Consider the following 115343-nt stretch of genomic DNA (forward strand, 5'->3'; position numbering starts at 1 on the left):
TGCCCTTGATCTGCAGCAGCCCCGTCTTGTCGACGGCCACGACGCGTACGCTGATGTCGCCGCGGAAGTTCACGCCGCGTTTGGCGTCGCCGCTCTGGCTCGACTGGGAATTTTTGCTCATCGACATCGTCGCATCGATCTCAGGCAGTGCTGACGTACCGACCTTCGGCGGGACCAGGCCCAAGTCGTTCTTTCGCGTTTGCTGATCGGATCCCGTCTGCGATTTTGTCGCGGTCGCGAGCGTGGCTTCGGTAACCAGCACCGTGATCACGTCGCCGACAGCGTATTCGCGACGGTCGGCAGTCCACGAGGTGAGACGCCGAGCGGGCGCCTGCTGATCCTTGCTCTGCGCCATTGCCGCAGGAGCGGCGAGGGCGAGGGCTAGTGTTGCGATGGCGAAGTGCCGAAAGCGATGCATGCCAGTTTCCTCAATCAAGGCGAACGCGGCCTGGGGCCACGACGGTTGCGTCCATTCTTCGACCCGCTGCGGTGCGTACTGGCACTCGATCGCCAAGCGCACCGTTGCGCGCAGCGATGCCGCGCAGCGTGAGTCGGACATTCTGATCGCGCCATTCGATTTCCACTGGCTGATTTGCCGACACGATCGTCGGCGGCTCGACAGCGGGAGCGCGGAGTACTTCGCCCGCGAGAATGGCTCGACGCGTCACCCAACCCGCATCGATCCGCGACGTGTCGGCGGGTCCGCGGAGCGTGGTGTCGCGAAATACGAAGTCGTCTGCGCCCAACACCGTCCCACGCGCGAGTGCCCGCGTCGCGACGGCTGCTCCGCGACGCACCGGCTGCTGCGCGTGTGCAAGGCTCGCCGACAGCGCGAGCAAAACGGCCAGGACGGTGAGCAAGTAGGGATGCGCAACGCCCTTCGTGAGTCTGCGTGTCACTAGCGGACCATCTCCGTCGCTGTCTGCGACATCTCGTCGGCGGCCTTGAGTGCTTTCGAGTTGAGCTCGTACGCGCGCTGGGCGCTGATCATGTCGACCATTTCCTGCACGATTTCGACGTTGCTGCCCTCGAGCTGACCCTGCACCAGGCGGCCCATGCCATCATCCAGCGGATAGCCGGTCGTTGCTTCGCCGCTCGCCGGCGTCGCGGCGTAGAGGTTCTGGCCGAGGGACATGAGGCCGCTGGGGTTGGCAAAGCGAGCGAGTTCGATGCGACCGAGCTCGGTCTGTTCGCCGCCGGGACCCTTCGAGCCGCTCACGACACCGGTCGCGGAGATCGTCACGTCCGTGATCTCGGCGGGAATCTTGATTCCGGCGCCAATGGCGTAGCCGTCGGAGGTCACGAGAACGCCTTGATCAGAGATCTGGAAGCTTCCGTCGCGCGTGTATGCCGTCGTACCGCTCGGCATCTGCACAGGGAAGAGACCATCGCCGTCGATGGCGACGTCGAGCGAGCGTCCCGTCTGCTCGAGCGCGCCCTGGCTATGAAGGCGCTGCACGGCCGTGAGATGGGTACCGCGTCCAACCTGCACAGCGGGCGCCGTGTTGGTCTCCGAACTGCCGAGCACCTGCGGACCCTGCATCGTTTGATACAGCAGGTCCTCGAACTGTGCGCGGCTGCGCTTGAAGCCCGTGGTATTCACGTTCGCGAGATTGTTCGCGATGACTTCGGTGCGCGTCTGCTGCGCGGCCATTCCAGTTGCTGATGTACGAAGTGCAGGATTCATGGTTTCGACGGTGGCGCTAGTTGCTTGGCACTAGCCGCTAGTGGGTTTGTTACAGGGGCTTCGCGAGCTGCGTGGTAATCGTTTCGTTCACGTGGTCCATCTCGATGATGCTTTTCTGAACCGATGCGTACGCGCGCTGGACTGACACCATGTCGACAAGCGCGCTCATCGAGTTCACGTTGCTCTCTTCGAGGTGGCCCTGCTTCACGTTGCGATCGGCGGCGGCGATGGGCTGGCGCGTTTGCGGCGGAATCCACATGCCTTCGCCTTCGCGCTGCAGCTCCACGTCCTTCGGCGCGGACTCCATGCGCAGCGTGTCGACGACCTGACCGTTCTGCGTCACGTCGCCGGTCTTGCTGATCTCGACGGGGCCGTCGAGCAGTGTGAGCGGTCCATTCTTTTTGACGCCGAGCAGCGGACGTCCTTCAACGTCCACGAGGTGATGTTTTTCGTCGATGCGGAGACTGCCGCCCCGCGAGTAGCGTTCGCCGTTCGGGGTGTTCACCACGAAGAAGCCAGGGCCGTCGACGGCGACGTCCATCGCGTTGCCGGTCTGGCGGAGCGTGCCGGTTGTGAGATCGGAACTGGTGACCGCGGCGGGGCGCATGCCGTCGAGAAGGCGCGCGAACACTCGCTGCGACTTGTAGCCGTCCGTCGAAACGTTCGAGAGGTTATTGGCGACGATTTCCTGCTTGCGCTCCCAGAACCGCAGGGCGGCGGCAGCACTGTCCATTCCATTCAGGGAAGGCATGGCGGGAAGCGGATGGAGGGCGGGTAACGGCGGCGGGAACTGCCAGACTGCGCGAAGCGGACGGAAGTGGACCCGGTACGCGAGCCATGGCAAAGGCAACCGACATGCCGGACGAGACAATGGCTGGCGATAGCGCATAACACATTGTCGCGTAACGCTTTATGCGAGCAGATTTCGAATCGAGCGCCCGAGTCGGCGACGCTCCAGCACCGGCAATTTTTGCCGTTCTGGACGTTTCTTCCGGGAGGTATTGGTTGCCGGGTCCGGGTCGGCGTTCGCCACCGCGCGGCGGCGTGTGGACGAGCGTCGCGAGAATCGGTATCTCTACCCGAACCCAAAGCCCGCGTCAGGGGCTCGCCGGCTTCCATAGATGACACCAGGAGAAGAGCGATGACTATCGGGGCGCGAAGGCTCGGGATGCTTGGCTATCGCCGTCTACTTGCTGCCGTCCTTCTGATCGGGCTGTCGATCGGCCAGGCGTCGGCGCAGCAAGCAGACCGATTCTCCGCCGTTCGCGCGAGGATCACGCAGGCGCTCGCATCCACCGGCGTCGCATCCGCATCCGTCGCGGTGGCCAAGGACGGCAACATCGTGTGGGAAGAAGGCTTCGGCTTGGCCGACCGCGAGGCGATGCGGCCGTCGGGGCCGAACACCATGTATTCGCTGGCATCGATCTCAAAGCCCTTCACGGCGACAGGTCTCATGACCCTCGTTGAACAGGGAAAGGTCGACATCAACCGGCCAGCCAACGACTACCTCGGCGCGGGCAAGCTCACGGGACTTGCTGGCGACGCCAAAGAGGCCACGGTGCGACGCGTGTTGAGTCACACGGCCGGACTCCCGCTGCACTACCAATTCTTTTACGCGGACCAGTCGTACCGCCCGCCGCCGATGGACGAGACGATCGCCCACTACGGGAACCTCGTGTTCGCCCCCGGATCGTTGTATGAATATTCGAATCTCGGTTTTGGCATCATCGACCACATCATCGAACGCGCGTCCGGCAAGCCATACGCCGAGTACATGCGCACGCAGGTCTTTCAACCCCTGGGCCTGACGCATACGTCGATCGACATTCCGGCCGGTCTCGAGTCGTCCGCGGCCAAGCGCTACGACGAAAAGGGCAAGCCGATTCCGTTTTACGCGTTCGATCACATGGGTGCGAGCGCTGTCTACTCGAGCGCGCACGATCTCGTTCGCTTCGGGATGTTTCATCTAAAGGATCATCTCCCCGATCAGCGCGCGATCCTCAAGGACGAGACCATCGATCTGATGCATACGCCGGTGGCGCCAGCCGCATATGGGCTTGGCTGGGGCGTGGGCAACGACATGGGCGTGCTCCGAGTCAGCCACACTGGCGGCATGCCCGGCGTGTCCACCGTGTTGAATCTCTACCCCAGCGAGAACATGGCTGTGGTGGTATTGAGCAGCTCGGGTTTTCCGACGGGAGCGATTGCGCAGGATATCGCGGCGGTGCTCGTTCCCAAGTATGCAGATACACTCGGCGTGCGACGCGCGGCGCAGGCGTTGCAGGCGGGCGGTCGCGCCGGTCCGCCCCCGTCGCAATTGAACCTGGTTGCCGGCGAGTGGTCTGGAACGCTGCGCACCTGGAAGGCGACTATCCCGCTCAAGATCAGCATCGGCCCGAACGGCGACGTATTCGCAACGCTCGGCGATCAGCCGCGGACTGCCGTCACCGAAGCCGCGTTTCGCAACAACAATTTCACCGGGCGTCTTGCCAGCCAGATTCCGACGGACGATGCCAAGCGTTGGCCGCACACGATTGCGATCGATCTGCTACTCGTCGACGGGAATCTGCGAGGGCAACTCAGTGCGCAATCGTCGACCGATGTGCTGTACTACTCACTCGCGTCGTATGCCGATTTGAAGAAACAGTAGCTTGGTGCGGCGGCTCAGGGATTCGGACGGCACGTCGATTCGGGGAGTCGAAAGAATCGCTTAGCATTTCCACAGAGGATGTCTGCCTTCTGTTCTTCGGTCAGGAAATCGGCCGCCAATATGGCGTCGATCCCCCTGCCGACCTGGGCGTTTCCCGGCGAGTCGGAGCCGAACATGATTCGTTTGCCAAATCCCGCTTCGACCAAGCCGCGGAGATGCCGGTAGTACGACGCTCGCGGCACGTAGGATGTTGTCTGCAGACCGCCGACATCGACATACACGCCGGGATGAGAGTACAGCAGTGCAATCATCGGCTCGAGCATCGGCCAGCCGGCATGCATTACCGAAACCCGAAGTTTCTTGTGGCGTAGGAGGACTTCTTCGAGCAGCATCGGATTGCCGAACGCCGCTCGATATTCCGGCGTCTTCACGGGTGTCGGGCTCGACTCGTATGCGGCGTTCGGCGGTCCGAACCCCATGTGGATCCCGACCGGAATATCGAATTCCTCGGCGATCGACCAGTATGGATCGAGGCGAGGATCGGTCGGCGACATTCCAACGTACTCCGAAATGATTTCGGCAAATGCCTGAATGCGACCGGCGCTGACCTGAGCGCGGACCCATGCTGTATCTGGAAGGTCGGCCTTGTTCTGGAGGCAGGGATTTCCGAACATGGGCGCGACACCGTGGTCGCACGGAAAGTTGAGTCCCGAGATGACGTGGCTCCGGTCCACTGACTGCCACGCCTCGACGTTGACCGGGAGTATTGTGACGAGGCGGTAGCGCACGTTGAGCGAATCGGTGCGCGCAAGATCTGTCGCGACACCATGAAAGTGCGCATCGATGACGGGGGGGCGCGCCGGGGCCGATTGTCCGGCCATCGTACGCGCGGTGAACACCGCCACGATGCTTGCATGCAACAAGCGTTGAGTCTTTGTCATTCGGCGAAAGTGCGCTCCGGGATCGAGCAAACGGAGCACCGAACGGCACGCGTACCGCACATTCGTGGGCGAAAACGCCGGTTGCCCTGTACCTTCTCGCCATGAGCGAGATCGGCGATCGCATCGAGCGCGATGCAGTCCTGAGTCACCTCGAGCGCGTGCTCGCGAGTACGCCGTTTCGACAAGCTGAGCGATCGGCGGGGCTACTCCGCTTTCTCGTCGAACGCGCGTTGACCGGAAAGAGCGATCGTCTGAAAGAGTACACGGTCGGCGTCGAATTCCTCGGCCGCGGCACCGAATTCGATCCACGTACCGATCCGATTGTCCGGGCTGAGGCGTCGCGGTTGCGCGCCAGACTCGATCGGTACTACGCCGGCGAAGGTGAGCGGGATGCGGTGGTGATCGAACTCCCGAAGGGTGCCTATGCAGCGCGTTTCCACGCGCGATCGAGGCCTTCGGTTCCAGCATTCATTGAAGAAAAGGCGCCGCCCCCGGAGCGATCAACCCGATCGCGACTATTGTGGGTAGCACTCGGCGCGCTAACGCTGGTTGCGGCGTTCGGCGCCGGCATCTGGAGCGCGAGATCGTCTGCGGACGCGAGCGAGCCGGACCTGCGTCTCGACGTGCAGCTTCAGTCCGACGAGTTGGTGGCTTCGGACGTCGAAACCGATTTCGTGGTTGCTCCAGACGGTTCACGCGTGGTGTTCGTCTCGATCGACTCGCTCGGGGTGTCTCACCTACGCGTGCGTCGTTTCGATGGATCACCGCCGGTCGATTTGCCTGGAACGAGTGGCGCGCGTGGAATGTTTTGGTCGCCCGACAGTCGCTGGGTCGGATTCTGGGCCGCCCTGCATTTGCGAAAGGTCGCCGTAGACGGAGGATCGCCGGTCGTTTTGTGCGACGCGCCAGATCTACTCGGCGCGAGCTGGGGCGGTGACGGAAAAATCATTGCGGCGCTCGACGGGTCGAGTCGGTTGTGGCAAGTCGATGCCTCGTCGGCAGGCGCACCCACGCCGATTCTGGATCTCAGCCCGAGGCACGCGTCCCCGCGCTGGCCGCAGATTCTGCCGGGAGGAAAATATGTGCTCTACACGGCGGTCACTGGGATCGGTGCCGATCAAGCGAACATCGAGGTCGCGTCGCTTGTCGATCGAACGACGCGCGTGCTAGCGGAGGGTGCGACGTTCGCTCGCTACGTCGCGCCGAGTCATCTCACCTTTATTAATCAGGGCACACTGTACGCAACGCGGTTCGATCCACGCAGTCGCGAGGTGCGGGGACCGAGAGTTCCCATCGTCAACGACGTCGCATACTCGCCTCAGTTCGGCTATGCGCAGATCTCTGTCGCCACGACGGGAGTTGCCTTGTATCGGCGAGCCACGGCAAACGGCCCGACGATCGTGGCGCGAATCGACAGTGTTGGGCGATCGATACCAATTCTCAAAACACCGGGACAGTACGGCTGGCCATCGCTGTCTCACGACGGACGGAGTCTGGCGCTTTCGGTGGTCGAGAGCGGTGTGACCGCACTATCGATGTTCACGGACGTACTCGAACACCCGCGGCGAGCGTGGAGCGCCCCCGGGTACGACGCAGCGGTGTGGACGCACGATGGGCGACACGTCGTTGCTCGCGGAAATACCGGCATCGTTTCCATTTCTGCTGACAACGGAGAGCTCCGTCCACTCGTCACGAGCGCGAATATCTCGGTACCGGGCAGTTTTGCGTCGGACGATCGGCACCTCGTGTTCGCCGCAATGGATACTGCGACGGCGTTCGACCTTTGGATGGTCCCGATCGAGAAAGTGGGCGGCGCCTTGCGAGCTGATTCTGCTACTGCCGTCGTTCGTTCTCGGTTCTTCGAGACGTATCCGGCAATCTCGCCCGATGGTCGTTGGCTGGCATACGCATCTGACGTGTCCGGACTTCCGGAGGTTTACGTTCGATCGCTTGTCGATAGCAACGTCACTATCCGAGTCGCACCGGGAGGCAGAGTGCCTCGGTGGTCGAAAGCCGGCCAGCGACTGTTCTTCCTGACGATCGACCATCGGATCATGGTCGTCGACTACACAATCGCTGGCGGATTGTTCATTCCGCGCAAACCGCGCCAGTGGACTCCACTGCGTCTCGCCGATACCGGCGTGCTTTCGAGCTACGATCTCGGTCCGGGCGACCGGTATATCGTCGCCCTCCTACCCACGCAGCCACGCGATGCGGATGCGGCGAGCCGTGTGACGTTCATTCGAGATCTGCGCGGCGAGTTGGAGCGCAAGGCACCCAGATAACAGTCGGCGGGACGAGCATGCCCGACGCATGCCCGCCCCGCGTTGTGTCCCCTCACGCGCTTTACTACGACGCCAGAGCGACCCCCACAGTCTCTCTGAGTCGCGCCAACGCCTTCGATCGAATCTGCGACACGCGTGACTCGGTCAAGCCGAGGATCTCGGCGATTTCGTGCAGCTTGAGCTCCTCGAAGTAGTAGAGCGCGAGAACCGTGCGCTCCTGCTCTTTGAGTTTCATGATCGCCTCGCGCAGCATCGTCACTTCCTGCTCGCGACCGATCTGCTCGTCTGCGCCCTGATCGGGGTCGGTGTGCAGCAGATCGAGCGGCGACGAATGTGTTTCACCGCGATCGTTGACCGGGCGGTCGATCGGCACGCGGATCGCGCCTTCGACGTCCGACTCCCACTTCCAAAGCGTCTGCACGTCGACGCCGAGCGCTTGGGCGACTTCGCCGTCCTCGGGCATGCGGCACAGCTTTGCCGCGAGCGACGAACGCGCTGCACCAATGTCGCGCGTCTTGCGGCGTACCGATCGCGGCACGTGATCCTGTCGACGAAGCTCGTCGAGAATCGCGCCGCGAATGCGCGGTACGGCGAACGTGCTGAAAGCGAGTCCTCGCTCGGGATCGAACGAGTTCATGGCTGCCATGAGACCGAGGGTCCCCGCGCTCACGAGTTCATCGTGGTCGAGCTCGTTGCTGAGCTTACGCTCGAGCTGTCGCGCGACGTGATGCACGAGACTCAGGTTCTCTGTGAGGAGCGCGTCTCGGGCGGTGATGTCGCCACCGGCGAACGCCTTCCAGTTAGATCGGGATTCCATGGTTCAACTCCAGCGTCGGGAGGGGGAAAGGCTGGGCATCGCGGCCGGGTGGGCGTGGGGCTGGGAAACCGTTGGCCACGATGGGACTAGACGGGTAACAACACCGCGAACTGCATCAGCGGCTGGGGATCCTTCAACTGCATCGCGCACGGACATTCCGGCGCCAACGGCCGCGAGAAGCGACGGATCGTCCGGGATGGCCCCAGCGACGGCGATCGTGCGACCCAAAAAGTGCGAGCATGCACCAACGAGAAAGCTTGTTGCTTCAGCAGCGGCCGACTCACCGTGTCGGTTTGCGAGAACGCTGATGATCGCGTTCGGTCGACGCGCACTCATCGACTTCACGAGTGCGTAGTTCGCGGCGAGCGCGAGCCGGTCGGCCGACGTCACGAGCAGCATGGTCGGATCAGCGACTTCGCTGACCGCGGTGATCGTGTCGAGGCGCGAACCGCCGTCGAACACGATCAACGAATAGTTCGAATAGATCGACGCGAGCCGCGTGAGTGCTGCGCGTCGGTCGGGATCGGTCGTCGGCGCGACGGCTGCTCCGCTCGTGCCGCCGGCGATCAGCGTCAGGCGGTCGTCGAGCGAGATCAGTGCATCGTCGGCGCGCGAGCGGGCGTCGGCGAGCATCCACAAGCTGCGCGTCGGGCGTACGCCAAAGAGGTGATGCAGCGTCCCGCCAGACTCGGTGGAATCGATGAGCAGCACACGCTCACCGCGCTCGGCAGCAGACATTGCGATGAGCGTCGCGATCATCGACGTGCCTACGCCGCCTTTGCCGCTGGCGACGAGCAGCATCGATGCGCCCCCGCCGCGCGGAGGACGACGGAGGTCGAGTCCACCGTCGGACATTTCCGTTCCAAGAGCGCCGCGTGCGTTAGGCAGCATGTGCCTCCCACGTGGCGACCGCGCTGAGCTTTACGTACGGCGGCAATTCGGCGAGCGAAACGACAGGCAGGTTCGGCAGCACTGGTTCGATCAACCGGCGCAAGCCAACGCGGAGCGACGGCGGTGCGAGCAGCGGCAGCGGACGTCCCTCGACGGTCGTGGCGCTCGCCATCTGATCGAGCTCGCGAAGCAACGCGCCGAGCGTGTCTGGCGTGAGCATGGAAGTGAGCGCCTGGTTGGGACGCGGCGTGAAGAGGCCGACGAGCGACATCTCCAACCGCGGACCAACCGTGATGCCGCGCACCACTCCGTTTTCGTCCATGTGCAGTCGCGCGATGGTGTTCGTGAGTGCGCGGCGTGCGTGTTCGGTGAGTACTTCCGGATCCTTCGTCTGATCCGCGGCATCGGCCACGGCTTCGAGAATCGTGACCAGGTCGCGAATCGGGACGCGCTCCTTGAGCAAACGCTGAAGTACGCGGTGGAGCACGCCGAGGGTGAGCTTGCCTGGGATGACGTCATCGACGAGCGCCGGGTGCGTCTTCTTGAGCGTGTCGACCATTTCCTGCACGTCCTGGCGGCCGAGGAGGTCCGACGCGCTGGACTTGAGCTTCTCCATCAGGTGCGTTGCGACGACCGTCGCCGGTTCGACGACCACGTAGCCGAGCGACTCTGCCTCGACACGCTTCGTGACCGCGATCCAACGCGCCGGCATGCCGAAGCTGGGATCGATCGTATCGATGCCTTCGACGTTGCCAATGACGCGACCCGTATCGAGCGCAAGCAGGAAGCGCGGCATGACTTCGCCGCGCGCGATCTCGGCGCCGCGGAGCTTGATGACGTATTCGTTCGCCGGCAGGCGAATGTCGTCGCGAATGCGGATTGCCGGAACGAGAATGCCAAGTTCCTGCGCGCCTTGCTTGCGGAGCATCGAGATGCGCTCGAGCAAGTCGCCGCCCTGCTTCTCGTCGACGAGCGGGATGAGCGCGTAACCAACTTCGAGCTCGATTGGATCGAGCTGGAGCAGGTCGCTCATCGGATCTGCGGTTGGAGCCGCCGGCGCTTCGCTGTGACGCGTTGCCGCTTCCTGTACGAGACGCTTGCTCTCAGCGCTTGCAGCAAAGCGACCGATCGCCGCGAGGCTGATACCGAGTACGATGAATGGAAGCTTCGGAAGTCCGGGAATGAGGCCGAATGCGCCGAGCACGCCGCCCGCCATGTACATCGCGCGCGGATGCGCACCGAGCTGCGTGGCGAGCGCAGTACCCATGCGCGTACCGCCCGCGGAGTGCGTGACCATGATGCCGGCGGCGGTGCTGATGATCAGCGCCGGGATCTGCGTGACGAGTCCGTCGCCGACCGTGAGCACCGTGTATTGCGACAGCGCCTGGCCGATCGGCAGTCCCTTTTGGAACGCGCCGATGAAGATGCCGCCGACGATGTTGATGGCAGTGATGAGCAATCCGGCAATCGCGTCGCCCTTTACGAACTTGGACGAGCCGTCCATTGCGCCGTAGAAGTCGGCCTGTCGCGAGATCTCCTCGCGACGCTTGCGTGCCTGCTTTTCGTCGATGAGACCGGCGCTCAGATCGGCGTCGATCGCCATCTGCTTACCGGGCATCGCGTCCAAGGTGAAGCGCGCCGCGACTTCCGCGACTCGGCCAGCACCCTTCGTGATGACGATGAAGTTGATGCCGACGAGGATCATGAAGAGCACGAGTCCAACGGCGTAGTTGCCGCCGATCACGAACTCGCCGAACGACTGAATGACCGCGCCGGCGTGGCCGTCGCTCAGAATGAGGCGTGTGCTACAGACGTTGAGCGCGAGCCGGAAGAGCGTGAGGAGCAACAGCAGCGACGGGAACGCGCTGAACTCGAGTGGGTCTGTCGTGTACAGTGCGACCAGCAGCACGACGAGCGACATGCCGATGCTCGTAGCGAGAAACAGGTCGAGCATGATGCCGGGTAGCGGCACCATGAGCAGCGCCACGATGAACAGCACTGCGAACGCCAGGATTACCTCGGCGCCGCGACGGCCCTGCGTGCCACCGGCGGGCATGGGAGCGACGGCAGTACTCATGCGAGTGTGCTCCCTTGCCAGCTACCACGTGTGCCGCGGGTGCGCAGCACGAAGGCCAACACTTCAGCCACAGCCATATAGAGTTCGTAGGGGATGAGCGTTCCGACTTTCGCCGTCTTGAGCAACGCGCGAGCAAGCGGTTTGTTCTGCACGATCGGCACGCCGGATTCGATGGCGATTGCCTTGATGCGTTCGGCGATCTTGCGCTGGCCAATGGCGAGCACGATTGGAGCGGAGGCGATCGTCGGGTCGTACTTGATCGCGATGGCGATGTGCGTCGGGTTGACGATGACGACGTCCGCATTCGGGACTTCCTTCATCATCTGACGCCGCGCATAGGAGCGGGCGATGGCCCGGCGGCGCTGCCGAATGTGCGGGTCGCCGTCGTTCTGCTTCATTTCCTGCTTCACTTCGTCCTTCGTCATCTTCAGCGACTGCTCGAACTGCCACCACTGCCAGATGTAGTCGGCGCCGGCCAGCGCGAGGTATGCGCCGCCCGCGGTGAGCAGCATGCGGATCGCGTACTTCTTGACGATGAGGAGGAAGCTGATCTGCGACGTTTGCGCGAGCGACACTGCATCGGGCAGCAGCGCCTTGATCGACACGTACACCGCGATGCCGATGATCGTGAGTTTGCCGAGCGACTTGAGAAGCTCGACGATCGGCCGTGAGCCGATGAGGTTCTTGATGTTCTCGGTAGGGTCGATGCGCGACCACTGCGGCATCAGCGGCTTCGTCGACACCACGCCGCGCGCCTGCAGCGCCGACATGATGAAGGACGCGACCGTCATGGCGATGACCATGCCGATCGTTGCGAGGAATGCGCGTAGTCCTGTTTCGCGGAGCAGCGAGATGGCCGAGTCGCGATCGAGCGTGATGCTGCCGATCGTCGACAGGCCGTGTCCCATGATGTCGAACAGGCCGCGACCAGCGAGGGGCGCGACGGAACTGAGCACCGCGGCGCTGGCGAGCAGCGACATCGCGATCGTGAGTTCCTGGCTGCGCGGAATGCGGCCCTCTTCGCGCGCCTCCTCGCGTTTCCGCGGAGTCGCGTCTTCTGTGCGTTCTGCTTCCGGGCGCTCCGACATTTACATCGCCCCCCGTGTGAGGGCGGCGAACACGTGCTCGAGCGTGTTGTTGTACACGCCCGACCACCCGCGGTAGAACGCGCCGACGAACGGGATCGACGCGCCGAGCGCGACGAGTCCGATGCCGATCTGAATCGGGAAGGCAACCGAAAGGACGTTGAGCTGCGGCGCGGCGCGAGTCAGAATCGCTAGCGCGGTATTGGCCACGAGTACCGCGGCGATAACCGGTGCGGCGAACTGCAGGCCGAGGCCGAACAGCACGCTCGCACTCTTTACCATGGAGAGCATTCCTACCGCATGCAGACCGCCACCGATCGGCGCGACGTGCACGCTGCGTGCGATCGCATCGATCATGACGAGGTGCGCATCGACCGCGAGCAGCATCGTCACGGCGAAGAGCGTGCTGAAAGTGCCGAGGACGTTCTCCTGCGAGTTGTTCATTGGATCGAGGATCGCGGCGCCGGACAGACCGATCTGCATGCCGATGAGATCACCAGCAACCGTTGCCGCACCAACGAGGAGCGCCGCACCAAGGCCGATGCCAAGTCCCACGAGGATCTCGCCGACGAACGTCTCGGGCGTGATCTGCGGAACGGTTGTCGTCTGGGCCAACGCCATCGGCTGCAGCAATCCCGTGAGAAGGATGATGACGCACGTCTTGATCAACGCCGGAATCGTCTTCGCGGAGAAGACGGGGGCGATGAGGACAAAACCGCTCACGCGCGCTGCGAGCAGCACGAGTGTTTGCGGTGAGCCGACGGCGAAAAGATCGAAGGACACGAGGTGGAGAGGCTGCGAGATCGAGTTAGGAAATCAGCGACGGCAAACTGCGGAACAGTTCAGTCGTGTACTTCACCAACAGCTGGAGCAACCACGGAAGGGCGAGCAGGAAAACCACGCTCACACCGACGAGCTTCGGAACGAACGCGAGCGTCTGTTCCTGGATCTGCGTGACGGCTTGCAGCACGCTGACGGTGAGGCCGATGAGCAGCGCAACGATCAGCATGGGTCCCGCAATGAGCAGGGCCAGCATGATGGCGTTGCGAGCGAGATCGACGATGAGGGCGTGAGACATTGGATTCGCGAGAGGCGTGCGGCGTGCGGCGAGTTTAACGGAAGCTTGTGACGAGACTCTGAACGATCAGCGACCAGCCATCGACCAGTACGAACAGCAACAGCTTGAACGGCAGCGAGATCATCGCCGGCGGAAGCATGAACATGCCCATGCTCATCAACACCGATGACACCGCGACGTCGATCACGATGAAGGGCAGAAAGAGCGCGAACCCGATCTGGAACGCGGTGCGCAGCTCGCTGATCACATACGCCGACGTGATCGTCACGAGCGGAACCTCATCGAGCGTTTCGGGACGCTTGCCCGCGCTCATGCGAACGAAGGTCTCGATGTCCTGGCGGCGCGTCTGGCGAAGCATGAAGGCACGAAATGGCTTGGCGCCTAGCTCCAGCATTTTGGACTGCTCGATCTGTCCATCCATCCACGGCGTGATAGCCGTGCGATTCACTTCATTGAGTGTGGGCGCCATGACGAAGCCCGTGAGCAGCAACGCCAGGCCGGCGACCAGCTGATTGGGCGGAGCGCTCTGCGTGCCGAGCGCCTGGCGTAGGAAGTTGAGAACGATGAGGATTCTGGTAAAACCCGTCATCATCAACAGCAGCATCGGGAGCAGCGTGAGCAGGCCCATCATTACGACCACGCCCACCGTGCCGCTCAGGTGCAATCCATCGCTGCCGCTACCGCCGACGCGAAGATCCATCTGCGGCGTCAGCTTCGAGACCGACGCTTCGACATTCGCCTTCGTTGCTGCGACCTTCGCGGTCTGCGCTGGCGCGCCAACCGGAGTGCTCGTGGCAACAGCGGCCGGCTTCGTTGGCGCGACCGACATCGGACGTGTTGGCGCGGCGGCGCGCTGTGCGCTCGCTGGCCGAATCGCAACGGCACTCAGCGTCGCCGCGAGCGCAACCGCGAGGCCGGCCGTCTTGAGCGCGCCCTTGAGCGCAGCCTTGAAGTCGATCGCGTGAGCGGGCGTGCTCCCGACAGTCATCACGGTGCGCGCTGACTCCTGCGCCGTCGCGACCTCGGCCTCATCGAGCTCGAACAGCCGATTGATGCCGCCCTCGCCAACGGAAACGGCAACCAGGCGCTCACCAACGCGAATGACCGCGATTCCCTGCTTGGGTCCGAGCGCGAGACGCTGCACGACCTCCATGCGCAGGCGCGACCCGGTCGTCGACGTCGGAGCAAAGCGACGAAGCAGCTTGAGCGCGATCCCGAGCAGGGCGAGTACGAAGCCCAGCGTCAGCAGCACACCGGCAATGGAGCCAAACGTCACGCAATCCCCTCGGGCAGCGCAACGTTGGAAATGATGCGAGTGATACGAACACCAAAGTGCTCGCCGAGTACGACGACTTCACCTTCGGCGAAGCGACGATCGGCGACGTAGAGATCGATCGGCTCACCGGCGAGTCGCTCGAGCTGCACCACCGAACCGCGACCGAGGCGCAGAATTTCCTGCACCGTCATCCGCGTGCGTCCGAGCTCGATCGAGAGCGGCAGCGTGAGATCCATCAGCATCGCAAGCGGAACTTCCGCGTTGCTTGCTACGCCGGCACCGAGCTCGGTGAGTTCGGGGGCCATGCCGCCGGCATCCATGATGGCGTCGATGTCTTTCTGATTCATGAGTTGTCGTCCATTGAAGACGGAAGCGATCCGCCGTTGAGTGGCTCCAGTACACGGACCGCGAGCTTGCGACCGACACGACCTGCTGCCGTCTTGAAGCGCGGCTGATTACCGACGTAGAGATTCACCGTCGAATCGACCGGAATGCCGGTCGACAGCATGCTGCCGGCGGAGAGGCCAGCGATGTCGCGCATCGAGAGTCGGAAGTCCGGCAGACGAGCCGCGACGTCGACGCGCGTCTGACGCAGCGCGCCTTCGGTGACGATGCGCTGTCCCGGCGGCTCACGACGCGGCGAATGCGCGGCTGTCTTACCGCCGCTGTCGACGAAGAACTTTTCGAGCACCGACAGGGGCAGACAGATCGAGACGAGACTCGATACGCCGGCGAAATTCGCTTCGATGCTCGCGACGAGCACCGGCGCTTCGCGCGCAGCGGCTTGAATGATTTCTGGAATCGATTCGAAGCCAGACAGTCCGAGTTCCAGCTCGACGTGATCTTCCCACACTTCCTGCACGAGCGCCATCACACGCTCGGCGACGACGCGCACGGCGAGTCGTTCGATCGGCGTCATGGCGCGATCGAGGATTGTGGGATCGGAGCCGCCGCCGAAGAGGCGGTCGACGAGGTAGTAGGCGAGCTCCCGGCCGATGTCGATGACAGCCTGCTCACCGACCGCCGCATCACCGGCGCGATCCTTCACGTCGACGATGAACGAGTTGCACGACGCGGGGAGCGACAGCGCGTATTCGCCAAACGAGATCTGCTCGACGCTCTGCAGCTTGAGGTCGACGATGCCGCGTACGCGACCCATCAGCCAACCTTCGAGCGACTTCACGAGCCGTCCGTACATCGCTTCGAGAGTGCGCAGACGCTCTCTCGATACACGGTGCGGGCGACGGAAATCATAGACCTGCACGTCCGGCGCATTACGTCCATGGGCCGGACGATCGGGCAGAGCGCCCTGCATCATCTGGTCGATGTCGTTCTGCGACAGCTGCTCCGATGGGAGCGGGGTTCGCGGAGCGGTCATTGAATGACGAATTGCGGGAAGAACACCTTCTGCACCGCGCCCTTTGGAAAGAGCGGAGCGACGTCGGTGAGCACTTCCTTCTTCAGTGCTTCGCGCGCGCTGATCTCGGTGAGCTCTTCGACCGTGCGCTTGCCAAACAGCGCGAGCAGTCGATCGCGAATCTCGGCTTCATGAACCTTCATGAATTCCTCGGCGGCGGCGTCCTTGAGCTCGAACGTCGCGGTGACCATGAGGAAGTGCGCGCCGCCACTGCCGGCGGGATTGAGCACGATGTTCTCGATCGCGTGATTCACCGCCGTCTCGACCTTTTCCTCTTTCTTCGGCGCGGCGTGGGTCGCGGCTTTCTTCTTCGCGAGGATCGGCCCGACGGCAAAGAAGCCGACGCCGAGTCCGGCGACGATGCCGGCGATCGCGAGAATGAGGACCATGCGGCCGCCTTTGGCTGGCGGCGCTGCGTCGGTCGCGGTTTCTGGAGCCTGTTCGATGGCTTGAGTCGCCATGGGGGGAAGGCGGAGGAGCGGTGGGGAGGGGAGCTGCTCAAAACGGAGGGACCTGCGCCACCGGGAAAAGCAGGTGGCATGCCCATCAATAGCCCAATGAATAGGTTGGGCTGAGCACTATGTAAGTGCTTGTGGGATCACGTTTTGAGTGAGATCCGTCACCGCTGAACCCCGGGCGGAAAAAACGTCCGGGTCAGGGCATGCGGCAGCTTTTGCCGCTAGCGAGCGGGTCCTTTTTGCCGGGCGGCCTGGCCGCGTCGGTTTGGCTTAGACGGTCAGGCGGGCACGCGTAGAGCCGCTTTCGCTACAGTTTTCGATAGCGCTCAGCGAGTTGCGGCGCCTGCGCGGCGAAGGCGTCGAGGTCGGCACTGAACACTGCGTCGAGTAGATCCGACCGCTCGACGCCTGGGGCGCAAACAACCTCGCCGAGGTCGAGTCCTCGGAGGCTGGCGGTCACGACGTCGTCTGCCGACATGCGCGGCACTGCGCTGAGGTCCAGCCCTTGGCGTTCATGGAATTCCGTCGCGACCACCCCGGGACAGAGAGCTTGCACGCGCAGGCCTCGAGACTTCAGCTCTTCATGCAGTGCTTGTGACAGCGCGACGATGTGAGCCAGGGCGCCGGTATATACGGCTCGGCGAAGCGGCAGCCTTTCAACGGATGCTGGTCCGCTGAACGCGAGCATGCCCGACACGTTGATGATCGTGCCCTGTTGTCTTGCGACCATGGCGGGTGCCGCGGCTCGTGAGAGCATCGTTGGTGCGACGACTTTGACGTGAAGAAGCTCGTTCGCCTTGGCTGCCGATAGGTCGACGAACGGCATGTAGTGCGCGACGCCCGCGTTGTTGACGAGCATCGTCAGCGGCTCGCGCGCACACGCGTCGGCGACCGTTTCGATACCGGCATCGGTGCCGAGGTCGGCGACCAGCGGCTGGATCTCGACGTTAGGAAATTCGGCGACGAGGCCGTCGAGTCGGTCGCGGCGTCGGCCTACGACAACGAGGTCGTACCCGTCGGTGGCGAGGCGTCGAGCGAACGCTTGGCCAATGCCGGAAGATGCGCCGGTGACGAGAGCTAGCATTCCTATTTTCCGCCCCTCGTCCAGATCAGGATGACTCCGCACATCGTGTCGGCGCGCTTGTACTGGAGCGGCACCGTTGCCGCTCCGGAGTACACCTCGATTCCTGCGATTTCCTTTGACGAGGGCGCTCCGCTGAGATCTCCGTCTTGATTGAAGATCAGTCCATCAACGAAGATCTGGTACGGACACGGGTTGATGTTGCGACCAGAGTAGACCTTCTGTTGGCCCAGCACCCTGGACAGAATGGTCACGGACGGGAGGCCCCGGAGGACGTCGCTCAAGAGCGCGCCGTTTCGCCTTTCCAACTCCTCTTGCGTGACGAAGTGGCCAATCTTGAGCGCGCGGCGTTCGTCGAACTCGGACATTCGCGTCACCAAGCGACCGACCGAGGAGCGGACGGTATCCAGCAATGGCAAGACGCGATCGAGTACGAGCGACGGCCGGAGTGTGTCACCGTCGACGAGTTGCAGGGTTGCCGATGAAGTCGCGTAACCGAGGCGTCGAGCGATCACCACGTACTCGCCGGGGGGCAATGCGACGATGCGAAAGCGGCCGTTGTCTCCGGTGGTCGCGGTGATCGTCGTGCCGACTAGCGAGACCGTTGCTCCTGCAAGCGGAACGAGGCTCGAGTCAGTGACGACGCCATCCATCATCCCGCGGGAAATGGTTTGGCGCGACTGTGCGGCCAACGCGTGTGATGCAATCAACGCGATCATGGCCATCAGGCTACGTCTAAGTGGGCAGAGCATTCCTATTTTCCGCCCTTGGTCCAGATCAGGATGACACCGCACTGGGCATAGGTGCGCTTGTACGCGAGGGGAACCGACGCCGGTCCCGAGTAGATCTCTATGGCGGCGATTTCCTTTACCGATGGCGCGTAGTACAAGCTTCCGCCTTCGTCGAAGATGATTCCGTCAACAAATATTTGAAACGGGCACGGGCCAACCGAGCGGTAGGATTGAACCTTGTACCCACTCGGATCGATGTGCACCGAGAGCACTCCGCGAAACATGTCGCTGACTTTGACCGGGTTTCGCTTCTGGATGTCCTCCTCGGTGATGAAGTGTCCGCCGTTGCTGCGCGCGCGACGCTCCTCGAACTCTCCGAATCGCGTCTTGGCCTGAGCCGCCGCCGCCCGAATCGTGTCCAACTCTGCCGCCACGCGTTGCAATGCGAACGCTGGACGCAGGGTATCTCCTCCGACGAGCCGCAGGCTGACCGTCGCGCTCGCAAATCCGAGGCGACGCGCTGTGATGACGTACTCGCCAGCCGGCAGTGCGACGATGCGAAATCGACCGTTCTCGCCCGTGGTCGCGGTCAACGTCGATCCGAGAAGTAGAATCGTCGCTCCCTGAATGGGCACCAGGCTCGAATCGGTGACGATGCCGTCCATCACGCCACGCGGAATCGATTGCGTGGCCTGCGCCGACGATGTTTGAGACAGCACCGTCAAGACTCCAAGTGCAGATGCGACGCGACGTAGCGATAGCACGACGCCTATGCTCCGCTCTTGGTCCAAATGAGGATCGCGCCTGAACAGGGCATCGTGATCTGTCCGGCAAAATCTCCGGCCCGCACGCGGTTGTACTGCGGTGGTAAGGTCGCAGGTCCGGAGTAAACCTCGACGCCGGCGATCTCCTTGGGCGACGGAACTGCGTTGAGGCTGCCGAATTCCGAGAAGAGCATTCCGTCGACGTAGACCTGGTACGCGCATCCGTCGCGGATCGAGAACGCCGACTGACCGCCTGTTTTGTCGGTGACGATGTTGACGGACAAAACTGATCGCAGCATGTCGCCGATATAGATCGGGTTCCGTCGCTCGATCTCGTTCGCCGTGATGAAGTGTCCGCCAATGCTGTGGGCCCGTCGTTCCTCGAATTCTCCGAGTCGTGTGACGGAAAAAATCGCCGACGCGCGAACGGTGTCCAGCTCGGCGATCACCTTGTGTAGGGCGAATGCCGGTCGTAGCGTGTCTCCACCGTCGACGTGCAGCGTGACCGACGCACTCGCGTATCCGAGCCGACGCGCCATCACGACGTACTCGCCCGCGGGGAGCGCCACGATTCGAAACCGGCCGTTCTCGCCGGTCTTCGTTCCGATGCTCGATCCGAACAGCGTGATCGTCGCGCCAGCGAGAGGCACGAGACTCGAGTCCGTCACGATCCCGTCCATCACGCCCCGCCCGACGGCTGACTGCGCCGCCAATCCCTGCGCTGCCGCCAGCAACACCACCGCTCCAACGCTCGCGCGAAGCAACGATCGCATGACACCGTCTCGGCATAAGAGAACGCAAATACACCTTCTCGGTATTGTATACAATCGTCTGAGAAACGCAAGACCGGGTCGCCGTACCGGCCGACCCGGCCTCACATCACTCGTGCCCGCTTATCGCTTGAGCTCGACGAGCTCCTGCATCAGCTGATCGGTCGTCGAAATCACTCGGCTATTAGCCTGGAAGCCGCGCTGCGCGACGATCATGTTCGTGAACTCCTGCGCCAGATCGACGTTCGACATTTCGAGCGAGCCGCTCGCGATGCTCGAGGTCGAGCCCTCGCCGGCGAAGCCCAGCACCGCGGCGCCCGAGTTGGCCGTCACCGAGTAGGTGTTGTCGCCAGCACGCGTCAGACCTTCAGGGTTATTGAAATCAGCCAGCTGCAGCTGCCCGAGGATCTGCGTGATGCCATTCGTGAAGCCGCCAACGATCGTGCCGCTCGCGTCGACCGTATAGGACTGCAGCGTGCCGTTCGTGTACCCGTCCTGATCGCGCATCACCGCCGTCGATGAACCCGCGAACTGCGACAGGCCGTTCATGCCCGTACCGAGATCGAGGTTGATCGTGACGTCGTTGCCGCCGCTGGCCGGCGTGAACTTCACCTGCGGCATCGCCGACGTCGCCGTCGTGTCGACCGAACCATCCGCGGCGAAGGTGATCGGGTGCGTGCCCGCAACTTCGGTGACGCCGGCGCTGCTGATGTCCATCGCCGAATCGTCGATCTTCCAATCCCACTTGTTCACGTCGGTCTTCCACATGACCATCTTGAGCTCGTGCTTGGTGCCGAGCGAGTCGTAGACCGTGATGGACATGTCCTTGAACGAGTTCGCGTTCTGCGGAAGCGCGCGCTGCGTGGGATCGAGCGGATCGACGGCCGATGCCGTTCCCTTGTCGAACACCTTGGCCGACGCGTCGACGTTGCCAGACAGCGTAACCTTGGTCGTCGGGTTGGCCGGCGACGTCTGCAACACCGGAATCTTGAGGTCCGTCACGGTATCGCTCAACACACCGTTTGTGGCCATGCGGCCCTGCACCTTGTAGCCATCGGTGCCAGCGACGAGCGTGCCGTCCGCATCCACCTGCAGGTTGCCGGCGCGCGTATAGAAGTTCTCATTGCCCTTCTTCAGGACGAAGAACGACGAGCCCTGGATCGCCAGGTCGAGGTTGCGGCCGGTGGTCTCGAGATTGCCCTGCGTGAACATCGTGTCGATGCTCCCAATCTGCGAACCGAGGCCAACCTGCATGGCGTTCGTGCCGCCGATGCCATCGGTCGGACGGCTAGCGCTTTCAACAAGCTGCGCGAAACCTTCCTTGAACGTCACGCGACCCGCCTTGAATGCGACGGTATTCACGTTTGACACGTTGTTGCCGATAACATCCATGCGCGTTTGCTGATTCTTGAGTCCGGAGACCGCGGACGAGAGCGAGCGAAGCATTGGAACTCCTGAGTGCGTGGAAAGAGAAGAGCAGCGACGCGCCCACCGCGTCGCTCCGCGTGACTAGTAGATTTGAATGACGTTGCCGTACGGGATCGACAGTCCACCTGCAGTGAGCACGATGCCATTCTGCCCCGAGCTCACGCCGTCGATCTTGGCCGTCATGTAGGTCTGTACGGTGATCGCGTTGCCGCTCGCGTCCTTGACGTCGATCGAATAGGTGTAGTTGCCGGCCGGAAGGTCCTTCGCCGCATCGCCGAGCGCGAAGTCCTGCTTCCCCGACGAGACTGCGCCGAGTGATCGTGAGCCGACTTCGACGCCGGCCGAGTTGTAGATATGAAGCGTGCCGGTGCCAGCACTCGTGATGCCCGCGGAGACCGAGCTCGCTCCATTCGTTCCGCCGATCTGCACCTGATTGCCGAGCGCAGTCACGGTATGGCCGATCGTGTTGATCGCCGCCGTCGCCTGAATTGCGCCGAGCAACGCACCGGTCGAGCTCTGCTGGCCGCTCAACGTGGTGTTGATCTCCTGGAGCTGTTCCAGGCTCGAGAACTGTGCGAGTTCCGACGCCATCTGATCGCCCTGCATCGGATTCATAGGATCCTGGTTCTGCAACTGCGCGATGAGGAGCTTCAGGAACTGATCCTTCCCCATGTCGCCGCCGGGCGTCGCCGCCGGTGCGCTCGTGGTCCCGACACCACTACCGCTACTGGTGTTCGTGGTCGAACTGGTTGATCCGATCATTGTTCCTGTCCTTTGCGCCGATCGCGCTGTTGTTGCCGCCGATCTTCACCCGACCGCTGGCGGTCCTGCTGTTGCCATGGATTGCTTCGATCGGATCGTGAGTGGGTCGACGAATCCGATGAACCGCTCGACTGTTGCGACGATCCCAACGCCGCCGTTCCGGCCGCGGCGCGAACGTGCAACGACTCGACTGATAGTCCGTCCTTCGACAGCGCGCGCACGAGCTCGTCGGCGCGCGAGTTCATGACCTGAGCGCCGTGTGCGTCGGCCGCGTCGATCGTTGCATTGAGCGCGCTGCCTCGCATGGCGATCTGCACGCGGTCGGTCGCTCCGTTGCCTGCATCGACCGACATCGTGATCTGCGACAGCGGACGTGCCGGCGCATCTTCGAACGCGGCGATCAATCGCTGCGCGCGTTCGGCGGACGACATTCCTGCGGTGGCGCCAACATCCTGAACCGCGCTGTGGAACGATGCGCCCTCTCGCATCGCAACCGCAGCAGCGAGTGCGCTGAATCCGCCGCGCTGTTCGCCCTTACCACCGCGTTCTTCCGAACCTCCCTCACTGCTTGCGTCGCCGCCGAATCGCTGCGCCGCGCTCTCCGTGTTTGCGGCGTTGGCTGCTGCCATGTGCTTCGGCTGCGCCGCGGTGGTCGTATTCGTATCCGATGCGCCGCTTTTGCTGCCCGGCGCCTGCACCTTTGCGACGTTCGCGACGTTTGCCACTCCTGCGACGCGCGCAACTTCGGCCGGTTTGGCAACGCTCAACTGCGCGACTTGCGCGACCTGTGCGAGGCGTGCGATGGACACCTGTCCCGGGCCTGACGCGTCAGCCGGCTCGACGGGGATTGACGGTGTCACATCGTTCGCCGCACCGGGGGTCACGTTCGTCTGTGTTGCGACCGAACCGATTGGTCCTGGCAACTCGAGGTGGCCTGGATCCTTTGCGCCGAGCGTACGAAGTCCTTCTTCCTGCGCAATACGTTGCAGTGTCTTGTAAGCGTCGAAGCCTGCGGGTCCGCCGTCGAGTACTAGATCAACGGCACGTCCCTGCGTGTGCTTCGAGTTGCGGGTCCAAGTGACGACCTGCCCGGGGGTCTCGCGTCCCTGTGCAAACAGCGCGTCTTGGCGACCCTGACTTCTATAGGTCTCCGCCACTTTCACATCGGCACCCGTCTCATCGCGAACTCGCGATGCAACGCGCGCCAACTTCGCCTGCAGATCCGGATCGAGCGCTGCCGTTGATTGAATGATCTCGTCGGTCGATACATCCGATGCAGCGTTCGATGTGTCGGTCGACGTGCTGGCAGACGCCGTCACGCTCGCGTGCCGATGAGCATGACCGTTGCGCTTCGCCTTCTTGTCGTCTTCGTCCTTCTGATCTTCCTGGCGATCGAGCTCCGACGTTCCCTCTTCGGGCTTCCTGACGTCGGGTCTGCGGCTCGCCGTGTGTAACGCGCCGGCGAACATCCCGGCGAATTCCTCGGGCGCGCGATCGCTATCCGAACGCAGCTCGCGCGCGCTCGAATGATCGGTCGGAGCAATCGATGTCCTACCCATCGCGTTCACGGTCATTGTTTCTTTCCCCCCGCCGTCGTCGGCGGTTGCATGGAGAGTTTGCTCAGCGTCGCAACGCGCTTGGGTGGCAGCTCAGCCAGGATCGACGCGGCCTGGCGCGGTCCTACATATCCGAGAATGATCTGGACGTCGGAGTCAGCCATGTGCTCGAGCACTTTGGCCGCCTGCTTCGCGTCCATTGCAGTAAAGACTTTCGCTACGCGACGCTCTGATGCCTGTGTCGCGCTGTCAGTTGCTTCTCTCACGGCAGGTGCTGCTGCGGCGGCTGCAGTCGTCGCCGGTGTCGCGGCAACTGGCCCCCCCTTTTTCGCGCTCGCCGTTTTGGTCGGAACAGTCGGCGCCGCAGCGTGCTTCGACGTATCGACAGGAGCTGCGACAGGAGCCGCGGCAGGAGCTGAAACCGGCGCTGCGACGGGTGCCGCGACGGGAGCCGCTGGCGGCGCCGCCTCGTGCGGCTTCTCCGCGCTGTCCTTCGCCGCGTGCTCGGGCGATTTCTCGCCGGTGCTATCGCGATGAGTAGAGTCGGATACGACCGACGAGTCGGCGCCCTCCTTCAACGGCGGCAGCTGCTTGGTCATCACAACCTTCGCGCCGGTGGACGCCGCCGTCCCCACGACGAACATGATGATGAATACGACGGCTGGCTTCATGCGCTTGCTGCTCCAGAATCGTTGTTGTTGCTACCGGTGTCGTCACTGCCGCGGCGCGTAAAGCGCGCGAGCGCGAGTTCGTCCATTGCTTTCAGATCCTTCGCGTTGGACTCGACGCGCCAGTTCTCGAAATGCCGATCGCGCAGACGGCTCAACACTCGGCGCGCCTGCAACGCCGCCGTGAGATCCGTGCGGGCCTGCGATACCACTTCTTCGGCCATGTCGACACGCGTCTGCGCGTTGACGATGTGATGGTTGAGCTGCTCGATCACGTACCCGATCGTCTTGAGATGTCCGACCGTCGGTTCCGTTTGATGTGCGGTGCGCAGCGCCTGCGACCCTCGCTGCTGGATCGACTCGAGCGCATTCTTGGCGAGCCGAGCTTCGTCTGCCGCGGTCTCCGCCTGTGCGAGCTTCGCTGCAACTTTCTGCTCTTCCTGCTCGCGCAGCTCGAGAACCTGCTGGAGCCGGAACTTGAATGCGCTCACGATGTCCTCCGCGCCGGCTGGTCGATCTGCGACGCGAGCGCAAGCAGCGCGCGCTTCGAGGCATCCAGTGCCGCGCTTTCTTCAGGCAACTGCTGCAGGAAGTCCAACACCTGCGGGCGGAGCCGGAGCGCAGCATCGACGTTGCGGTCAGTGCCCTCGTGATACGCGCCGACGAGCACAAGATCTTCCTTCTCGCGATACGACGCTTCGAGTCGTGATATGGCGTTGGCCGCCGCGCGCTGATCGGTCGTGATCACGTGATCGCGCACCCGGCTCTTGCTTTCGAGAATGTCGATCGACGGGTAGTGACCGGCGCCCGCGAGCTTGCGCGTGAGCACGATGTGACCGTCGAGGATCGATCGGCTTGCGTCGGCGATCGGTTCGTTGAAGTCGTCACCGTCCACGAGCACGGTGTATACACCCGTGATGCTACCACGATCGCTCGTGCCTGCGCGCTCCAAGAGACGCGGCAGCGCAGCAAAGACCGACGGCGGATAACCTTTCGTTGTTGGCGGCTCGCCGACGGCGAGACCGATCTCGCGCCACGCCATGGCAACGCGCGTGACCGAATCGACCATCAACAACACTTCCTTACCTTGATCGCGGAAATACTCGGCGATCGAAGTCGCGACGAGCGCACCGCGCGCGCGAATGAGTGCAGCCTGGTCGCCCGTGGCGACGACGATCACTGATCGTGCGAGACCTTCTTCGCCGAGCGAGTTCTCAATGAAGTCGCGGACTTCACGTCCACGTTCGCCGAGCAGCGCGATCACGTTGACGTCGGCCTTGGCCTGTCGCGCGATCATGCCGAGCAGTGTGCTCTTGCCGACACCTGATCCAGCGAAGATTCCAACGCGCTGACCCTTGCCGAGCGTGAGGAATCCGTCGATCGCGCGCACGCCGGTCTCGAGCGCGTCGCTGATGATCGAGCGCTGCAGCGGATGCGGCGGCTCGGCAGACAGCGGAACGCGATGCGAGTGATCGAGGCGCCCCTTGCCGTCGATGGGATGGCCGAGTCCATTCAGCACTCGACCAAGCAGACCGGGTCCGACGTCGGCACCGAAGCTTCGGCCGAGGGGCGTGACGCTCGAACCCGGATGCAACCCATCAATGTCGCCGAGCGGCATGAGTAGCACACCGCGCTCATGGAAGCCGACGACTTCGGCGAGCACCGATTTCTGTTCGTTGAGGCTCGTGACGCGGCAGAGCTCCGAGAGCCCGACGTCGAGGCCTGCGGCTTCGATGACGAGTCCGACGACGCGTGTCACGCGTCCGAGGCGCGTGAGTCGCGGCAGATCGCCGATGCGTGACGCGAGTTTATTACGAAGCATCGACCTGTGCCATGCGGCGATAGACGCGTTCGAGTGCGGCGTCGACGCGACCGTCGACGATACGATCGCGGCCCTCAACGAGACATCCGCCTCGTGAGACCGTGGGATCGGCGAGCCAGCTCGCGTCGCGGGCGCCCGTAATCGGCGCCGTCTCTTCCTGCGCACTCGCTGTGAGCACCGACAGGTCGAGCGGGTTCACGCGAATGCGAACTGCTTGATCGATCGGGAATTCTGTGAGTGCGCGCCGCACGAGGTTGGGAACGATCTCGCGATCGAGCGCGACTTCGCGTGCAACGATCTGACGTGCGACCACCACTGCGAGTGCGGCGATGTTCTCTTCGAGCACGCCGGGAGCCATCGCGGTGAGCTCGGTCAGCTTGGCTGACACGACGTGCGTGGCGGCTACTGCTTCGCGAATGTGCGCCTGCGCGGCCGCGCGAGCTTTCGTTTCGCCGTCGACGAGTCCGCGCGCGTAGCCTTCATCGATTAGCCGCGAGCGTTCCTCTGCGGTGAGCTGCGCTGCGGCTGCGCGTGCAGCACGACCCGCCGTACCAACGGCGTTGGGATCAGACAGCTCGTCGAGGAACCACGCGCCGGCGCCGGACACCTGTGCTGCCGGTGTCGCCCGTACCGCGGCGTGCCCCGTCGCCTTCTTAGACGACGAGGTCATCTGCGCCTCCGCCGACCACGATCTCGCCGGCGTCTTCGAGTTTTCTGATCATCGCAACGATGCCTGTCTGCGATGCTTCGACGTCGCGCTTTCGCGACGGGCCGAGCATTTCCATTTCTTCCTTGAGCGCGGCCGACGCACGCTGCGACATCGCGCCCATCATCTTGTTCTTCAATTCGTTGCTCGCGGACTTGAGTGCCAGCGCCAGTTCCTTGACGTCGACCTCGCGCAGCAAGCGCTGCAGCGACCGGTCGTCGAGGCTGACGATGTCTTCGAACACGAACATCAGGTTGCGGATCTGTTCGCAGAGCGATGGGTCGCGCTCCTCGACGCCCTTCATGATTGCCTTCTCGAGCGACGGCGTGACCAGGTTGAGAACCTCGGCGACCACGGCCGGTCCGCCCGACGTCGTGAGGCCCTGTGCCGCGCCCAAGTCGGTCTCCGTGAGAATCGACCGCTCGATCAACACGAGCATGTCAGGAGAGACCTTCTCCATGCGCGCCATACGCATCACTACCTCGGCGCCGAATGACGGGTCGAGTTCCTTGAGCACATGCGCCGTCTGCACTGGCTCGAGATGCGCGAGGATCAGTGCGACGGTCTGCGGGTGTTCGCCGCGCAGCATGTTGCCGAGCTGCTGCGGATCTGCGTTGCGTAGTCGGTACAGACCTGCGGTTTCGGAGATCTGCGCCTGAATGCGCTTGAGAATGAGAACAGCTTTCTGTGATCCGAATGCGCGCTCGAGCACTTCGCGCGCAAACTCGACACCGCCGGAGGCGATCGAGTCCGCGGCGAGCATGACTTCGAGCCATTCGGCGAGAACGGCTTCCGTGGCCTCGTGGCTCACCCGATCCATACGAGCGATCTCGTACGAGATCTGCTCGACCTCTTCCTGCGCGAGTTTCTGCGTGATCATCGACGCCGACTCGGAGCCGAGGACCATGCACAAGATCGCGACTTTTTGAGAGCCGCTCAGTTGGTCGAGCTGATGGGAACGCGCGAGCGTAATTGCCACGACTTAGGCCTCCTTCAGCCAGGCGCGGACGACACGCGCCGCGACATCAGGTTGCTGCTCGATCGTCGAATTGACGCGATCACGCATCGTGTTCGTCGGCATGACGACCGGAACGTTCGGCTGCTGCGCGAGCATTGGCTGCGGCATGCTCGGCTCGTTTCTCGGCAGCACGTGCACCTGCGGCATCTGGCCGCCGTTTACTGTCTTGAGCGACTTGAGGCTCAGCAGCGCGACGACGATGATCAGCGCGAGTCCAACGATGCCGAGCAGCGGACGCTGCGCCGTTTGCATCACGTTCACGATGTCAGTCTTCGGCGCTTCTGGTGAAGCGACGATTGCCGGTGCGAAGGGCACACTCACGACGGAGACCAAGTCACCGCGGGTGCTATCGGCGCCAACCGCGCTCCGAACGAGCGTCTCAATCTGATGAAGCTCGGCGGGCGTGCGCGGCGACGGAGCGGTCTTGCTGCCCGCCGCGGGCGCTGGGTCGGCGACGAGCACCGCAACAGTGAGTCGCTTGATCGTGCCAGGAGCGGAGACGAACGACTCCGTGCTCCGCGTATTCTCGTAGGTGGTGGCAGTATTGCTCTGTCCCGCGCCGCCCTGCGCGCCGGGAACGATTTCGGCTTTCTGCTCAGCGGCAATGACCTGCTTTTCCGGATCGACCGTTGCAGTCGTGCGCTCGAGTCGATCGAAGCTCATCGCGGCCGATACCTGAACGCGAAGGTTCGTCGCACCAACCATCTGGCCGACGATCTTTTCCGCCTTGCCGCGAACGTAGTCTTCGATCTCGCGCTGCATCTGCAACTGGCGGCTCGACAATCCGGCCAGCGTCGCTTCGACCGCTTCGGATAGCATGCGTCCAGCGTCGTTGACGATCGTGACGTGCTCGCTCGTGAGGCCTTCGACACTCGACGCAACGAGGTGCGCGATTCCTTTGACGACCTCGGGATCTGCCTCACCGCTGCGAAGCTTGAGAACGACGCTCGCTTCGGTCGGGCGCTCCTGCGCGCCGAAGCCGTCGGTCTCGTGCATCACGAGGTGCACCTGCGCCGACTCGATACCGCGCATCTTGCCGACGGTGCGCTCGAGCTCTCCTTCGAGAGCACGACGGTAGTTGATACGCTGTGTGAAGTCCGTCATGCCCCACGACGGCTGATCGAACAGCTCGAGGCCCGGACGACCAGACAGCGGAATACCGCCCTTCGCGAGCGCGACGCGCGCCTTCGCAAGGTCGGCCTGTGCCACCATGATGTCGGCGCCACCACGTTCGAGTTTGTACTTCACGGCCGCCTGATCGAGCTTGTCGGTCAGCTGCGTCACGTTCTCGACCGGAACGCCGACGTACGCCGGCACCCAGGTTGGCGCACCCGCCCACTGCGCCACGGCGAAGATGAGTCCCGCGGCGGCAATGCCGACGACGAGAATCAACGCGCGCTTGGCGCCGCCGATGCGGTCAAGAAGAGAGGAGAAGGATTCCATTCGGAGTGACGGGGTGTGGCAGGAGGGGAACGACTAGACCAGCAGCGAGCGCTGACGCGCTAGCTCATGTTCACGACAGTTCGGTATGCGTCCATCAGCTTGTTGCGCAGTTCCACGAGCATTTCCAACGAGATCGAAGCTTCTTCGGCGGACGCCATCACCTGGTGCAACTCCACCGGCTCGCCGCGAACGAAACGTTGAATCGCGTCCTGCGCGGTTTCCTGCGACGTCGAGACTTCACCGAGTGCGCGCTTGAGTGTGTCGCCGAACGACGGTGCATTCTTGTCGGGCTTGAGTGTCGACAAGCCGTTTTCGCCGGCGATGTCCAACCCAATGCGACGTGCGCCGCCGGGTCCGCCCGGTCCACCAAAGCCGCCAATCGGAGCAGTCATGTTAGATCTTCACGTCCAGGCGGCCGCCGCGTGATGCCGGCAGCTGCGCGGTTTTCATTTCTTGAAATGCACGACCGTAGGTGAGCGGACCCATCGCGCCAGCCTTTGCGAAGAACGAGCGCTCTTCGCTGGACAGCACGCTCCACAGCGCGGGGTCGGTTCCCGGCGGCGGTTCAGCCGGAACGTTCTGCGTCTGCTTGGTGTTCGCGGGCGTCTGCGTTTGCGGTACCGACTGCGGCACTGCCTGCGACCCGGGCTTCTGCGCCGGCGTACGACCATTGTCCCGAATGGGAGGCTGGGTCGCGGGCCGCTGAATGTTGGAGTTGCCGATACCGTAGATGCTCATTTGACTCTGCTAGTGAGATTCGATCGATCGGTGAGTCGAGGCGTTCAGATGTCGATCGCTTTGTGCAGCATGGCGCGCGCGACCTGAAAGACCGTCGCGTTGGCTTCGTACACTCGGCGAGCATTCATCAGGTCCATCAGCTCGTCGGTCATGTTCACGTTTGGCATCTTCACGTAGCCGTTCGCGTCGGCATCGGGACTGCCCGGGTTGTAGACCATCGGACCATCCGATTTGTCGACGCCGATTGAACCGACTCGAACGCCACCCACGTCGTTCGTCATTTCGATTGGCGTGGACGCGAAGGCGGACGGCGTCAGTGCGGGCGCCGGCATTCCGGCGATCGGTGTGTTCGGGATGATGATCGACGTCGACGTGAGCGTCTCGGGCACCACCGGCTCGAGCGTGACGGTGCGGCGATGATACGGGCCACCGTCCGGCGTCTTGGTCGTTTCTGCGTTGGCGAGGTTCTGCGCGATCACGTCCATGCGCACGCGCTGCGCCGACAACCCGCTCGACGAAATCGCCAGCGCGCTGAACATCGCGTGTGGCAATTCGAGCTTCGGGGGAAGCGGCAGTGCGGCAGGTGCGCGGGTGATCGGCGGGATAGTCATTGTTTACTCGAGGTCGACGCGACTCACTTGTCCTTGATGGCCGTGCGGAGTTGTGCGTACGTCTTTTCGAGAAGCTTGGCCGTCGCCTCGAAGCGAACCTGCTCGTCGGCGAGTGATGTCATTTCCTGTTCGAGATCCACTTCGTCGCCGCCCTGCATTGGCTGGCCCGTAGCCGGATCGATTGGCAGCGCGAATCCGTTGGCGCCATTCACCGACGCCTGCGCCACGCGGCCGGCGATGACGCGCGTGCGCTGCGCGCTCAGATCGAGCGCGTCCTTGATGTCGTTGGCGTTGGTTGCACGGCCGAGAATGCCAATCAGCATGCGGGAACCGGGAAGGGAGGCGGGAACTGCGGGAAGTGCGGAGAGGCGAGACCTGCTATTCGGGCACGTGCAAAAGCAGGCTACGGACCAGTCCGGAACGGATGAAAAAAGGCGTCGATCCAGGTCGGATAGACGCCTTTAACTATTTGCGCAACAACGAGTTAGCTATTTCCGCCCAAGACGAGAGCCTCGCGAGGACCTGCCACACGCAGGGCGGCAAAAAAGTTCACTTCGGCACATTTTGCCGAGTCAATCAGGGCGGCAATACTGGCCGCATCCGGCGAGAGACCGGTCCGTAAGCGCGGAAAACGGAAACTGCCGGATGAACTGAAACGGCCGGATCTGGCAGTTTCTGCCAGATCCGGCCGTTTCGAATTGCCAAGTTGTTGGCTGCCGGAACCCGTTTTAGGGCTTCGCTGGCGCCGTGAAAATTGCCTTCGGAATCATCACGTGCACGCCCACGGTCCCATCGACGAGCTGCGTGATATCGACGTCGCTCGAGACGCTGATCAACTGGTACGCATCCTCGCGCGACAGGCCTTTGACCTGCTGCAGCAGCTCGATCGCCTGACGCACCGCCGTCTTGGTCGCCTTCACCAACGCCGAGTCGGTGCCCATGGCGATGTAGTGGGTCGGCGTTTCGCCACGCGGCCAGCTGAGATGCATGTCCTTTCGAACCACGAGCTGCATCCGACTGATCAGCGACGTCTCCATCGCCGTGATGTCGACTTCGCCATTGCCCTGGCCAGCGTGTCCGTCGCCGACTTCGAGCAACGCACCCTTGGTCCACACTGGGATGTACAGCGTAGTCCCGGTGACCAGCTCCTTGTTGTCGAGATTTCCGGCGTGAATACCCGGAGGAGCGCTGTTCAGTCGGCCCATGGACGCCGGCGGCGCTACGCCGACGCTTCCAAAGAACGGGTGCAGGGGAATCGTGATGTTCGGACCGAAGTGCCCGAGCATACGAACCGTATCGAGCTCGATGATCTTCGTGTGCCCCGCGCCTGGGAAGTCCTCGGGAAGGAAGCCGCTACGCGACGAGAACGAGTTGCACGCGTAGTCGATCGCCGGCTTGATCGACTTGAAGCGCACTTCGAGTACGTCGCCAGAGTCGGCGCCTTCTACGTAGATCGGGCCCGTGAGAATGTGTCCGCCCGGCCCGGTCTTCATCGACGCTCGCGCAGCGTAGATGTCGCGCGCCTGCTGCTCGATTCTCGTCGTATCGAGGCCGGCATTTTTCAGCGACTGCGGGCTACATGTCGAAAGCGCGCGCACGGTGACTTCGTCACCCGAGCTCACGTGTAGCACCGGCTCGGCATCAGCCGAGTAGAAGCCCCACGCCACGGTCTTCGGCGTTGGCATGAGCGTATGCGAACGCCCCGTCGCCGGCGCCGGCCAACTGACGTGTGCCTCGCCACTCTGCATCAGCGTCGGGCTGTAGGTCGAAACAGAAGACGGGGTGTGGCAACCAAGTGCCAGCACCCCGCCAGAGACGATCATCGTGATTGCAGTCGTTGTCTTCATTCGCCGCCCCCTCCGTCTGGCTCGTTCTTCGAGCCGTTGAGCTTATTTCGTAGCGTTCGGACGCTGATGCCGAGCAGATCGGACGCTTTGGTGCGATTGCCGCCCGACACCTCGAGCGCGCGTTCGATCAGTTTTGCTTCCGCTTCGTTCACGTTCAGCGACGTCAGCACCACTGCACCGTCTGGAACGGTCAGTGTCGCTGTTCCGCCGTGACCGTTTCCATTCGACATCGCCGCGAAGTCGCTGCCGCCAATTCGCGCCGGTGTCGGTCCGCTCCAGGCGCCGCTCAGACCAAAGCGCTGGCCGTCGAAGGCATGGACTGGAAGTACCGGATCGCTCGTCAGGATGACGGCGCGTTCCACCGCGTGCTGCAACTCGCGGACATTACCCGGCCACTCGTAACCCTGCAACAGGTCGATCGCTTCGGACGAGATTCCCTTGATTTCTTTGCCGATTTCTTGCGCGTAATGCGTCGCGAACCGGTAGGCGAGAAGGGGAATATCATCTCGGCGCTCGCGCAGGGCGGGGAGGCGAACCGGAATGACGCTCAATCTATAGTATAGATCTTGTCGGAACTGACCGGCGGCCGAGTAGACGGCGAGGTCGCGGTTGGTGGTGGCCACGATGCGGACGTCGACCTTGATCGCCGTCGACCCGCCGACACGCTCGAACTCCTGCTCCTGGAGGACGCGCAGAAGTTTGGCCTGCAGGTCCAGGCGCATCTCCGAGATTTCGTCGAGCAGCAGCGTTCCGCCGTGTGCGCGCTCGAACGCGCCTTCGACGCGCTTGATCGCACCCGTGAATGCGCCCTTTTCGTGGCCGAACAGCGCACTCTCGACGAGTCCTTCGGGGAGTGCGGCGCAGTTCAACTTGATGAAGGGGCCGTCGCGACGCTCGCTCTGGGCGTGGATCGTTCGGGCGAAGAGCTCCTTACCGGTGCCAGATTCGCCTTCGAGCAACACTGTCGCGCGTGTAGGCGCGGCAGTGGCGATCGTCTGAAGTACTCGTCGAATGGGTCCGCTGTCGCCGATGATCTGGCGCTCGTTGCGGAACTCCATGACTTCGCGGCGCAGCCGTTCGTTCTCGCGACGGAGACGAACGACTTCCAGCGCCTGGCTGACTGCCAGCTCCAACTGCTCCGGGCGAACCGGCTTGGTGATGTAGTCGATCGCGCCGGCTTTGATGGCGGCGACCGCATGCTCGATGCTCCCGTAGCCGGTGAGCATGATGAGCGGCGTTTCATGTCCTTCTTGTCGCAGCAACGCAAGGAATTCGAGGCCCGTGAGCCCCGGCATCCGATAATCAGAAATAATGAGGTCCACCGATCCCGCGGCGAGTGCTTGCAGTGCCTGGGGAACGTTGTGGGCCGAGACCGTCTGATGGCCTGCCCGCTCGAGCGTATCCTGAAGGATCAGCCCGATCGCCGGCTCGTCATCGAGACAGAGGATCGTTGCCATATACCAGTTTGAGGGGTCCGCTCAACTATCCGCGGCAAGGTGCCGATACTCGGAACAGACGCGTGGCCCCCGCGAGCGGCAACTTTTGCCGCACGTGGTGGAAAGAGGGAAGTGTGAAGTGGGTAAGAAGGGAACGACCTGCCGTTACGAAGTTCTCGTCGCGGCGTCGCCTACCTGACAATTCTTGACGCTTTCGCACTCCTCCACACGCTTCCCGTTCGACGCCTCCCGCTCCCCGCTCTATGCGAATTACCAACAACATCATCGTACAGAGCCAACTTGACGGCCTTCAGTCGAATCTGACGGCTCTCAATAAGGCGCAGACGCAAGCCACGACTGGCAAGCGTCTCACTGCGGCATCCGACGATCCGGGCGCTGCGGCAACGATCATGAGCTCGGCCAGCTCGCTCCGTGCGATCCAGCAGTACAAAACCACGGTGAGCCGTGCCTCCGATCGCATCGCAGCCGAGGACACCTCCCTGCAGCAGCTTCAAGATCTGCTCACGAGGGCGAAGGCGATTGCGACACAGCAGGGCTCCGACAACTCGAGCGCCGAAACGCGAGCCGCAGCGGCCGCGGAAGTCGGTGGACTCATTCAGTCGGCCGTGCAGCTCGGGAACACGAAGTTCGGGAATGAATATCTCTACGGCGGCGACGCTGCGACTACGGCGCCCTTTGCCACGACCGGCACAGGCGCTGCCGTCACATATACGTCGACCAATCCGTCGGGCCAGCGCAGCGTAGAAATCGGCGACGGTCAGTCGATGGCCATCACACACGACGGAACGCAGGTGTTCGTGAACACCGGTGCCCTCGCCGCGTTGCAGAATCTCGCGACTGCACTCGGCGCGAACGACATGGGTGCGATCCGCGCATCCGCCGATTCGCTCGATACGTCGTTCGACAACGTGCAGGCGATCGTTGGCGACGTCGGCGCTCGGGGTAACCGGCTCGACATGACCTCGTCGAACCTCGATGCGTTCGAGGGGACGGTCACGAACCTCAAGTCGGACCTCGAAGACATCGACTACGAAACTGCTATTACAGATCTCATGTCGCGTCAGAACGCGTATCAGGCGGCAATGCTCGCCACGACCAAGGTCATGGGGCTCACTCTGACCGACTACCTGCGATGACGCCGGTCATGATGAAAGAAGTTCCGCCGACTCCGATCGACACCGAGTATCTCGTTCGCTCCGACCTGCTGGGCGACTTCACGATTCTCACGAGCAGCGCGATCGAGTTCGCGTCGGGGCTGCTCGGCTTTCCGGAGTGCAAGCGCTTTGCGCTTGTGCGGGCCGGAACAGACTCCGCGTACTGGCTGCAGTCGCTCGACCACGCGGCGCTCGTCTTTCTGCTCATCGATCCCTTTCCGCACTTCGCCGACTATTCAGTAGATATCCCGGCCGCCGAGCTACAGGAGTTGGGCGCGGGTTCTCCGGCTGATCTCGCGGTGTTGGCGATCGTGACGCTGCCTAGTCCGGGCCTCGACGCGCGTCCGACGGCGAATCTTCAGGGCCCCGTGGCCGTGAACCTTCGTGAACGTCGCGGCAAACAGATCATTTCAGCCGAAAGCGACTTTGGTGTGCGCTGCGCCTTCGATCTCGTGGAAGCCGAGTAGGAAAGATTAGTGGCAACCCCCTCCAATACGGGTCGACGGTCCTAAAGTCCGCGACAGGACCGACGATACTGAACTACAGCGAACGACAGATAGAGGGTCGCTCGCTACGGAGCACGGACGCTCCAAGAACCGTTAAAGGAGGAACACCCAGATGCGTATTAACACCAACGTCAACGCCCTCAACACTCTCCGCAACCTGAACGCGTCGGAGAAGAGCGTTGCCGACTCGACGGCCAAGCTGTCGTCGGGCTTCCGTATCAACAAGGCGTCTGACGACGCAGCCGGTCTTGCGATCGCAAACAAGCTTCGCAACACGGGTGCGGCTTTGACGCAGGCGTCGCGTAACGCTGACCAGGCCGCGGCCATGTTGCAGATCGCCGACGGTGCAGCGCAGACGATCGGCGGAATCATCGACCGTATGAAGCAGCTCGCCGCGGCGGCTGCCTCGGCCAGCGCTGGTAGCGGTGCTGACGATCAGCGTCCGAAGCTCCAGGCTGAGTTCACGGCGCTGAACAGCGAAATCACGCGTATCGTTGCGACCACGAAGTATCAGGGCGTGAGCCTGCTCTCCGGTGGCGGTACGCCGGCGACGCACACCCTCACCACGACGGGCGTCACGGACGCGGCAGACATTGCGGACATCTCGATCCAGGCGAACGTGGCGAACGGCTCGTACACTGTCTCGAGCGATGCAACGTCGAACGGCGTCGTGACGGTCAGCGATGGCACGCACACCCAGAAGTTGATCGCTGTCGATGGCGCGCAGACGTTGAACTTCGACAAGATCGGCGTCACCATCAAGACGGGTGTCGGCTTCAAGGCGAGCACGACGTCGGCCGCGGCTAGCTTCGATACGGCGGCCTTCACGGTTGCGACGGGCGTCTCTGCCACGACTGGTATGGACTTCCTCATCGGCGCGTCTGGCGCGGCGACGGGCAACGATCTTCTCACCGTCAACCTCGGCAGCGGCATCACCGCGTTGTCGAACGACGACATCTCGACGAGCCAGGCGACAGCTGAAGGCCGCATGGCCAACATCGACTCGTTGCTCGACAGCGTCAACACGTTCGTCGGTTCGCTCGGTGCGGCGGAAAGCCGAATCAACTTCGCTCAGTCGAACCTGGCGTCGACGATTCAGAACACCTCAGCAGCTGAATCCACCATTCGCGACGTCGACATGGCGGCGGAAATGGCGAACTTCACGAAGTCTCAGATCCTGCAGTCGGCTGGTACGGCGATGCTTGCGCAGGCGAATCAGAATGGACAGAGCGTTCTCCGTCTCTTCCAGTAATACTCGCGCTAACGCAGTAGATAGCGCTCCCGGAACCGGCTTCGCCGGTTCCGGGACGCTAGCGTTTTACATGAGGGAACCACGATGACGACAACGCCGCTGGGAACAATCCAGGGTCTTGCGAGCAACGTGCAGTGGCAGGACCTGATCGATCAAATCATGACGCAAGAGTCGGCTCGCACTCTTGCGCCTGTGACCAACCAGATCACGACGGCGCAAACTGGCGCCGGTGCCTGGCAATCGTATCAAACGCTCGTCGCTGCCGTGCAGACGTCGGCTGCGTCGTTGCGCGACACTGCATTCGATGCCGTGAAGACGGCTGGTGGTACCACTACCAGCGGTCAAACTGTCGTTTCATCTACCGCCACTGCAGCAGCAGCACCCGGCACCTACAGCACGGAAGTTCTTTCGCTCGCGACAGCCGACAAACTCGGCGGCAAGCTCGTGCCGGATGCGACCGCACCGCTCCATCTCCCGGGCGAGTTCTGGGTGAATGGACGGCGTGTGAATGTTTCCAGCGACGCGTCGCTTTCGACGCTGCGCGACATGATCAACGCGCTCAACACGGGCGCAACGCCAACGGGCGTCTCGGCGACGGTTCTCAGCCTTGGATCGTCGGGCAGCCGTCTCGTACTCTCTGCTGCTGCGCCAGGTGCCGGTGGCATTCAGCTCGCCGACGGTTCGTCAGGCGTGCTGTCTTCGCTTGGCCTCGTCGATCCGTCAGCCGCGTCGGAAACGACAGCGAACGGCGGCGCGCAATCGTATCGCTTCTCTGATAGCACGACAGCGATCGGCACGCTGCTTGGGACGACCGCGCTTCCGGCGTCGACAAACATCATCGTCGGTAACACCACTGTCGCTGTCGATCTGTCTACGGATTCGCTCGACGCGATTCGTCAGAAGATTCAGACAGCTGGCGTGAATGCGAGCCTGTCCACCGTGAGCGCCAATGGCGGCACGATGTCGCGCCTCGACATCACGGCACCGGTGTCCGCCGTTCCAGGGAACGCGGACAGCCAGCGCATCGTGCAGTTGCTCGGCTTTGCTCCGGGGCGCACGGGTGTCGCGCAGTCGCTTACAGACACGAGCGCATGGACCGATGGTTCGTCGGCCCCAGCCACGAGTGCGACCGCGCTCTCTGATCTGCGCGTCGGTGGCGCAGCCGCCGGACTCGGTGCCGGCGACTCGATCGTGATCTCCGGAACGCGCGGCGACGGCGTTGCTGTTTCCACCACGCTGACGCTCACCGGAAACGAGACGGTCCAGTCACTACTCGACAAGCTGAGCGCCCCGACGGCATTCGGGAACGCGGCTCGCTCGGCGACGGTGAGCATTGGCGCAGACGGCACGCTCAACCTGACCGACAACACGGCTGGTGCATCGCAGCTCTCGCTGGCGATGGTCGTGCGCAAGGCGAACGGTGCGACCGCGAGTCTCGGTCAGATGTCGGCGCAGACCGTCGGCTACGACCGCGAGCTGTCGCACGGTTCTGACGCGTCGTTGCGTATTGATGGAACGCTCATTACGCGATCCTCTAACACGATTTCCGACGCGATCCCCGGTGTCACGTTGAATCTGCTCGCGGCGGCGCCAGGATCTCCGGCGAACGTCACGGTCGCGCGCGATACCGATAGCATGGCCAACGCGGTGAAGTCGCTCGTATCCGCGTACAACGCGACGGGCGCGTTCGTGAAGTCGCAGACCGCGCAGGGCGGAAGTCTGCCGTATAACGTCAGCCTTCGCGCGTCATTCCGCACGCTCACCGAGAGCCTTCTTCAGGACGTTCCTGGGGTCACCGGCACGTTCAACAACCTGAATCAGGTTGGAGTGGCGGTCGACAAGAACGGCGTCTTCTCGGTGGACAGCGACAAGCTGAACGCCGCGCTGTCGTCGAATCTCGGCGATGTCAAAGCGCTGTTCGCACGTACGGTGACGGCGACGGCTGGCCTGACGTACATGTCCGACACGACGAAAACGAAGTCGGGCACGTACGCCGTCAACATCACGGCACCGGCCACGCAGGCGACCTTCACGGGGCTCGGCTTCAGCGGAACGTATACCGATTCTGGTACGCCGGATCAGATTTCCATCGTCGACGGCTCGTCGCTCGCGACGGCATCGGTTTCGCTCGCGACTGGTGACACGCTCGCGTCGATCGTCGACAAGCTGAACGCGGAATTCACGACGCAGAAGATGTCGGTATTCGCGGAAGCGACCACCGACGGCCAGTTGCAGATCAAATCGAAGGGATACGGCAATTCGGCACGCTTGAGCGTCGGCTACGGAACGGGCGCGGCGAACGCGCTGACGCAGCTCGGCATCACGGCGGGATCGATGGCAGGTACCGACGTCGTCGGCACGATTGGCGGTGTTGCCGCCGTGGGCGCCGGCCAGAAGCTCACCGGTGCGGCAGGCAGTGACGCCGACGGCCTTTCGATTCTCTACACAGGCGCCGCCGCAGCTAGCGGATCGATCACGTACTCACTCGGCATGGCCGGCTACATGTCCAACTTCGCCGACGCGATTGCGCGAAGCGGAGACGGACTCGCGGCGGACATGTCGGACAATCTGCAACACCAGATCGATACGCTCACAACGCGATCGACTGATATTCAGGCACGTCTCGACCAACGCAAGGCCGCGCTCACGGCGCAGTTCACCCGCATGGAATCCGCATTGGCGGTGATGCAGGCTCAATCCACGACGCTCGCGAACCAGATTAAATCGCTTCAGTCGTCAAGCAACTGAGCCGATAAGTAGTTGTATGAGCTATGCATCTGCCGCGGTTGCGTACCGCGAACGGGACGTCCTGACCGCTGCCCCCGGTCGCCTGGTCGTGATGGTGTTCGACCACCTGCTCGTCAGTCTTCGCCGTGCACGGTTCGCGATGGAAGCGAACAACATCGAACTCCGTGTGGAGTCGATCGCCAAGGCGCGTGAGGCGGCGATGGAACTGCTCGTCACGACGGACGTCGATCGTGGCGGCGCGATTGCCAGCAATCTTCGCGCGATCTACTCGTATCTAGTTCGCGAGCTCATGACGCTCGGAACTCGAAGCGACGTTGCCAAGATCGACGGCTTCATTCGCATCGTCACCGATCTTCGCGACGCGTTCGCGACCATCACGACGACTGACGCATCCGCGCGGGTTCCCGCAGCGTAAGATGCTTGCGACGCGGACCAGCGCGATTGCGCGCCACGTGGAAGCCGCCAAGAGTCTGCTGCTCGAATTGGAGCGACAGGCGGCTACCGCGATGGACGCACTGGGCCGCGACCAGAACACGGAATTCTTCGCCGCGGTCGACGACCGAACGCGGACGCTCGAACGACTCGACGACATCGTAGAAGCGATCGTTCAGGAACGAGCGTTGGCTGCGGCCGAACAGGCTGGCCAGCCCGATCCCGCAACGAAGGCGCTGCTTGCGGAGATGGCGCAGGCCGCCGCGAACGCGCTCGAGTCTCATGAGCTGCTGACGACAGAAACTCGCCGGGAACGAAACCGGCTTGCAGAGGTGCACGCGCGTGCGGGACGCCCCGACGCGGTTGCACACCAGTATGCGGCGACGTCGTCGCAGGGCGGACGTGCGCGTACTTTTTCGGTCAGCGGGTAACGACAATGGTGGAGTCAGAGGTTCATCCCAACCCCAGCGTCGGCGCGCTGAGGGATGCTTCGTCTGCGGCGCAGTCGATGGCGACCCTCCTGGCCGACACGGGGATTCCGGCTCAGTACGACCAGTTGTTGAGCCATTTGGATGGTGCCGAGGCTGAGTTGGCGGCCGGCGGTTCGGCGGGTCGAAGTCGGCATCTCGAGGAAGCGTCTGGGATCGTCTTCGACCTGCTGTATGCCCTGGATTTCCGTCGTGGTGGAGAGCTGGTGCCGCGTTTGGCCGCTCTGTACGGGTATATCGGGAATCAGTTGCTGAATGTTGGCCGCACCGGGGATCGGGCCCATTTGGCACATCTTCGCGACATGATTGCGACACTAAAGCAATCCTGGGAGATCGGCGAGTAAGGTATTGGCGTGAGGTGGTGTGCCGCCGCGTGAGCCGATGCGGCGTGCGGCGTACGGCGGGAATAGGTGGTGAGGCGCGCCCCTAAAGTTTTCCGCCCCTTCTCCGATACTCATCCACGGAGGAAATACATGCATATCTATTCGAAGCAGACCGGGCCTGTGCGTCCGGACACGACGACCCGTACATCGCAAACCGCAGACGTCGCGGATGCCGATGCTATCCGTTCTGTACCACCCACGGGCTCGAGCTCGGACCGGTCGGACAAGGTCTCGATTTCGGATGCCGGTCGCGCGCTTGCCGCTCGCGACGGCGGTGCGGACACGTCCGCGCTCGATTCCGCTCGCGCGGGTCGCATTCGCGACCGCGTCCTGAGCGGCGCATACGATACTCTGGAGGTGGTTGACGCGGTGGCGCGCCGACTCCTCGTCAGTGGCGATCTCTAACGTCGCCGTCAGCTTTACAAACTGGACCATTCACCAATGAAGTTCCTCGTTGTCGATGACTCGCTCACGATGCGTCGCATCATCATCAACGCCCTGCAGCGCATTGGCTACAACGATGCGATCGAGGCGAGCGACGGAAAGGAAGCCCTCGAAAAGTTCGATGGCAGCATCGGGTTCGTCATCACGGATTGGAACATGCCGAACATGAGTGGCATCGAGTTCGCTCGCGCCATTCGCTCCGACGCAGTTCGCGGCTCCGTTCCCATCCTCATGGTTACGACCCGCGGCGCACGCGAAGACATCGTGTCCGCCGTCGAAGCAGGCGTGAACAACTACATCCTGAAACCCTTCACTCCCTCCGTGCTCAAAGAGAAGATCGATCGGCTCATGGCCGGCATGGGAGCAGCAGCCTAAGGACACGAATACATGAGACCCGCGGAAGAGCTCCTATACGACTCGGAAGCGTCGTTCAGACTCGTCGATCACGCGATCGAAGAGCTGAGCGCCTCTGGTGCAGAGCTCGATCGCGAGGCGACGGGTTTCCTCGCGCACGTGATGACGCAGCCCGGCGGATTCGCCGAGCTCTCGCGGACACTCCTCCGTGCGTATGCGGAAACAGCCGGGATCGTCGGCCGGTTCCGTGAAACGGCCGGAATGCTCGACAGCAGCGGAATCGACAAGCTGCAGCAGATGCACGGCCACCTTCGCGAAGTGTCATCGGCGACCGAAACGGCCACGACGGACATTCTCGACGGCCTCTCGCGCGCTGGCTCAGTCGTAGAACAGCTCGACTCTGCCGCGACGCTCACCGACGCCGAACGCCATCAGATGGCGAGCTCGCTGCGCGAAGAGCTGAGCAACGTCGTGAACCATCTGCAGTTCCAGGACATCACCGGTCAGCAGCTCAAGCACATCGGCAACCTGCTCGGCGACATGAACCGCCGCATCACGCAGGTCGTGAAGATCTTCTCCCCGCCGACGGTCACCTTTGCGACCGATCCGTCGATTGCCGCGGCGTCCGTTCCGCGCGACGCCAGCTACCCGGACGTCATCGATCGGGAAGGGCAGGCAGTAGCCGACGAGATCTTCGCCATTCGGGGCACCCGCAAGACGGCCTGAGCTCGGAACGGCTGCCCATCGCGGCGGCCGCCAGCAGCCCGTACCTTCGGTTGTCGTTCCACAGCAGGCGGCGCGATCCGTGCACCGACGCGTCCCGACTCCCGAAAGGCCCGATCGACCCGTGTTCGCATGACAACTGGCGTGATCCAAGGCCGTGAGACGCCGATGAAGTTGGTCGTCGCGATCTCCGGCTCCAGCGGACTCATTGGGTCAGCTCTCGCGCGCCGCGTCGAAAGAACTGGCGGCGAAGTTCGTCGTCTCGTGCGCCGCGCCGCGCGCTCGCCCGCCGAAATATCGTGGGATCCGGTGCGCGGAACGATCGACGCCAAAGCACTCGAGGGAGTCGACGCCATCGTCAATCTCGCCGGCGAAAATCTCGCGCAGCGATGGACCGACGCGATCAAACAACGCATTCGCGACAGTCGGGTCCAGAGCACCACGCTGCTCGCAAAGACGGTCGCGTCGCTCGACCGAAAGCCGCGCGTTTTCTTGAGCGGCTCGGCGATCGGCGCTTACGGGAATCGTGGCGACGACCTTCTCGACGAATCGAGCGCGCTCGGCAACGACTTCCTCGCGTCGGTGTGCAAGGATTGGGAAGCAGCGGCCGCGCCGGTGATCGATGCCGGGATTCGGCTGGTGAATCTGCGCACCGGGATCGTGCTGTCACGCGACGGCGGCGCGCTTCCGAAGATGCTGCTTCCGTTTCGGTTTGGCGTCGGTGGCAAGATCGGATCGGGACGACAGTGGATGAGTTGGATCGCGCTCCCCGACTACGTCGATGCCATCGCGTTCTTACTGAGGACCGAGGCCATTCACGGCCCCGTGAACCTCGTCGCGGTCAATCCTGTGACGAACGATGAGTTCGTCCACACGATTGCTCGCGTACTCGGCCGGCCCGCAATGTTTTCCGTGCCCAGTTTTGCGCTGAAGCTGATGATGGGCGAGATGGCCGAAGACACCGTGCTCGCGAGCCAGCGCGTGGTGCCTCGCAGGCTGCTCGACGGAGGATTCGAGTTCACTTTCCCGACGCTCGAATCAGCGTTGCGCTTCGAGATCGGGACACCTAGGCGCTAGATACTGGGCGCTAGAGATTCGGAAAAAGGGTCGGGAGCCGCAATCGCCGCTCCCGACCCTTCACTATTTCTAGTGCCTAGCGACTCATGTCTCCTATGCGATCAACGCACTCAGTCGATCGCTGAACACTCGACTCGCGGTCAGTCGCGTTCCATCGCGCATGATGACGATGTATTCGCCATGGAACCACGGCTCGAGCTCCTTGATGCGATCGATATTCACGATCGCCGAGCGGTGGATGCGCACGAAGATTTTGGGATCGAGCTTCGCTTCCATGTTCTTCATGCTTTCGCGAAGCAGGTGTGCTTCGCTCTTCGTGTGAATCTTGACGTAGTTGCCCGACGCCTCGACCCAATCGATTTCCTCGGTGCGCACGAAGAACACTCGGCCGCTCGACTTCACGATCAGTCGCTCCGGGTATTTCCGCTCCTCACGCAGTTCTTCGAGCAGCGAGACGAGACGTGAGTCGATCACCGGCCCCTTCTTGGCGACGATTTGCGTCCGAGCCCGGTCGAGGGCCTTCTCGAAGCGCGTCTGATCGAACGGTTTGAGCAAGAAGTCGAGCGCGTGAATTTCGAAGGCGCGGAGAGCGTGCCCATCATGCGCCGTCACGAAGACGACTTCGGGAATGCGTGCCGGATCCAGATTCTCGATGACCTCGAAGCCATCCATGCCGGGCATCTGCACGTCGAGGAAGACGAGGTCGGGCTGCGCGCGCTCGATCGTCTCGACGGCCGAAGCCCCGTCGGGACACACGGCCACGATGTCAACGTCGGGCTGCAGGCCGAGGAGCGACTGAATGCGGTCGCGGCCGAGCTCTTCGTCGTCGACGATTACGGTGCGAATCTTGGTCGGTTCGGTGCCGGGGTGAGTCATCAGTCTGCCGCCGCTCGCTCGTAAGGGTGAAATGGAATTGCCATGCTCACGCGAACGCCTTCACCAGGCGCGCCGCGCAGCGTGAACTCCTGACGGTCGCCGTAGAGATGCGCCAATCGCTGACGCGTGCTCGCGAGACCAACGCCTTCCTTATGTCCAGCGCGCAGGCCGCGGCCGTCGTCGATGACGTCGCAGCGCAGCAGGTCGCCGTCTCGTCGAACGGAAATGGCAACCGCGCCGTGGCCGACATCGCCAAAGCCGTGTCGGAAGGAGTTCTCGACAAGTGGTTGTAGGAACAGGTTCGGGACGCGCGCGTCACGCGTCTCGGGGTCGACATCGACGGTGACCTTCAGGCGATCACCGAAGCGCATGCTCATGATCTCGAGATATCGCTGCAGAAAGTCGAGCTCCGCTTGAAGCGGTACTTCCTGCGCGCCGATGTTCTGCAACGACATACGGAGCAGATCGCTCAGCGCAACGATCATTGAATCGGCGCGACGCACGTCCTTGTGCATGAGCGCGGAAATCGAGTGCAGCGTGTTGAATAGAAAGTGCGGCTGCAGCTGCATCCGCAGCATTTGCAACTGTGTCTGCGCGAGGCGCGTCTCCAGCTGCGCGGCGCGCAGCGCACGGTCGCGCGACACGCGGTAGTACACGACTGCGTGATGGAGCACGACGATCGCGCAAAAGACGAGTGCGTCGAGCACCGTCCACGATAGCAGTGACTGTCCGAACAGCTTAGCGAGCGCCGCGAACGAGATGCTCGGTCCGAGTGCGACGGTGGCCAGCGAAAAGAGCGCGACATGGACCACGACGAACGTGACCATCGCGAGCAGCTGCATGCCCAGATTGCGGAGATTCGGTCGCCCCCATACCGGGAAGCGCTTGGCGACGAACATCACCACCGGCGTGAGAAGCGCCCAGGCGTACGTAAAGATGAGCTCGGCAGGCAGCAGCTGGGCGAGCGACACCGGGTAGCCGACGAGACGACTATAGAAGTACCGCTCGATGGAGTAGAGCAGGCCGATGACCGTCGCAACGCCAAACAGCGCGAGCGTGAAGCCGAGTTGGCGTTCACGCACCGCGCTCTGGTCGGCGGCGCCGGTGAGCCCGAAAATGCTGTACTCGCCCGTCTGGGCCGTCGCATCGAGCTGCGCGGTGATCCGCGACAGGCTGAGCGGAGTAGGTCTGGATCGCAACGTCGTCAGAAAATCCGCTTCCGGTGCTGGGGAGGCTGACATCGTATGGGGAGGCTGGCCGGCGATTGGTGGCGCGACTGCCCACAGGTCACTACTTGGATCGCACGCCGGTAGTTTCGTACCGGCATCTGACCATTAGACACGCAACGCCATCGAAGTGTTGCGCCGTCCCTGTAGAGGTTTTGTAACCCGGGCCAGCAGCCAGTATAGAAACGAAAAACCCCTCCCAGGTCGGCCGGAAGGGGTTGCTCGCACGCATTCAGTCGTATGCGTTAGGCAAACTGCGGCGGGTGCTTCTTGTGGAAGTCGGTTGCCTGCTGGAAGGCGTGGGCGACGACGAGGTTCTTTTCGTCCTGGAAGATCGGGCCCATGATGTACATGCCGGTCGGAAGCGGAATCTGGGGCGGAGGCGGTGCTGCCGGCGCCGCGCCGCGAGCGGTATCAGCGCCGCCGCGTCCGTCGCCACCGCGACCTCTCCCGCCGCCACCACCACCACCGCCGCGACCCTGCTGAATGGCGAAGCCCGTCGGCACGATGATCGACGGCGTGCCGGTGATGTTGGTGACCGACGTGTTCTCCTGCGGCGTCACCACGACATCGTACTTGGAGAAGAGGTCCCACATCTGCTCCATCGCGCGGACGCGGACGCGATTGGCATTGATGTAGTCGACGGCTGGAATGAACTGCGCCGTGCGGAAGGTGTTCGGCCAGGTGCTGTAGCTCTCGAGCTCCTTGATGTGGCTGTTGAGCGTATCGGGCTCGAACGCGGCGCCGCATTCTGAATTCAGAATGATAGAATCCAAATAGCCGTAATTTGGCGTTGGCGCTTCGATGGCCTCGAGCTTCGCGCCCAGGCCCTCGAGCACCGTGAGGAAGTTCATCGCTTCGGCGTTTGGCGTCGTCGTGCCGTCGGCCGCGCGTCGCTCGAAGTTCGCTTTGATGTACGCGATCTTGAGCGACGAGAGCTTGGTGCCGGCGTTCCAGTTGAACGGATACGACTTCACCGAGTAATCGACCCCGTCCGGCCCCTGAATGGCGTCGAACACCAGAGCGCAGTCCTCGGCGCTACGGCAGATTGGGCCGAGTTTGTCCGTCGTCCACGAGAGCGCCATGGCGCCGGTGCGCGGAATGCGACCAAACGATGGCCGGAAGCCGCTGACGCCGCACGTGCGCGACGGCGACGTGATGGAGCCGTTCGTCTCTGACCCGATGCTGAAGCCAACGCACCCTGCAGCAGTCGCTGACGCTGGCCCGGCCGACGATCCACTTGCTCCAGGACTCAGCTGTTCGGGGATCCACGGATTGCGCGTGTAATCCTTCCACCAATGGTTGCCCTGCGCGAGCGAACCGAGCGTCAGCTTGGCGACGAGGATCGCGCCAGCTTCGTCGAGACGCGTGACGACTGGCGACTCGTAGTCGAATTGCTGCGTTTGATAGAGCCCGGCGCCCCACGTGGTCGGATAGCCTTTGACGGCGAGGAGATCCTTTGCGCCCCACGGAATGCCGTGCAGCGGTCCGCGATACTTGCCGCGCGAAATCTCCGCGTCGAAATCCTTCGCCTGCTTGAGCGCGCGCTCTTCGGTGAGATTTACGACGAAGTGCAGTTGCGAATCGAACCGCTTGAGCCGTGACAAGTACATCTCCGTCAACTCACTCGGCTTGACCTTCCGCGTGCGAATCATTTCGGAGAGTTGCGTCACCGGCGCGTACGCGAGCTCGTCGAGACTTCCTGGTCGCGCCATCACGGGCACTTTGCTACGTACCATCAGCGCTTTCGACTTCTTCGCAAGCTGCTTCCCCGGTGGCACGACGTCGAACACGATCGACGGCAGCACGCTCTGGTCGAGCGGCTCCTTGTGCAATTGCTGAATGTTGCCGCGCATTTGACGCAGCCCGTTCAGCATTGCAGTACGCTCGTCGTCCGAGAACGACAGCCCGGAGAGCTGTTCTGCCGAGGCGATCATTTCCTTGGTGATCTCGGGGCCCTGCTGCCCTTGTGCCTGTCCCCACAGCACCCCGGGAAGGAGCGTCGCACCGAGTCCGATCGAGCTGAAATAGGCCATGAAGGCCCGGCGGTCGTAGTTCGTGTCGGTCATGAGAGAGGAAGGGTTTGCGACCAATTCGCGTCGGCAAAAAGGTGCGCGAGATCGGGCGGGGCGCTAGGAGAGTCGGCAAAAACTAACGGCCGTCTATCGTATCAACGCGGTGATCGGTTCGATCGTTCGATCGAGAACAGCAAATTTGGACCACAGAGGACGCAGAGGTCGCAGAGGACTACGCTGCATCGCAAACGGACAGAGTTCTTCTCTGTGCTCTCTGTGTCCTCTGCGGTTCAAATTGCAGTTGTCTGGAAACCGAACCGGCAATTGGACCACGAAGGACACGAAGGGCACGAAGAAAAACACTGATCGAGACATCAACTTTGTGATGCGTCCCAGTGCCTGCCCTGAGGCAGTCCTTCGTGTCTCTTCGTGTCTCTTCGTGATCTTCGTGGTGAACTGCCGCCCGCAGGCCACAAGACGCGTGCCGGCCCAGTTGGGCTCCCTGACGGCCTCGCCCTGAAACTTCCCGGCAACCACCTTCGTCATATTCCACGAAGCATATGACAGAAATCATCATCGAGAGTGTCCTCTTCGTCGCGCTGCTGGCGACTGTGGGCACTCTTTTCTATTACCTGCTCATGTACTTCACACCAGTTGGCGAGAAGCGTCGCCAAACGCAGAACCGGAGGCGGCTCGACAACGCGGCCGACCTGGTGTGTCCCATTCACGGGCCGCGACAATCCACGGATCTGGTACGCCTCACCAGCGGGGAACTGATGTGCCCCGAATGCTACAAGGAGACCATTCATGGGTAGCTCGATCGGCGATCGCTTGTCGTCCGTTGGATTCGGCGGCAACACTGGGGGCAGCGACACCGGGCGTAAAATCCGGCGCGTGCTCATGCTGATCGTTGGACTCGTCGTCGCGTTGGTGCTGTTGCCGACAACGATCACGTATGTGAATCCTGGTTACGTCGGTATCGTGATTCACCGCGCCGGCGGTGGCGTCGATAAAACGCCGCTCGGCCCGGGGTTGCACCTGAGAAACCCGCTGACGACGGGAATCGAGGAATACCCGGTGTTCATGCAGACGCTCGTGCTGGCCAAGGGCGCGTCGGAAGGCTCGTACGCGAACGAGGAGATCAACGTCAACAGCAAGGAAGGACAGCCCATCTCACTCGACGTGTCGATGAGCTTCGAGCTGGATCAGGACAAAGCACCTGGTCTCTATTCGACCTTCCGCCGAGACATCACGACCATTCAGCATGGATATGTGAAGCAGTCCATTCGCCAAGCACTGCAGGAAGTGGTTGGCAATGAAGAAATCGCCGCGGTGATCGGGCCCAAGAAGGCCGAGGCGGTGAATCAAACGCAGGCGCTGCTGTCGCAGCGGCTGGCGCAGTACGGATTGATCGTCAAGCAATTCACGATCAATGAACTGCGTGCACCGCCGGCAGTGATCGAGGCCATCAATCAGAAGAACGTGATGCAGCAGCAGGCGCTCACGGCGCAAAACGAGCTGCAGAAGAACACGTTCCAGGCACAGGGCGACTCGATCAAAGCCGCGGGTCAAGCGAAGGCGATTCTATCGCTCGCAGAATCGCAGGCGAAGGCGAACGATTTGTTGAGTCGCAGCGTCACCGCCAACCTCGTGCAATACGAGATGGCTAAGAAGTGGGACGGCAAGATGCCGCAGGTCTCGAGCGGCGCGATTCCGCTGCTGCAACTCGGAAAGCCGTAGTCTTTCAATCCAGAATACAAAAGCGGGCCGAGTCATTGTTGACTCGGCCCGCTGTTCGTTTGTTCTACTTCGCCTTCGGTCGCAGCGCCAAACCAAGACTGACAACCGCGAGCGCCAACGCCGCGATCGCGATGCCGTTGGTTCCGCCGCCGCCAGAACTACCGGTTGCCGCGGCTCCCGCCGCGGGCGCTGCCGCAAGTTTCGTCACCGATGCGGGACGCTTCGAGCCTTCAGGTCCCGTCCACTCGGCCTTCTCACCGTCGGCGTAGAGTTGAATGACTGGCCACGTGATTGATTCGCCAGTCTTTGGATTCGCCGCAACAAACGGGAATTCGATGAAGCGCTCCGGCGGCAGGCTTCCAGTCCATACCGCACCAATGATGCGCTGCGCAGTGTCGCGCGTGACTTCGAGGTTCCAGCCCGCAACGTCAGCGAACGAGCTGACCTTTACCTCGGCCGGAAACACGATCTCGACGCGCGTGGTCGGGACCTTCCGCTCGTTCGGGACGCGAATGACATAACGCTCATACGAGCCAGTCGTCGACGCCCTGGGATACACGACCGCGTGAGCGAGGCCGAGCGCGTAGACCACCAGCGTTAGCGCAGTCGTGACGCCAGCGACGCGCAGCGCGCGGTGTGATTGACGGTTCATGGTTCGGATTCCGATGAAGTGAGTTGCGCCTTTTGCGCGACGGGCGGCGAGACATACCCGAGCAGGCCGCCGAGTAGAATGACCAGCCACAAGACCGCGAGCTCGGCGCGGAGAGACGAGAGAAATGACGTCGTTCGCGCGCTATTGGAGTGCGAGAGCGCCGGCACGACGCGAAAGCGATGGTACGCGCCGAATGCGATCAAGACGAGCAGCCCCGCGACTTTGGCGAGAACGACAAACCCGTAATTCGAACGCAGCGCACCGAGCGACGGAATCAGAAGCAGCGTCTGCACGATTCCCGACGCTGTGAGCACGACAACCGCCCACAGCGCGATCGACGATACCAAGCGCGCTTCGCGGGTGAAACGAGCCGCATCATTTCGCTCGCGGACGATCAGCCACAGCAGGCCACCGATCCACGCCGCGAGAGCGAGGAGATGCAGCGCCTTCGCTGGAATCGCCACCATCGGATCGAAGGCATTCGAATGACCGATGGCGGAACTGACGAGAATCGGCAGCACTGACAACACGAGCGCGAGCGCCGGACGGCGCGCGAGTGCAAGTGCCCACAGCGGTGGCAACGCGAGCAGCGCGCGCCATAGCTCCATGCGGCCAACGTTCGTGCTGAAGGCGGACGTGATCCACGCGATGTCGATGCGGTGCTCGGGCGCGACGTTCAGTGCCCACGCGACAAGATGGCCGCACAGGAACAACGGCGTGGCAATCGATAACCAGATCGCCAAGCGCATCGGTCGCTGATCGAAATTCGAGCCGAACGTGACGACGAGAAACAGCACACCGCACAACGCTGCGAGGGACCCGATGCCGAGACCGCGCAGCACGGCGGGAATGAGCGGCGCACCAACGAGCGACGGTCCCCAAACGGATTCCGCGCGTTCCGCCTGTGCCTCTGACGGGGCTGCGGTCGCAGTGCCCACCGTGAAGATGAAGCTCCCGCCAACCGGATGACCATCTTCCGAGACGACGTGCCAGATCAGTCGTACCGTTCCCGAACCGATGTCACCGGGCGGCGCGATGAGCACGTGCACGTCGTGCGGATCGTTCGCGATCGTCAGAGGAATACTTCGCCCATCGGCGCGCACGATCGAAACGTGCGCGACCGCGGGTTCGACTGGCTCGCTGAACTCGAGGCGCACGCTCGCCGGTGTCGCAGCGAGCGTGCTATTCGCCGCGGGCTGCGACGAGACGAGGCTGACATGAGCACTGGCGACGGCGTAGAACCTCAGCACGGCCGCCAGTGCGATTGCGCCCGCGAGCGCGAGACGTCTCACGATTTACAGAGAAAATTTCAGGTTCGCCACAAAGGTGCGCTGTGGGAACGGATGGAACAGGAAGTATTTCCGATTGAGCAAGTTGTCGACGCCAACGCCTGCCGACCAGTTACGATTCAACCGGTAATTCGCACGCGTGTCCATCACGAACCACTCGGCGAAGCCCTGATACGTGTTGTAGTTCACGTCGGCGTTGTCGAGCGTCGTGTACAACTTGCTGCTATATCGGCCCGCGAGGTTGAACGTGAGCGCGTCGCTCGGCCGGTACGTGCTCGTGAAAGCAAGACGCCACTCGGGAATGTTCGGGAGACGCTTGCCGATGGCCGCATCCGGAGCCGCCGTCGCATTGGCGCGGCCGGACATAGCAAGTGTCTTGGCGTCGACGTACGTGATCGTACCGGTGAGATCCAGTCCGCGGATCGGGAGGTTGCTCGTGCCGAGTAGAAGTTCGGCGCCGCGGGCGCGGACGTGGTCGACGTTCGAGACGAAGGAATACAGCGTCGTGGAGTTCGAAACGAGCGGCAGGAACTGCGAGATGATCGCGTCGTGCACGTCATCCTGGAACACCGATAGCTGCACGCTGCCGCGATCGAAGCGACGCTCGGCGCGCAGTTCCGACGCGAGCACGTTGTCCGGCTTGAGATCCGGATTCGGCGACGTGAACGTCGTGCCCGTGGAGACGAGCTGATAGAGCTCCGACGCCGTGGCGAAGCGATATGCCTTGCCGACGGAACCGGTGACGGTCCATTCGGGATTCGGCGTCCAGGCCAGCACGGCCTTGGGCGAGAACTTCGAGCCAGTGACCGTGGGCTGCGTGACCTTGGTCGTGCCACTGACGTTGTAGCCGTCAAAGCCTTTCCAGTTCTCATAACGACCGCCGACGGTGAGCTTGAGCTCAGGCGTCATCCACCAGCCGTCCTGAATCCAGAGCGCGCGCGTCTCAGTCTTGCCGTCGCCTTCGGTGAAGACGCCGGTGTAGGAGCTGCCAGTCGTCCAATCGGTGGTGTTGAAGGTCGTGTTGGCGAGCTTGTACAGATCGTCGTGCGCGCCGAAGCTGATCGTGTGCGCGGGACCGAGCGGACGCCACGTCGCCTTCGCGTCGAACGTGTACCAGCCGGTGCCACTGAGCACCGCGACGCGTCCCGGCGCGGCGAAGCTCGTGCCGCTCGCCGACGCGGTGGTCGGCGTGCGCTGCTTGTCCGTGTCGAACGAGTACTGTGTGCCGACGACTTCGAAGTCCCAGTTGCCACGGTTATCGCTGCGAATCGACAAGCTCTGCGCGTGGTGATCCTGCTGCAGGTTGTAGTAGCCGCTCGCGAACGACGCCTGGCCGGCGTACGTCGCCTGCCCTGAGGCGCTCGTATACGGATCGACGCTCGCATCCGCGTCGTTCTTCCAATAGCCGAATGTGTACGCGGCGCGAATCTTCGGAGTGAAATCGTACGCCGCTTTGAACTTTGCGTTCGCCATTTCCGTGTGCAGCAATCCTGTGGCGCCAAGCACGTCGGCCGTTGCGCCGAGCTTGTTGCGATCGGCGTAGCCGCCAGTGGTGCCGGTCGGGAAAGCCGTCGCGGTCGCGTAGCTCAGCGGCTGGCTATGACTGTTCTGATAGTTGCCGCTCGCCCAGAACGCGAACTTGCCAAAGCGATCGCCCATGTCGACGGTCGTCTGCGTCGTACCGTACGTCTTGTCGGTTCCGTAGAGCGAGAACGTCTGGAGCGCCTGCGTCTGATTGATCGAGCCTTCGAACTTCTCGGGGAGTCGCGTTGTGATTTCGACGACCGCGCCCATGGAGTTCCCAGCGTACGCGGCCGAGAAGGGTCCCATCATCATGTCGATGCGGGCGACTTCGGCGGGCGACACGAGGCCCCAGCGCGGACCGCCGATCGTGTTGTTGTTCGCGATCAGCGCCGTGAGCGGAACGCCGTCGGCGAAGATCAGGCTGCGGGCGCTAGAGCCCGTGCCCCAGACGCGCGTGGCGAGCGTTGCCTGTGTGTCGCCGTTGTTGCGCTTCCGCAGGAAAACGCTCGGCATGTACTTGAGCGCGTCCTCGGTATCGAGGAGGTTGACCGTCTCCTCGACCTTACGCGCCGTGATGCTGGCGGTGAGCGGGAGCGTGCTCATTTGAAGCGGCGAGGTCCGGACTTCGTCGGGACGCTCGGCGGTGATCTGAACGCCCGTGAGTTTGACTGCCGTATCGGGCTTTGGTGGCGTCGGTGCGGCCTGACCAAAGAGGGTCTGGCCAACGAGCAACGCGGTGGTTGCGACAAAGAGAGTCTTCATTGTATCGCTACGTCGGCTCCGCAAACGGCGGGGCGGTGGCCGATCGAATTCCGTGTGTGAGTGGTCGCGTGGGGCGCCGGCGGAGGCCTGGCGCAGGGAATCGCTGGGATTCGACGCGACTTTCACGCTATCTACGGGGCCCTGAGGGCCGACTCACGGACGAAGCGCCGCGGCGTGAAGCCGCAGCAACGACACTCGAGTTGTAGAGACTCGCGAGAGAGACGCGCCGCGCTAGGCGCGCGGCGGTCCGGTGTTGTAAGGGCGCGAGTATGCCGGCGCCGGGCGTGGAAGCGCGGCCGCTTCGACGGGCGCGCTCGCCGCGGTGTACGTCGCGACGACGATCGACGTGACCGACGCCGAGAAGCTCGGGGTGACGGCAGCGCTGCCGGTGCAGCATCCAATGCACGAGCAGTTGTGCTGATGGCCAGGCGTCGAATCGTGGCTCGAGGCCGGGGCGTTGCCAACGTGGTGGGCGGAATGCGAAGCGTCGCCGGCCGCGTGGTGTGCGACAGAGGCCTGGGCGGCGGAGTTGGCAGCTGCCGACGCGACCGCAACCGAGCCGTGCGTCGGGCACGGCTGCAGCATGCTCGGCTCCCCAACGATCAGGGGCAGCCAGAGGGTCAGTAGGGTCGCGAGCGGCCTAAACCACCAAGTCCTGCGCATGTCTATGAAAATGGGGCAACGGTACCGGCGATTCCAGAGCGAATCCATACCTTTTTCCGGCACAAAGATGCCGGCGCCGATTAACCCGCTGTCTTGACGTTCAGTTCGCCTGTATGCTTGTTATACGCGGGTGTTTATCGATCCGATTCATCGAGGATGTCCATGCAGCCCGGTTCGAACAGCATCCTACTCGTTGAAGACAACGAAGACAACCGGATCATCTACGCGACCGCGCTGCGGTACGCGGGGTACGAGGTCTTCGAGGCGATCACCGGCACCGAAGGGGTCCATCAGGCGCGGGCCAATCGCCCCGATCTGATCCTCATGGACATCTCTGTCCCCGAGCTCGATGGCTGGGAAGCGACGGCAATCCTCAAGGCCGATCCGTCGACGAAGCACATTCCGGTCATCGCGGTGACGGCACACGCGCTTCCAGGCGACCAGGAGCGAAGCCTCGCGGCCGGATGCGACGGCTATCTGGCCAAGCCAATTCCGCCGGCGGCGTTGCTCGCCGAAGTGGATCGGCGCTTTGGTCGTCTGACGCCGTCGTACACGGCGATCAAGCCGGTCGACGCTGCACCGCCGGCCTGAGCGAGCTATCGATTGCTGCGCGCTGTAGCTTTCGCGCGTGCCGATCGTTCCGTTCTCCGCGCTTCCTGATTCCGCGCGCCTCTGGGTTTTCGCGAGCGACCAGCCGATTGTCGGCGCCGTCGCCGAATCCGTGCTTGCCTCGGTCGACCGCTACCTCGCCGATTGGCGCGCCCACGGCGTGCCGCTTCGCTCGGCGCGTGATTGGCGTGACGATCGATTCCTGGCCGTTGCCGTGGATGTCACGGACGAAAATGCGTCCGGCTGCTCGATCGATGGCCTGTTCCGAACGCTTCAGCAGCTCGAGCGCTCGATCGGCACTCGACTCGTGGGCGGCGGTCGCGTGTTTTATCGCACCGATTCGACGATCGAGACTGTCTCGCGCGATGAGCTCCTCGAACGCGTGAAGAACGGCGCGCTCACACGTGAGACTCCAGTGTTCGACACGAGCGTGGTGACGGCCGCGGATTGGCGAGCAAAGTTTGAACGTCCGGCGGGGGATACGTGGGTGTCTGGCCTGTTCGCTCGGACGTAGACGGCTCGGGCACGAATGGGACGAATCAGAACGAATCGAATCGAGCCCTGGTCTAACGATCTCTCGCCGAGGGTCGAGGGGATTCCAAGGCGCTCCAACAGCAAGATTGGGCGAAACGGCCGGATCTCTCGGAAACCGCCGGATGAACGACGCGGAATCAACAAGAGATCGATTCGACGATTCCTGTTTCAATTGTCCCTGGCTTTCGCGAGAGACGCGCTGTCCCGATCGTGATCCGGCCGTTTCCGCAAATCCGGCCGTTTCCGTTCGCTGAATTCCTACGCGATTGCCCTCCAAGGAGTACCCGTATCCGGCGTGATCGCATCGGGATGCAGTCGACCGGCGATACGAATGGGAGAAATCACACGAATCGAACCGTGCGCCGACACGGCGGTGCACGGTTCGATAATTCTAAGGATTCGATTCGTCGGTTATTCGAGTGATTCGTGTCAAAGTCGTTGTTGTTCCGCGGACCGAGGCTATATCAGCCCCGCGTCCGTGACTTCCGGATAACTTCGCTCGACACGCGCAATTTCCTCGGCTTGGCCAGGCGAGAGTTCTTCCTGCGGATCGAGACACCATGTGCCGTCGAGCAGACCTTGGCGACGAAGCACCTCGTGCACTCCAGGAATGCAGCCGGCGAATCCATGCGCAACGTCGAACACGGCACCGTTTGCATCGGTGAGTGCGGCGCCGTGCGAGAGTAGCGTCGGTTCGAACTCACCCGTGACGCGCGCGACTTTGAGCGCGGCGAACATCGACACAGCGGCGCGCGTCCACACGGCCCACTGGCCGAGCAGACCACCATCGATCCAGCGCACCTTCGTCGTACCGCCAACGGTAACCGGAAAGGGCGTGAGGAGATCGGCGACGATGTTGTCATCGTTGCCAGTGTACAGGGCGATGTCGTCGCGGCCCGCTTCAACCACGGCGCGTACGACGTCGATGGTCTGATACCGATTGAACGGCGCAATCTTGATCGCCCACACGTTCGGTATCTCGGCGAACTCGCGCCAGAAACGGTGCGATAGTACGCGTCCACCAACCGCCGGTTGTAAGTAGAAGCCGAAGAGCGGAATCACTTCGGCGATCACACGGCAATGATCGAGGATCTCGTCTTCGGATTCGATGCGCCATGCGCCAAAGCTGAGAAGCCCAGCGTGATAGCCGAGTTCGAAGGCGAGTTCCGCTTCGGAGCGCGCCTGTGCGGTGTGGCCGCACACGCCGGCGATCATGGCGAAGGGTCGCGGTGCGTCGGCGAGTTGTGTCTGCGCCTCGTCCATCGCGAGCTCGAGTACCGGGCGATACAGCCCGACCGACGAATCACGAATCGCGAACTGCGTCGTGTGTACGCCGACGGCGATGCCGCCCGCGCCTGAATGGAAGTAGTAGGATGTGAGGCCGCGCTGCCGTCGCTCGTCGAGCGAGCGCTGCGCGTTCAGGGCGAGCGGATGTGCGGGAATGACCTGGCCTTCGCGAATATGCTCGCGAATGCTGTGTTCGTGGATTGGCGGTTCCTCGGTCGCGCTAGAACTGACCATCTCGCGCCTCAAACTTCGTCGGCTTTCCGAGCAGCACGCCGTCGTTCTCGACCCAGGTCGCAACCAAGTCGAGGAGTCGCTCTGTATTCACTTCCGGTGGCGCAAAGTTCGACCGCATGCGACTCGTGTCGCTCAGCAACGCGTCTGCGCGTTCGCTGCCGGAAAACTTCGGCGCAACGGAGAAGCGATTGCCAAACCATTCGGCGATCGCGCGAACAGAGAGCTGTTCGGTGCCCGTCAGATTCAGGATGAACGGCGGCGTCGCCGTTTTGGGCAAACACTCGAGCGCGATTCGATTCGCGTCGCCCTGCCAGATCACGTTCACGTAGCCCATGTCGAGCGCCACTAAGCTACCGCTCTTGACCTTCGTCGCAATGTCCACGAGCGCGCCGTAACGCAGGTCGATCGCGTAGTTGAGTCTGACAATCGCGACGCGCGTGTGGTGTCGTTCAGCATACAACTCGAAGACGCGCTCACGGCCGACGCACGATGCCGCGTATTCGCCAATTGGACCGAGCACATCTGTTTCCTTGGAGCCACTCGACGACGTTGGCGTGAGCGAATACACATTGCCCGTCGAGAACGCGACGATGCGAGAATCGCGGTAGCGTTCGGCGCAGTTGGCGGGGACGAGCGTGTTCATCGCCCAGGTCATCGCCGGCGCGCCGGTCGTTCCGAACTTCTGCCCCGCCATGAAGATGACGTTCGGCGCGTCCGGGAGTTGAGCTACGGAGTCTCGGTCCAGCAAGTCGGCGCTGAGCGTTTGAACGCCCGCCTGCTCGAGCGCGGATCGCGCCGCGGTGGACGACCAACGCGACACCGCCATGACTCGCCGACCGGGGCCGGCCGCCCGAGCAGCCATCCGGGCGAGCGTCGGGCCCATCTTTCCGCCAGCACCCAGAACCATGATGTCGCCCGGGCATTCCGCGAGCGCCGCGATGGTTTCCTTCCGCGGGGCCGACAGCAGGTCGTCGAGCTCTGCTTCGTTCATGATACTTGCTGAGGTTCCTTACGAGATCGAGGCGTTACGTGCGTGCTGTTTGATGCGCGAGACCATCGCATTCAACCCGACCTCTCGGCCCGAGAGACCAATGCCTTCCATGAGCTGCTGCACGAAGTCGTCGGGAATGGCGAGAGTCGTTTCAGCGGGCTGATCGTTGATCGCCGAGAAGAGAATTGCAAGAAATGCCGCGATGGTCGGCGACTGCCGAACGTTGAGATCGGCGTAGAAGTGAACTTTTCCGTCGCGGGATTCAGGAAAGAGATCGACGCGAGTTTGGCACTCGGGAACCGCGAAGGCGCCACGATCGAGACTGGCGAAACGCTCCGGAATTGGCTCCAGCTTTTTGGAATAGTGAACGAGTGCCTGCATTTTTTCTTCACGCCCCATCGCTCGAAAGCGCGCGAGTACGCGAGCGATCGATGGCGGGAGTTGTCCAGAAGACGTCGAGTCGTTCATCGTTTGAGATTCAATTGAGCGATGTTACAGGCGTCAAGTCATCAATCACGAGCACAGAACGGAGCAACGAAAGCAATGCCGACACGCAGCGCGAGTGCGAAATGGGAAGGTGGTCTGAAGGGTGGTCGCGGGTCGTTCAGCGGTCAGACGGGACTCAGTGGCCAGTACAGTTTCAGCTCGCGCTTCGAGAACGGCGAAGGCTCGAACCCGGAAGAGTTGTTGGCGGCCGCGGAAGCTGCGTGCTTCAGCATGGCGCTGAGCGGCGCGCTGGAAAAGAATGGAACACCCGCAACCACCATCGATACGAAGGCCCAGTGCACGATCGAAAAGGTAGGCGAAGGTTTTTCGATCACGAAGATGCAGCTTGACGTTCGGGCCAATGTGGCGAACGTTGACGACGCGACCTTTCAACGCATTGCCGCTGAGACCAAGGTAGGATGCCCGGTTTCCAGGGCGCTCAAGGGCAATGTGGACCTGCAGGTGACCGCAACCCTGACCTAGTGACCGTTCGCTTTTCCCTCCTCGCGCTCGTCCTGATCGCCGCCTGTCGGTCCGCGCCCTCGAACACCATTCAGGGCACGGGCTCGCTGGAGTTGACTGAAGTCGACGTCTCTCCGCTGGTATTGGCACGCGTGACCAAGGTGTGGCGTCAGGAGGGAGAGCGTGTTCAGGTGGGCGATACGCTGCTGACGCTCACGCAGCCGGCGCTTCCATCTGACATTGCCGCGCGTCGTGCTGCCGTTGCCGTCGCCGAGGCGCAGCTACGAGACCTCGTCGCCGGTCCGCGCGCGGCGGAGGTGCAGCAAGCGGAGGCCAACCTGCGAGCGGCCGAGGCGGAGGCCCTTCGCACGGCGGACGATCTCGAACGAATCGCGCCCCTCGCCGGAAAGGGTACGGTGAGCAAGCAGCAGGGCGACGCGGCGCGTGCCGCGGCGCGTTCGGCGGCTGGTCGCCGAGACGAGGCGCGCGAGCAACTGCGTCTCGTGCGCGAGGGTGCGCGTCCGCAGGCGATTGCCGCGGCGCGCGCGCAGGTCGAATCGGCAAAGGCGTCGCTCAACGGAATCGTACAGACGGCGCGGGACCTCACGCTACGCGCCTCGGTGTCGGGAACCGTGTTGAGTCGGCACGTCGAACCCGGTGAAGTACTGTCACCAGGCATTTCCGGTATGACAATCGGCGACGACACGCGGCCGTTCGTGCGCATCTACGTCAATCAAGTCGCGTTTCCGCAGGTGCACGTTGGAGACACGGCGTCTGTCGTGCTCGACGCGTTTCCCGATCGACCGTTCAAGGGAACGGTCGTGGCAGTCGCGGACCGCGCGGAGTTTACGCCGCGCGTCGCGCTGACGCGTGACGAGCGCGCCGATCTGATGTTCGGCGTAAAGGTACAGCTCGTGGATGCGACAACGACGCTGAAAGCGGGGCTCCCAGCCACCGTGACGATCTTGCCCGTCGCAAAGAGATGACGGCGCCGGTCGCGGACGTCGCAGTTCGCGCCGAGAAGCTGCGCAAGACGTTCGGCTCGTTCGTGGCGGTGGAGGGGTTGGATCTCGACGTTCACCGCGGCGAAGTCTTCGGACTACTAGGTCCCAACGGCTCCGGAAAAACGACGACGATTCGCATGTTGTGCGGTCTGCTCGAGCCGACGTCTGGTACGGCGACAGTCGCGGGCTTCGACGTCACTCGCGAGCCGGAAAAGGTGAAGCGCAACATCGGGTACATGTCGCAGAAGTACGGCTTGTACGACGACCTCACCGTCGTCGAGAACATTCGCTTTTACGCGACCGTGTACGGTTTACATGGCGCCGAGCGTACGAAGCGAATCGAGGAGTTGCTCGACGAGTTGCATTTGCGCGCGCGTGCGCAGCAGAAGGCGGGAACGCTGAGCGGCGGTTGGAAGCAACGGCTGGCATTGGCAACGGCGACGGCCCACCATCCGCCGGTGCTATTTCTCGACGAGCCAACGGCGGGCGTCGATCCCGCGTCGCGGCGCGAGTTCTGGCTGCGGATTCACGCCCTTGCTGCGAGCGGCACGACGATCCTGGTCACGACGCACTACATGGACGAAGCGTCGCAGTGCAAGCGCCTCGCGTTTCTGTCGCGTGGACATCTGATCGCGGTTGGAACGCCGGAGGATGTGCTCAAGCAGTTCGGTCAGCCGACGATCGAAGACGTGTTCATCGAGCTTCAGAAAAAGGACGAGCGATGAAGTCCACCTTCTGGCCGATGCTCTGGAAGGAATTCATCCAGATGCGCCGGGACAAGTTCACGCTCGCGATGATGATCGGCATTCCGTCGATCCAGCTCGCCTTGTTCGGCTATGCGATTCGCACGGAAGTGAAGCACGTGCCGATGGTGGTGATGGATGAATCGCGCAGCATGGAGAGTCGATCGCTCGTGAACGTGCTAGTGAACACGGCGAACTTCGACGTCGTTGGGTCAGTGTCGTCGCGCGAGGAGATTCGGTCGCGCATCGAGAGCGGCCGTGCGCATGCGGCGCTGGTGATTCCGCCCGAATACGTATCAGATCTCAAACGTGGGCGAGGGGCGCAGGCACAGCTCATCGTCGATGCGGCTGATCCGCTGTCGTCGCAGTCCGCGATCGGTGCGGCGGGTCTTGCGTCGAGCGTGGTGGCGCAATCGCTCGCGCCACGCGGCACCGGCGACCTCACCGTGCCGATGGAGATTCGTGTGCGGCCATGGTACAACCCCGATCTCAAGAGCTCGGTGTTCATTGTGCCTGGCATCATCGGTGTCCTGCTGGCGATGATGCTCATTCTCATCACGAGCATGGCCATCGTTCGAGAACGAGAGCGGGGCACGCTCGAGCAACTCGTCGTCACGCCAATCACGAAAACGAGCCTCATGCTCGGCAAGATCGTGCCGTTCATGGTCGTTGGTTACGTACAAATGACCGTGATTCTCGTGCTCGGAAAAGTGCTGTTCGACATTCCGATTCGTGGAAGCTTGCCGCTCCTGTACGCGCTGACGATGGCGTATATCGTCGCGAATCTCGCGCTGGGATTGTTGGTGTCGACCGTGACGAAGACGCAGGTGCAGGCAATGCAGCTGAGCTTCTTTCTGATCATGCCGAACATTCTGCTCTCGGGGTTCATGTTTCCTCGAGACGCGATGCCGGCGCCGGCGCAGTGGCTGGGAGCGGCGCTGCCGCTGACGTACTATCTCGGCATTCTGCGCGGGATCTTGCTCAAGGGAATCGGGATCACAGAGCTGTGGCGGGAGACTCTCACGCTCTGCGCGTTTGCCGTGGGGCTGATCCTGCTCAGCGTGCGCCGGTTCAGCAAAACGATTGGATGAACGGGAGCGCGGGCGGCGTGAGGCGGACCTGACCGGCGTCTGACGAATTGGTCAGATTCCACGTACGTTTCTCAGCTCGACACCTTTTTCCCCTGCGCCATATGCCAGAAACCACTGAACGATCCTGCACCTGGTACTCGTGGGACCAGATGCCGCGTGAGACCGTCTCGCCAATGCTCGACCGCCGACTCATCACGGGCGACCGGATGATGATCGCGCACGTGTATCTCAAGAAGGGATGCATCGTGCCGAAACATTCGCACGAGAACGAGCAGATCACGTACATCCTCGAGGGCGCGCTCAAGTTCCATCTTGGTGAAGACCAAAAGGAAGAGCGAATCGTGCGCGCCGGCGAGGTGTTGGTCATTCCGTCGAACGTACCGCACATGGCGGAAGCGCTCGAAGACACGCTCGACGTCGACATCTTCGATCCGCCGCGTCAGGATTGGCTGAACAAGACCGATTCGTACCTCCGGAAATAACGAATGGATCTCGGTCTTGGCGGGAAAGTCGCCCTGGTCGCGGCAGCGAGCCGAGGACTGGGGCGAGCGATCGCGTTCGAATTGGCGAACGAAGGCGCGAAGGTGGTGATGTGCGCGCGTGGCGCCGACGCCCTGGAAGCAGCGCGCAGTGAGATCGCGTCGCAGACAGGCGCGGACGTTCGTGCGGTCGTCGCGGATCTGTCCGTCCGTGAGCAGATCGATCTCGTCGCGCGTGCGGCGCTCGATGCGCACGGTCGCGTCGACGTGCTGGTGACGAACGCCGGTGGCCCGCCCGCCGGCGTGTTCGAGAAGCACGAGTGGGATACGTGGGAACGCGCCGTGAATCTCACGCTTCGCAGTGCGGTGGAGCTGACGCGCGCCGTGTTGCCCGGAATGCGCGAACGAAAGTGGGGGCGCATCATCAACGTCACGTCGATCACGGTTAAGCAGCCGGTCGACAACTTGATTCTTTCGAACAGCATTCGCGCCGCGGTGACTGGCTTTGCGCGCACGCTCGCCAATGAAGCGGCGACGGATGGAATCACCGTGAACAACATTCTGCCCGGGTACACGCGGACGGAGCGCGTCGAGCAACTCGCGGATTCAACGGCCGCGAAAGAAGGCGTCAATCGCGGTGACATTCTCGCCCGATTCGAGAATGAGATTCCAATGAAGCGACTTGGCGAGCCGAAGGAATTCGCGGCGCTCGCGGCGTTTCTGGCGTCAGAGCGGGCGAGTTATATCACCGGTCAGTCGATTGCCGTCGACGGAGGATGGATCAAGGGACTATTCTAGGCCCTAGGCACTAGAGAATCGGAAAGGGGCGCGGCTAGGCCGCGCCCCTCTTTTTGATGACGACGCTTGGCAAACTAGTCGCCAGATCTTGCTTGATCCTTCGCTCCGGCTCCTTCGTGATAAACAGTACGGCTGGGGAACGCGAACCGCACGTTCTCCTTGGCGAAGCGGCGTAGGACTTCGAGATTGATCGCCTGCTGAATGTCCATGTAGATCTTGTAATCGGGATCGAGCACGTAGTACACGGTCTCGATCCTGATTGCCGATTCGCCAAAGCTCGAGATGTGCGAGCGGTCGAACTTCACCGGACTCTGCGCCGAGACGATCGACTCGACGATTGCCGGCAACTGCGCCAGCACCGCGGTTGGCGTATCGAAGGTCACGTCGAGGTTGAACAGCACGCGCCGCTGATACATCCGGCGGAAATTTCGAAGCCGGCTCTTCAGCAGATCGCCGTTGCCAATGATGATCTGCTCACCGGTGATGCTGCGAATGCGCGTCGTCTTCAGGCCGATGTGCTCGACCGTCCCCGTGATCTGATCGACACCGATCGTGTCGCCGACGTCGAACGGCTTGTCGAACACGATCGCCAACGCAGCGAGCAGGTCGCCGAGGATGTTCTGAACTGCCAGGGCGATGGCGATGCCGCTCACGCCAAGGCCGGTGATCAACGGCGTGATCTCGATCGCGAACACCGACTTGAGTGCGGTGATCGCGATTAGAATCCATAGAAAGACCTTGGCGCCAACGCCCATCGCGGTGATCATCGCGATGCTTGCACGGTCGTTGCTCGCCGTGCGCCGCGCCATGTGCATCTTCACCCAGAACGTCACGGCGGCGCCGCCCCACAGCGCGGCCTGCCATAGCAGAACGAGCTTGGCGCCTGGGTGGAGATACGAATCGAGCTTCGGTAACAACAGCGCCTGCGCGGCGGAATAGATCGCGAGCGCGAACAGCACCCATCGGCGCGTTTCTTTGAGAACGTCGACGAACATGTCGTCGATGTTGTTCGTCGTGCGAGCCGCCAGTGCGCCAATGCGCGAGATGAGCAGCCGACGCAGCAGGACCAATCCGCCAAAGACGATCGTCGCCGTCACCGCCGCCGTGAGCCAGGCGCGGAGCGAGTTGTAGTACCACTGAAGGTCGAGCACGTCGGAGACGAGAGCGGGTGCGGTCATTGGCGAATCGAAGGATCGCTCAATGATAATGAAATCTCTGCTAGGTCGCCGCTTCCGCTTGGGTCTCGATCGAGTCGCCGCGCGCGCGCCGCGAGACGTGAGGCGCCATACAGGCGTCGCAATTGCCGCACTTCCACGCCGGGTCCACGTCCTCGCCGAAGTAGTCGAGAATGAACCGCGTTCGGCACTGCGCGCTCTGGCAGTAGTTGATCATCGCGCGGAGTTTCGCACGGTCCTGAACGCGCCGGTCCTCGTAGTCCGTGAGGTCGGCGCTGAGATCAACGGAGGTGAGGCGATTCTGCAGCCGCTCCCAACTGCCGCCGCGATATTCGCGCACGAGTCCATGCCGTTTGAGCAGCACGAGGACGATGCGCGCCTTGCGTCGCGCAACACCGGCTTTCTCGGATAGATCGTCGATCAGCGCCTTTTCACCGAGCGGCACTTGCTCCAACACGATCGCGACGTGCGCCGCTTCCTCCACATCCGGATACTTGCCACCGAGGAAGTACGACTGCACTCGGCTATCCTCGACTCGGTAGAGCAGCGTGCATGTCGCCGGCAATCCGTCGCGGCCTGCTCGTCCCGCTTCCTGGTAGTACGACTCGACCGATCCAGGAAAGTGATAGTGAATCACGAAGCGCAGGTCGCGCTTGTCAATCCCGAGGCCAAAGGCGTTCGTCGCGATGATCGCCTTGAATTCGTCGGCCATGAAACGGTTCTGCGTGTCCTTGCGATCGCCCGCTGACATCTTGCCGTGGTACAATCCGATCGGAAAGTCTGGCGAAAACTGTTCGTACAGCCGCTCGGCCTCACGCACGGTCGCGACGTACACGACGCCGACGCCCGGGCTTTCTCGCAATAGGGTTGCGAGCTCGGCGTCCTTCGTTGCTTGATTCACGGTGCGTCGCACATCGAAGCGAAGGTTCGATCGCGCGAAGCCCGTGACGGTAATCTGCGGATCGTGCATGCCGAGCTGTCGCGCGATGTCGGCGCGGACGTCGGACGTTGCGGTCGCCGTGAGCGCGAGGACCGGTGGTCTGCCCAGGCGTTTGATGACCGATCCGAGCGTGAGATAGTCGGGACGAAAGTCATGTCCCCACTGGCTGACGCAGTGTGCTTCGTCGATCACGAACAGGCTCACAGTGCGCGTGAGCAATCGCTCGAAGAACTCGCGATCCTTGAAGCGCTCGGGCGTGAGATACAGGATTTCGCCGCCGCCTTCGCGCACGCGGTCGGCCACGTCTCGAGCTTGAGCGTCTGTGAGATGCGAGTGCATGGCCAGCGCGTCGACGCCGTGCGCGGCCAGCTTGTCCTGCTGATCCTTCATCAGCGCGATCAACGGACTGACGACGACCGTCAACCCCGGGAGCATCAGCGCCGGCAACTGGTAAATGAGCGACTTTCCGCTGCCAGTCGGCATGACCACGAGCGCATCTCGTCCGCCGAGTACTGCGTCGATCGGTTCCCACTGGCCTGCGTGAAAGTCTCTATGTCCGAAACGGTCGACGAGAACGCGACGCGCCTTGGTGCGAAGTGTTGGAGGCATCGACACTTCCAAAGGCAGGAACTGGACCGTATGGCACTGGCCAGCCCGGCTGCACTTGGAGGCGCCGCGACCCCTCCTACTTCGTGGCCGAGAGACCGAGGAGCGACCGATCGATCTCGATTCGCGCGTCCTCTTCGTAGAAGGCCAGCGGAATCCGCGAACCTGCAAACTTCATGAGATCCTTGTCGTGGTCGCCGAGGTCGTTGACGATCCACACGCGTTCTTGCTCGAGGCGGGGCGAGTTGACCACGAGGTTCGTGTGTGTCGACCGCTGTGCGTAGTGAACGAAAATCACCGCGGCGGGAACGGGCAGCTTGGCCACGAGATCTCTGAGGCTATGCTCATAGCCCGAGCCGTATTGGCGCTGTGCCCGGCCGTACTGGATGTCGTAGCCGGCGAGAACGACGCATGCCGCGGCGACGGCAATGGTCAGTCGACCAAAGTTGGGGGACGGCTCTCGTGCCGCCAGCCGCGTTCGGCCCCATTCGATGGCTCGCCAGACTCCGAGTGCGGCGAGCACTGAGAGAATTGGAACTGCTTCGAAGTAGTACAGCGTCCACGGCGCCCAGTGGCCGTAGGACAGATACCCAGCGAACAACGCCGCCGAACAAGCCAGCGCGAACAGGACCTCGGCGCCCATCGACGAGAGTCCGAGCAGAACAAACGGCGCGAGCACGACTCGAGCTCCGCGCCATTCCTCGAGCGCGATCGCACGCAATCGTTCATAGGCCGTTGCCGGTAGATTCGCGATTGTGTGCCTCACGTGTTCGCCGTAGAAGCCGCGATACGTGACTTCGTTCACAGGAAGCAGCTTGCGCGCCGGAGGTGTGTTGTCGACGCCAAATCCCGGCTTGTCGTACGGCAAGTAGTCGTGCGTGTACAGGCCCTGCGGCGTGAGGCGCCAGTCGCCGGTGGTTTTCGCGCTCCAGAGGGGGATGATCCCGAGCAGTAGCATGCCAAGCGCGGTCGCCAAACCAAAATCGCGCCACAGTCTGTGACGTACGACGTCACGAATGACGATCACTCCGACCGGCACAGCGAACGCGAGCATTGAGAGCGGCCGCGTGATCGCTCCCCAGCCTATGGCCGCCGCCAGCGCTAGCAACCAGCCCGTGCGACGCGTCTCACGCCATTCGAGAAGCGCCCACCATGAGAGCATCCACATCGCGAGGCTGCTGACTTCCGAGTAGTACGCCGCGCGAAAGCGCACACTGATCGGAGAGCCCAGCCAGATGATCCACGCGAGAAAGGCGACCCAGTTGTTCTTGGCGACTCGTCGTACGAGCAGGAAGAGCAGAGCGCCGGTGAGACCAGACAGCAGCAAGGGCACGAGCGCCGGCACGCCAAAGAGACTGCCGAGGCTCATGAGCAGCGCGTGCCCTGGCGGATATTTCGACGCGACGGCCGGAATGGTCAGCACGTGCGCCTGTTGGAAGAACTCTGCGATCGGCGGTGATGGCGCCGTCCAGTGTCCGGTCGAGAAGATCTGCGACTGGAGGACGTACGAATACTCGTCCTCGATGAGCGGAATTGGACTGATCTCGGCCCAGACATACCACGTGGCAAGGACCGAGATGATCGCGATGATGATCGCGGCCTCTCGGGGGCGATCGGCCAGCGTTCGCAGCGATTGAGGCGTCAGTCGGGGCATCAATAGAAGGACGCCCATCCACCTCGGGCCGATACGCGCCAATCATGATTCAGCAAACGCGGAAGACCGGCTGTCCGCCGCGATGACGGACAGCCGGCCTCGACCTTTCGGAGAGTGCAGTTCGCTAGTTGTTGGAAACCGGCGTCGGAGTTGCCGCGCCCTTGATCTCGATCTTCCGGAGCTGGGCTGCCTGGGCCTTGGGAACCGTGATGGTGAGCAGGCCGTTATTGAACTCTGCGCTGATCTTCTGGCCGTCGACGAACTCGGGCAGTCGAACGGTGCGCTCGAAGTTGCCAGTCACGCGCTCTGCCGCGTAGACGCGAAGCTCGCCTTCCGCGGTCGCGTCGATTGCCGACTTCTTGCTGCCGCGGACGGTCAGCACGTTCTGCTCGAAGCTGATGTCCACCTGCGACGCGTCTACGCCGGGAAGCTCGGCGTACAGGAGATAAGCGTCCTTCTTCTCGACGACGTCGATCGCCGGGACCCAGACGCGCGACTGATTCGACAGCCCGTTCGTGAAGGCGTGGTCGAGGGCGCGGTTGAGCGTGATCATACGATCGAGGGTCGAGTTCAGGGCACGTGTCGTCAACATAGATCTGTTCTCCGTCGTGGCATTTATGGGTTCACCGCCAAACGGCGGTTGCGAGGTGACGGAGAAGAGAAAGGCAGGCACTATACCGACCAAATTCAGTCGAAATGGCAAGAAAATCGGAAAGGGCGGGGAGAAAGCGGCAGGTAGAGCTGACAAAATGGTTCGTTCGGATTTAAGGCGCGGAATGCCAGACGGCGCGGAATGCCAGACGGCGCGGAATGCCAGACGGCGCGGAATGCCAGACGGCGCGGAATGCCAGACGGCGCGGAATGCCAGACGGCGCGGAATGCCGAACGGCGCGGAATGCCGAACGGCGCGGAATGCCGAACGGCGCGGAATGCCGAACGGCGCGGAATGCCGAACGGCGCGGAATGCCGAACGGCGCGGAATGCCAGACGGCGCCGAATGCCAGACGGCGCGAAACGCAGAACGGCGCGCTAACGACGAGGGACGGATCTACGTGGTTGTTAGCCGCTGCCGCGGGCCCCAGTACCGTCGTTCAGCGCGGTCTGGCATTTGGCGCCGTTCGGCATCTTGCGCCGTTTGGCATTCTGCGCCGTTCGGCATTTGGCGTCGTTCGGCATTCCGCGCCGTCTGGCATTCTGCGCCGTTTGGCATTTCGCGTCGTTCGGCATTTCGCGCCGTCTAGCTCATTTTCGCGCGTTTGCTACCGTTGTTTGTAGTGTCTGAACGATTTGACGCATTGGTTGTGGCATCGTTCCGTCGTCTGCGCGAATTGTCTTCACGTTCTCGCCTACCGTCACTTTCAGTACGTATGTCATCATGTCTGCACCGCCCTGCGTGGTGCCGTAGTCATCCTTGAGCGATGAGGGCGATTGCGCGGCGAGAGTCTTCAACAACGTGTCAGTTGCCGCCGAACTGAGCGTGCCCGACGCCGAGTCGAGCGGAGCGCCGCAAGTCTGACTACAGATGTGGCGTTGCGTGTAGACGTAGGCGCGATTGTCCAGTCGCGCGAGGTGATGGACCGATAGCGCGGCGATGCCGCCTTCGGCGGTGAGTTCGACGATCCGGACGTTATACAATCCCGAATCGTCGATCGACGTTACGACGTTCGCGCTGGAACACGCGGCGATCGAAGCGGACAGGGCGAGGACAGCTAGATGATTTCGCATTGACGTTAAGTTGAATCGGTGAAGCCTTCTAGACAGCCCAACCAGATATCGGCATTTGCCGTCACCGCTCCGGGTCTCGAGCAGCTGTGCGCAGACGAACTTCGCGCGCTCGACATCGCCGGAACTCCTGAAGACGGCGGCGTTGCTTGGACCGGAACTCTGGAGTCCGTAGCGCGCGCTAACCTCTGGCTGCGCACCGCGAGTCGCGTGATCGTCCGTCTCGCCGAGTTTCGTGCGACGGCGTTCTTCGAACTCGAATTGCAAGCAAAGCAAATACCGTGGAAGCGATTCGTCGTCGCCGGCGAGCGCGTGGAATTTCGCGTCACGTGTCGCAAATCAAAGCTCTATCACAGCGACGCCGTCGCGCAGCGCTTTGCCGACGCGGTGGCGAGTAAAGTGAAGGGCGTTCTCGTTGGCGAAGGCAAGGAATCCGACGACGAAACGCTATCAGCCTCCGAACGCCAGCTGTTCATCGTGCGCTTCGTGCGCGACGTGTGCACCGTGAGCGTCGACACGTCGGGCGCGCTGCTGCACATGCGCGGCTATCGACAACAGATCGCGAAGGCGCCGCTGCGCGAGACGCTGGCAGCGGCGATCCTACTCGGCTCGGGCTGGAATGGGGACGTGCCGCTCGACGATCCCATGTGTGGCTCGGGTACGATACCGATCGAGGCGGCGCTCATTGCGCGTCGCATCGCGCCGGGCGTTCGCCGCTCGTTCTCCTTCGTGCGTTGGCCAGAGACTGATGAGACGATGTGGAAGTCGCTCGTCGCCGAAGCCAAGGAAGGCGAGTTGCCGCGATCGCCGGTAGCGATTCACGGCGCCGACCGCGACGCCGGCGCGATCGCGGCGGCGCGAGCCAACGCCGAACGCGCGGGCGTACAGGACGACGTGCAGTTCGACGAGCAAGCAATTTCGGCGATGATAGAATCGACGGCGCCGGGACTGATTGCATCGAACCCTCCGTATGGCGTGCGCGTCGGCGAGACGGACGGTTTGCGCAATCTCTACGCGCAGCTCGGGAAGGTCGCGCGCAAGAATCGACCGGGGTGGATGCTGGCCCTACTCGCTGCCGATAAGAAACTCGAGAACCAGGTCCTGCTCGACTTCGACGAGCAATTCCGAACGAAGAACGGCGGCATCCCCGTGCACCTCGTCACCGCCTTGGTCGAGTAGTCTCCAAGCGGGCTCGACTAGATAAAACTGGTCGTTTCGCGGCCGGACCAGGGCTCGGCGATTCCTGCCTACTGCCCCCTGTGTCCGGTTTTTGCATTGATGACATTGCCGCCTCCAAGAAGTGCTGCTGAGTCCGGCATCACTCTTGAAGTAGGGCGAGGACGCACGAGCTGACCTCGCGCGACTGGCGTCGCACGCGCCGCCACGTAGTCACAACCGCACTCTCAATCTCCCGCATCAGGAACACCGCGCCCTTCGTGGGCTGCGGTGAGCCGTCCGCATCGCACCCTTTGGTCAGGAGCATTCCCGTGGGCGTCGGCGAAAGACCCGAAGTCATCGAACAAGACCCGGCAATTCCAAACGGTCGCCCGAATGGAAATGGCCACGCCACCCGCAAACCGAAGAAAACCACGACGCGACGCAGCGCGCGCGCGGCGGAGTTGGAAGTCCCGGTGGCGGCAGAGCGTCAGGTGAAAGAACGCGGCGGCACTCGTGAACGATCCCTGCGCCAGCTGCTCGCCGGGCTTCGCGCGGTAGATGCCGGTGATTTCTCCGTCACCATCGTTCCGAATGGCGACCCGATGATGGCCGACATCATCGACGCGTTCAACAGCGTGACGAGAAAGCAGGCGAAGCTCGTCGACGAGCTTTCGCGCGTCAGCGGGTCCGTCGGCCTCGAAGGCAAGATGCGCGATCGAGTCGCCATGCCGCTCGGTGGCGGAGCATGGGTCTCTGCGACCGACGCTGTGAACAGCCTCATTTCCGGTCTCGTTGCGCCGACCTCCGAAGTGTCGCGCGTGATTCAGGCGGTCGCCGAGGGCGATCTGTCGCAGAAGGTGGAACTGGAGATCGAGGGCAAGCAGGTCCAGGGCGAGTTCTTCCGAATCGGATCGACCGTGAATCGAATGGTCGATCAGCTCAACGCCTTCGCGAGCGAAGTGACACGCGTGGCGCGCGAAGTCGGAACCGAAGGCGTGCTCGGCGGACAGGCGAACGTTCAGGGCGTTAGCGGAACGTGGAAAGATCTCACCGACTCGGTGAACGCGATGGCGAGCAACCTGACGAATCAGGTGCGCAACATCGCCGTCGTCACCACGGCGGTCGCGAATGGCGACCTATCGCAGAAGATCACCGTAGAAGTGCGCGGCGAAGTGCTCGAGCTGAAGAACACGATCAACGTCATGGTCGACCAGCTCTCGGCGTTCGCATCGGAAGTCACCCGCGTTGCTCGCGAAGTCGGAACGGAAGGAATCCTCGGCGGTCAGGCGAGCGTGCAGGGTGTGAGTGGCACGTGGAAGGATCTGACCGACAACGTGAATTTCATGGCGAGCAACCTGACGGCTCAGGTGCGTAACATCGCCGACGTGACGACGGCCGTCGCGCGGGGCGATCTGTCACGAAAGATCACGGTGAACGTGCAGGGCGAAGTGCTCGAGTTGAAGAACACGATCAACGTCATGGTCGATCAGCTCAACGCGTTCGCATCGGAAGTCACACGCGTCGCCAAGGAAGTAGGAACGGAAGGCAAACTCGGCGGCCAAGCACGCGTCGAAGGCGTGAGCGGTACGTGGCGTGACCTGACGCAGAACGTGAACGGCATGGCGGCGAACCTCACCGTGCAGTTGCGCGACGTGAGCGCCGTTGCAACCGCCATCGCGAACGGCGATCTGACGCGCAGAATCACCGTCGAAGCACAAGGCGAAATCCTTCAGATCAAGGAAGTCGTCAACAAGATGGTGGAGCAGCTGAACGCGTTCGCCGGCGAAGTCATTCGCGTGGCGCGCGAAGTAGGAACGGACGGCGTGCTCGGTGGACAGGCGAACGTGCCCGGCGTTGCTGGCACCTGGAAGAACCTGACCGAGAACGTGAACGGCATGGCGAACAACCTGACGGGTCAGGTGCGTAATATCGCCGACGTGACGACCGCGGTTGCGAAGGGAGACCTCTCGCGAAAGATCACCGTCGAAGCGAAGGGCGAAGTGCTCGCCCTGAAGAACACCGTCAACACCATGGTGGATCAGCTCTCGGCGTTCGCGTCGGAAGTGACGCGCGTATCTCGCGAAGTAGGAACCGAGGGCATCCTCGGCGGCCAGGCGAGCGTACAGGGCGTGAGCGGAACGTGGAAGGATCTGACCGAGAACGTGAACGCGATGGCTGGTAACCTCACCGTTCAGGTGCGAAACATCGCGACGGTGACGACCGCGGTTGCAAAGGGCGATCTCTCGCGAAAGATCACGGTCGATGTGCGCGGAGAAATCCTCGAGCTCAAGAACACCATCAACACGATGGTGGATCAGCTCAATGGGTTCGCGGGCGAAGTGACACGCGTGGCGCGCGAAGTCGGAACGGAAGGAAAACTCGGCGGACAGGCAAAGGTGCCGGGCGCCGCTGGTGTGTGGCGCGATCTGACGGACAACGTGAACGGCCTTGCGTCGAACCTGACGACTCAAGTGCGAAACATCGCCGACGTCACGACGGCGGTGGCCAACGGCGATCTGTCACAGAAGATCACCGTCGAGGCGCAGGGCGAGGTGTTGTCGCTGAAGAACACGATCAACAACATGGTCGATCGTCTGCGCGTGTTCGGCGACGAAGTAACGCGCGTAGCAAAGGAAGTGGGCACCGAAGGAAAGCTTGGCGGTCAGGCCGCGGTGCCAGGCGTTGCCGGTACATGGAAGGGCCTCACCGACAGCGTGAACGCGATGGCGAACTCGCTCACGGCGCAGGTGCGAAACATCGCCGACGTCGCCACGTCGGTGACGAAGGGCGATCTCACTCGGCAGATCACCGTCGAAGCGCAGGGAGAGCTCGATGAGCTCAAGACGAACATCAATCAGATGATCGGCAACCTGCGCGAGACCACGGAACGCAACCGCGAGCAGGACTGGCTCAAGACGAACCTGGCCAAGTTCAGCCGCATGATGCAGGGCCAGAAGGATCTCGAAAGTGTGTCGCGCTTGATCATGAGCGAACTGACGCCGCTCGTGTCGGCGCACCACGGCGCGTTCTTCATGATGGACAACGACGCTGGTGCGAGTTTGCTCAAGCTCGTGGCGAGCTACGCCTACCGCGCGCGCAAGCACGTCGGCAATCGCTTTGCGCCGGGCGAGGGATTGGTCGGTCAGGTGGCAATTGAAAAGCAGCCGATTTTGCTGCAGAACGTGCCCGACGACTACATCCAGATCACATCGGGTCTCGGCGAAGCGCCACCGCGCAACATCATCGTCCTCCCGGTGCTGTTCGAGGGCGAGGTGAAGGCGGTGATCGAGCTCGCCAGCTTCCTGCCGTTCAGCCAGATCCACCAATCGTTCCTCGATCAACTCACGGAAACGATCGGCGTCGTGCTGAACATGATTCAAGCGAACATGCGCACCGAGGAGTTGCTCGAGCAGTCGCAGAAGCTCACGCAAGAACTGCAGAGCCAGTCGAAGGAACTGCAATCACAGCAGGACGAGCTCAAGCGATCGAACACGGAGCTCGAAGCGCAGGCGCGTACGCTCCGCCAATCCGAGGAATTGCTCAAGGAGCAGCAGGAAGAGCTGCAGCAGGTCAACGAGGAGCTCGAAGAGAAGGCGAGCCTGCTCGCCGAGCAGAACGCCAAGGTCGAGCAGAAGAATCGCGAAGTCGAATCAGCGCGAGTGTCGCTCGAAGACAAGGCCGAGCAGCTCTCGCTGAGCTCGAAGTACAAGAGCGAATTCCTCGCGAACATGTCGCACGAGCTTCGGACGCCGCTCAACTCGCTGCTCATTCTTGCCAAGCTGCTCACGGAGAACAAAGACAAGAATCTGTCGAAGAAGCAGGTGGAGTTCGCGGGGACGATCTACTCGTCCGGCAACGATCTACTCAACCTCATCAACGACATTCTCGATCTCTCGAAGGTCGAGGCCGGCAAGATGGAGATCACGCCAGGCGACGTGTCGATGGGCAGTGTGCGCGACTTCGTCGAGCGCACGTTCCGTCCGGTTGCCGAGCAGAAGACGCTCAGCTTCACCGTGGACATCGCGCCCGACGTGCCGTCGCCGATCGTTACTGACGGCCAGCGAATGCAGCAGGTGCTCAAGAACCTTTTGTCGAATGCGTTCAAGTTCACTGAACGCGGCGGTGTCACGCTGTCGATTCGTCGCGCCGAGGCGGGCCGGCGGTTCGCGAGCCGCACGCTCGATCGTGTCGAGGGCGGCGTGATTGCGTTCGAGGTGAAGGACACGGGCATCGGCATCCCGAAGGAAAAGCAGCGCCTGATTTTCGAAGCGTTCCAGCAAGCCGACGGTACGACCAGCCGCAAGTATGGCGGGACCGGACTCGGCCTGTCGATCAGCCGTGAGATTGCGCGACTCATCGGTGGCGAAATCCGCGTGGAGAGCACGCCGGGCGGCGGCAGCACGTTCACGCTGTTCGTTCCAGCAACCATGCGAGAAGTGGCGGGTACGAAGCGCGAGACGTTGGGGAGCGCTGCGACGACGGTTGTGAGAAACGAGAACCCGTGGGTTGCACCGGTGATGCAGGAGGAGGAAGTGAAAGAGGCGGCGCCAGCCGAGCCGCGCTTCCCACTTCCGGCATCGCTTCAGGACGATCGGCTGAACATCCAGCCGGGTGATCGCGTCGTGTTGGTCGTCGAAGACGAGCGCAACTTCGCGAAGATCCTACTCGACATGGCGCGCGAAAAGGGATTCAAGGGACTCGTCGCGCTCAACGGCGATGACGGTCTCGACTTGGCGCACTCGTTCCATCCGGACGCTATCACGCTCGACATCGATATGCCGGGCACCGACGGCTGGAATGTGCTCGATAGACTAAAGCATCACCCGGAGACGCGTCACATTCCGGTGCACATCATCACCGGCATTCAGCAGCGCCAGCAGGGACTCAAGGCCGGTGCGATCGCGTATCTCGAGAAGCCGGTATCAAAGGACGCCCTCGAAGATTCGTTCACTCGAATCGGGCAGTTCATCGATCGGCCAGTGAAACGCTTGCTCGTCGTAGAGGATGACGACAACCAGCGCAGCAGCATGGTCGAACTGATTGCGCACGAGGACGTTGCCATCACCGCGGTGGCAACCGCGAACGAAGCGCTCGACGAACTGAAGAAGACGCGCTTCGACTGCATGGTGCTCGACCTCGGACTCGATGGCGGCGATAGCGATGGGTTCGAGCTGCTCGAGACGGTGAAGTCCGATCCGGCGATGCAAGATCTTCCGATCATCATCTACACGGGCAAGGAGCTGAGTGCCCAGGAAGACACTCGGCTACGCAAGTTCGCTGAAACGATCATCGTGAAGGACGTGAAGTCGCCCGAGCGTTTGCTCGACGAGACCGCGCTCTTCTTGCACCGCGTTGAAGCGCGTCTGCCGGAGCAGAAGCGCCGAATTCTCGAACAGCTGCACAACACCGACGCAGTCTTCGCCGGTAAGAGCGTGCTCGTGGTGGATGACGACGTTCGCAACATCTTCTCGCTGACGAGCATGCTCGAGGAGCACGGCATGAACGTTTCATTCGCCGAGAACGGCAAGGACGCCATCGCGAAACTCGGATCCACGCCGGGGATCGATCTAGTGCTGATGGACGTCATGATGCCCGGGATGGATGGCTACGACACCACGCGCGCCATCCGCGAGCAGTCACAGTTCCGCGGACTACCGATCATTGCCCTCACGGCGAAGGCGATGAAGGGTGATCGAGAGAAATGCATTGCGGCGGGGGCCTCTGACTACATCACGAAACCCGTCGACACCGAACAGCTGCTGAGCTTGATGCGGGTATGGCTTTATCGCTGAAGGGAAACCAATCGCTCACCGGACCTCCGGTGAGCTATGACGCCGCACTGGAGCGAGTTGAAATCGAACTGCTGCTGGAAGGCGTCTTCCGCCACTATGGCTTCGACTTTCGAGCGTACGCGTATGCGTCCATTCGGCGGCGGCTGTGGAAACGGATAGAATCCGAGGGGCTTGCTTCCATCTCGGACCTCCAAGCCCTCGTGCTGCACGACGCGAGCGCCATGGAGCGGCTGCTGCTCGATCTGTCGATCAACGTGACCGCGATGTTTCGCGATCCCGGGTTTTACCACGTCTTTCGCGAAACGGTCGTGCCGCTCCTACGCACGTATCCGTTCATCCGGATCTGGCACGCCGGGTGTTCGACGGGCGAAGAGGTGTATTCCACCGCGATCATGCTCGAGGAGGAAGGACTGCTCGAGCGTTCGCGCATTTATGCGACGGACATCAACGACGCCGTACTTCAGCAGGCGCGCGACGGAATTTTTCCGCTCAATCGAATGCAGGAGTACACCGAGAACTACATCCGCGCCGGCGGTACGCGATCGTTTTCCGAGTACTACACGGCGAAGTACGACGGCGCACTGTTCAGTCCTGCGCTCACGCGCAACGTCGTGTTCTCGCAGCACAACCTGGTCACCGATCGATCGTTCAGCGAGTTCAATGTCATTTTCTGCCGCAATGTGCTGATCTACTTCGACCGATCTCTGCAGAACAAGGTTCACTCGTTGTTCTACGAGTCGTTGGTGACTTTTGGTATTCTCGCGCTCGGCAGCAAGGAGTCGCTCAAGTTCTCCCAGTACGAGCCTTGCTACGAGAAGCTGGACGTACGAGAGAGGCTCTACCGGAAGGTCAGGTAGTCGTGGCCTATGAGATCATCGTGGTTGGAACGTCTTGGGGAGGACTGCTCGCTCTGCGCGAGTTGGTCGACGGGCTGCCGGAGGTGCTGCGGCTACCGCTTGTTGTCGTGCAGCACCGTCACAAGGAGTCGGATCACTTGTTGGCCGCGCTGCTCCAGGACCACACCGCGTTGACTGTGTGTGAAATCGAAGACAAGGCGCCCGTCGAAGCGGGAAGCGTTTACATCGCGCCGGCGGACTATCACTTGTTGTTCGATGGCGACTCGTTCGCGCTCTCTATCGACGCGCCGGTTCGGTACAGCCGTCCGTCGATCGACGTCAGCTTCGAGTCGGCCGCGGATACGTATGCCGAGCGCACGGTTGGTGTGGTGCTCACAGGAGCCAATACCGATGGCGCGCGCGGATTGAAGCGCATCGTCGACCGCGGCGGACTGGCGCTCGTTCAGACACCGGCAACCGCCGAGAGTCCCACTATGCCGTCGGCCGCACTCCGCTGCGTGCCCGGCGCGCGCGCGTTGACGATCAAGGAAATCGCGTCAACGCTAGGGTCGCTCCCGGTCGTTGAGCGAAGAGGAGAAGCGCGATGAGTCCAGCGCCTGCCGACAATGCTGTAGACATTCTGCTCGTCGACGACCGTGCCGAGAACCTGCTCGCGCTCGAAGCGATCCTCGAGCCCCTTGGCCAGCGTCTCGTGCGCGCGTCGTCGGGCGAAGACGCGCTGCGCTGCCTGTTGGAGCGCGACTTCGCGCTGATTCTGCTCGACGTTCAGATGCCCGGCATCAATGGTTTCGCTACGGCGCAACTCATCAAATCGCGCGAGCGAAGCAAATTCATTCCGATCATCTTTCTCACCGCGATCAGCAAAGAGGACGAGTACGTCTTCCAGGGCTACGAGGTGGGTGCAGTCGACTACATCTCCAAGCCGTTTCAGCCGGCAGTGCTGCGATCGAAGGTACAGGTGTTCGTCGAACTTCGTCTTCAGCAGCGTCGCATCGCCGAGCAGGAATCGCGGATTCGGGAAATCGAGCGGCACGAGCTCGAGCTTCGACACATGCGCGAGCTCATTCAATCCGAAGCGCGCTTTGGTGAAATCGTTCGCACGGCAATGGACGCGATCATCATCTTCGACGCCGAGGGTGCGATTTCGCTCGTCAATGCTGCGGCTGAGGTGATGTTCGGCATCAAGGCGACAGACGTCATTGGATCGTCTATGTCGCGCTTCTTCCCTGAAGGCATGGATACGGAAACCGTGCTCGAGTTGTGCACGCCGGGGCAAAAGGGAACGACGTATCCGTCCGCGACCGCGGCGCGTCGCGCCAATGGCGAGTCGTTTCCTATCGAAGCCTCCGTGTCGTGTCTCGACACGCCGGGCGAGCCGCGCACCTTCACACTGATCGTCCGCGACATTTCCGACCGCGTCGAGCACGAAGAGGCGCTACAGCGGCAGACGGAGTCGCTCGCCGATTCGGGACGAGAGCTCAAGCAGCTCAACGAGGAGCTTCATCGCCGACAGTTCGAGCTGGAACGCGCAATGACGGCGCGAAGCCGATTCTACGCGTCCATGAGCCACGAACTCCGCACGCCGATCAACGCGGTGCTCGGCTACAGCACGCTGTTGCTCGAGCGGATTTACGGCTCGCTCAACGACAAGCAGGTCGAGGGCATCGAGCGAACGCAGAAGGCGGCCAGGCACTTACTCGAGCTCGTGAACGACGTGCTCGATCTGTCCAAGATCGAAGCGGGCAAGATCGATCTCCGACTACAGCCTGTTGAATTCCCTGGCCTGATCGAAGATCTCATGGTCACGGTTCGTCCGTTGGCCGATGAGCACGGAACGGCACTGGCGCTCGAAGCGGAAGATCAGGAAACCGTGAAGGTGATTTCCGACCCGCGTCGGCTCCGTCAGATTTTGCTCAATCTTCTGTCGAATGCGATCAAATTCGGACACGGCCGTCCGATCAGCGTGAAGTGCAGCGCCACGGACGAAGGCGGTGCGTTGATCGCCGTCACGGACAATGGCGACGGCATTTCCGACGAAGACCAGGAGAGGATCTTCCAGGAATTCGTGCAGCTTGGGAAAACTCAGTTGCAGAACGGAACGGGCCTCGGGCTACCGATCTCACGCCGCCTCGCCGAACTCCTACGCGGCTCGCTCACGGTGAAATCGACGCTCGGTCACGGCAGCACGTTCTATCTGCGCTTGCCGCCGAGCGCCGAGGCGCGCAATACGTATCGCATGCCGGACCAGGAGCTGGTTCGCGAGACGTCGAGCGAGTCGCTCTCAGGCGTTACTGATCAAAAGGCTTTTCCGACACGAGCGCCTGCCAGGCCCGCGCGACCCGCGCGGTAGGTAGCCACGCGGTGGGAAAGCCCGGGGCCGGTCCATCGCCCATCGGCTGAAAGGTCTTTGCCTTGAAGTCGCCGATGAAGCCGGTTTTTGCGGTGAGCGGCTTGATCGTGTTTCCGTCGCCAAGCCTGAGCGGCATGATGTCGTCGAAAAAGATCAGCGCCAGGTCGCGCGATCGCCCGACGATGTGTGCGGCTGCCGGCTCTTCGGCCAACGCCCAGAGTGCGCCGCCGCGACGGTTCACGGCGAAAAGGCCGACGATCGTGTTCGTTCGAAACTCGAGATCTTTACCGCCGACGAACAGAATTCCGGGAACGTCGCGCGCGGCCGATGACACGAGCGCGCTGTAGTAGATGCCGCCCTTGTTGACGACGAACGCCGCGACACGCTCCGGCTTCCACGCGACGAATTCGTAGTTGAATTGCCCGCCGGCCGACATGCCCCAGAGGAACAATGGTGCGTTCGCGATCTCGGGGTGCTGCGAGCGCGTAGCGAATTTGTTCAGGGCGTCGAGCAGCGCCTGTCCGCTGCCTTGCGACACGTTCACATAATGCTCGATGAAACTCTGGTCGTGCTGCTTGTCGGTGAATCGCGTTCCGACGAGCGCGAGTTTGTGCCGCGTCGCGAATGCCTGCCAGACGGTGTCCTCGGCGGCACCGCGACCGTCGCCGTTGGATCCGGGATTGAGCACGATAACGCCGCGCAGCGTGCCGGCATCTCGCGGGAACCAGAAGCGGAATTCGGCCTTGTCGTAGTTATTGCCGGGAGGCGCGGCTTCCTCGAGCACCGCGGTGTTGGCCGCCTGTGCTCGCGCAATGGATGGCGCGGCAAGCGCTGCGGCGACGCACAGCACCGCAACACGGCTTCGATGACCACGGGTCGACAGCGCACGGTTCAGCAACATGCCCACTCCCTCGTTCGAGATCGCGACGATCGATTGTGCCCCAGAAAGTAGCAGAAACAGCGAACGGAGCCAGGACTCTTAGCGGGGCGGGTGACTGGCATCACAGCGGACATCCCTACAGGGGATGTGAAATTTGCGTGTCGCACAACATATTCCCGGCCATGCGAGTGCTGTGTGTTGCTCGGCATCCATACCTGAGCGAACATCTAGGTCGATTCTTCGAGGAACTCGGTGTCAACACCGTGCCCTGCGTCGGCCTGCAAGCTGCAACCGATCAAGCGCCATATGATGACGTCGACGCCGTCATATGCGACTACGATCTCCTCGCGCCCCTCTCTCCCGAAATGTGGGAGTCGCATCCGCTGCTCTCCGCGGTGCCGATCATCGCAGTGAGTCTCACCCGTCATCCCGGCGACGCACATTTGCGTGATACGGCGGGTGTGGCGGGCTTTCTGTATCTGCCAACGCTGGAACCCGACGCGGCGCGAGCAATGCTCGCTGCGCTTCCGCGTCGCCACGCGATCAATCCGCCGAACGCATTGCCGTGGCTGGGGACGACGCCAGCCGCGCCCCTTCGTTGACGAACGGCGACGATCCGCGCGCGTTCTTTCACGCCGAGCCATTGCTCGACGCGTTGAAGGCAACCGGCGCTGATGGCGTTCAGCGCAACGTCATCCTCTCCGATTCTCCCGAGCGTCAGGTAGACACCACGATCTGCCGCGACGCGAACGGGCGATTGATCGTCGGGCTGCTCGATTCTGCACTCGACGCAGGTGAGCCGCTTCGCTTACTCGCCCGGCAGATGGCGGGCGAGACCGACACCACGACGCTGCTCGAAATTCTCTGTGACGCGGCCGCGGCGCAGTGCTCGGCGTCCGGGGCCGCCGTGTTACGTGCGATCTCCAATGAAGGCGACGTCGTTGCGGCGATCGGCCCGCTCACCATGGCGCGCGGTCGTCGCTTTGCGCTTCCGGGTTCGCTCGCGCGCGAAGTGCTCCGCACGCGCGACGTCGTGTCGGTCGACGACTTCAGCGGCTCGGCGCGTCCGCTCATGAAGGTCGTGCCCGAGCTGCGCCTCGGACCGATGCTCCTCGCGCCGCTCATCGCGCACGACGTCATTCTCGGCGTGCTCGCGGTGACGCGCGACATTGGCCAAGCGCCATTCTCGAAACGTGAGGCGCATCGGCTGCGCGCAATCGCTGACTATGCCGCGCTCGCGCTCTGGAAAGCGGAGCTGCTAGAACAGGCGCAGGCCGCCGATCGCGCCAAGAGTCGCTTTCTCGCCACGGTGTCGCACGAGCTCCGGACACCACTCACCGCACTGGCCGGGTACGAGGAGCTGCTGGTCGATCAGGTGATTGGGCCGCTGTCCGAAAGCCAGATGGATGTCCTCGAACGAATGCGGTCTGTTACGCAGCACCTTGCCTCGGTCATCGAAGAGGTGCTGGCGTTCTCCAGCCTCGATGAAGGTCGCGAAGTGGTCCGCGCGACTGACTTCCTGGCCGCCGACCTCGTTCGCGCCGTTGCGGCGGTCGTCGAGCCGCTGGCGAGGCAGAAGAAGCTCTCGCTCGTCGCCGTTGTCCCCGATGCCCCGATTCGGATGACGAGCGACATCGACAAGGTTCGCCAAGTCCTCGTGAACCTGGCTGGCAACGCCGTGAAGTTCACCGATGCGGGCGAAATTCGGCTCGAACTGCGCCGCGAGGACGACAGGGTCTGGTTCGCCGTCCGCGATACGGGCATCGGGATCGCGCGACGGGACATCGACCGCCTTTTCAAGCCCTTCGCTCAGCTGGATACCGGGCTGACGCGCCGCCACGGCGGCACCGGCCTGGGACTCTATATCTCGCGCGGGCTGGCCGAGTTGCTCGGCGGAACCATCGACGTCGAGTCGGAGCCGAAAAAGGGGTCGGCGTTCACGCTGATCCTGCCCGTCGACGTCCACTAAATCGGCCCTGGCGCCGAGCTTTTCGCCGATGACGGGCCTCTCGGGCCGCCATTAGATTTCCAGCCATGTCGAACCTCCCTATCACGGGCGTCTTCAACGACGGGCTGATCGCCGAACAGTACGATGCGTACAAGCGCGATCCGGCATCTGTCGACGAGTCGTGGCGTCAATTCTTTCGCATCGCCGAGCAGCTCTCTGGCGCCGGATCAGCTCCGGGCGCCTACGATGCGTCGCTTCTTCGCAAGGCAGCTGCTGCCTCCTCGCTCCTCGGCGCCATTCAGCGCTACGGCCACTTAGCGGTTCAGCTCGATCCGCTCGGTTCCGCGCCGCCTGGTGCTGCCGAACTCAAGCCTGAATTCCACGGCATCACCGACGCGGACCTCCAGCAGTTGCCGGCTTCGGCGCTCGGGTCCGACGCAGGCGGTACCGCCGCCGACGTGATCCAGCGGATGCGCGACTTCTATTGCGGCACGCTCGCGTACGAGTTCGAGCATCTGAACGAAGAAACCGAGCGCGAGTGGTTCCGTCAGACGATCGAGTCAGGCGAAGCGACCGCTCCGCTGACGCCAGACGAGAAGAAGGTGCTTCTCCAGCGATTGACCGAAGTCGATGGCCTGGAGCGATTCCTCGCCAAGGCGTACGTGGGCGTAAAGCGCTTCTCTATCGAAGGCGTCGATGCGCTCGTGCCAATGCTCGACGAAGCGATCGATCGCGCGGGACGCGCAGGCACGCGAGAAGTCGTGATCGGCATGGCGCACCGCGGCCGCCTGAACGTGCTCACGCACGTCATGGGCAAGCCGTATCGCGCACTGCTCGGCGAATTCGAAGGACACCATCCCGACACGAACGCCGAGAGCGACACGGGCGACGTGAAGTACCACATGGGTTATCGGGGTTCGCGCGACGTGTCGAACGCTGGTTCCGTCGCGGTGGAGCTTGTGCCCAACCCGAGTCACCTCGAGGTCGTGAATCCGGTGGTCGCGGGTGTGGCTCGTGCTCGTCAGCGAGTGCAAGGCGGTGCCCCGAACACGCGCAACGAAACGAGCGTGCTGCCGTTGGTCGTTCACGGCGACGCGTCGTTCCCGGGCGAAGGCGTCGTTCCCGAAACGCTCAACATGTCGTTGCTGCGCGGGTATCGCGTCGGCGGCACGTTGCACCTCATCGCCAACAATCAGGTCGGTTTCACGACCGATCCGATCGACGCGCGGTCGACGCACTACGCGAGCGACCTCGCCAAAGGCTTCGAGATTCCGATCGTCCACGTCAACGCGGACGACGCGGAAGCCTGCATTCAGTCGGTGCGTCTCGCGATCGCGTATCGCCAGCGCTTCAATAAGGATTTCCTCATCGACCTGGTCGGCTACCGTCGGCACGGCCATAACGAGGCGGATCAGCCGGCGTTCACGCAGCCGCTGATGTATTCGATCATCACCGACCATCCGACGCCTCGCGCCGTGTTGGGCGCAAAGCTCGTTCGTGAGCGAGTGATGACCGAAGAGGAAGTCGCCGCGGCCGATAAGGCGCTGGGCGATCGCCTTCAGGCGACGTACCAGGAAATGAAAAAAGAAGGCGGGGGGCATGGCACCGCGGATACTCGGACTGCACCACCGGCAACGGGCGCGCTCGAGACCGCGGTGAAGGGCGAAAAACTGGTCGCGCTCAACGAGCAAATGCTCAGCTGGCCGTCCGCGTTCAAGCTCCATCCCACGATGCAGCGGACGCTGCCCCGTCGTCGCGACGCGATCAATTCAGGCGCGATCGATTGGGGGCATGCCGAGGCGCTGGCGTTCGCGTCGCTGCTCACCGAAGGCACGAGCGTTCGCATCACCGGCCAGGACGCCGAGCGTGGTACGTTCTCGCATCGGCAAGCGGTGTTGCACGACGTGAACACCGGCGAGACGTACACGCCGCTCAACAAGCTGCCGCAGGCGAGTGGCGCATTCGAGATCTATAACAGCCCGCTGTCGGAAACCGCGGTGCTGGGCTTTGAATACGGCTTCAGCATCGCGGCGCCAGACGAGCTGGTGTTGTGGGAAGCGCAGTACGGCGACTTCGCCAACGTCGCGCAGCCCATCGTCGACCAGTTCATCTCGGCCGGACGCGCCAAGTGGCGTCAGGAATCGGGTCTCGTGATGTTGCTGCCCCACGGCTACGAGGGGCAGGGCCCGGAGCATTCGAGCGCGCGCTTCGAGCGCTATCTGCAGCTGTCGGCCGAGGACAACATGTCGGTCGCGTATCCGTCGACGCCGGCGCAGTACTTCCACATTCTGCGTCGTCAGGCGCTCCGTCGCCCACGCCGTCCGCTCGTGCTGATGCAGCCGAAGTCGCTGCTGCGCATGCCGGCGGCCGCGTCAAAGCTGGAGGATCTGGCAACGGGCACGTTCATGCCGGTGCTCGACGATCCAATCGCGTCGGCGAACCGCGAGCAGGTGCAGCGCCTCGTGTTCTGCACGGGCCGCATCTATTACGATCTGATCGCTGCCGAGCGTCCTGCGAACGTCGCGATCATTCGCGTCGAAGAGCTGGCGCCGTGGCCGCGCGACCTGTGTGAGAAGATCGTCGATCAGTATCCGAACGTCGACGAAGTAGTCTGGGCGCAGGAAGAGCCGAAGAACATGGGTGCGTGGACGTACGTTCAGCCGCGACTGCGGGCGTCCATCGGCACCGTGACGACGCTACGACACATCGGCCGACCGGAGCGCGCGAGTCCGGCGGAAGGGTACAAGGCAACGCACGACGCGGAACAGGCACGGATCGTCAAGGACGTGCTTACGTACGCGCCGGCAGCAAGAAAGAAGGCGGGGGCAACGCGCTAGCGGCCCCCGCCGCTTCATTTTACCGAGGTCTGTGAGTGCTGAAGCGAACGCTGTCGACCTGTTTGAGTTTGCTCGTTGTTCTCACCGCCGCGCCGCGACTCGCCGCCCAGGAGCGCGGCGCCGCTGCGTTAGGTGAGTTGGTGGAAGGCCTCGGCACAACGGCACGTGTGCTGATGATCGGCGCGCACCCCGACGATGAAGACACGCAGCTCATCGCGTATCTGGCCAAGGCGCGCCACATCGAAACGGCGTATCTGTCGCTGACGCGCGGCGACGGCGGACAGAATCTGATCGGCAACGAGCTCGGTCCTGTGCTGGGGATGATTCGCACCGAAGAACTGCTCGCCGCGCGTCGCATCGACGGCGGACGACAGTACTTCACGCGCGCGTTCGATTTCGGATTCTCGAAAACGATCGACGAGACGTATCAGCACTGGCCGAAAGATTCGATCCTCAAGGACGCAGTCGAGATCGTGCGTGCCTTTCGCCCGCAGGTGATCATCTCCGTGTGGTCCGGCACGCCGGCCGATGGACACGGGCATCACCAGTTCTCCGGCGTGATCGCGCGTGACGTGTACGACGCGGCGGCGGACACGATTCACTTCCCAGCGTCCCGCGTCGGCGGACTGAAGCCGTGGGCACCGGCAAAGTTCTACCGTCTGCGCCGCGGTGCCGCCGGCTCGCTCACCTTCGACGTCGGCGAATTCGATCAGCTCTTGGGCCAGAGCTACTCCGAAATTGCGACGGTGAGTCGGTCGCAGCACCGGTCGCAGGGACAGGGCGCGCTGCCGCAGCGTGGTCCGCGGTATTCTGGAGTGCAGCTCGAAGCGTCACGCGTGTCCGATCCGAAAACACCCGAGCGAACGTTGTTCGACGGCATCGACACGTCGTGGGCGCGATTCAAGGCTTTGCCGTTGGCCGATTCGGCGCGCAGCGCGCTCGACTCGTTGTCGATCGCGCAAGCGGTGGTGACACGTTCCCTCTCGCTCACCGATCCAACGCGCGTCGTTGCGCCGCTGGCCGAGTACGCGCGGTTGGCGACGCGTGCGGCAAGCGGAGTGAATTGCACGACGCTCGATGCGATCGACGCACGAACGATGACGTGCGATGCCGCGATGGGGGACTTCGCAATCGCGATGTCGACGACGAAGACGCGCGCCAGCGAAGCTCTGATCGATGCCGCTGGAATTGCCATCGAGGCGACGTCGCAGCGCGAGTTGGTTGCTCTGCATGACACGGTGCCGGTGATGGTCACGGTGTACAACCAGGGCAAGACGTCGATCTCCGTCGAGAGCATGTCGTTGATCGGACAGTTGGGCGTGGCGTCCAAGCAGGCGCGCACGATTCCGCCCGACAGCAACGCGCGTCAGTCAATGACGTATCGCGGCAATGTGCTCAGCTGGCCGTGGTGGCTTCGCCGCGCATTGAAAGGCGATATGTTCACGCAGCCGCTCACGGAGATGGTGACCGGCGAAGATCAACTGCGCGATTCCGGGGTCGAGGTCGGGCTGCGCGTTGCCGGTGTGCCGATCACTGTGACCGCCGGACCGATTGTCTATCGCTACGCGGACGCCGCGCTCGGCGAAGTGCGTCGTCCTGTCGCGACGGTGCCCGAGATTTCGGTGCTGCTCGAGCACGAAGTCGAGTATGCACGGGCCAATTCTTCGTTCGATCGGACTTTCAGAGTCTACGTGCACTCGGCGGCCACCGCGTCGCGTGAAGTCGACGTATCGCTCGCGTTGCCGACTGGCCTCAAGGCGGATACGGCGATTCGTCGCGTGTCACTCAAGGCGTTTGGCGACGCGAACCTGTACTTCCGCGTGCAGGGAAAGATGTCGCCGGGACGCGATTCGATCATGGCCACGGCAACGAGTCATGGCGAGACGTTCAACCTCGGCTTCGTTCCGATCGAGTACTCGCACATTCGCCCGCTGCGAGTGTACCGCAAGTCGACAGTGCAGATCGAAGCGGTGAACGCGACGTTCGCGAATCTGAAAATCGGTTACATCCGCGGTGTGGGCGATAACGTGATGCCCATGCTCGAAGAGCTCGGGCTATCGGTCGTCGAGCTCGATCCAGTCTCGCTTCCGCGCACGAAACTCTCAGGCTTCACGACGATCGTCGTTGGCAGTCGCGCGTACGAGGCGAATCCGGCGGCGATGGTTGCCGACACGCCGTTGCTCATGAAGTTCGCGCGTGAGGGCGGCACGGTCGTCACGCAGTACGGCCACGCCGAGCTCACGCAGCCGGGCATCTTGCCGCTACCGATCACCATGGCGCGAACGGCCGAACGTGTGACCGACGAGAATGCGGTGGTGCGGGTGCTCGATCCCGGATCGCCGCTGCTCGCGTCGCCCAACAAAATCGGCGAGAACGATTTTGCGCACTGGGTACAGGAGCGCGCGTTGTATATGCCGTCGACCTTCGATCCGCAGTATCGTCGAGTGTTCTCGATGAACGACAAGGGTGAGCCGCCGAATGATGCGGCGGTGCTCATCGCGCCGGTGGGCAAGGGCACGTACGTTTTCACGACGTTCTCGTTCTTCCGTCAGCTGCCGGCGGGCAATCCCGGTGCGGCACGACTGTTCATCAATCTCTTGTCGGCCGATCAACGGTCGGCAACTCGGCCCATCACTCCTCCGTCTACGCTTCCTCGCCCGTGATCTTCGACTCGCGGCTGTATGCCTTCGTTGGCGTCGCGGCGATTCTGACCATTCTGCCTGGCGCCGACATGGCGCTGGTCACGCGCAACGTGCTCGCCATCGGCCGGCGTCGCGCGATGCTTACGATCGTCGGCATTGGGGCTGGGTGCGTGATTCACGCGACGGCATCGGCACTCGGATTGTCGGCGATTCTGGCGACGTCGGCGACGGCGTTCAACGTGTTGAAGACGATTGGCGCGGCGTATCTCGTCTGGATTGGCGTCCAGTCGATCCGCACGGCGGGACTTCCTGCGGCTGCAGCCGCGGAGCCTGCCGAACGCTCGGCACTCGGCCCGTTTCTTCAGGGTTTTCTCACGAACATCCTGAATCCCAAGGTCGCCGTTTTCTATCTGACGTTCCTTCCGCAGTTCATTTCTCCGGGCGAAGCGGTGTTTCGACGCAGCTTGTTGCTGGCGAGCGTTCACATTGCCATGGGCTTTGTGTGGCTCACGGCGTACGCCTGGTTCGTTGACCGGATTGGCGCGGTGCTCACGCGGCCAGTGGTCAAACTCAACCTCGAACGCGTAACCGGTGGGCTATTGATTGCTCTCGGAGCGCGGCTGGCGTGGGCGCGTCAATGAGCGACGAATCGCGACGTCGTTTCCGACGCACGCTGGTGAGCGTGATGAGCGTGCAGGTCATCACGCTGCTGGTTCTTTGGTGGCTGCAGCGCTCCTTCACACCGTGATGCCAGGGTGGGGTGTCTCGACCCTCTGCCCTAAAACCCGAACCTTCGCTGCATAGTGCATCCACTGAACTGGGTGATCGTCGTTGGGTGGCTCACGTACATCGTGATCCACGGCATTCGAAGTTCGAAGGGTACAAAGGACATCGAGGGCTTTTTGCTGGCGAATCGCAGCCTGCCATGGTGGGCGGTCGGTTTGTCGGTGATGGCGACGCAGCTGTCCGCGGTGACGATGATCGGCACCACGGGGCAAGGTGCGACCGACGGTATGCGCTTCGTGCAGTTCTACTTCGGACTGCCGCTCGCGATGGTCATCCTTGGCGTGACGCTCGTACCGTTTCTGCACGGTGCGCGCGTGTTCACAGCGTATGAGTATCTCGAGCGCCGTTTCGATGCGAAGACGCGATCACTCACTGCGTTTCTCTTTCTTGTTTCGCGTGCGATGTCGTGCGGCACCATCATGTCGGCGCCCGCTGTCGTGTTCTCGGCTATTTTCGGTTGGCCGATCGGCTTGTCCGTCGCGGTGATCGGCGTGCCGGCGATTCTCTATACGATTGTTGGCGGAGTGCAGGCCGTGACGTGGGTGGACGTCAAGCAGATGTTCTTGATCGTCGGCGCGTTGCTGGCCGTCGTCATCACGCTGCTCGTCCAGATTCCTGTGTCGCCCAATGAGGCGATGCACATTGCTGGAGCCGCGGGCCGTTTGCGCGTGTTCGATTTCTCGTTCAGCCTCACGAACACCTACACGTTCTGGTCGGGTTTGATCGGCGGCACGTTCCTGATGCTCTCGTACTTCGGAACTGATCAGAGCCAGGTGCAGCGGTATCTCGCCGCAGAGTCGGTGGATGGTGCGCGCACGTCGCTGCTCATCAGCGCGTACTGGAAGATTCCGCTTCAGGCGATCGTGCTACTCGTGGGCGTGCTGGTATTCGTGTTTTACCAGTTCAACAAGCCGCCGCTCCTGTTCAATCCCGCGCTCGAGCGAACGGTGCAAGCCGCGCAGCCAGCCGCATATGGAGCGCTACAACAGCGCTTCGACGCGAGCACCACACCAGGCGGCCGCGATTCGATTCATGCCGAGGCGCTGGCGCTCGCGAGCAAGGTGACGGGGTCGCCGGCGAAGGATGTGAACTACATCATTCCGCGCTTCGTGCTCGATCACCTGCCGATCGGTCTCGCCGGGGTGTTCATTGCGGCGGTCATTGCGGCCGCGATGAATGCGATTTCCGGCGAGCTCAACTCGCTGTCGACGACGTCGGTGATCGATTTCTATCGACGGTGGATTCGCAATGAAGCGTCGGATGCGCACTTTCTCAGAGTATCGCGCGCGGCGACGGGTCTTTGGGGCATATTCGCCTGCGTCGTGGCGACGTACGCAGCAAATCTCGGTTCTCTCATCGAAGTCGTGAATCGCTTCGGATCGTTCTTCTATGGCTCGATTCTCGGCGTATTCCTGTTGGCAATGGTGCCGCGCGCTGGCGCCACGGGCGCGTTCGTCGGGCTCATTGCGGGTATGGTCACAGTAGGTGCGGTGAACTTCGGCATTCCGTCCATCGCGTTTCTCTGGCACAACGTGATTGGAGCTGTAGTCGTCGTTGTGGTTGGCATGCTCATCAGTGTCGCTAGGCCCGCACGGGCCGTCTAAGGCTCCGGTCGTTACGAACGGCAAAGCGAAAGTTGACGGAAACGGCCGGATTTACGGAAACCGCCGGATAACAGCGAAGTCGGCTAACAGCAGCGGAGTCAGTCCTCGCGCAGACGTTTGGATTTTCCAAATCAGAGAGTCGCTCATAACCATCGTCGAGATCTCTCTGCTCAGGCCGTCGTTCATCCGGCAGTTTCCGCAAAATCCGGCCGTTTCCGCACCCCTCGCGTCACTGCTCGCGCGGTAGCCTAGCCTTCGCGCGCCAATCCCCACGATGTTTCGAGTATGAAACGACCTCGCGTCGTGGTTCTCGGGGCTGGTTTTGGCGGACTCTACGCTGCGCGCGCGTTGGCAAAGGCAGACGCTGATGTCACGGTCATCGACCGCACGAACCATCACGTCTTCCAGCCGTTGCTCTATCAAGTCGCCACGGCGACGCTGACGCCCACCGACATCGCTGCGCCAATCCGCTGGCTGCTTCGGTCGCAGAAGAACACCGAAGTGATCATGGCCGATGTCGTCGACGTCGATCCAGACGGTCGCGTCGTTCGCTGTCGCGACGGATCGACCTATGACTATGATTTTCTCATCGTCGCCGCGGGCGCTCGGCATTCCTATTTCGGCCACTCCGACTGGGAAGATCGTGCGCCGGGTCTCAAGAGTGTCGAGGACGCGATCGAATTGCGTCGCCGATGGTTGTTGGCGTTCGAGCGCGCCGAGCGAACGAATGATCCCGCGGAGCGCGCGGCCAATCTGACATTCGTGATCGTCGGCGGCGGACCAACGGGCGTCGAGCTCGCCGGAATGTTGCCGACGATCGCGCGCTTTGCGCTCCCGGACGATTTTCGGCGCATCGATACGGCGACGGCGCGGATCATTCTGCTCGAGGGTGGACCGCGTCTGTTGCCTACATTCCCTGAAGCGCTGTCAGAGCGCGCTGCGACGGATCTGATCGAGCTTGGGGTAGACGTTCGCGTCAACACGTTCGTGACGAACGTTGGCGAGGATTTCGTCGAAGCGGGCGGTCAGAGAATTGAATCGCGCACGATCTTCTGGGCGGCCGGAAATGCGGCATCGTCAGTGGGCGCATCGCTCGGCGGCGCGCGCGACAAGATGGGGCGCGTGATCGTGAACGATGATCTCAGCATGCCAGGTCGACCGGAGGTCTTTGTCGTCGGCGATTTGGCAGTTCTGCCAACGCGCGACAAGCCCGTTCCAGGAGTGGCGCCGGCCGCGATGCAGAGCGGGCGATGTGCGGCGCGAAACGTCATGCACGCGATTCGCGGCGAAGGGCGTGAGCGTTTTCGGTATCGCAACAAGGGCGACCTGGCGACGATCGGACGCTATCGTGCGGTCGGCGTGCTTGCGGGGCGCAATCTTACAGGGTGGTTCGCGTGGTGGACGTGGCTCCTCGTCCACATCATGTACCTCGCGGGTTTCCGCAATCGGGCGAGCGTGTTGCTCGAGTGGGGGTATTCATTTTTTACATATCAGCGCGGATCGCGGCTGATTACGGCCGATTCGCACCCGGCGCCTGAGTCTGGCGAGGTTCTCGAGCCTCACTGGTAGGTGATGCGCATCACAGCGTAAAATTTGTTGCCGACGCAACTCCTCAGACGTCAACTAAGGGGCATTGCGTCCCTGAATTTCGTCATTAATTCAGTGTGTTCTTTTTGTCCCTGCTGTGACGCAGCCATCCGTCGGACTCGATTTCGCGCGCGTCGGTATTTCTGGCGTCCGACTCGAGGCGCTCTTCGAGGCCGTGCCGCTTGCCATCGCCGTTTTCGATGCCGAGTTGCGCCTGGTCAACGCCAACGCGCGCTACCGCGACTTGACGGGCGTTGCGGCGTTGGTGCCAGCCCGCGTGTCCATCTACGACGCGTTCCCCAACGCCCTCGCTGACCTCACCGATCACATCGACCTCGCGCTGCGCGGCTCACCCGCGCCAGCGGCCGCGCGGATTCCGTTCCAGCATCGCGTCGGTCGCCGCCTCATCGAAGCGACGTTCGCGACGCTCACCGAGGAATCGGGCGGCCGCGGTCTGCTGTTCGCCGGCAACGACGTCAGCGAGCGAGAAGACCTCCGAGAAACGCTCAGCCGAAACGTCGCGCAGCTCGAATCGATCTTCGACGTCATTCCCGACTCCGTGCGTGTGTTCGACACGGAAGGCCGCACGGTGCGCTCGAATTCGCAGGCGCTCTCCGACCATCCGTCGGGTCAGCCGTCCACGCTGCGCGAGTTGTGGCAGCTCGATCGTCCGCGCACGATCGAGGGCACGAGTCTGTTCATGCACGAACACCCGACCGCACGCGCCCTCCGCGGCGAACGCGTTCGCGGCGAAACCGTCGCCGTCCGCCGCGGAACCGACGGCACTCGGCTGATCATCGAAGTCAATTCGAATCCGCTCTACGACGAACACGGAAAGATTCGCGGCGCGGTCACCGTCGAACGCGACGTGACGGTAAAGACGCAGCTCGCGAAGGCGCTCGAGGAAGAAGCGCGGCGTACGGCGGGGCTTTACGAACGAGTCTCCACCGAAGCCGAGCGACTCGAACGAATGGTGCAGGAGCGCACGCAGGAACTGCTGGCGCTGCAGGAAGCGCGTGCTCGCGAACGTCGTCTTGCCGCGGTCGGCCAACTCGCGGCGGGCGTGATGCACGACGTGAACAACGCGCTCAATCCGATCATGGCGGCGGCGTACCTGCTCGAAGCGAACGCCGACAATCCCACAGCGGTGCGCGACTATGCGGTGCGCATTGCGAAAGCGGCGGAAACGGGAGCAGCGACCGCAGCGCGCGTCGGGCGATTCATTCGGCAGGAGCCGCTCAAATCAGAGCGCGAAGAACCCGTCGACCTCTCGATGATCTGCGATGAAGTCGTCGCCATGACGCGCCCACTATGGGCCGAGCGTGCGCGCGGCGGCACGATTCAACTCGATCGCGGACTCACCGAGCCTGGCGTCGCCATGGTGCGCGGCATCGCTGGTGAACTTCGCGAAGCATTGCTCAACCTCGTGCAGAATGCGCTCGACGCCATGGCCGGCGGCGGAACGCTCACGCTGCGCACCAGAGTCGTTGACGGCGACGCGTTTCTCGAGGTCCGCGACTCGGGAATCGGAATGTCGGCCGAAGTTCGCGAGCGCGCGTTCGAGCCATTCTTCACCACCAAGGGAAAGGCCGGAACTGGTTTGGGTCTTGCCGAGGTGTATGGCATCGTGAAGCGCCATCGCGGGCACGCCGAAATCGAATCGACTCCGGGCGTCGGCACGACAATTCGCCTCATCTTTCCGCGTTCGTCGGTTCCGGTGACCATCGAGATACCGGCATCAGTTCCACGACAGAGAGTTGCGCGACGCGTCTTATTGGTCGAAGATCATCCGGACAGTCGCGAGTTCATGCAGGCCTTGTTGGAGTCCGACGGACATTCGGTCGACAGCGCGAGCGGTGTTCAGGATGCGATGACGCTCCTGGAGCGCGCGAGCCCCGTGTACGAAGTGCTCGTCACGGATATCGGCCTGTCCGACGGAAGTGGATGGGATCTGATCTCATTCGCACGTGAACGTTGGGCGTCGATGCGGATCGGCGTCGTGACGGGCTGGGAGCCCCGCGCCGGCGCTGGTGCGGATGGTGATTTCATTCTTCGAAAGCCAGTACGAACGTCCGAACTACTCGCGCAGGTCGCCGGCGAAGGCTGACCCGAGTTCACACCGCTGGCGTCTCCGTGCGCCCTTGGTCAAATTGCAAGTGATGACTGACTCTGCTTCACGTATCCGCGTTCTGATCGCCGAAGACGACGACAACGCGCGATCGCTGCTCACCGATCTTCTGGGCACACTCGGCCACACAGTGGTTGCCGAGGTGTCTACGGGACGCGAGGCGTGCGAGCGTGCGAAGGACGTTCTGCCTGATGTCGTTCTCCTCGACGTGCATATGCCCGACGGCTCCGGCATCGAAGCCGCCGAGCGCATCACCCAAGACGTACCCGGCGTTGGCGTCGTGCTGTTCAGCGGCGATCACACCCTCACGCTGAGCGACCGCGAAGTCACCGCCACGGCGGCGATCGCGTTTCTCGCCAAGCCGTCGCCGCCGCGTGTACTCGACTCCACCATTCGCCTCGCGGCCTCACGCGCTCGCGAGCTCGCCTCCGCGCGACAAGATGCTGAGTCCGCTCGCCAGGCGCTCGAACATCGCAAGACCATCGAACGGGCAAAGGGAATCCTGATGCGTCGCACGGGATCGAGCGAGCAGGAAGCGTATCGCATCCTGCAGCGCACCAGCCAGGATCGATCGGTTCCAATGGTCGACATCGCCAAGGCTGTGCTCGCAAGCGAGCCCGGCTTCCAGGAGACCAGCAAAGAGAAGGAGAAGGAAAAAGCGTAGTTGGTCAGGTCTTGGATCTCAGGTCTCTGGTCTGAGGTCTCTGGTCTCAGGGAAAAAATGCGGCGGGCGCTTCGCACTTCGAAGCCGCCCGCCGCTTTTTGCTGTATCCCAGAGACCAGGGACCAGAGACCTGAGACCTGAGACCTGTGACCTATTTCGTTCGTACCAACGTGAACTGCAGGAAAGGCGACGACGGCAACACGCCGTTCGACCAGTCGATCGACGCTTGCGCGCCGGCCGGAACCGAGAAGCGCAGGTAGGCCGCACCGCCCGAGTAGATCGACAGGTTGGCCGTCGCCGCGTCGGAGAGCGGCACCACCGCGAGCGGATACTTCCCGAGCGGAGTGCCGTTGTTGTCCACGAGACGCGGGAAGATGTCGCGCATATTCCAACTCGGCTCCAGGAACCGCGTGTCGGTCACGCCCGCGACATCGTCGGAGAACACGGTCGTGGCCCAGTCGCGAATCTGCGTCATGTACGCCGCGCCAAAGACGTGCGCGAGATTGCTCTGTCCGGTGAGCGACGTGTTCACGAGCTGCGTCCATGTGTCGCCGTCAGACGTACCGCGATGGTCGGCGAGATAGCGGAGCAAATGCCACGTCGCGCCGCGCGTCTCGAGCGAATCGTTGTTGCCGTAGACAGACGTCTTGGACGGCACGCCGAGGAACGTCTCGAACCGGCCGCTGTTGTCGCCCTGATACTTGTTGAAGACGTCCGCGGTCGCCTGCGACTGCCCGAGCTTCGATGCCGTGATATTCTGGCGGGGCGCCAGACCAGACACGCGATAGAACAGAAGCTCTTCCGCGGTGTGGCTCAGTCCTTCGTTCAGCCAGACTTCTTCGAAGTCGTTGAACGGAAGGTTCACGTACATGCGCCGGCCGGCATTGATCAGGTGCTGGTATTCGTGCGCCAGCGTTCCCGGCGTGAGATCGAGGACTTTCTGTTTCGTGCGTGCGTCGCCGAAAACGTGGTTCGGATCGGGAACGAGCACGTAGAACATTTCGGCGAAGTTGCTGCCTGCGCAGCCGCCGAAATCATTCGTGTCGGAGAGCGGGAAGAGATCGCGCTCGAAGAAGAATCCGCCGATCACGCCACCGCTGCCGCGTGGCGTGAGAAGATTCACTTCCTTCGTGAAGAAGATGACGATCTTGCCGTTCTTGTCGATGTCGCTGGGCTGACCAAAGTTCTGCACGTCGAGCGGATTGATCAGCGTGTCGAACATCGTTGCGAACGACGCATACTCCGCGTCGGTGAAGCCGCCCGCCGGATTGGTCGTGTCTGCGACGACGATCGCCGTGTTGCTTACCGCGGCCACGCGTGCCACGCGACTCTTGATCGCGCTACACGCCTGGAGGCCATTGGCGTTGAGCGTGACGAACGATCCAACTGTCGCATTGCCCGGAATCGCCGAGAGCGACGCCGACTGACGAAGGCGCGTCTGCGCGGCGGGAACCATCGGTGCGAGCTCGCGACGCGCGATTTCGCGCAGGCGCATGTCGTTCGACGTCTGCAGATCGCTTGGCTGACCGATCGACAGCGCGCTGCCAGGTACGGCGTTGAACGCCGGTGCGATCGAGGCCGTGGCCACCGCCGTTGCGCCATGTGACGCTACCGAGACCGGCAGGCTCGTTCCCGTGATCGTATCGGGGTTCGAGTTGAAGGCGACCAGGGCGTATTCGGCGCCCGTCGTACCGCCGCTGAGGCAGATTCCCGTACCGGAGAGTCCCGGCAGCACGTTACCTGCCGCCGGCGAGGTCGGACTCGTGCTCGAACATGCGGTGGTGACGGTCGACGTTCCCGCGGTGAGCGCGAAGGTCGTTACGAGCGACGTTCCAGCAATGCTCGCCGAGACCGAGACCGTTCCCGGTGAAGAGCCGAAGGTGACCTGAGTCTTTGCCTGGCCAGAGCTGTCAGTCGTCGCGGTGGATGGCGACACCGTCGCCGATCCGGCCGTGACGGCGAACGTCACTGCGACGCCCTTGAGTGAGGTCGACGTCGACGAGACTTTCACGATCAAGGGAACCGAGAGCGCCTGGCCAATCAGTCCGACCTGGCCGTTGCCAGAGACGATGACGAGCGCGGACGGTGTGTTCGATCCCGTCCCAGTTGGCTCCGAGCTGCCGCCGCATGCTGCGGCAACGGAACCGGTTACCAGGAACAACGCCACTCGGACGCGGGATGAGAGCATTAAGACCTCCAGTGACGGCAGCAAAGCAAAAAGGACATCAAGCCGCAGGCGCAGCTTCGGGTTCACGTTTCGGGCGGATGAACTCCTCCATACCCAGTCCTAACAGAATCGTGCCAGCAACGAGCCCTGCAGAGACGAGGAACGGAAGCCCCGGGAAACGATCGAACGCGAAACCAGCAATGATTGGGAAGATCACCCGGGCGGTGCCGCCGAATGTTTGCTGAACGCCCATGTACAATCCCCTCTCACTACTCGGAATGACACGCGAGAGCAGGGCTGTCACGCACGGGAAGGTGAAAGCCGTTCCCAGTGGAAGCAAAGCGACGGCCAGCGCGAGCGGCAGGAAGGGCAGCAGCGCCACCGCCGAGACCGGCAGGATGCCGCCAAGTCGGGCGGCAAAGGCCGCAGGATCCGCCATGCGATGCATGAAGGGCAGGGCCGCCAACCCGATGGCCAGGAGCACCTGACCGAAGCGCGACAACCTCGCTTCGCCGAAGCGGTCGACCGCCCACCCGAGAATCAGCGCCCGGGCAAGGACGGAGATGATGCCGATGTAAGTGTAGAAATAGCCAATAGTTGCAGACGTCACCGCGAAGCGCGCGGCGAGGAACAGCGCGAGAATGGGCATCACGCCCTGGAAAGCCCCAATGCCGATGGCGTAGATCCAGATCAGGCGCGGAGCCGGCTCACCGGAGTGCGTGATGACGTGGAGCACCGCGTCGCGCGAACGCCCACGGCGGTGAGTCGTCGCTCGTGCTTCGACCATGTCGCGAGACTCGACCAAATAGCGCCAGGCGAAGCCCATGTTCAGGACGCATAGGCCTGCCGCCGCTAACCCGGGCGCGTGGGGGCCTAGCACCATGAACTGCGATCCCAACACCGGGCCGAGTGCGACGCCGGCGTTCGTGGCGGCAGAGAGCCAGCCAAGGCCCTTGGCCCGGTCTTCGGGCTTGAGGGCATCGGCCACGTACGCCTGGATGACGCTGACCGTCCCGCCGCCCGAGCCCTGCACGAGGCGCGACAGAAAGAGCAGCCAGAGAGAGTCGGCGTACGCGAAGATCAGGTACGCGATCGCCGATGCCGCCAATCCTACCATCAGCGCCGGACGACGACCGTACTTATCGGAAAAGCGTCCCCACATCGGCGCACTCAGCAGCTGCGCGACGGCAAAAGAGGCCACCAACAACCCGATGGTGAGCCCTGACGCTCCAAACGACTTGGCGTAGAACGGGAGGAGGGGAATGATCATCAGCGTTCCGACCATGTCGATGAACGCGGTGATCATCAGAACTACAAGTTTGCCCATTCGGCTCGCGGCTGCGGCTCCTAATGCGGATGGCTGACTCTAGCTCTCAGTCAGCAAGACAAATCTACCTCGAAAAACGAGGCTTTCCCCAATGCGAGCGGGCTGGACTTACAAATGAATTACGGACGAACTGCGTGGTCCTGGACACTAAGAGCTTCGGCCTAAAGACGACCGGCTACACCTGCGGGATTCAGGACGCCGACGCCTTTCCGAGCGCCGCCGGTGGGACGGCCCGTCGAACCACCCCCGCCAGCGCGATGATCGTGAGCGCATAGGGAATCATCTCGACGAATTGCGATGGGATCGCCTGCGTTCCCTGAAGTTGAATCTGGAGCGTTTCGGCGGCAGCAAAGAGGAGGCAGGCTAGTGCCGCACGCACTGGATCCCAGCGGCCGAAGATCACCGCGGCGAGAGCGATGAACCCGCGGCCTGCGGTCATTTCCGCGCTGAACTGATGCTGGTCCAGCGAGAGATAGGCGCCGCCGAGCGCCGCGAGCATTCCAGAAAGCGCTGCCGCGAGGTATCGAACGTTGTCGACACGCACGCCGACAGAAGCAGCCGCTGCCGGATGCTCGCCCGCTGCTCGGACGCGCAAGCCGAACGGCGTGCGGTACAGCAACCAAGCCACCAGCGCGACCGACGCGATGCCGACCCAAAACAGCGGATTGTCCGCCAGCGCACCGAGGCCGGTGCCGGACTGCTCGACGCCGAATCCGGGGACGCGCGGCGAGTTGGCCGAACTGTGAAACGCGAGTCGCAAAAAGAAGCGCGTGCCGCCAATCACGAGCAGGTTGATGGCGATGCCGACAACGACCTGATCGGCGCGGAAGCGAATTGCGGTCACTGCGTACAACAACGCGAGCGCGGCGCCGCCACCGGCGGCTCCGAGCAATCCGATCCACGGGCTTCCGCTGTAGTAGCTGGCCAGCGCGCCGCAGAACGCGCCACCGAGCATGTAGCCCTCGAGGCCAAGGGCAATGAGACCCGATCGCTCGGAGACCACGCCGCCCGTCGCAGCGAACAAGTAGGGAATTGCAATGCGCAGCGTCTGCGCGAGGAACGCGAGCAGGATCATCGGCCTCTCCGCAGCAAGCGTCGCACTTCGGGAACCGAGGCGGCGACGGCGATGATCACCACCGCCTGCAGGACGTCCACCATCTGCTTCGGGACCACGGCGTTCACAGCGAGGCCGCCCTGCGAGATCGTGGCGAACACCAGCGCGGCGAGGACCACGCCGAGGGGATGATTCCGGCCGACGATTGCCACAGCCACGCCGAGGAATCCGGCGCCCGACGCGAAGGCTTCCTCATAGTAGTGTTTGTAGCCGAGCACGAAATTGAGTCCACCGATGCCGGCCAGCGCGCCCGACATGATGAGCGCGCGCCACCACACGCCGCCGACGTCCACGCCGCCATACTCTGCCGCTTCGGGCTGCAAACCTGTCGCACGAAGCTCGAAGCCGCGCCGCGTTCGGAAGAGATACCAACCAGTTACCACGGCGGCGAGAATCGCGATGAAAATCACGACGTTCGCCGCCGAACCGTGAAACGCCGGAATGAATGCCGAGAGCCGGGGCAATGCGCCGGAGTGAATCTCCTGCGTGTGGAGCGAACCCGGCACCTTGAGGTGCGTGGCCGTGAGATAGTTGAGCAGCGCGAGCACGATGAAGTTCAGCATGATCGTCGTGATCACTTCGTGCGCGCCGAACTTTGCCTTGAGTGCGCCGGGAATTCCGCCGACGATTCCGCCGCCAACTGCTGCCGCGAGGACGAACACCGGAAGCGTGAGGATGGCCGGCAGCCCCGGTGGCAGCACGAGTCCAACCAGCGCTGCAAGAAATCCACCCGCCGCGAGCTGGCTCTCCGCGCCGATGTTGAAGAGTCCAGCGCGCAAACCCACGGCAACCGCAAGTCCGGTGAAGGTGAGCGTGGTCGCCTTGTAGAGCACTTGGCCCAATCCGTACGCGTTCCCCCACGTGCCCTCGAGGAGAAGGCGATACACCGTGCCCGGATTCTGACCAAATGAGAGAATCAGAATGTCTCCGACGATTGCCGCGACGAGCAGCGCGACGACCGCCGGCAGGACCGCTTCTTCTGTAGCCGACGAAACCGTCATGCGGCAAATTCTCCCGTCGCACCAGTCATGAACGGTCCAATCACGTCCTCGCTCGCGTCAGCGCGTGGCAGCACGGTGGCGAACGTTCCTCGATACATCACTGCAATCCGATCGGACAGCGCGAGAATCTCGGCCAGATCCGCCGACACGAGCAGCACCGCCTTCCCAGCGTCACGAGCTTCGCGAAGCCGAGCGTGAATGAACTCGATGGCGCCGACGTCGACGCCGCGGGTCGGTTGTGCGGCGAGCAATACCTGGAACGCGCGACCCATTTCTCTGGCGATGACGATTTTCTGTTGATTGCCGCCAGACAGTGCGCGTGCGGGAGATGCAGGATCACCCGGTCGAATATCGAACGCGACGATCTGCTGCCGAGCATTCTCGAGAATGCGGTCGTGATCGAGCCGCACACCGCGAGCAAAGTGGTGCTGCTGACCGAGAATCAGATTTTCGGCGATCGAATAGTCGAGCACGAGTCCGCGCTCGTGGCGGTCCTCGGGGATGTGCGACAGGCCGGCGTCGCCACGCGCTTTCACGGAGAGGTTGGTGATGTTGCGTTCAGCAAGCTGGATCGAGCCACCCTTTACTGCGCGAAGTCCAGCGAGTGCCTCGAGTAATTCCGTCTGCCCATTTCCTTCGACTCCGGCAATGCCGAGAATTTCGCCGGCGTTGATTGTGAAGCTCACGCCGTTCACCGCCGGGAGTCGTCGAACGTCGTCGACCGCGAGATCGCGTACCTGGAGCAACGGAGTCGCGGGTAGAGGCGATGCGGCTTCTGGACGTCGAATGCCGCGATCGTCGGCCAGATAATCCATCGCCAACTGTACGTCGCGGCCGACCATGGCCTTGGCGATCTCCGCCGGTGTCGTGCTCTTGGTGCTGAGACGATTCACGGTGCGGCCCTGACGCATCACGGTGATCGCGTCGGAGATCTCCATCACCTCATCGAGCTTGTGCGTGATGAGTACAATCGTATCACCGCGATCGCGCATCTGGCGAAGCACCTGCCACAGCTCATCGATTTCCGGCGGCGACAGCACGGCGGTTGGTTCGTCGAGAATGAGAATTCTCGCGCCGCGATAGAGCGTTTTCAGAATCTCGACGCGCTGTGCTTCGCCCACTGACAGATCGGCGACCAGACGCTTGGCATGAACGGAGAGTCCAGTCGTACGACTCAGCGCTTCGACTTCGTGTTCAGCGCGTGCCGTGTCGAGCTGCAACCCCTTCGTCAGCTCACGCCCGAGCATGATATTCTCGGCGACGGTCAGCGTGGGCACGAGCATGAAATGCTGATGCACCATGCCGACGCCTGCGTCGATTGCGCCTGTTGTCGTCCAACCCGTGACGTCGTGGCCGTTCACTTCCATACGACCAGAGTTCGGCGAATACATGCCGCTCAGAATTCGCATGAGCGTGGACTTGCCTGCGCCGTTTTCTCCAACGAGCGCGTGAATCTCGCCGCGCGCTACCTCGAGCGACGCACCCTGGTTGGCGGTCACCGGTCCGAACGTCTTGTGGATGTCGGTGAGTCGAATGGCCGGTGTGCCGTTCCCTGCGTTCGGGTTGGTCATCTCGTACTTGGCACGGTGATTTTTCCGGCGATGATGTCCGCCTTGAGCTGCTCGACGCGTGTGCGCACGGAGTCGGGAATCAGCATGCGATTGCGTTCGTCGTAGATGTAGCCGACGCCATCCTGCGCGAGGCCGAAGGTGTAGATGCCACCCTTGAACGTGCCGTCGCGCACGCGTTTGATCATATCGAAGACCGCGACGTCGATGCCCTTGACCATCGACGTGATGATTCGCCCGGGCGCTTCGTCATGCTGGTCTGCGTCGACGCCGATCGCGTACTTGCCCGTCTGCCGCGCGGCTTCGAACACCCCCAATCCAGTAGAGCCCGACGCGTGGTAAATCACGTTGACGCCCTGGCCGTACTGATTGAGTGCGAGCTCCTTGCCTTTGCCCGGATTTCGAAACGCATCGGGCGTGACACCCGCGTACTGCACGATCACGGTGCAGTCGGGACACACCGCTTTGACGCCAGCCTTGTAGCCGGCTTCGAACTTCTGGATGAGCGGCACGTCCATGCCGCCCACGAAGCCGACCTTCTTGGAATTGCCGACGAGCGCCGCGATCGCGCCGACGAGAAACGAACCTTCCTCTTCCTTGAACTTGAGCGCGGCCACGTTGGGCGGCGGCGGAATGACGTTTCCGTCCTTGTCGGTGGCGAGCGAGTAGTCGACGCCGGCGAAGTTGGTGCCGGGATACTCCTTCGCGAGCTGGGTGATATCGTCGGTGAAAATGAATCCGACGCCGATCACGAGGTCCATTTTTTCGGCGGCCAGTAGGCGCAGGCCCGACTCGCGATCGCTGCCTTCGCCCGGTTCGATGAGCCGAATGTTCGCGCCGAGCTCTTTCTTGGCGCGTTCGGCCCCGCGATAGGCGCCGTCATTGAATGACTTGTCACCCAAACCGCCAACGTCGAGCACGAGCCCGACGTTGACCGCGTCTCGGCCCGCCGGCTGTGACGCGCCGGACACGCGAACGAATAGAAAAGCAACGTGGACCGCCGCGAGGACGGCCACGAGAATGAGCAGCTTCCGCATGGTGCAAGTTTGACGGGCGAGCGAGGAAGCGGCAAGGCTGGCGCCGCCAGCGAATGGCCTTTCCCCGCTAGCTTCCGACCATGGACAAAGTTCGCGCGCGATATCTGGTGGTTGGAAGCGGTGTCGCCGGGCTGCACACCGCCTGGCGTGCGTCAGAGCATGGCGACGTGCTGCTGCTGACGAAGCGATCGCTTTTCGACAGCGCTACTGCCTATGCACAAGGCGGTATCGCCGCCGCACTCGGCGCCGGCGACTCGCCGGCGTTGCATCGCCAGGACACGCTCGCGGCAGGTGCGGCACTGTGCGATGCTGCGGCAGTCCAGGTGTTGGTCGAGGAGGGCCCGGCGCGCGTTCGCGAGTTGCAAACCGCTGGCGCGCACTTCGACCTCGATCCGGTTGGGCGACTCAAACTCGGACGCGAAGCGGCGCATTCGAAGAATCGAATCGTGCACGCGCACGGCGATCAGACGGGCGCCGAGGTGGCGCGCACGCTCGTGGCACGCGTGAAAGAGTCGCCGAGGATTCGAGTACTCGAGCGTGCGCGAGTGCTGGATCTCATCGTGCGACGCGGAACGTGCTACGGCGTGAGAGCGAGTATCGCTGGCCGCGCCACGGAGATCGTCGCCGACGCCACCGTGCTGGCTACGGGCGGCTGTGGTCAGATTTATCGATATACGACGAATCCGGTTGTCGCGACCGGCGACGGGTACGCGATCGCGCACCGCGCTGGCGTGACGCTCGCCGATATGGAGTTCGTGCAATTCCATCCGACGGCGCTCGACACGCCGGAAAATCCGCTGGCGCTGATCTCGGAGGCAGTGCGTGGCGAGGGTGCGATCCTCGTAAATTCGCGCGGCGTGCGCTTCATGGTCGGCCGTCACAAGCTTGCCGAGTTGGCGCCGCGCGATGTCGTGGCGCGACAGATCTTTCGCGAGCGGCGCAGCGGTCCGGTGTATCTCGACGCGCGCAAACTCGGGCGATCGTTTGCCAAGCGATTTCCAGGAATCCTCGCGATCTGCCAGGCGCGCGGCATCGATCCGCGAAAGGATCTGATTCCCGTGACGCCGGCAGCGCACTACATGATGGGCGGCGTGGTAACCGATTTGAGTGGACGGTCCAGCGCCGCGCGGCTCTACGCAGTCGGCGAGGTTGCGCGCACCGGCGTGCACGGTGCCAATCGTCTCGCGTCGAACTCGCTGCTCGAAGGGCTCGTGTTCGCTGAGCGCGTGGCCCGCGACATTGCGAAGGTGAAAGTGTTGGCGCGTACGCCCGCAATGAAGAAGTGGAAAGTTCCGCCGCTGCCCGATCGTGGCGCAGCGCAGGTGGCGGCTGACGACATTCGTGCAGTGATGTGGGACAACGCCGGCATTGCGCGCACTGCGCGTGGGCTTCGCTCCGCACTCGAGCAACTCGAAGACATTGGATCGCGTCTGCCCGCGGGCGCGACGGAAGAGCTGAACATGCTGCAGACGGCTCAGCTGGTCGTCGAAGCGGCGCTCATGCGGAAGGAGTCGCGCGGCGGGCACTATCGGGCCGACTATCCGCGCGCCAAGAGCACCTGGAAGGGGCGTCACATAGAACTGTGAGCCGACTCATCGGTTCCGCCAACGGACGGCGCGTTTAGCTTATCGGCATGGGCTCCACTGACACGAAAGCGCGGGACGAGGCGATCGCCGCACTACAGGGCGAGATCAAGGAAATCGCCCGAGACCGCAATGCCGTCATTCTCGCGCACAACTACGAGCGCGCCGAGGTGCAGGACGTCGCGGATTTCGTCGGCGATTCACTCGGTCTGTCGCGCGAAGCGGCAAAGACGAGGGCCGACGTCATCGTTTTCTGCGGCGTGCACTTCATGGCCGAGACCGCGGCGATTCTGTCGCCAGAGAAAACCGTGTTGCTACCGGATCTCGCGGCCGGCTGTTCGCTCGCGTCGACGATCGACGCCGAGTCGTTGCGAACGTGGAAGGCCGAGCACCCGGGCGCTGTGGTCGTGGCGTACGTCAACACGACCGCCGAGGTGAAGGCAGAGAGCGACTACTGTTGCACGTCGGGGAATGCTGTCGAGGTCGTGAATTCGATTCCTGACGACAAGGAGATTCTCTTTCTTCCCGACATGTTCCTCGGCGCACACGTTCGCCGGATGACGGGGCGAGAGAACATTCATGTGTGGATGGGGGAGTGCCACGTGCACGCGGGCATCGACCCTGAGAACATTCGCCTGCAGCGCAGCTTGCATCCCGAGGCCGAGTTTCTGATTCACCCGGAGTGTGGCTGCTCGACGAGTGTGCTCGAGGCGATGTCCGCTGGCGACATCGAACCGGAAGGCGTACAGATTCTGTCGACCGAAGGAATGATCAAGCGTCCGGCACTTTCGGATGCGAATGAATTCATCATTGCTACGGAGATCGGGATTCTGCATCGGTTGCGCAGAGAGAATCCCAGCAAGCGGTTCTTTGCGGCGAATGAGCGCGCATCTTGCGCATACATGAAGGTCACGACGCTGCCGAAAGTGCGGGACGCTCTCGTACACAACCAGTATCAGATCACGGTTCCAACAGCGATTGCGTCACGCGCCAGGCGGGCCATCGAGCGCATGGTGGCGATCGGCGGTGGCGCCAAGCAGCCCTTGTCTCCGGTGCCGGATGGAATCGATCCGGGGGAGTAAGTCGAGCCGATGGAGATTCCAGAGCTTCCGTCCGAGCGATCGTCCGTCCCGCGAATGGTCACGCCGATGTCTGTCCCCGCGATGAGCGGGATTGGTCTGCTGCGCTTCCCGCTCAAGCAAGACGCGCTGACGAGGGTCGTGCGTGAAGCGCTCGATGAGGACGGCGCGTTCAACGACATCACGACGATCGCGACAGTTGTGTCGGATCGCCGGTCGCGCGCGACGCTCGTTGCCCGGGCGAATGGTGTGATCTCGGGAGTGCCACTCGCGCTCGAAGTGTTCCGCGCACTCGACGACAAAGTTGCGATCCGCATCGATCGTGAGGACGGCACGGCGGTTCGCGCCGGTGATCCGGTGCTCTTTCTCACGGGCCACGTTCGCGGGCTGCTGTCGGCGGAGCGCGTGGCGCTCAACTATATGCAGCGGCTGTCGGGCATTGCGTCGCTCACGGCCAAGTATGTGGAGGCAGTGCGCGGCACCAACGCCAAGATTCTCGACACGCGAAAGACGACGCCCGGCTGGCGCGTCCTCGAGAAGTACGCCGTACGCAGTGGCGGCGGCACAAATCACCGCATGGATCTATCGACCGGCGTCTTGATCAAGGACAATCACCTTGCCGCGCTCGACGGCGACATCGTGATGGCCATTGAGCGGGCTCGCGAGCTGGCGCCCAAGGGAATCAAAATAGAAGTCGAGTGCGATCAGTTCGATCAGGTGACGCGCGCGGCCGACGCGGGCGCCGACATCATTCTTCTCGACAACATGTCGCCGGCCCTTATGGTCGAGTGCGTTCGAGCGGTCGAGGGTCGCGCGATTCTCGAGGCGTCGGGCGGAGTGAATCTCAGCACCGTTCGCGGGATTGCCGAGACCGGAGTCGATTGGATTTCTGTGGGCGCGCTGACACATTCGGCGCCGTCACTCGACCTGGCGCTCGACTTCGAGTAGCGCTCGTCAGCCGCTCAGTTGGCTGATGGCGTCGCGAACGGCGTTGTACGGAATGTTCTGCGCTTCGAGGACCCCGGCGACTTCGGGCGACACCTGGAGAATGAGCAGCAGCAAATGCTGCGTCCCGAAGGAAAACGTTCCGCTTTGGCCCCTCGTGCTGACCGCGCGGAGGACGTGATCGAAATCCGGGCTCGGACTCAGCACGTCTTCCGGGCCAATGTCGACGTTCCCGGTTGGAGCGAGCTGCTGGAGCGCTACGAGCGCGTCCGCGCGTTTGAGTGAAAGCGAATTGAGCACGGCGTTGCCCAGACCATCGCCGTGTTCGAGCAGCGCGATCATGGCATGTGTCGACGTGATGTTGGATGACTTCTGTCGCACAGCAACGTCGTGCGCTGCGGCGATGACCGAGCGGAGACGCTCCGCATACACCGGAACGTTGGATACTCCGAAAACGGTTGTCGATTGTTGCGGTGGATACAACCGATCGTTCGTCGGCATCTCGGTGCCGAGAATTCGCAGCGTCTCGGCGCGGGCGTTGCCGAGATTGACGCCGGCGTGAGTGAGAACCTGCGCGGCCATCCCTTTTTCTTCGCGAATGAGGCCGAGGAGCAGGTGCTCCGTGCCGACGTAGCTGTGATTGAGTTCGCGCGCTTCACTCATGGCGAGCTCGAGCACTTTCTTGCCGCGTGATGTGTACGGAAGGTCAGGCCCACTCGGTTGACCGGGCGGCCCCTTTTTCACCGTCTCTTCGATCAGTTGCTGAATGTCATCGAATTCGACGCTGAGGTTTTGCAACACGGTTGCTCCGACGCCTTCACCTTCGCGGATCAGAGCGAGCAGCATGTGTTCGGTTCCGACGTACTCGTGGCGCAGTCTGGCCGCTTCCTCGCGAGACATCGCGAGAACCTTCCGAACCCGTTCGGTGAAGTTGTAGCCGTTCATCAGACCTCCCGCGCGAACTACTGAGACAAAAGCGTGTGATCGGCGATCAGCCGCTGACCCGAGTTACGGCATCGCGAAACGCTGCTTCCGTAACGCGCTGTTGTGCGAACACGCCCGCGACATCGGGCGATGTCTGTAGGATGGTGAGTAGCAGATGTTGTGTTCCGGGCGCACCGCCGCGCGGTTGATTGAGCGCGTCGACGGCCTGAAGAATCCCCATCATCTCGCGGGTCAGCATCAGGACGCCCGGCGTGGGCGGTGTTGTGTTTGCGCCGATCGCGAGCGTATCCAGCGACGATAGTGCATTGTCGCGGTTGAAGTTCAGCGTGTCGAGCGCGGTGTTCGCCAATCCGCGACCATATTGCAACAGCGCCATCGCCGTATGCACCGCCGTCAACTCGGCCGATCGTTTCTGCTTGGCCAGATCGTGCGCTGCTTCCAGGATTACGCGCAGGTGGTCGGTGTGCTGGGGCGCCGATGCCGGTGTCGGCGCACTGCTCGCGACCGTCGCCGCCCACGGACTTTCGTGCAGTGTTCGGCGCGGGCTCGCGTGCAGCGATCGATGTGGGCTCAGGGCCTCAGGAGCGTCGCCGCCGAAGTCGCGGAGCACCTGCGCGCGGGCATTGTCGACAAGGATGCCCTCCCGAGCCAGCACCTGAGCGGCGATGCCCTTCTCTTCGCGCACGAGTCCCATGAGCAAATGCTCGTTGCCGACGTAGCTGTGGTTCAACTCGCGCGCTTCCGACATTGCCAGCTCGAGCACTTTCTTGGCGCGCGATGTGTACGGCAAATCCTGGGCGATCACTTGCTCGCGTCCCGGCTTGACGGAGCCGAGTAGCGTTGCGCGGAGGACGACGAGGTTCACGCCAAGTCTCTCCAGCGCCACAGTCGCCGGGCTCTCGCCAGCGTCGAGCAGGCCCAGGAGCTCATGCTCCGTACCGACGTACGGGTGGTGGAGTGCCATCGCCCCCTCACGGGCGAGCGACAACGTTCGTCGCACCTGCTCAGTGAAGTTGTAGCCGTTCATCAGAGATCCGCGCAGCTCTTGTTGATCTGTCGACAGTCAGTGCAAATGAGCTTGCATTTGCGCCACTCCAACTGGTACGAGCCGCAATAGTCGCAGGATTCAGCGGGAGACGCCGCGACCGATTGTTCTTGGTCGTTTGTTGCCGGCGCGATGATGACGCCGGGCAGAACGAACGGAGTGACATGGCAGGGAGGCATGTGTTCAAGAATGCGCATGGTCGCTCGAACGGCAAGAGCGGCGGCAAACTTTGCGGGCGTCCCGACTCCCCTGTGCTTGCTAGGCCTGCTACTCTCCGATCATGAGCCAAGATCAGCCAGCGAAGGGCCGGACGAAGGGCCGCGGAAATACCGGGCATTTCGACATGCATGCCGCAGCGCGCCGGATCGTGCTAACCGGGGGATTCGAACCCGATATCGACGAGGCTGCTCGGCGGCAGCTCGACGCGATTCGTGGTCCAGCACCCACAGAATCCGGCGTCAAGGATCTGCGCAACCTCCTCTGGTCGTCGATCGATAACAACGAGTCGCGCGACCTCGATCAGGTCGAGGTCGCCGAGAAGCTGTCGAACAACCAGATCCGAATCATCGTCGGGATTGCTGACGTCGACTCGCTGGTTCCAAAGGGAACGCCGCTCGACGAGCACGCGGCCACGAACAGCACCTCGGTGTACACGGGCATCGACGTTTTCCCGATGCTCCCCGAAAAGCTGTCCACGGACCTCACCTCGTTGAACGAAGGCGAAGACCGCCTGGCGATTGCCATTGAAACGGTAGTGGACGAGCAGGGTAACGTCGTGTCGTACGACGTCTACCGCGCCGTCGTTCATAACAACGCCCAGCTCGCGTACGACGCCGTCGGCGCCTTCCTGGACGGCGAGTCGCCGCCGCAGAAGGTCGCCGACAATCGCGCGCTCGCCGAGCAGCTTCGCCTCCAGGACGAGGTGTCGCGTCGGCTCAAGGCAGAGCGTGCCCGCAACGGCGCACTGGAGTTGGACACGATCGAAGCCACGCCGGTCGCGAAGGACGGCAAGATCGTGGATCTCAAGATCATGCACAAAAACCGCGCGCGCGATCTAATCGAAGACTTCATGATCGCCAGCAACGTCGCGATCGCGAAGTTCCTCGAAGCGAAGGGTCGCTCCGGCATCCGCCGCGTAGTGCGTGAACCGGAGCGCTGGGGCCGCATCGTAGAACTCGCGGGCCGTTACGGCGCGAGTCTCCCCGACACGCCGGACTCCATCGCTCTTGCGCATTTTCTCATCGAGCGCCGCGCGGCCGATCCCGATCGCTTTCCCGATCTGTCGCTCGCGATCGTGAAGCTCATGGGTCCTGGCATCTACGCCCTGGACCTACCCGGCAAGGATCCGGGCGGTCATTTCGGTCTCGCGACGCACGACTACTCGCACGCCACCGCGCCCAACCGACGATACGCCGATCTCGTGACGCAGCGCTTGGTGAAGGCCGTGCTCACCAACCAACCGGCGCCCTACACGAACGACGAACTGTCTGCCGTCGCCGAGCATTGCACCGAGCGCGAGGATGCTGAGAACAAGGTCGAACGATCCGTCCGCAAGACGGTCGCCGCACTCCTGCTCAGCGATCGCATCGGCGAAACGTTCGACGGCATCGTCACCGGCGCGAGTGAGAAGGGCACGTTCGTCCGCACCCTCAAGCCGCCGGCCGAAGGCATGGTCGTGCGCGACCACGAAGGCTTCGACGTCGGCGACAAGGTTCGGGTCAAACTCGTTGGTGCAGACCCGAACCGTGGCTTCATCGACTTTGAAGGGAAGGGCGAGCGATAGGCGCGCTTCGCCCTTCGAACTATTTCTGCGGATCTCTCCACTCGGTTCCGTCTTTCTCGATCAGCTCATCGGCCTCACGCGGACCCCAGCTACCAGCAGCGTAGGTGGGCATGCGCTTGGGTTTGTGTTCTTCCCAATATTCGATGAGCGGATCGATGACGCGCCACGCCGCTTCGACTTCGTCGCTGCGAGTAAAGAGCGTCGCCTCGCCGATCATCACGTCGAGCAGCAGTGTCTCGTACGCCGGCGCCGCTGATTCACCGAATGCGTCGGCGTAGTTGAATTTCATATCGACCGCGGCAATCTCGATGTTCGACGTCAACGCGACCGCCGCACCCGGAACCTTCACTTCGAAGTTGAGCGAGATGCCCTCGTTCGGCTGAACGCGCATCAACAACGTGTTCGGGCGCAAGCCTTCACTGCCCGAACCGAACATCAGATGCGGCGGCGCACGGAACTGCACCGCGATCTCCGACACACGGTTCTTCAGGCGCTTGCCCGACCGCAGGTAGAATGGCACGCCATACCATCGCCAGTTATCGATGTACAACCGCAACGCGGCGTACGTCGGCACGGTCGAATCAGGTGCGACGTTGTTCTCCTCCGTATAGCCAAGCATCGTTTCGCCGTTCTTTGCGCCTGCGGTGTACTGCGCCCGCACGGCGTGCTGTGCAATGCTCTCCGGCGTCAAAGCTCGAATGGATTGCAGCACCTTCACCTTCTCATCGCGCACCGCATCCGCGGACATCAGCGGAGGCGGTTCCATCGTGGTGAGGGTCAGCAGCTGCAGCAGATGGTTCTGGAACATGTCGCGCAGTACGCCTGCCTCCTCGTAGTACTTGCCACGCTCCTCCACGCCGACGGATTCAGCCGCGGTGATCTGTACGTGCTCGATCCACTGCCGATTCCACAACGGCTCGAAGATCGAATTGGCAAAGCGCAGCACGAGCACGTTCTGAACGGTCTCTTTGCCAAGGTAGTGATCGATGCGGTACGTCTGATGTTCGGCGAAGAGCCCAAGCAGCAGGTCGTTCAACTCCACCGCGCTCTTGAGGCTGCGCCCGAACGGCTTCTCGACGACGATGCGATACCAGGGACGCTCTTCAGACGTCCGAGTCCGCGGCGCCAACCCGCTCTTCGACAGGTTACGCACGATCGGCTCGAAAACACTCGGCGGCACCGCGAGATAGAAGATCCGGTTCCGCGCCTCTGGCTGTCGTGACGCCTCGATTTCGGTAAGGCGTTTTCCGACGGCGTCGTAGTCTTCGAGTTTACTCATGTCGGCCGACACGAAGAACAGACGGCTGCACAGCTCCTGCCAGAGCGCGTCGTCGACGTCTTTCACTTCGTCCGACGCCGCCAGCGCCTCTCGCATCTGTTTGCGAAAGGTGTCGTCGGTCTGCGTTTCGTCGCGCCCCACACCGAGGACCGCGAAATCAGGATGAACGAGATGCTCCTTCATGAGCTGATAGATCGCCGGCAGCAGCTTTCGCCGGCTGAGATCGCCCAGCGCACCGCAGATCACCATCGTGCACGGATCCGCGCTCTGATGCGCCGACCCCGGCATTTCTACACTGTGCCGCGCTGAAACGACCGGCGTGCCGCTCATGAGTGCTTCACCGCGTGACCGCCAAACTCGTTGCGCAAGGCAGCAATCACCTTCGCACCGAACGAATCGGTCTGACGCGAGCGGAAGCGCGTCTGCAACGACAGCGTGATTACGGGCGCGGGTACGTCGAGATCGATCGCTTCCTGGACGGTCCAACGGCCTTCGCCAGAATCGGCGACCCAACCCTTGATGTCGGTCAGCGACAGATCGCGTTGGAATGCTCGCACCGCGAGCTCGTTCAGCCACGACCGCACGACGCTACCGTGCTGCCAGACTTCCGCGATCTGCGCGAGATCGAGCTCTGGAAAGGTCTTTGACGCCTTGAGGATTTCATAACCCTCGGCGTAGGCCTGCAGCATGCCGTACTCGATGCCGTTGTGAATCATCTTCACGTAGTGGCCCGAGCCCGTCGGGCCCACGTGCGCGTAGCCGTCTTCTGGCGCCAGGGCCGTGAAGATCGGCTCGCAGTGCTTTACTGCCGCGTCGGTTCCACCGACCATCAGACAGTAGCCGTTCTCCAAGCCCCAAACGCCGCCGCTCGTACCGCAGTCGATGAACTCGATCTTCGCCTCGGCGAGCTCTCGGCCGCGGCGAATCGTGTCGTGGAAGTTCGAGTTGCCGCCGTCGATGATGATGTCGCCTGCAGACAGCATCGGCCGCAGCGCCGCGATGGTTTCGTCGACCGGATCACCGGCCGGCACCATGATCCAGATGATGCGCGGTGTCTCGAGCGCTTTCACGACCGACGCCAGATCACGCGCTCCCGTTGCGCCGAGCCCCTCGTACTTCTTCACGACGTCGTCCGCTCGGTCGAACGCGACGAGTTTGTGCCCGCGACGCATCAGCCGCTCCACCATGTTCCCACCCATTCGGCCGAGGCCGATCATCGCTAGCTGCATCTAAGAGTTCTCGGTTGAGGGATCTCGATACTGCCGCTGCACAACACGCTCAGGTCAGAAGCCCATTCGCCTGGAGATCGCGTCGCAACTGCTCCGCCGACTGAAAGTGAATCGTGCGCACGCCGAGCGCGGCGGCCGGAGCGAGGTTTTGTACCCGGTCGTCGATGAACAGCGTTCGCTGCGGATCTGCCTGCGTAATGTTGAGCACGCGCTCGTAAATCTCGTGCATTGGCTTTCGAACACGCAGCCAGCACGACGTAAAGAAACTCGGAAAGATGTCGCGCAGCCCGAAAGTCCGAATGCGATAGACGTTGAGTTCCTCGCCTTCGTTGTTGAGCGTCGCCATGCGGACGAGCCCGCTGTCGGCGAGTTCTCGGGCTATGGCAATGCTGTCCGGCCAGGGCACGCTCTGCTCGAACATGAACGCCTTGAGATCCGCGCACGACGCCGTGAGATCGCCGCAGTACGCTGTGATCCGCAGGTATTCGTCGAGCGACATCTGACCAACCTCGAGCGCTCCGACGGTTTCTTCGTGACGGTATTGAAAATCTTCAGCATCGAGACCGAAGCGCTCGACCGCCGCCGTTCGCTGCTCCCGATCCCACCCGTTGCTGCCGAGCACACCGCCGATGTCGAACAGCACGAGTTCGATCTGTGCGCGCGACGTCATCCGACGAGTACCGCGCGCGCCGGAGCGCCATCGAGACCCGCGATGCGCAGGGGCAAACACCGGAAGTCGTACGGTCCCATTGGCGGCGACGAGAGATCGAGCCCCTCGACGATGATGACGCCGCGCTCGAGGAGCGTCCGGTGCGTACGATGATGTCCCGAGTGATACTGCTCGATCGACAGGTAGTCGACGCCGACGAGTCGAACGCCCAGCGACACGAGATACTCCGCGCCGTCCGGCGCGAGATACGTGTAGTCGGTGCGGAAGTGCTTTTCCCGGATGAACGACGAGTTTCGCGTTTTGATCAACACGCGCGAATGCCCCTTGAGCTCGTGCATTCTGAGCTCCTTCTCACCCACCGCCATACACGCGTCGCCGACGTTGACCAGCACCGCCGGGCCCATGAGGACGTCGAGCGCTAGCGCGTCGACCGCGATGCCGTCGTCGAAGAAGTGTTTGGGTGCGTCGACGTGCGTCGCCGTGTGCGATCCGAACGACAGCGACGACACATTGGCGCCTGCCCCCTTGGCGAGCGACTGCTGTAGTTCGATCGCGATCTCGGGATTTCCCGGATAGACCAACCCGCCGCTGACAATCGGCAGTGACACATCGTAGATATTCATCGTGGCGTCGGGCTCGCTGTTGTGTGAGAGCCACGCGCGCGGCAACGTCGGCCGCTACTGCTCGCGTGTCTCGAGAATCGCGTCGGTCACTCCGTAACCTGCATCCTCCCGAACTCGGCGCGCCACCTGACGTCGCGTTTCGTCGAGCGGCGACTGCAACTGCTCACGTGCCGCTCGAAAGCGCCGGCCCGACTCAACGACGAACAAATCGCATAGATCGAGCTCGCGTTCGCACGCCTCGACGCCCCGATCGGCAATCTCACGCTGTGTGCGCGCGAGCGTGCATACGGTGGCGAACATCTCGACCGCCATGTCGGCCAGCCGTTCCAGCTCTTGCTGGCGATCGATGATGTTTCGCCGGTAATGCCGAATGAGACGCAATGTCGCCGCCGACAGCTCGGCCACGTGCTTCTCGAGAAAAGTCTTGTGTATCGCCAGCCGTGGGTGCAACTCCGCATCGAGCGTCGTCGACGCGCCGAATGCGCTACGCAAGCGAGACGCCGCAAACCCGCTGATGAGTCCGAGATTCCTCAGCGGTCGTCGCAGCGCCGACCCGATTTCCTTGAGCTGCTCGGCGGGCCCCTGAACGCCGTTGAGCGCAATGAACAGCCGGAGGATTTCGTTCGTTCCTTCGAAGATGCGATTGATTCGCGCATCGCGAAGGATTCGCTCGTACGGATACGGTTTGACGAAGCCGCGCCCGCCACCGAGCTGCACCATTTCGTCGGCCGCACGCCAGAGCATTTCGCTCGCGAACACCTTGCAGCACGCCGCCTCGAGCGCCCAATCGGCCTCGATGTTCGCGGCGAGGTGCGCGAGCTCGCCGAGCATGGCGTCAGCCGCGTACACCTCGGATGCCGTGCGGGCGAGCTTGCGTTGTGTAATCTCGAATTCGGCGATCGGTTTGCCGAATTGCACGCGACTCTCGGCGAACTTCGCCATCTCGCCGAGAATGTGCTTGGCGCCGGCGGTGCATCCGGCCGCAAGCGTGAGACGTCCGCCATTGAGCACGTGTACGGCGACGGCGAAGCCCTTGCCGACCGTCCCGAGCACGTGATCGGCGGGCACCTGCAAATCGTCGTAGTGCAATTCAGCCTGCGTCGATCCGCGGATGCCGAGCTTTCGCACGGTACCGGCGACGTGAAAACCCTGCATATCGGGGCGGATGATGAACGCCGTCGGACGTTTGACGCGCTCGCCGCGACGCTCGGTCGGCGTTTGCGCGAACGTCGCGATCACGCCGGCGCGATGTCCGTTGCCGATCCATTGTTTGCGACCGTTCAGAATCCAGTGCGAACCGTCGTCGCTGAGTCGCGCGGTGGCTTTGACGTTCTGCGCGTCGGAGCCGATGTCGGGCTCGGTCAGCGCGTACGCGGCGAGCGTTTCACCGCTTGCGAGCATCGGCAGGTAGCGCTGCTTCTGCTCGTCCGACCCAAACAGCGCGATCGCTTTGGAGCCAAGGCCGCAGTGCACGCCAATCAGCACCGCCAGCGACGGATCGAGCCGCGACACTTCGCTGAACACGCGG

Annotated in this window: 104 protein-coding genes (2 of these 104 cut by a window edge); 41 read left to right on the forward strand and 63 right to left on the reverse strand. The window is 62.7% G+C overall.

All coding sequences use genetic code 11. The features are described from left to right. The 4 genes in view from AC6H4Z_RS02505 to AC6H4Z_RS02520 are tightly spaced (at most 49 nt apart) and all read right to left on the reverse strand, a layout consistent with a single transcriptional unit that may run on beyond the window. Positions 1-418: the 5' portion of a flagellar basal body L-ring protein FlgH gene (locus tag AC6H4Z_RS02505; protein ID WP_497545159.1), read on the reverse strand. 197 nt of this gene lie to the left of the window's left edge; the window shows 418 of its 615 coding nt (coding positions 1-418); it begins with the start codon at positions 416-418; its stop codon lies off the left edge, out of view. Positions 419-428: 10 nt separating this feature from the next. After that, positions 429-899, reverse strand: coding sequence for a flagellar basal body P-ring formation chaperone FlgA (flgA, locus tag AC6H4Z_RS02510; RefSeq protein WP_497545160.1), 471 nt, complete (start codon positions 897-899; stop codon positions 429-431). Further along, positions 899-1687, reverse strand: a complete 789-nt coding sequence (gene flgG / locus AC6H4Z_RS02515; protein WP_497545161.1) for a flagellar basal-body rod protein FlgG — start codon at positions 1685-1687, stop codon at positions 899-901. Before flgG ends, flgA begins: the two co-directional genes overlap by 1 nt. 49 nt (positions 1688-1736) lie before the next feature. Next, entirely contained in the window at positions 1737-2438 is a 702-nt protein-coding gene (locus AC6H4Z_RS02520) for a flagellar hook-basal body protein (RefSeq protein WP_497545162.1), read from the reverse strand. A gap of 390 nt (positions 2439-2828) precedes the next feature. Here AC6H4Z_RS02520 and AC6H4Z_RS02525 point away from each other — a divergent pair, with 390 nt between their 5' ends. Continuing rightward, entirely contained in the window at positions 2829-4337 is a 1509-nt protein-coding gene (locus AC6H4Z_RS02525) for a serine hydrolase domain-containing protein (RefSeq protein ID WP_497545163.1), read from the forward strand. A 14-nt stretch (positions 4338-4351) separates the two neighbouring features. On the opposite strand, the gene AC6H4Z_RS02530 is transcribed toward AC6H4Z_RS02525, so the two are convergent. After that, positions 4352-5278, reverse strand: coding sequence for an amidohydrolase family protein (locus AC6H4Z_RS02530; protein WP_497545164.1), 927 nt, complete (start codon positions 5276-5278; stop codon positions 4352-4354). A gap of 101 nt (positions 5279-5379) precedes the next feature. Between AC6H4Z_RS02530 and AC6H4Z_RS02535 the strand changes: the two genes are divergently transcribed. Continuing rightward, the gene (locus AC6H4Z_RS02535) at positions 5380-7563 is read left to right on the forward strand and encodes a TolB family protein (RefSeq protein WP_497545165.1); all 2184 of its coding nucleotides are present in this window, start codon (positions 5380-5382) and stop codon (positions 7561-7563) included. Between the two features lie 64 nt (positions 7564-7627). Here AC6H4Z_RS02535 and AC6H4Z_RS02540 read toward each other — a convergent pair whose 3' ends face one another. The 29 genes from AC6H4Z_RS02540 to AC6H4Z_RS02680 form a co-directional block, all read right to left on the reverse strand. Then, complete coding sequence (locus AC6H4Z_RS02540; RefSeq protein ID WP_497545166.1) at positions 7628-8380, reverse strand: sigma-70 family RNA polymerase sigma factor; 753 nt, start codon at positions 8378-8380, stop codon at positions 7628-7630. A 3-nt stretch (positions 8381-8383) separates the two neighbouring features. After that, the gene (locus AC6H4Z_RS02545; protein ID WP_497545167.1) at positions 8384-9271 is read right to left on the reverse strand and encodes a nucleotide-binding protein; all 888 of its coding nucleotides are present in this window, start codon (positions 9269-9271) and stop codon (positions 8384-8386) included. Then, complete coding sequence (flhA, locus tag AC6H4Z_RS02550) at positions 9261-11348, reverse strand: flagellar biosynthesis protein FlhA (RefSeq protein WP_497545168.1); 2088 nt, start codon at positions 11346-11348, stop codon at positions 9261-9263. The genes AC6H4Z_RS02545 and flhA overlap by 11 nt, the downstream gene beginning before the upstream one ends. Further along, the gene (locus AC6H4Z_RS02555; RefSeq protein WP_497545169.1) at positions 11345-12436 is read right to left on the reverse strand and encodes an EscU/YscU/HrcU family type III secretion system export apparatus switch protein; all 1092 of its coding nucleotides are present in this window, start codon (positions 12434-12436) and stop codon (positions 11345-11347) included. Before AC6H4Z_RS02555 ends, flhA begins: the two co-directional genes overlap by 4 nt. After that, complete coding sequence (gene fliR, locus AC6H4Z_RS02560; RefSeq protein ID WP_497545170.1) at positions 12437-13216, reverse strand: flagellar biosynthetic protein FliR; 780 nt, start codon at positions 13214-13216, stop codon at positions 12437-12439. A 25-nt stretch (positions 13217-13241) separates the two neighbouring features. Beyond that, a complete protein-coding gene (fliQ, locus tag AC6H4Z_RS02565) occupies positions 13242-13511 on the reverse strand; it encodes a flagellar biosynthesis protein FliQ (protein WP_497545171.1) in 270 nt (89 codons plus the stop codon). 34 nt (positions 13512-13545) lie between these two features. Beyond that, positions 13546-14787: a flagellar type III secretion system pore protein FliP gene (fliP, locus tag AC6H4Z_RS02570; RefSeq protein WP_497545172.1), complete on the reverse strand. Its 1242-nt coding sequence runs from the start codon at positions 14785-14787 to the stop codon at positions 13546-13548. Continuing rightward, complete coding sequence (gene fliN / locus AC6H4Z_RS02575) at positions 14784-15134, reverse strand: flagellar motor switch protein FliN (RefSeq protein ID WP_497545173.1); 351 nt, start codon at positions 15132-15134, stop codon at positions 14784-14786. Before fliN ends, fliP begins: the two co-directional genes overlap by 4 nt. Beyond that, positions 15131-16165, reverse strand: coding sequence for a flagellar motor switch protein FliM (locus AC6H4Z_RS02580; RefSeq protein WP_497545174.1), 1035 nt, complete (start codon positions 16163-16165; stop codon positions 15131-15133). The genes fliN and AC6H4Z_RS02580 overlap by 4 nt, the downstream gene beginning before the upstream one ends. Further along, positions 16162-16665 carry a flagellar basal body-associated FliL family protein gene (locus AC6H4Z_RS02585; protein ID WP_497545175.1) on the reverse strand — a complete coding sequence of 168 codons (504 nt, stop codon included), beginning with the start codon at positions 16663-16665 and terminating at the stop codon, positions 16162-16164. Before AC6H4Z_RS02585 ends, AC6H4Z_RS02580 begins: the two co-directional genes overlap by 4 nt. Before the next feature lie 304 nt (positions 16666-16969). Beyond that, a complete protein-coding gene (locus tag AC6H4Z_RS02590) occupies positions 16970-17752 on the reverse strand; it encodes an SDR family NAD(P)-dependent oxidoreductase (RefSeq protein ID WP_497547003.1) in 783 nt (260 codons plus the stop codon). After that, positions 17749-18462, reverse strand: coding sequence for a carboxypeptidase regulatory-like domain-containing protein (locus AC6H4Z_RS02595; protein WP_497545176.1), 714 nt, complete (start codon positions 18460-18462; stop codon positions 17749-17751). The genes AC6H4Z_RS02590 and AC6H4Z_RS02595 overlap by 4 nt, the downstream gene beginning before the upstream one ends. Before the next feature lie 35 nt (positions 18463-18497). After that, positions 18498-19193, reverse strand: a complete 696-nt coding sequence (locus AC6H4Z_RS02600; RefSeq protein WP_497545177.1) for a carboxypeptidase-like regulatory domain-containing protein — start codon at positions 19191-19193, stop codon at positions 18498-18500. Between the two features lie 50 nt (positions 19194-19243). Continuing rightward, a complete protein-coding gene (locus AC6H4Z_RS02605) occupies positions 19244-20011 on the reverse strand; it encodes a carboxypeptidase regulatory-like domain-containing protein (RefSeq protein WP_497545178.1) in 768 nt (255 codons plus the stop codon). Positions 20012-20131: 120 nt separating this feature from the next. Beyond that, positions 20132-21454 (reverse strand): flagellar hook protein FlgE, encoded by a 1323-nt coding sequence (locus tag AC6H4Z_RS02610; protein ID WP_497545179.1) that lies wholly within the window; start codon positions 21452-21454, stop codon positions 20132-20134. A gap of 63 nt (positions 21455-21517) precedes the next feature. After that, positions 21518-22198 (reverse strand): flagellar hook assembly protein FlgD, encoded by a 681-nt coding sequence (locus AC6H4Z_RS02615; RefSeq protein WP_497545180.1) that lies wholly within the window; start codon positions 22196-22198, stop codon positions 21518-21520. Then, positions 22195-23757, reverse strand: coding sequence for a M15 family metallopeptidase (locus AC6H4Z_RS02620; RefSeq protein ID WP_497545181.1), 1563 nt, complete (start codon positions 23755-23757; stop codon positions 22195-22197). Before AC6H4Z_RS02620 ends, AC6H4Z_RS02615 begins: the two co-directional genes overlap by 4 nt. Before the next feature lie 11 nt (positions 23758-23768). Then, on the reverse strand, positions 23769-24425 hold the full coding sequence (locus AC6H4Z_RS02625; RefSeq protein ID WP_497545182.1) for a MotE family protein: 657 nt from the start codon (positions 24423-24425) through the stop codon (positions 23769-23771). Beyond that, complete coding sequence (gene fliJ / locus AC6H4Z_RS02630; RefSeq protein WP_497545183.1) at positions 24422-24913, reverse strand: flagellar export protein FliJ; 492 nt, start codon at positions 24911-24913, stop codon at positions 24422-24424. The genes AC6H4Z_RS02625 and fliJ overlap by 4 nt, the downstream gene beginning before the upstream one ends. Beyond that, positions 24910-26244, reverse strand: a complete 1335-nt coding sequence (locus tag AC6H4Z_RS02635; protein ID WP_497545184.1) for a FliI/YscN family ATPase — start codon at positions 26242-26244, stop codon at positions 24910-24912. The genes fliJ and AC6H4Z_RS02635 overlap by 4 nt, the downstream gene beginning before the upstream one ends. Further along, entirely contained in the window at positions 26234-26914 is a 681-nt protein-coding gene (locus tag AC6H4Z_RS02640; RefSeq protein ID WP_497545185.1) for a FliH/SctL family protein, read from the reverse strand. The genes AC6H4Z_RS02635 and AC6H4Z_RS02640 overlap by 11 nt, the downstream gene beginning before the upstream one ends. Beyond that, entirely contained in the window at positions 26898-27929 is a 1032-nt protein-coding gene (gene fliG / locus AC6H4Z_RS02645; protein ID WP_497545186.1) for a flagellar motor switch protein FliG, read from the reverse strand. The genes AC6H4Z_RS02640 and fliG overlap by 17 nt, the downstream gene beginning before the upstream one ends. A 3-nt stretch (positions 27930-27932) precedes the next feature. After that, the gene (fliF, locus tag AC6H4Z_RS02650) at positions 27933-29411 is read right to left on the reverse strand and encodes a flagellar basal-body MS-ring/collar protein FliF (protein ID WP_497545187.1); all 1479 of its coding nucleotides are present in this window, start codon (positions 29409-29411) and stop codon (positions 27933-27935) included. A 59-nt stretch (positions 29412-29470) separates the two neighbouring features. Then, positions 29471-29803 carry a flagellar hook-basal body complex protein FliE gene (fliE, locus tag AC6H4Z_RS02655; protein WP_497545188.1) on the reverse strand — a complete coding sequence of 111 codons (333 nt, stop codon included), beginning with the start codon at positions 29801-29803 and terminating at the stop codon, positions 29471-29473. A gap of 1 nt (position 29804) precedes the next feature. Further along, a complete protein-coding gene (locus tag AC6H4Z_RS02660) occupies positions 29805-30149 on the reverse strand; it encodes a hypothetical protein (protein WP_497545189.1) in 345 nt (114 codons plus the stop codon). Positions 30150-30193: 44 nt separating this feature from the next. After that, positions 30194-30760 (reverse strand): flagellar basal body rod protein FlgC, encoded by a 567-nt coding sequence (flgC, locus tag AC6H4Z_RS02665; protein ID WP_497545190.1) that lies wholly within the window; start codon positions 30758-30760, stop codon positions 30194-30196. Between the two features lie 23 nt (positions 30761-30783). After that, positions 30784-31083, reverse strand: coding sequence for a hypothetical protein (locus AC6H4Z_RS02670; protein ID WP_497545191.1), 300 nt, complete (start codon positions 31081-31083; stop codon positions 30784-30786). A gap of 405 nt (positions 31084-31488) precedes the next feature. Continuing rightward, the gene (locus tag AC6H4Z_RS02675) at positions 31489-32607 is read right to left on the reverse strand and encodes an acetamidase/formamidase family protein (protein WP_497545192.1); all 1119 of its coding nucleotides are present in this window, start codon (positions 32605-32607) and stop codon (positions 31489-31491) included. Continuing rightward, on the reverse strand, positions 32604-34064 hold the full coding sequence (locus AC6H4Z_RS02680; RefSeq protein ID WP_497545193.1) for a sigma-54-dependent transcriptional regulator: 1461 nt from the start codon (positions 34062-34064) through the stop codon (positions 32604-32606). The genes AC6H4Z_RS02675 and AC6H4Z_RS02680 overlap by 4 nt, the downstream gene beginning before the upstream one ends. Before the next feature lie 242 nt (positions 34065-34306). Between AC6H4Z_RS02680 and flgL the strand changes: the two genes are divergently transcribed. The 11 genes from flgL to AC6H4Z_RS02735 all read left to right on the forward strand — a co-directional run bounded on the left by flgL (position 34307) and on the right by AC6H4Z_RS02735 (position 43625). Continuing rightward, a complete protein-coding gene (gene flgL / locus AC6H4Z_RS02685; RefSeq protein ID WP_497545194.1) occupies positions 34307-35200 on the forward strand; it encodes a flagellar hook-associated protein FlgL in 894 nt (297 codons plus the stop codon). Then, the gene (gene fliW, locus AC6H4Z_RS02690) at positions 35197-35685 is read left to right on the forward strand and encodes a flagellar assembly protein FliW (RefSeq protein WP_497545195.1); all 489 of its coding nucleotides are present in this window, start codon (positions 35197-35199) and stop codon (positions 35683-35685) included. The genes flgL and fliW overlap by 4 nt, the downstream gene beginning before the upstream one ends. Before the next feature lie 151 nt (positions 35686-35836). Then, a complete protein-coding gene (locus AC6H4Z_RS02695; RefSeq protein ID WP_497545196.1) occupies positions 35837-36976 on the forward strand; it encodes a flagellin N-terminal helical domain-containing protein in 1140 nt (379 codons plus the stop codon). A gap of 84 nt (positions 36977-37060) precedes the next feature. Continuing rightward, the gene (gene fliD / locus AC6H4Z_RS02700) at positions 37061-39724 is read left to right on the forward strand and encodes a flagellar filament capping protein FliD (protein WP_497545197.1); all 2664 of its coding nucleotides are present in this window, start codon (positions 37061-37063) and stop codon (positions 39722-39724) included. 16 nt (positions 39725-39740) lie between these two features. Next, positions 39741-40139 (forward strand): flagellar export chaperone FliS, encoded by a 399-nt coding sequence (fliS, locus tag AC6H4Z_RS02705; protein ID WP_497545198.1) that lies wholly within the window; start codon positions 39741-39743, stop codon positions 40137-40139. A gap of 1 nt (position 40140) precedes the next feature. Then, a complete protein-coding gene (locus tag AC6H4Z_RS02710) occupies positions 40141-40587 on the forward strand; it encodes a hypothetical protein (RefSeq protein ID WP_497545199.1) in 447 nt (148 codons plus the stop codon). A 77-nt stretch (positions 40588-40664) separates the two neighbouring features. Further along, positions 40665-40988, forward strand: coding sequence for a flagellar protein FliS (locus AC6H4Z_RS02715; RefSeq protein ID WP_497545200.1), 324 nt, complete (start codon positions 40665-40667; stop codon positions 40986-40988). A gap of 129 nt (positions 40989-41117) precedes the next feature. Beyond that, positions 41118-41432, forward strand: a complete 315-nt coding sequence (locus AC6H4Z_RS02720; protein ID WP_497545201.1) for a flagellar biosynthesis anti-sigma factor FlgM — start codon at positions 41118-41120, stop codon at positions 41430-41432. 36 nt (positions 41433-41468) lie between these two features. Next, entirely contained in the window at positions 41469-41846 is a 378-nt protein-coding gene (locus AC6H4Z_RS02725) for a response regulator (RefSeq protein ID WP_497545202.1), read from the forward strand. 12 nt (positions 41847-41858) lie between these two features. Beyond that, positions 41859-42551, forward strand: coding sequence for a hypothetical protein (locus tag AC6H4Z_RS02730; protein WP_497545203.1), 693 nt, complete (start codon positions 41859-41861; stop codon positions 42549-42551). Between the two features lie 129 nt (positions 42552-42680). Further along, complete coding sequence (locus AC6H4Z_RS02735) at positions 42681-43625, forward strand: TIGR01777 family oxidoreductase (protein WP_497545204.1); 945 nt, start codon at positions 42681-42683, stop codon at positions 43623-43625. A gap of 93 nt (positions 43626-43718) precedes the next feature. Here the strand turns inward: AC6H4Z_RS02735 and AC6H4Z_RS02740 are convergent, their stop codons facing one another. The 3 genes from AC6H4Z_RS02740 to AC6H4Z_RS02750 all read right to left on the reverse strand — a co-directional run bounded on the left by AC6H4Z_RS02740 (position 43719) and on the right by AC6H4Z_RS02750 (position 47796). Further along, positions 43719-44501, reverse strand: coding sequence for a LytR/AlgR family response regulator transcription factor (locus tag AC6H4Z_RS02740; protein WP_497545205.1), 783 nt, complete (start codon positions 44499-44501; stop codon positions 43719-43721). Further along, complete coding sequence (locus AC6H4Z_RS02745; RefSeq protein ID WP_497545206.1) at positions 44501-45742, reverse strand: sensor histidine kinase; 1242 nt, start codon at positions 45740-45742, stop codon at positions 44501-44503. The genes AC6H4Z_RS02740 and AC6H4Z_RS02745 overlap by 1 nt, the downstream gene beginning before the upstream one ends. 230 nt (positions 45743-45972) lie before the next feature. After that, positions 45973-47796 (reverse strand): amidase, encoded by a 1824-nt coding sequence (locus tag AC6H4Z_RS02750; RefSeq protein WP_497545207.1) that lies wholly within the window; start codon positions 47794-47796, stop codon positions 45973-45975. 506 nt (positions 47797-48302) lie between these two features. Here AC6H4Z_RS02750 and AC6H4Z_RS02755 point away from each other — a divergent pair. Both AC6H4Z_RS02755 and AC6H4Z_RS02760 read left to right on the forward strand, forming a co-directional pair. Further along, positions 48303-48557 carry a hypothetical protein gene (locus AC6H4Z_RS02755; protein WP_497545208.1) on the forward strand — a complete coding sequence of 85 codons (255 nt, stop codon included), beginning with the start codon at positions 48303-48305 and terminating at the stop codon, positions 48555-48557. After that, positions 48550-49482 carry a prohibitin family protein gene (locus AC6H4Z_RS02760; RefSeq protein WP_497545209.1) on the forward strand — a complete coding sequence of 311 codons (933 nt, stop codon included), beginning with the start codon at positions 48550-48552 and terminating at the stop codon, positions 49480-49482. The genes AC6H4Z_RS02755 and AC6H4Z_RS02760 overlap by 8 nt, the downstream gene beginning before the upstream one ends. Positions 49483-49546: 64 nt before the next feature. Here the strand turns inward: AC6H4Z_RS02760 and AC6H4Z_RS02765 are convergent, their stop codons facing one another. The 4 genes from AC6H4Z_RS02765 to AC6H4Z_RS02780 all read right to left on the reverse strand — a co-directional run bounded on the left by AC6H4Z_RS02765 (position 49547) and on the right by AC6H4Z_RS02780 (position 54294). Then, positions 49547-50134 (reverse strand): YcnI family copper-binding membrane protein, encoded by a 588-nt coding sequence (locus tag AC6H4Z_RS02765; RefSeq protein ID WP_497545210.1) that lies wholly within the window; start codon positions 50132-50134, stop codon positions 49547-49549. Beyond that, positions 50131-51426, reverse strand: coding sequence for a copper resistance CopC/CopD family protein (locus AC6H4Z_RS02770; protein WP_497545211.1), 1296 nt, complete (start codon positions 51424-51426; stop codon positions 50131-50133). The genes AC6H4Z_RS02765 and AC6H4Z_RS02770 overlap by 4 nt, the downstream gene beginning before the upstream one ends. A 3-nt stretch (positions 51427-51429) precedes the next feature. Beyond that, positions 51430-53709, reverse strand: a complete 2280-nt coding sequence (locus AC6H4Z_RS02775; RefSeq protein WP_497545212.1) for a TonB-dependent receptor — start codon at positions 53707-53709, stop codon at positions 51430-51432. Between the two features lie 231 nt (positions 53710-53940). After that, a complete protein-coding gene (locus AC6H4Z_RS02780; RefSeq protein ID WP_497545213.1) occupies positions 53941-54294 on the reverse strand; it encodes a hypothetical protein in 354 nt (117 codons plus the stop codon). A 240-nt stretch (positions 54295-54534) separates the two neighbouring features. Here AC6H4Z_RS02780 and AC6H4Z_RS02785 point away from each other — a divergent pair, with 240 nt between their 5' ends. Further along, a complete protein-coding gene (locus AC6H4Z_RS02785; RefSeq protein ID WP_497545214.1) occupies positions 54535-54963 on the forward strand; it encodes a response regulator in 429 nt (142 codons plus the stop codon). Positions 54964-55000: 37 nt separating this feature from the next. Next, entirely contained in the window at positions 55001-55495 is a 495-nt protein-coding gene (locus tag AC6H4Z_RS02790) for a hypothetical protein (RefSeq protein ID WP_497545215.1), read from the forward strand. A 479-nt stretch (positions 55496-55974) separates the two neighbouring features. On the opposite strand, the gene AC6H4Z_RS02795 is transcribed toward AC6H4Z_RS02790, so the two are convergent. The 3 genes from AC6H4Z_RS02795 to AC6H4Z_RS02805 are packed head-to-tail and all read right to left on the reverse strand — an operon-like array spanning position 55975 to position 58495. Beyond that, positions 55975-57036, reverse strand: coding sequence for a dihydrodipicolinate synthase family protein (locus AC6H4Z_RS02795; protein WP_497545216.1), 1062 nt, complete (start codon positions 57034-57036; stop codon positions 55975-55977). Further along, positions 57023-58027: an NAD-dependent epimerase/dehydratase family protein gene (locus AC6H4Z_RS02800; protein WP_497545217.1), complete on the reverse strand. Its 1005-nt coding sequence runs from the start codon at positions 58025-58027 to the stop codon at positions 57023-57025. The genes AC6H4Z_RS02795 and AC6H4Z_RS02800 overlap by 14 nt, the downstream gene beginning before the upstream one ends. An 18-nt stretch (positions 58028-58045) precedes the next feature. Next, on the reverse strand, positions 58046-58495 hold the full coding sequence (locus AC6H4Z_RS02805) for a SufE family protein (protein ID WP_497545218.1): 450 nt from the start codon (positions 58493-58495) through the stop codon (positions 58046-58048). A gap of 75 nt (positions 58496-58570) precedes the next feature. Between AC6H4Z_RS02805 and AC6H4Z_RS02810 the strand changes: the two genes are divergently transcribed. The 6 genes from AC6H4Z_RS02810 (at position 58571) to AC6H4Z_RS02835 (ending at position 63090) form a co-directional block, all read left to right on the forward strand. Beyond that, the gene (locus AC6H4Z_RS02810) at positions 58571-58996 is read left to right on the forward strand and encodes an OsmC family peroxiredoxin (protein ID WP_497545219.1); all 426 of its coding nucleotides are present in this window, start codon (positions 58571-58573) and stop codon (positions 58994-58996) included. After that, the gene (locus tag AC6H4Z_RS02815) at positions 58996-59961 is read left to right on the forward strand and encodes an HlyD family secretion protein (RefSeq protein ID WP_497545220.1); all 966 of its coding nucleotides are present in this window, start codon (positions 58996-58998) and stop codon (positions 59959-59961) included. Before AC6H4Z_RS02810 ends, AC6H4Z_RS02815 begins: the two co-directional genes overlap by 1 nt. Further along, positions 59958-60704, forward strand: coding sequence for a heme ABC exporter ATP-binding protein CcmA (gene ccmA / locus AC6H4Z_RS02820; protein ID WP_497545221.1), 747 nt, complete (start codon positions 59958-59960; stop codon positions 60702-60704). Before AC6H4Z_RS02815 ends, ccmA begins: the two co-directional genes overlap by 4 nt. After that, entirely contained in the window at positions 60701-61813 is a 1113-nt protein-coding gene (locus AC6H4Z_RS02825) for an ABC transporter permease (protein WP_497545222.1), read from the forward strand. The genes ccmA and AC6H4Z_RS02825 overlap by 4 nt, the downstream gene beginning before the upstream one ends. Before the next feature lie 101 nt (positions 61814-61914). After that, complete coding sequence (locus AC6H4Z_RS02830; protein ID WP_497545223.1) at positions 61915-62295, forward strand: cupin domain-containing protein; 381 nt, start codon at positions 61915-61917, stop codon at positions 62293-62295. 3 nt (positions 62296-62298) lie between these two features. Continuing rightward, positions 62299-63090: an SDR family oxidoreductase gene (locus AC6H4Z_RS02835; protein WP_497545224.1), complete on the forward strand. Its 792-nt coding sequence runs from the start codon at positions 62299-62301 to the stop codon at positions 63088-63090. Positions 63091-63164: 74 nt separating this feature from the next. Here the strand turns inward: AC6H4Z_RS02835 and AC6H4Z_RS02840 are convergent, their stop codons facing one another. From AC6H4Z_RS02840 to AC6H4Z_RS02860, 5 genes are all read right to left on the reverse strand, one after another. After that, on the reverse strand, positions 63165-64268 hold the full coding sequence (locus AC6H4Z_RS02840) for a mechanosensitive ion channel family protein (protein ID WP_497545225.1): 1104 nt from the start codon (positions 64266-64268) through the stop codon (positions 63165-63167). Positions 64269-64308: 40 nt separating this feature from the next. After that, positions 64309-65814: a RecQ family ATP-dependent DNA helicase gene (locus AC6H4Z_RS02845; protein WP_497545226.1), complete on the reverse strand. Its 1506-nt coding sequence runs from the start codon at positions 65812-65814 to the stop codon at positions 64309-64311. A 76-nt stretch (positions 65815-65890) separates the two neighbouring features. Continuing rightward, entirely contained in the window at positions 65891-67483 is a 1593-nt protein-coding gene (locus tag AC6H4Z_RS02850; RefSeq protein ID WP_497545227.1) for a glycosyltransferase family 39 protein, read from the reverse strand. A 106-nt stretch (positions 67484-67589) separates the two neighbouring features. Beyond that, positions 67590-68057 (reverse strand): Hsp20/alpha crystallin family protein, encoded by a 468-nt coding sequence (locus AC6H4Z_RS02855; protein ID WP_497545228.1) that lies wholly within the window; start codon positions 68055-68057, stop codon positions 67590-67592. 650 nt (positions 68058-68707) lie between these two features. Further along, positions 68708-69190, reverse strand: a complete 483-nt coding sequence (locus tag AC6H4Z_RS02860; RefSeq protein WP_497545229.1) for a hypothetical protein — start codon at positions 69188-69190, stop codon at positions 68708-68710. Positions 69191-69208: 18 nt separating this feature from the next. Between AC6H4Z_RS02860 and AC6H4Z_RS02865 the strand changes: the two genes are divergently transcribed. From AC6H4Z_RS02865 to AC6H4Z_RS02885, 5 genes are all read left to right on the forward strand, one after another. Then, positions 69209-70366 (forward strand): THUMP domain-containing class I SAM-dependent RNA methyltransferase, encoded by a 1158-nt coding sequence (locus AC6H4Z_RS02865; RefSeq protein WP_497545230.1) that lies wholly within the window; start codon positions 69209-69211, stop codon positions 70364-70366. 308 nt (positions 70367-70674) lie between these two features. Continuing rightward, positions 70675-76137 (forward strand): HAMP domain-containing protein, encoded by a 5463-nt coding sequence (locus AC6H4Z_RS02870; protein WP_497545231.1) that lies wholly within the window; start codon positions 70675-70677, stop codon positions 76135-76137. Further along, on the forward strand, positions 76122-76994 hold the full coding sequence (locus AC6H4Z_RS02875) for a CheR family methyltransferase (protein WP_497545232.1): 873 nt from the start codon (positions 76122-76124) through the stop codon (positions 76992-76994). The genes AC6H4Z_RS02870 and AC6H4Z_RS02875 overlap by 16 nt, the downstream gene beginning before the upstream one ends. A gap of 2 nt (positions 76995-76996) precedes the next feature. Continuing rightward, complete coding sequence (locus tag AC6H4Z_RS02880; RefSeq protein ID WP_497545233.1) at positions 76997-77581, forward strand: chemotaxis protein CheB; 585 nt, start codon at positions 76997-76999, stop codon at positions 77579-77581. Further along, positions 77578-79344 (forward strand): sensor histidine kinase, encoded by a 1767-nt coding sequence (locus AC6H4Z_RS02885; RefSeq protein WP_497545234.1) that lies wholly within the window; start codon positions 77578-77580, stop codon positions 79342-79344. The genes AC6H4Z_RS02880 and AC6H4Z_RS02885 overlap by 4 nt, the downstream gene beginning before the upstream one ends. On the opposite strand, the gene AC6H4Z_RS02890 is transcribed toward AC6H4Z_RS02885, so the two are convergent. Next, complete coding sequence (locus AC6H4Z_RS02890; protein WP_497545235.1) at positions 79283-80245, reverse strand: hypothetical protein; 963 nt, start codon at positions 80243-80245, stop codon at positions 79283-79285. The genes AC6H4Z_RS02885 and AC6H4Z_RS02890 overlap by 62 nt on opposite strands. Before the next feature lie 161 nt (positions 80246-80406). Here AC6H4Z_RS02890 and AC6H4Z_RS02895 point away from each other — a divergent pair, with 161 nt between their 5' ends. The 9 genes from AC6H4Z_RS02895 to AC6H4Z_RS02935 all read left to right on the forward strand — a co-directional run bounded on the left by AC6H4Z_RS02895 (position 80407) and on the right by AC6H4Z_RS02935 (position 94420). Continuing rightward, positions 80407-80826: a hypothetical protein gene (locus tag AC6H4Z_RS02895; RefSeq protein ID WP_497545236.1), complete on the forward strand. Its 420-nt coding sequence runs from the start codon at positions 80407-80409 to the stop codon at positions 80824-80826. Next, positions 80823-82193 carry a sensor histidine kinase gene (locus AC6H4Z_RS02900; RefSeq protein WP_497545237.1) on the forward strand — a complete coding sequence of 457 codons (1371 nt, stop codon included), beginning with the start codon at positions 80823-80825 and terminating at the stop codon, positions 82191-82193. The genes AC6H4Z_RS02895 and AC6H4Z_RS02900 overlap by 4 nt, the downstream gene beginning before the upstream one ends. A 65-nt stretch (positions 82194-82258) precedes the next feature. Then, positions 82259-85009: a 2-oxoglutarate dehydrogenase E1 component gene (locus AC6H4Z_RS02905; RefSeq protein WP_497545238.1), complete on the forward strand. Its 2751-nt coding sequence runs from the start codon at positions 82259-82261 to the stop codon at positions 85007-85009. A 35-nt stretch (positions 85010-85044) separates the two neighbouring features. Continuing rightward, positions 85045-87672, forward strand: coding sequence for a PIG-L family deacetylase (locus AC6H4Z_RS02910; protein WP_497545239.1), 2628 nt, complete (start codon positions 85045-85047; stop codon positions 87670-87672). After that, positions 87669-88292 carry a LysE family translocator gene (locus tag AC6H4Z_RS02915; RefSeq protein ID WP_497545240.1) on the forward strand — a complete coding sequence of 208 codons (624 nt, stop codon included), beginning with the start codon at positions 87669-87671 and terminating at the stop codon, positions 88290-88292. The genes AC6H4Z_RS02910 and AC6H4Z_RS02915 overlap by 4 nt, the downstream gene beginning before the upstream one ends. 162 nt (positions 88293-88454) lie before the next feature. Further along, positions 88455-90041 carry a sodium:solute symporter family protein gene (locus tag AC6H4Z_RS02920; RefSeq protein ID WP_497545241.1) on the forward strand — a complete coding sequence of 529 codons (1587 nt, stop codon included), beginning with the start codon at positions 88455-88457 and terminating at the stop codon, positions 90039-90041. A 285-nt stretch (positions 90042-90326) separates the two neighbouring features. Further along, positions 90327-91610: an NAD(P)/FAD-dependent oxidoreductase gene (locus tag AC6H4Z_RS02925; RefSeq protein WP_497545242.1), complete on the forward strand. Its 1284-nt coding sequence runs from the start codon at positions 90327-90329 to the stop codon at positions 91608-91610. A gap of 115 nt (positions 91611-91725) precedes the next feature. Further along, positions 91726-93735, forward strand: coding sequence for an ATP-binding protein (locus tag AC6H4Z_RS02930; protein ID WP_497545243.1), 2010 nt, complete (start codon positions 91726-91728; stop codon positions 93733-93735). A gap of 52 nt (positions 93736-93787) precedes the next feature. Then, positions 93788-94420 (forward strand): ANTAR domain-containing response regulator, encoded by a 633-nt coding sequence (locus AC6H4Z_RS02935; protein WP_497545244.1) that lies wholly within the window; start codon positions 93788-93790, stop codon positions 94418-94420. A 151-nt stretch (positions 94421-94571) separates the two neighbouring features. Here AC6H4Z_RS02935 and AC6H4Z_RS02940 read toward each other — a convergent pair whose 3' ends face one another. The 6 genes from AC6H4Z_RS02940 to AC6H4Z_RS02965 all read right to left on the reverse strand — a co-directional run bounded on the left by AC6H4Z_RS02940 (position 94572) and on the right by AC6H4Z_RS02965 (position 102634). Further along, positions 94572-96608, reverse strand: a complete 2037-nt coding sequence (locus tag AC6H4Z_RS02940; protein WP_497545245.1) for a hypothetical protein — start codon at positions 96606-96608, stop codon at positions 94572-94574. A gap of 37 nt (positions 96609-96645) precedes the next feature. Beyond that, entirely contained in the window at positions 96646-97914 is a 1269-nt protein-coding gene (locus AC6H4Z_RS02945) for an MFS transporter (RefSeq protein WP_497545246.1), read from the reverse strand. Positions 97915-98104: 190 nt separating this feature from the next. Then, positions 98105-98989 (reverse strand): ABC transporter permease, encoded by an 885-nt coding sequence (locus AC6H4Z_RS02950; RefSeq protein WP_497545247.1) that lies wholly within the window; start codon positions 98987-98989, stop codon positions 98105-98107. Then, positions 98986-100029, reverse strand: coding sequence for an ABC transporter permease (locus AC6H4Z_RS02955; RefSeq protein ID WP_497545248.1), 1044 nt, complete (start codon positions 100027-100029; stop codon positions 98986-98988). The genes AC6H4Z_RS02950 and AC6H4Z_RS02955 overlap by 4 nt, the downstream gene beginning before the upstream one ends. Further along, a complete protein-coding gene (locus AC6H4Z_RS02960; protein WP_497545249.1) occupies positions 100026-101600 on the reverse strand; it encodes an ABC transporter ATP-binding protein in 1575 nt (524 codons plus the stop codon). Before AC6H4Z_RS02960 ends, AC6H4Z_RS02955 begins: the two co-directional genes overlap by 4 nt. After that, the gene (locus AC6H4Z_RS02965) at positions 101597-102634 is read right to left on the reverse strand and encodes a BMP family lipoprotein (protein WP_497545250.1); all 1038 of its coding nucleotides are present in this window, start codon (positions 102632-102634) and stop codon (positions 101597-101599) included. The genes AC6H4Z_RS02960 and AC6H4Z_RS02965 overlap by 4 nt, the downstream gene beginning before the upstream one ends. Positions 102635-102714: 80 nt before the next feature. Here AC6H4Z_RS02965 and AC6H4Z_RS02970 point away from each other — a divergent pair, with 80 nt between their 5' ends. From AC6H4Z_RS02970 to nadC, 3 genes are read left to right on the forward strand one after another with little or no spacing between them, the layout of a single operon-like run. Further along, positions 102715-104220: an L-aspartate oxidase gene (locus AC6H4Z_RS02970; protein WP_497545251.1), complete on the forward strand. Its 1506-nt coding sequence runs from the start codon at positions 102715-102717 to the stop codon at positions 104218-104220. A gap of 47 nt (positions 104221-104267) precedes the next feature. Continuing rightward, a complete protein-coding gene (gene nadA, locus AC6H4Z_RS02975; protein ID WP_497545252.1) occupies positions 104268-105299 on the forward strand; it encodes a quinolinate synthase NadA in 1032 nt (343 codons plus the stop codon). 9 nt (positions 105300-105308) lie between these two features. Then, positions 105309-106244 (forward strand): carboxylating nicotinate-nucleotide diphosphorylase, encoded by a 936-nt coding sequence (nadC, locus tag AC6H4Z_RS02980; RefSeq protein WP_497545253.1) that lies wholly within the window; start codon positions 105309-105311, stop codon positions 106242-106244. Between the two features lie 6 nt (positions 106245-106250). Here nadC and AC6H4Z_RS02985 read toward each other — a convergent pair whose 3' ends face one another. Next, complete coding sequence (locus tag AC6H4Z_RS02985) at positions 106251-107186, reverse strand: Clp protease N-terminal domain-containing protein (RefSeq protein ID WP_497545254.1); 936 nt, start codon at positions 107184-107186, stop codon at positions 106251-106253. 46 nt (positions 107187-107232) lie between these two features. Next, the gene (locus AC6H4Z_RS02990; RefSeq protein WP_497545255.1) at positions 107233-108213 is read right to left on the reverse strand and encodes a Clp protease N-terminal domain-containing protein; all 981 of its coding nucleotides are present in this window, start codon (positions 108211-108213) and stop codon (positions 107233-107235) included. Between the two features lie 298 nt (positions 108214-108511). On the opposite strand from AC6H4Z_RS02990, the gene AC6H4Z_RS02995 reads away from it, so the two are divergent. Continuing rightward, positions 108512-110014 (forward strand): RNB domain-containing ribonuclease, encoded by a 1503-nt coding sequence (locus AC6H4Z_RS02995; protein ID WP_497545256.1) that lies wholly within the window; start codon positions 108512-108514, stop codon positions 110012-110014. A 19-nt stretch (positions 110015-110033) separates the two neighbouring features. On the opposite strand, the gene zwf is transcribed toward AC6H4Z_RS02995, so the two are convergent. The 5 genes in view from zwf to AC6H4Z_RS03020 are tightly spaced (at most 54 nt apart) and all read right to left on the reverse strand, a layout consistent with a single transcriptional unit that may run on beyond the window. Next, positions 110034-111623, reverse strand: a complete 1590-nt coding sequence (zwf, locus tag AC6H4Z_RS03000) for a glucose-6-phosphate dehydrogenase (RefSeq protein WP_497545257.1) — start codon at positions 111621-111623, stop codon at positions 110034-110036. Beyond that, positions 111620-112522: a phosphogluconate dehydrogenase (NAD(+)-dependent, decarboxylating) gene (gene gnd / locus AC6H4Z_RS03005; protein ID WP_497545258.1), complete on the reverse strand. Its 903-nt coding sequence runs from the start codon at positions 112520-112522 to the stop codon at positions 111620-111622. The genes zwf and gnd overlap by 4 nt, the downstream gene beginning before the upstream one ends. A 49-nt stretch (positions 112523-112571) precedes the next feature. Beyond that, positions 112572-113192, reverse strand: coding sequence for an HAD family hydrolase (locus AC6H4Z_RS03010; protein ID WP_497545259.1), 621 nt, complete (start codon positions 113190-113192; stop codon positions 112572-112574). Beyond that, on the reverse strand, positions 113189-113815 hold the full coding sequence (locus AC6H4Z_RS03015; RefSeq protein WP_497545260.1) for a cyclase family protein: 627 nt from the start codon (positions 113813-113815) through the stop codon (positions 113189-113191). The genes AC6H4Z_RS03010 and AC6H4Z_RS03015 overlap by 4 nt, the downstream gene beginning before the upstream one ends. 54 nt (positions 113816-113869) lie before the next feature. Beyond that, positions 113870-115343, reverse strand: the 3' portion of a protein-coding gene (locus AC6H4Z_RS03020) for an acyl-CoA dehydrogenase family protein (protein WP_497545261.1). It continues 287 nt past the right edge of the window; 1474 of the gene's 1761 nt are visible here — the last part of the coding sequence; its start codon lies off the right edge, out of view — the gene reads right to left on this strand; its stop codon occupies positions 113870-113872.

The sequence above is a fragment of the Leucogemmata humicola genome (genome assembly GCF_055379415.1).

Coding starts and splice junctions, on each gene's coding strand:
- flgG (WP_497545161.1), bottom strand. CDS start 1,687: ATGAATCCTGCACTTCGTACATCAGCAACTGGAATGGCCGCGCAGCAG.
- AC6H4Z_RS02520 (WP_497545162.1), bottom strand. CDS start 2,438: ATGCCTTCCCTGAATGGAATGGACAGTGCTGCCGCCGCCCTGCGGTTC.
- AC6H4Z_RS02525 (WP_497545163.1), top strand. CDS start 2,829: ATGACTATCGGGGCGCGAAGGCTCGGGATGCTTGGCTATCGCCGTCTA.
- AC6H4Z_RS02530 (WP_497545164.1), bottom strand. CDS start 5,278: ATGACAAAGACTCAACGCTTGTTGCATGCAAGCATCGTGGCGGTGTTC.
- AC6H4Z_RS02535 (WP_497545165.1), top strand. CDS start 5,380: ATGAGCGAGATCGGCGATCGCATCGAGCGCGATGCAGTCCTGAGTCAC.
- AC6H4Z_RS02540 (WP_497545166.1), bottom strand. CDS start 8,380: ATGGAATCCCGATCTAACTGGAAGGCGTTCGCCGGTGGCGACATCACC.
- AC6H4Z_RS02545 (WP_497545167.1), bottom strand. CDS start 9,271: ATGCTGCCTAACGCACGCGGCGCTCTTGGAACGGAAATGTCCGACGGT.
- flhA (WP_497545168.1), bottom strand. CDS start 11,348: ATGAGTACTGCCGTCGCTCCCATGCCCGCCGGTGGCACGCAGGGCCGT.
- AC6H4Z_RS02555 (WP_497545169.1), bottom strand. CDS start 12,436: ATGTCGGAGCGCCCGGAAGCAGAACGCACAGAAGACGCGACTCCGCGG.
- fliQ (WP_497545171.1), bottom strand. CDS start 13,511: ATGTCTCACGCCCTCATCGTCGATCTCGCTCGCAACGCCATCATGCTG.
- fliN (WP_497545173.1), bottom strand. CDS start 15,134: ATGAATCAGAAAGACATCGACGCCATCATGGATGCCGGCGGCATGGCC.
- AC6H4Z_RS02580 (WP_497545174.1), bottom strand. CDS start 16,165: ATGACCGCTCCGCGAACCCCGCTCCCATCGGAGCAGCTGTCGCAGAAC.
- AC6H4Z_RS02585 (WP_497545175.1), bottom strand. CDS start 16,665: ATGGCGACTCAAGCCATCGAACAGGCTCCAGAAACCGCGACCGACGCA.
- AC6H4Z_RS02595 (WP_497545176.1), bottom strand. CDS start 18,462: ATGATCGCGTTGATTGCATCACACGCGTTGGCCGCACAGTCGCGCCAA.
- AC6H4Z_RS02605 (WP_497545178.1), bottom strand. CDS start 20,011: ATGCGATCGTTGCTTCGCGCGAGCGTTGGAGCGGTGGTGTTGCTGGCG.
- AC6H4Z_RS02610 (WP_497545179.1), bottom strand. CDS start 21,454: ATGCTTCGCTCGCTCTCGTCCGCGGTCTCCGGACTCAAGAATCAGCAA.
- AC6H4Z_RS02615 (WP_497545180.1), bottom strand. CDS start 22,198: ATGATCGGATCAACCAGTTCGACCACGAACACCAGTAGCGGTAGTGGT.
- AC6H4Z_RS02620 (WP_497545181.1), bottom strand. CDS start 23,757: ATGGGTAGGACATCGATTGCTCCGACCGATCATTCGAGCGCGCGCGAG.
- AC6H4Z_RS02625 (WP_497545182.1), bottom strand. CDS start 24,425: ATGAAGCCAGCCGTCGTATTCATCATCATGTTCGTCGTGGGGACGGCG.
- AC6H4Z_RS02635 (WP_497545184.1), bottom strand. CDS start 26,244: ATGCTTCGTAATAAACTCGCGTCACGCATCGGCGATCTGCCGCGACTC.
- AC6H4Z_RS02640 (WP_497545185.1), bottom strand. CDS start 26,914: ATGACCTCGTCGTCTAAGAAGGCGACGGGGCACGCCGCGGTACGGGCG.
- fliF (WP_497545187.1), bottom strand. CDS start 29,411: ATGGAATCCTTCTCCTCTCTTCTTGACCGCATCGGCGGCGCCAAGCGC.
- fliE (WP_497545188.1), bottom strand. CDS start 29,803: ATGACTGCTCCGATTGGCGGCTTTGGTGGACCGGGCGGACCCGGCGGC.
- AC6H4Z_RS02660 (WP_497545189.1), bottom strand. CDS start 30,149: ATGAGCATCTACGGTATCGGCAACTCCAACATTCAGCGGCCCGCGACC.
- flgC (WP_497545190.1), bottom strand. CDS start 30,760: ATGACTATCCCGCCGATCACCCGCGCACCTGCCGCACTGCCGCTTCCC.
- AC6H4Z_RS02670 (WP_497545191.1), bottom strand. CDS start 31,083: ATGCTGATTGGCATTCTCGGCCGTGCAACCAACGCCAACGACATCAAG.
- AC6H4Z_RS02675 (WP_497545192.1), bottom strand. CDS start 32,607: ATGAAGACAACGACTGCAATCACGATGATCGTCTCTGGCGGGGTGCTG.
- AC6H4Z_RS02680 (WP_497545193.1), bottom strand. CDS start 34,064: ATGGCAACGATCCTCTGTCTCGATGACGAGCCGGCGATCGGGCTGATC.
- flgL (WP_497545194.1), top strand. CDS start 34,307: ATGCGAATTACCAACAACATCATCGTACAGAGCCAACTTGACGGCCTT.
- fliW (WP_497545195.1), top strand. CDS start 35,197: ATGACGCCGGTCATGATGAAAGAAGTTCCGCCGACTCCGATCGACACC.
- AC6H4Z_RS02695 (WP_497545196.1), top strand. CDS start 35,837: ATGCGTATTAACACCAACGTCAACGCCCTCAACACTCTCCGCAACCTG.
- fliD (WP_497545197.1), top strand. CDS start 37,061: ATGACGACAACGCCGCTGGGAACAATCCAGGGTCTTGCGAGCAACGTG.
- fliS (WP_497545198.1), top strand. CDS start 39,741: ATGAGCTATGCATCTGCCGCGGTTGCGTACCGCGAACGGGACGTCCTG.
- AC6H4Z_RS02710 (WP_497545199.1), top strand. CDS start 40,141: ATGCTTGCGACGCGGACCAGCGCGATTGCGCGCCACGTGGAAGCCGCC.
- AC6H4Z_RS02715 (WP_497545200.1), top strand. CDS start 40,665: ATGGCGACCCTCCTGGCCGACACGGGGATTCCGGCTCAGTACGACCAG.
- AC6H4Z_RS02720 (WP_497545201.1), top strand. CDS start 41,118: ATGCATATCTATTCGAAGCAGACCGGGCCTGTGCGTCCGGACACGACG.
- AC6H4Z_RS02725 (WP_497545202.1), top strand. CDS start 41,469: ATGAAGTTCCTCGTTGTCGATGACTCGCTCACGATGCGTCGCATCATC.
- AC6H4Z_RS02730 (WP_497545203.1), top strand. CDS start 41,859: ATGAGACCCGCGGAAGAGCTCCTATACGACTCGGAAGCGTCGTTCAGA.
- AC6H4Z_RS02735 (WP_497545204.1), top strand. CDS start 42,681: ATGACAACTGGCGTGATCCAAGGCCGTGAGACGCCGATGAAGTTGGTC.
- AC6H4Z_RS02740 (WP_497545205.1), bottom strand. CDS start 44,501: ATGACTCACCCCGGCACCGAACCGACCAAGATTCGCACCGTAATCGTC.
- AC6H4Z_RS02745 (WP_497545206.1), bottom strand. CDS start 45,742: ATGTCAGCCTCCCCAGCACCGGAAGCGGATTTTCTGACGACGTTGCGA.
- AC6H4Z_RS02750 (WP_497545207.1), bottom strand. CDS start 47,796: ATGACCGACACGAACTACGACCGCCGGGCCTTCATGGCCTATTTCAGC.
- AC6H4Z_RS02755 (WP_497545208.1), top strand. CDS start 48,303: ATGACAGAAATCATCATCGAGAGTGTCCTCTTCGTCGCGCTGCTGGCG.
- AC6H4Z_RS02760 (WP_497545209.1), top strand. CDS start 48,550: ATGGGTAGCTCGATCGGCGATCGCTTGTCGTCCGTTGGATTCGGCGGC.
- AC6H4Z_RS02765 (WP_497545210.1), bottom strand. CDS start 50,134: ATGAACCGTCAATCACACCGCGCGCTGCGCGTCGCTGGCGTCACGACT.
- AC6H4Z_RS02775 (WP_497545212.1), bottom strand. CDS start 53,709: ATGAAGACTCTCTTTGTCGCAACCACCGCGTTGCTCGTTGGCCAGACC.
- AC6H4Z_RS02780 (WP_497545213.1), bottom strand. CDS start 54,294: ATGCTGCAGCCGTGCCCGACGCACGGCTCGGTTGCGGTCGCGTCGGCA.
- AC6H4Z_RS02785 (WP_497545214.1), top strand. CDS start 54,535: ATGCAGCCCGGTTCGAACAGCATCCTACTCGTTGAAGACAACGAAGAC.
- AC6H4Z_RS02795 (WP_497545216.1), bottom strand. CDS start 57,036: ATGGTCAGTTCTAGCGCGACCGAGGAACCGCCAATCCACGAACACAGC.
- AC6H4Z_RS02800 (WP_497545217.1), bottom strand. CDS start 58,027: ATGAACGAAGCAGAGCTCGACGACCTGCTGTCGGCCCCGCGGAAGGAA.
- AC6H4Z_RS02805 (WP_497545218.1), bottom strand. CDS start 58,495: ATGAACGACTCGACGTCTTCTGGACAACTCCCGCCATCGATCGCTCGC.
- AC6H4Z_RS02810 (WP_497545219.1), top strand. CDS start 58,571: ATGCCGACACGCAGCGCGAGTGCGAAATGGGAAGGTGGTCTGAAGGGT.
- ccmA (WP_497545221.1), top strand. CDS start 59,958: ATGACGGCGCCGGTCGCGGACGTCGCAGTTCGCGCCGAGAAGCTGCGC.
- AC6H4Z_RS02825 (WP_497545222.1), top strand. CDS start 60,701: ATGAAGTCCACCTTCTGGCCGATGCTCTGGAAGGAATTCATCCAGATG.
- AC6H4Z_RS02830 (WP_497545223.1), top strand. CDS start 61,915: ATGCCAGAAACCACTGAACGATCCTGCACCTGGTACTCGTGGGACCAG.
- AC6H4Z_RS02835 (WP_497545224.1), top strand. CDS start 62,299: ATGGATCTCGGTCTTGGCGGGAAAGTCGCCCTGGTCGCGGCAGCGAGC.
- AC6H4Z_RS02840 (WP_497545225.1), bottom strand. CDS start 64,268: ATGACCGCACCCGCTCTCGTCTCCGACGTGCTCGACCTTCAGTGGTAC.
- AC6H4Z_RS02845 (WP_497545226.1), bottom strand. CDS start 65,814: ATGCCTCCAACACTTCGCACCAAGGCGCGTCGCGTTCTCGTCGACCGT.
- AC6H4Z_RS02850 (WP_497545227.1), bottom strand. CDS start 67,483: ATGGGCGTCCTTCTATTGATGCCCCGACTGACGCCTCAATCGCTGCGA.
- AC6H4Z_RS02855 (WP_497545228.1), bottom strand. CDS start 68,057: ATGTTGACGACACGTGCCCTGAACTCGACCCTCGATCGTATGATCACG.
- AC6H4Z_RS02860 (WP_497545229.1), bottom strand. CDS start 69,190: ATGCGAAATCATCTAGCTGTCCTCGCCCTGTCCGCTTCGATCGCCGCG.
- AC6H4Z_RS02875 (WP_497545232.1), top strand. CDS start 76,122: ATGGCTTTATCGCTGAAGGGAAACCAATCGCTCACCGGACCTCCGGTG.
- AC6H4Z_RS02885 (WP_497545234.1), top strand. CDS start 77,578: ATGAGTCCAGCGCCTGCCGACAATGCTGTAGACATTCTGCTCGTCGAC.
- AC6H4Z_RS02890 (WP_497545235.1), bottom strand. CDS start 80,245: ATGTTGCTGAACCGTGCGCTGTCGACCCGTGGTCATCGAAGCCGTGTT.
- AC6H4Z_RS02895 (WP_497545236.1), top strand. CDS start 80,407: ATGCGAGTGCTGTGTGTTGCTCGGCATCCATACCTGAGCGAACATCTA.
- AC6H4Z_RS02905 (WP_497545238.1), top strand. CDS start 82,259: ATGTCGAACCTCCCTATCACGGGCGTCTTCAACGACGGGCTGATCGCC.
- AC6H4Z_RS02925 (WP_497545242.1), top strand. CDS start 90,327: ATGAAACGACCTCGCGTCGTGGTTCTCGGGGCTGGTTTTGGCGGACTC.
- AC6H4Z_RS02935 (WP_497545244.1), top strand. CDS start 93,788: ATGACTGACTCTGCTTCACGTATCCGCGTTCTGATCGCCGAAGACGAC.
- AC6H4Z_RS02940 (WP_497545245.1), bottom strand. CDS start 96,608: ATGCTCTCATCCCGCGTCCGAGTGGCGTTGTTCCTGGTAACCGGTTCC.
- AC6H4Z_RS02945 (WP_497545246.1), bottom strand. CDS start 97,914: ATGGGCAAACTTGTAGTTCTGATGATCACCGCGTTCATCGACATGGTC.
- AC6H4Z_RS02950 (WP_497545247.1), bottom strand. CDS start 98,989: ATGATCCTGCTCGCGTTCCTCGCGCAGACGCTGCGCATTGCAATTCCC.
- AC6H4Z_RS02955 (WP_497545248.1), bottom strand. CDS start 100,029: ATGACGGTTTCGTCGGCTACAGAAGAAGCGGTCCTGCCGGCGGTCGTC.
- AC6H4Z_RS02960 (WP_497545249.1), bottom strand. CDS start 101,600: ATGACCAACCCGAACGCAGGGAACGGCACACCGGCCATTCGACTCACC.
- AC6H4Z_RS02965 (WP_497545250.1), bottom strand. CDS start 102,634: ATGCGGAAGCTGCTCATTCTCGTGGCCGTCCTCGCGGCGGTCCACGTT.
- AC6H4Z_RS02970 (WP_497545251.1), top strand. CDS start 102,715: ATGGACAAAGTTCGCGCGCGATATCTGGTGGTTGGAAGCGGTGTCGCC.
- nadA (WP_497545252.1), top strand. CDS start 104,268: ATGGGCTCCACTGACACGAAAGCGCGGGACGAGGCGATCGCCGCACTA.
- nadC (WP_497545253.1), top strand. CDS start 105,309: ATGGAGATTCCAGAGCTTCCGTCCGAGCGATCGTCCGTCCCGCGAATG.
- AC6H4Z_RS02985 (WP_497545254.1), bottom strand. CDS start 107,186: ATGAACGGCTACAACTTCACCGAACGGGTTCGGAAGGTTCTCGCGATG.
- AC6H4Z_RS02990 (WP_497545255.1), bottom strand. CDS start 108,213: ATGAACGGCTACAACTTCACTGAGCAGGTGCGACGAACGTTGTCGCTC.
- AC6H4Z_RS02995 (WP_497545256.1), top strand. CDS start 108,512: ATGAGCCAAGATCAGCCAGCGAAGGGCCGGACGAAGGGCCGCGGAAAT.
- zwf (WP_497545257.1), bottom strand. CDS start 111,623: ATGAGCGGCACGCCGGTCGTTTCAGCGCGGCACAGTGTAGAAATGCCG.
- gnd (WP_497545258.1), bottom strand. CDS start 112,522: ATGCAGCTAGCGATGATCGGCCTCGGCCGAATGGGTGGGAACATGGTG.
- AC6H4Z_RS03010 (WP_497545259.1), bottom strand. CDS start 113,192: ATGACGTCGCGCGCACAGATCGAACTCGTGCTGTTCGACATCGGCGGT.
- AC6H4Z_RS03015 (WP_497545260.1), bottom strand. CDS start 113,815: ATGAATATCTACGATGTGTCACTGCCGATTGTCAGCGGCGGGTTGGTC.